This window comes from Urechidicola sp. KH5 (assembly GCF_054661455.1).
This window is the reverse complement of record NZ_BAAFSW010000004.1, coordinates 230,686-326,047: the sequence shown is the minus strand read 5'-3', so window position 1 is coordinate 326,047 and position 95,362 is coordinate 230,686. Positions and strand designations below refer to the sequence as shown.

The following is a 95,362-nucleotide window of genomic DNA, read 5'->3' as shown; positions in this document are numbered from 1 at the left end:
TCAAAGTGCAACACCAACCGATTTAACGGTTGTGGCCTCTGGAGGTATAGGAACCTTTAGCTACCAATGGTATAGCAATACTACAAATACCAATACAGGCGGTACGTTAATTCCAGGAGCTACTTCTGATTCTTATACGCCCCCTACTTCTACTGTAGGAACTCTCTACTATTATGTAGTTATTAGTCAAAGCCCTGGCTCTTTAGATTGTGAGGTCGTATCCAATACCGCAGCGGTTATTACTACCACAGCTCCAATTATAAACACACAACCACAATCTAGTCAAGTTTGTGAAAACGAATCAGCAACCATTCTTCAGGTAGATTATTTGAATGGTACCGGAACACCATCGTATCAATGGTTTAGTAACAATACAAATTCAACCATCGGCGCTGTAGCTATTGGAGGAGCTAATACTTCAAGCTACGACCCACCAACAAGTACTTTAGGAATTACTTATTACTATTGTGAGATTACTTTCACCGGAGGAGGATGTCCTTCAGTTTTATCTGATTTTGCTTCAGTTGACGTAAATCAAACGCCTGATGTACCTAATTACAATGATGATATTTGTAGTGGATTAACTTATAACTTAGACTTTACAACAATACCCGGTGCAATTATTCCAGCAGGCACAACATTTTCATGGTCTGCTCCTAGCATTGTACCTGCAGGTTCAGTTACAGGAACAACAGATGGCGTTGCAGAAACCTCACTATCGCAAACGCTAACAAACACAACCAATCTACCTGCAACAGTAACATATACAATTACTCCAACTGCGGGTATTTGTATTGGTAATGATTTTGATGTCACTATAACGGTAAATCCAGGAATTAGTGTAATTGCGGATATATCCAATAGTGCGTGTTTCGGTAGTGATAATGCCGGAATAGATATCACTATTTCCGGAGGTACACCAATAAGTCCAGGTAATCCATTTAACATATTATGGACGGGGCCTAATGGCTTTTCAGCAACTACAGAAGATATTAGTAATTTAGAACCTGGAACGTACAATTTGAATATACAAGATGGAACTAGTTGTGTATTTAATCAAGACTATGTGATTACAGAACCTACTTTATTAACTATTCAAGAAGATAATTTGAATCATATTTCTTGTTTTGGAGCCAATGATGGTAGCATTGAAATTACATTTCTGGGAGGTACGCCAAACTATACATATGCGTGGACAACCACTAATGGTTCTGGACTTATTCCAACACAAGAAGATCAATCAGGATTAGGTCCAGGAAATTATACATTAACCTTAACCGATGCGAACAATTGTGTTACTACTCAAGATTTTGAAATAATAGAACCAATAGAATTACTTATTAGTGAGACACATAATCAATTACTGTGTTTTGGCGATAATAATGGTTTTATTCTAGTTAATGTAGACCAACTATCAATAGCGCCTTTTACTTATGCATTAACAGGAACTGATTATTTAGGAAATGCTGTAAGTGCAAGTTTTACAACAACCAATCCTTCCTATCAGTTTGACAATTTAGTTGCAGGTATTTATCAAATAGTAGTTACAGACGTTAATGGTTGTTTTAAAGAAATTGGATCGATAAATATTACTCAACCAGATGGTATTACAATTTCCTATACAAAGGTAGATGAGACTTGTTATGGTGCCATGGATGGGGCTATTACACTAAATGTTTCTGGTGGTACAGGTAGCTTTACTTATGATTGGAGTGACTTTGGTAGTGGTCCTATTCGTACCAATCTTTCTGCAGGAATTTATACTGTGATAGTTACAGATGAAAGTGGTTGTTCTCAATCTGAGAGCATAGAAATTACAAGTCCTGAATTTCATATTGAACCTGTGGTGTCAAATATATCTTGCTTTGGCGCGAATGACGGCTTTATTCATTTAAATATTATTGGCGGAGTATTACCAATTACAGTTACTTGGGCAGACGACCCAACTGCAGGAGCAGAACGTAATAACCTCCCTGCCGGCACTTACAGTGTTTATATTACTGATAGTGACAGTCCTTCTTGTCCTATCGATAGAACATTTACAATTACTGAACCTGCAGCTTTAAATCTTAGTGGCAATGTTACCAATGCTCTTGACTGCGATATTGTAGAAAGTGGAGCTATAAACCTGCTCGTAACGGGCGGTACATTACCGATGGAAATTAATTGGAGTAATGGTGCAACGACCGAAGATTTAGACAATATTCCACCAGGAGATTATACTGTTTTAGTTACAGATGCAAACGGTTGTGAAGAAACCAGAACTTTTAATGTATTTAGACCAGATGCATTAGAACTAGATGTAGAGACTACTGTTTTTGCAGATTGCGATTTAAGACAGACATTACAGCGCAATGAATTAATCATTAATGGAGGAGTTCCTCCATTTAATATTGTATGGTCTAGAGGAGATATTGATCCAAATACTCCTACTGTAATGACAACTAATGAAAGTGGGGTTGTTTTAGTAGATGTTACAGACAGCTTAGGATGTATGCAACAATTTGTTTTTGATGTTGATTTACAAGACATTGGATTCCCAGATTTTGAATTTACCTCATTTGGATTTGAAACTTATGGTACTTTCTCTATTGATGACCCTATTTTCTTTACCAATACCTCTACTGGAGACCCAATAAGTATACAATGGAATTTTGGAGATCAATCACAGCCAAGCGATGTATTCAGTCCGGAACATATATATAATAATGTAGGTAGATATGCGGTAACTTTAACCGTTCAATACGATTATGATTGTACATATAGTGTTACCAAACAAATAGAAATCACCCAAGGATATGATATTATTCTTCCAACGGCATTTACACCTAATCAAGATGGCATAAACGATACCATGCGCCCTTCTTTCTTTGGATTACAAGAAATGGAGATGAGCGTTTTTGATACATGGGGAGAGAAGATATACTATGAAAACAGTTTGAGTTTAGAAGGATGGGATGGCTCTATAAAAGGTGAAGATGCCGAAAACGGAAATTATGTAATTGCTGTTAAAGCCGTTACATTCTATGGAAAAGAAATCACGTTAAATGCCCCAATTACTTTGTTACGATGAGAAAATTATTTCTTATAATATACAGTGTATTTGCACTACACACCTATGCACAAGATCCTGTTTTTACGCAGAACTTTATGATGCCAGAGACCATAAGCTCTAGTTTTACAGGAGCTGCAGAAACTTTAAAACTAGGTGCTATCTATAGAAACCAATGGCGAGGATTGGCCTTCAAAACCAATACGACTTTTGCCTATATAGATGGATACGTAGATAAATTTAGATCAGGCATAGGTATAAGTATTCTGCATCAACGAGAGAATGCCACCAAATATCAATTTACACAAGTAAATGCCAATTATGCGTTAAAAATAAGATTAAACGACGAATGGTATTTTAGACCTAGTATTTCTATAGGTTTGGGTATTAAAGACTATGCCTTTAACAATGTTATCTTAGAAGATCAAATAGATATAACATCTGGATTTATTGATCCTAATACCATAGACCCAATTTTAGTTGAAGAACGAAGAAACTTTTTTGATTTTAGTTCTTCAATTCTTTTTAATAACGAAACGAGTTGGATTGGAATTACTGTAAAGCACCTTAACAAACCTAATATTTCATTAACAGAGGGAGGAAATACTCCCCTAGATATGTTCTTTTCTGTGCATGGCTCTATGGAGTTCGACATATTTAAGTACAACAACAATAAAGACGATCACAGTGTATTTGCATTGGCGAATTATATGCAGCAAGGACAATACGGTAGATTAGACATAGGTGCACAATATGTTTTTAATGGACAATTTTCTACAGGACTTACGATGACAACAAACCCTGTTAAACCAGATGAGAAAAGTCCGGTATTAACCTCTATTAATCCTTTTATTGGATTGCGTTGGAAAGAATTTAAGTTTGGATTGTCTTACGACATAAACACCACCGATATAGGCAATACAGGTGGTGTATTCGAATTTTTGCTGTCGTATGAGTTAGACAACTTTGTAAACGAAGGGCTTTTAAAATGTAGACCGAGTTATTTCTAGAAAAGTATAGAAACAACTGTAGTTTAACGAAATTGTTTTTACTCGTTTAATACCCCAAAATCATAAATCACAACCTCTTCGTACTTTTCATTAGGACTTAATAAGGTAGATGGAAAATTAGGTTGGTTAGGTGTATTTGGCAAATGTTGTGTTTCCAAACAAAATGCGCCATGTGGTTGGTAGTTTACACCATACTTGCCAATAAAGTCAGTACTAATTTTATTACCTGTATAGAATTGAACACTCGGTTGTGTAGTACTTACTTCCAAAGTTCTTCCAGAATTGGGTTCTACAACTTCAATTACCTTTGCCAATGCTCCTACTGGCTTATTAAACACATAACAAAAATGATACCCGTTGTTCTCAAACTTATGAATATTTTTACCCATAGCTGTTAATGTTGTTAAATCTAAGTCGGTACCTTTTACTAACCCCAAGGCTCCAGTTGGAATAACAGCTTCATCTATTTCGGTATACCTATCAGCATCAATTTTTATAAGATGGTCATAAATCAAGGCATCTGTTCCTGCAAGATTAAAATAGCTATGCTGTGTCATGCTAACATGCGTTTTCTTATCTGTTTCTGCTTCAAATTTTACATGTATTGCGTTCGTATCTGTTAGTGTATAGGTTATATAAGTATCTAAGTTTCCAGGAAATCCGTTGGTTCCATCTTTCGATAAATAATGCAACTTAACGCCTATACCTTGTTCGTTTTCTACAATTTCGCTGTCCCAAACTACTTTGTTAAATTCACCTCCCCCATGTATGTTGTGCGCTCCGTTGTTTTTCGTTAATTGGTAAGTGGTTTCATCTATGGTAAACTCAGCATTTCTAATTCTATTGGCAAATCTCCCCACTGCTGCACCAAAAACAGGATTTGGTTCTAGGTATTGCTCCAGGTTATCAAATCCCAAAACCACATCTTCTAATGTTCCGTTTTTGTCTGGTGCATAAACAGCAGTTATTATGGCGCCATAGTTCGTTATTTTAACCACCATACCATTTGCATTTGTTACTACATATTGATATACGTTTTTATCTTGCTCCGTACCCCACAATTCTTGTTGTACACTTTTAGGTTCTTGTGTACAACTAGTAAAACCAGTAGTTAAAACACAAATGATAAATAAAAAACTTTTAGGAAAAGAAATCATAGAATGTTGGTTTGGTTTTAAGTTAGTACTTTATTTAATTTTGGCAATACAATGTATTATTTCAAATACGGATTAATATCTAATACGTTTTCTTGTTTGTATTTATTGATAAAAGTACGTGTTAAATAGGTACTCCCTTCAATCTTATCTGCTAGTAATATTTGGAGTAAATCTAGCTTATTATAAGCTTCAAGCATCGGTTTGGCAATTGGTTGGTAGCTGTAATGCCAAGGTTCAAATCTAAATCCTTTACGTTTTGGTTCATCTGTATACACCAAACAAAATCCATAGGCATCAGCATTCGCTTCCATCCATAATTTTAAATCGCGATAGATACCACCTTCTTCAAAATGTTCTGTTTGCAATGCACTCTTAGGTCTTGTTTTAGAGGCATCTATTATATCCATGTCGGTACCCCAATGATGTCTAGAGGTTCCGGGGATGGTAGAGTATTCTATAATCTTGGCAATAGCTGCTTCGGGTGAAAGTCCTTGTTTGGTATAACGTTGGTATTTGCCATTCCAAATCTGTTTCTGCCGCTCATAACTGCGATATCCTGAAACAATTTGAATCTCAATCCCCTCTTTTAATGCTGAAGCTTGCATTTGTTTGAAAGCATGGTAGGCTTCTTCCTGCAATACGCCTTTATAAATGTGTTTGTCTGTACTACCTAATAACACATCTTGGTCAAAACTTGGCTGTTGAACTACACATGCAAACGAAATAAGAAGAATCCAAACCTTACTCGACATCTTGCAACATTTTAAACATTACATAATGTGGTCCCACTAAATGAACATCAAACTCTTCACCAATTATTTGATAGCCACATTTTCTATAAAACTCAAGCGCCACTACTCTTGCATTACACCATAACACATCAATTTGCTTTGCTTTTAAAATTGTAGCCGCTTCTTCTAAAACTTTTCTACCAAGACCTAGACCCTGAGCTTCTTTAGAAGTTGCCATTCCTCTTAATCTGTACTGTTTACCGGTAAAGTGATTACTCTCATGTGGCATAAACGTAGCAACACAATTCAGAACATTGTCTACATAAACGCCTAAGTGAATGGTACTATCATCAAAATCTCCATCCATCTTTTCTGTTAGCGGTATATTCTCACGTAAAACAGCTTTGCGAATTGCATAGGTTTCTGGTGCTGAAATCTCTTTAACTGTAATCATAACTATTACTATCTTTGACCAAAAATAGCATAATAATGGACAACATTACCATAAAAATTCTTCCTAAAAACCAAATTCATGACATCATCCCTCTTTTAAAAATCCTCAATCAAAAAACATCTGAAGATTTAATGAAAGAGCGTTTGTTGGAAATGGTGGCGCAGAATTATGAATGTGCTGCAATGTACGATGGTAAAAAATTGATTGGTGTCTGTGGTATTTGGTATATGACGCGGCACTATATTGGTAAAAGTATGGAAGTTGATCATGTTATAGTAGACCCAACCTACCGTGGACGAGGGTTAGGGAAATACTTTTTTGAGTGGATTTATGAACACGCAAAATCAAAAGGTTGCGAAGCTTCTGAATTAAATGCCTATACAAGTAACCCTAAGAGCCATAAATTCTATTATAACGAAGGTTATAATATCTACGGATTTCACTTTTTAAAAGTACTTAGAGTAGACGAAAAATTTTATTAATTCCTGTTTAATCGTTTTTGAAATACAAATAGAAATACGATAGGTAAGGCCAGCAAAAGCACCATAGACAAATTGTATTGCAACACCTCAGGAGCTAATAATATGGTTAAGGCATACCCTCCTATTGCACCACCGATATGTGCACTATGACCTATGTTACCAATACCTTTTTTCATTCCGTAAATAGAATATATTAAGTATCCTAAACCAAATACATAACTTGGAATTGGAATTGGTATAAAAAACATGTACAACTCCATTCCTGGATATAAAAGAATAGATGAGTATATAACGCCCATTACAGCTCCAGAAGCTCCAACGGCTCGATAGTACAAATCATTTTTATGATAAGCTAAAGCATAGATACTCCCCGCCAATAAACTGCCTCCATACACAATCAAGAATTTGGTCACATCTAAGGCGTAAATAATAGTATCAGCAAAAAAATACAAGGTTAGCATATTAAACAGCAAGTGTGTAACATCTACATGCAAAAATCCTGAAGAGAACATTCTAAACTGCTCACCACGCTTAATATCTCCTACTTGAAATAAGTATTTATTAAAAAAATAAGTATCGTTAAACCCTTTATAAGACACTAAAACATTGGCAATTATAATGACCAATACAGCAGGGTGAATTTCTGAAAACATAAATACAATTTTGTAGTACTCAAAGATAAAATTATATACGATATTTGTGCGATAGTTTTATGCAATTATTAATCTACATATTGGTATTTCCACTCCTGTGGTTGCTATCTTTACTTCCATTTAGAGTGCTTTACATACTTTCTGATGGACTGCGCTTTTTAATATTTAATATAGTTGGTTACAGAAGAAAAGTAATCAAAGAAAATATTCAATTAGCATTTCCAGACAAGTTAGAAAAGGAAGTCAACCATATAAGAAATGCCTTTTGTAAACATCTAATGGATGTGTTTATAGAAATGGTAAAGTCTATTACTATAAGTAAAAAAGCTATTAGAAAACACTTTAAGTTTACCAACTTAGAATTAATAGCTGAGCTTGAAAAAAAAGGTCAAAGTGCCATTGTACTTGGTGGACATTACGCCAATTGGGAATGGTTGGTACAATTACCTCTTTTGGTAAATCATAAGGGTACCGCATTGTACTCAAAAATTGGCAACCCTTATTTTAATAAAATGATGCTAAAGAGTCGATCTCGTTTTGGCTCTCAATTGATACAATCTAACAAAGCATATGTTGCTTATAAACAAAATGAAAGAGAAGGGCATTTAACCCTTAATGCCATGATTAGCGATCAATCTCCAATGCTGAAGCGCACTAAATATTGGACGGACTTCTTAGGTGTTAAGGTGCCATTTTTTGTTGGAGCCGAAGCCATTGCAAAAAAAATCAATCATGTAGTGCTATTTTACGATGTAAGAAAAGTAAAAAGGGGTTACTACGAATGCGAGTTTAAAATGATTGCAGAGAATCCAAAAGATTTACCAGACTACGAAGTTACAGAACGCTATAAAACTTTATTAGAACAACAAATTAAAGAAGCTCCAGAATATTACTTTTGGTCGCATAAGCGTTTTAAACACCGCGATAAATACCAAGAATGGGAAACAAAATATAAAAAATAAAAGCGCTTAAATAAGCGCTTTTATTTCATCTATAAATCTTTGTCCAAGAGCATCTGCACTTTCTTGAGATATACTCTCTGTATAAATTCTTATAATAGGTTCGGTATTTGATTTTCTCAAATGCACCCATTCTTTCTCAAAATTGATTTTTACACCATCAATGGTTAAAACATCTTCATCTACATAAGTGTTCGCCATTGTTGCCAAAATTCCATCAACATCAATTTGAGGTGTTAAAGCAATCTTTTGTTTGCTCATAAAATAACTCGGATACGATGCTCTTAACTCAGTACTTGTCATACCACACGTAGCTAAATGCGATAAAAATAAAGCCACCCCCACCAAAGAGTCTCTGCCATAGTGAGAAGCAGGATAAATAATACCTCCGTTACCTTCTCCACCAATAATAGCATTGGTTTCTTTCATTAAGGCTACTACATTAACTTCGCCAACTGCACTTGCTTGATAAGAGCCACCATGCTTCTCAGTTACATCTCTTAAAGCTCTTGAAGAAGACATATTTGAAACCGTATTTCCAGACTTTTTAGAAAGTACATAATCTGCACAAGCTACTAACGTGTATTCTTCTCCAAACATCTCTCCATTGTCACAAATCAATGCCAATCTATCTACATCTGGATCTACCACGATACCCACATGTGCATTTTCTTTAACAACCAATGCAGAAATATCGCCTAAGTGTTCTTTTAAAGGCTCAGGATTGTGCGGAAAATGACCGGTAGGTTCACAATATAATTCAACACATTCTACGTTCAACGCTTTTAATAAAGCAGGAATAAATAAACCACCTGTAGAATTTACGGCATCTACAACAACCTTAAAGTTTGCATTTTTAATTGCCTCTGCATCTACAAAAGGTAAGGCTAGTACTTCTTCTACATGCTTTTCGATATACCCTTTCTTTTTGGTATAGCTACCTAGTGCATCAACCTCAACAAAAGAATACGCATCATTTTCTGCCAATTCCAAAATTTCTACACCATCTACAGCATTTAAAAATTCCCCTTTCTCATTTAAAAGTTTAAGAGCATTCCATTGTTTTGGATTGTGAGAGGCTGTTAAAATTATACCGCCTTGTGCTTTTTCTATAGGCACTGCAATTTCAACAGTAGGCGTAGTAGATAATCCTAAATCTACTACGTGAATACCCAAACCTACTAAAGTGTTTGCTACAAGTGAGCTAATCATCTTACCAGACAAACGTGCATCTCTACCTATAACAACTGTAACCGGTTGCTCTTTATATTGATTTCTGATAAAGGTACCGTACGCTGCTGCAAATTTTACAGCATCTAAAGGTGTTAGGTTATCACCAACCTCACCACCAATAGTACCCCGAATACCAGAAATTGATTTTATTAAACTCATAAAAATAATTTTGACCACAAATATAAGTGAATACCCAAGGCAATCATCTTTAGAGCGCTATTAAATTGTTAACATAAAAAAGCCCGCATTTAGCGGGCTTCATCTATTTTTAAAATGATTGGCTTACTTACCTTCCATTTTGTCTTTTAACGCTTGTAAAGCATCGTTCGCATCACCTAATGTTGGCTTTTCAACATCTTGTGCTTTTTTAGCTGCTGCTTTAACATTCTTTTGCTCTTCAGCTCTAAAAATTGCTGAGTGAGAAACTACTAATCTTCTGTATTCTTTGTTAAATTCTAATACTTTGAATTGTACAGTTTCACCTTTTGCAATTTTACCACCTTCTTCTTTCGCCATGTGACGACCTGGTACAAATGCTTCAACACCTTCTTCAAATACTACGATAGCTCCTTTATCTGTAGTTTCTTTTACAGTACCTTCGTGTACAGAATCAATTGTGTATGTTGCTTCATGAGCATCCCAAGGGTTTTCTTGAGTTTGCTTGTGACCTAAGTTTAGCTTACGTCCTTCAACATCCAATTCTAATACTTGTACTTTTAAAGTATCACCTATTGCAGTAAAGTCTGATGGGTGTTTTACTTTCTTAGTCCAAGATAAATCAGAGATGTATACTAAACCATCAATACCTTCTTCTAACTCTACAAACACACCAAAGTTAGTATAGTTTCTTACGGTACCTTCGTGTGCAGAACCTACAGGGTATTTAGTTGTAATATCTGTCCATGGATCTGGGTGTAATTGTTTGATACCTAAAGACATTTTACGCTCTTCTCTATCTAAAGTTAAGATTACAGCTTCTACCTCATCTCCTACTTTTACGAAATCTTGAGCAGAACGTAAGTGAGTAGACCATGACATTTCTGAAACGTGAATCAATCCTTCAACACCATCGTTTACTTCAACAAATGCACCATAATCAGCTAAAACAACAACTTTACCTTTTACTTTATCTCCAACTTTTAAGTTTTCATCTAAAGCATCCCATGGGTGAGCGTTTAATTGTTTTAAACCTAATTGGATACGTGTTTTCTCATCATCAAAGTCTAAGATTACAACGTTTAATTTTTGGTCTAATTCTAAGATTTCACTTGGGTGGTTGATACGGCTCCAAGATAAGTCTGTAATGTGAATTAATCCGTCAACTCCACCTAAGTCAACAAACACACCGTAAGAAGTAATGTTTTTAACAACACCTTCTAATACTTGACCTTTCTCTAACTTACCAATAATTTCTTTTTTCTGTAACTCGATATCAGCCTCGATAAGTGCTTTGTGAGATACAACAACGTTTTTAAATTCGTGGTTGATTTTAACAACTTTGAATTCCATAGTTTTCTCTACGTACTGATCGTAATCTCTAATTGGTTTTACATCAATTTGAGAACCTGGCAAGAATGCCTCAATACCAAATACATCTACAATCATACCACCACGTGTACGACACTTAACGAAACCGTTCACAACTTCACCACTTTCGTGCGCCGCATTTACACGATCCCAAGCTTTTATTACACGTGCTTTTTTGTGAGATAATACTAACTGACCAGAAACGTCTTCACGCTTATCAACTAACACCTCAACTTTATCTCCTACTGCTAAATTCGGGTTGTAACGAAACTCGTTTAAAGTAATTACACCTTCTGATTTAGAGTTGATATCAATAATAGCCTCACGATCTGTTAAACGCACAACAGTACCTTCAATAACTTCACGCTCTGTTACGAAACCTAAAGTATCTTCTAAAGCAGCTTCAAAAGCTTTTAATTTATCTTCTTCTACTTCTTCAATACCTTGCTCGTATTTGTGCCAATCAAAGTTGGCTAGGAACTCCTCTGGAGTAGCAGCAGTATTTTCTTCTTCTTCAATTAAGTCAAGTTTTTCCTCAACTTCTTCTTCTACAACTTCTTCTACTACTTCTGCAGCTGGTTCTTCAACGGTTCCAGCAATTACATTTTCAACTGTTTCAGCAGCAGCCTCTTCAACTACTACTTCTTCTTTTTTTGTTTTTTCCGACACTGTATCTTGTTTATTATTATATATATCTTGAGCTCCTAATTCTTCTACCAAAATGGTGTAAAAAATAGCTCTATATTTATTTCTGTTTGATTTTCCGATGGTTTCAATAGCTTTTTCAATAGCTGTATCTAACGCATCGGTATCTTCAAGTCCTAGCTTTTTAATCAAGAAATTTTTCTTAATTGTCTCGATTTCTTTTTTATCTGAACTTGCTACTTTTTCTGCGTCCGCTTTGTAGATAGAAGGACCTAATCCTTTTGTTACGGCCGCCAATAACTCAACATTAACGTTGATTCCTTTTTTCTCGATTTCGCTTGTATATTGCTCAATCTTTTCTTGAAGTTTTGACATGGCGTCAATTGGGTTTTTGTATCTTGCTATTAATTAGATTTTTTCGCGAACTTAATGCAAGAGTTGTTAAACTCTATAACTTTTCTACCTTTCAAAATCCATTCTCGCTAAAAGGCGTGCAAATGTACAAATAAATCTTTGATTTGCAAATACCTTAAACCCACTATTATAAATATTTTTTTACCCCAACCAATTTTTAAAATCTTTCACCTTTTCTCTACTCACAATTATCTCATGCTGACTAAACGTTTTCAGCTGAATTTTTAAGCGACTATTAGTGAAGGAAACCATGTCTTTAATGGCATTGATATTAATAAAGAACTTTCGACTCACTCTAAAAAATAACTCAGGGCTCAATTGCTCATCTAACTGCTCCAGCGTCGCATCTATCAAATAATCGCGTTTATCTGAGGTATATAAATAAGTGCCTTTGTTTTCAGAATAAATGCACTCTATATCTGCTACATTGATCATTTTTAAATGCTGACCAATTTTAACTGTAAAGCGCTCCTTATAATTCTTGTCTAATGGATTAATCAGTAACTTTCTAATTTGATCTAGATCAACTTGCATATTCTGAGATGTTGGAGATTTACGCTCAAACTTTTTAATAGCTGTTTCTAACTCATCGTCATCAATTGGTTTTAATAAATAATCAATGCTATTTAATTTAAAGGCTTTAAGTGCATACTCATCGTAAGCCGTTGTAAAAATAATAGCACTTTCTACGTGTACTCTTTCAAAGATTTCAAAAGATAAACCATCTGACAATTGAATGTCTAACATAATTAAATCTGGGTGCGTATTATTTTCAAACCAAGCTACAGCTTCTGAAACAGAATGCAACATACCTATGGCTTCATACCCTAAATCAGACAACATACGTCCTAATCTCCGTGCTGATGGCCTCTCGTCTTCTATGATGAGTATTTTCATTTGTTTTATCCTAGTTAAATTTATCTTTATCCATAAACTCTTTCATCTTACGCTCTTCCCAGCCTTTAGAGAATACTATGTTTTTACCAAAAACTCCAAGCCAATGGGCAGCTAAACCGATACCCCAAAAAATCCATACGCTAAAGTTACCAAATCCTATTTCTATGTGCTGTAAACCTCCCTCGTTAAAAGCCGAGATAATTGGCCCCCCGAAAGTAATAAATAGATTTACAATAATATACCAGAATAGGTGTATGTAAAATCCTTTGATGTCTTTTACGCGTTTTTGTGCGGCCAAATAACGCTCTTCTTCAAAAAAATCTTTTTTCATCGTTTCCATTTTTTAAAAATCTTCTTTATCCATTAACTCTTTAATTTTACGCTCTTCCCAGTTTCTACTCACGCCAAATGTAGTTAAGGCATGTATTAACAAACCTAATCCCCATCCGCCTAGTGAAAACCAGAACCATTTAAAATCCCAAAAGGTCATATAGTTTACAAAAATTAAGAACGGGTTAATAACAATAAAGCTAATAAGGTGATTGTAAAAATTCTTTAATTCTTCAACCCTAGCTTGCGCCTTTATGTAATCTTGATCTAAGTTGTTATTTTCCATTGTATTGCTTGATTAAAATTGATTTCTTTTATTCTTTTCCATGAGTTCCTTAATCTTGCGTTCTTCCCAACCTTGTCCGTAGCCAAAAGTTTTAAAGGCTTGAATTACTAATCCTAATCCCCAACCAAACATGGGAAACCAAAACCATTGGAACCCCCAATATGTACGATAGTTTATGTATACCAAGAATGGAATTACCACTACGTAAGCAACTAAGCTACCGTAAAATTCTTTTAAATCTTCCACTCTTTTCTTAGCTCTCATATATTTTGTACTGTCTGTTTCTATATAATCAGTTCTCATCTCTTTAATTTTTTGTGTTAGTAAAGGCAACTTTACTTTAAATGTTTTTTTATCGTTAAATACTTCAACTTTGCCTTTTGAAACCAAGCTGTAACGTTGAAATATGTTCTTTAATCCTACCTTAGTACTCTTCTCTAAAGAGGCTTTCGGATTGATATTGTTTTCTATAATCAAGTATCCGTTTGACTCGTAAATTGAAATAGCTAATGGATTGCTTGATGTTATTGTATTGTGCTTTACGGCATTCTCTAATAAAAGCTGTAAAGACAACGGAATAATTTTTAGTTCTGGGTTGCTAACGCTGTCTAAAATTTTAAATTCAATACCATCTTCAAAACGCATCTTTAGCAATTGCATATATGATTTTGCGAATTTCAACTCTTCTTCTACAGAGACTAAATCTTTATCTTTTTGCTCTAAAACATAACGGTAAACTTTAGAAAGTTTAGTTGTAAACTTTTCTGCTTGCCTTGGGTTCTCGTCTATTAAACTAGTAAGAACATTTAAGCTATTAAACAAAAAATGTGGATCTAATTGATTCTTTAATGACTCGAACTTTGCTGTTTCTGTTTTAGCTACAATTTGAGATTCTTTTACTCTTTTTTGTTGATACTTATTATAAAAGTAAAATACATGAAAACCAATTACTATCGTTAAGGTAATCCACAAGCCAAAACTATATGGTTCAAAGGTTTCATTTGATATAAATTCATTCCATGAGGAACCTATATAAACCACCTGCGTAAATGCCCTTAAAAGAAAAAGTCCGATCAAGGTAATTATTATGGATCCAACAATTCCAATAGCAATTCTTTTTGCAATGTCACCTTCTTGCCAAGTACGTTTTTCTAGATATCCAAAGTAAAACATATTACCAAAGCCCAGTACGAAGGCATAAAGCTGGTTGAAACCAAAATTTATAATAAATTCTTCACTAGTCTCAAAGTATAAACCTCTACCTGAAAGTAAATTTCCTAAAACAAAAATCGTACATCCAATTATGAAGGTTAATAAAAGCTTTTTGGCAGTTTTACTCATTATTTCTAAAATCTAAATAATTTAATATCAAATGTAAGATTTGTATTGTTAACTTCAAATTTTGCTTCGTCAAAGCTAGGAGGTCCATAACTAAAGCTATTATTGCTAATTCCATAGGCCTCCATTGGCATTCCGTTATCCATCATATCAAATTTTAAATTATCGTTCACATCGTGAAAACATACTATTGCATACGTACCAACAGGAACTTCTTTAAAACTAATTTGAGAAATACCGTCTTGAATTTTTGACGAAGCTGATTGAAATGCCTCTCTTTTTTCAAATGACTCTTTTGTATTGTAAAGAGCATAATAAACGGTACCTCTATTGCTGCCTATATTTTTGATGACTGCATCAATCGTATAGGTGTCTTTTGTTTCTTGAGCAAATCCTAAAATAGAGCTCATTGACATTAAAACAAATACTACAATTCTAAACATGGTGTTTGGTTAAATTGGTTAAACATTACTTTTTAAAATGTCTGTTTTCAGACCATTTAATTCTTTTACTGTTTTTAAAATTCGAGAAGAATATATACTCTCTACTCATTGTCGGTGTGTTGTACATTGTTTTCATAATTTTTAGTTTTTAATGATTAATTACACTGCAAATATGTAGCACAAATCACACCCTAGAAATTAATGCTTACTGAATTGTAATTTTTATAGGATGAACTGTAAATAAGTAAATGTTTACCATGAAGACATAGTGAAATTCTATACCAATCAAGGAGTTAGAACTGAATTAATTTAAATAAATAAAACGTATTTTTAAGATGAAATCCTTGGTATTATGACACAGTAATTAATAGCCACCAGCTTCGCGTACTATTTTGTTGGTAGCACGATTAACATTAATTACTTTTATTATTTTGAGTCCGGTTTCTGGTCTTTTTGCTTGGTATAACTAATAGAGATACCTCCTTTCAATACGAAGGAGCGAAATTCATATAATTCTCATAGGCTATCAGATTTGCATCAAATGCTTCTAGAAGCTCTATTGGAATCACTCCGTTTTCCAAATGTTCTACAGCAGTCCAACTACAGTTTTCTTTTGCAATTACGATAGATTGTAACCCACTTTCGTGCAATAGACCGTTTACATCTAATTCTTTTATGTAGTTTTTGTTTACCTTACTCCAAACACTTTTAGGTTTTCTAGGAGTGAAATATTGTTTTCTATGTTCATCATCTAAACGCTTTACCGTGAATTCAATCCACCAATAACACAGAGCTACTTCCGCTGCTTCTTCCCAACGCATAAATGGTTTTCCCGACACCACTTTGTAAAAAATCAAGTAAACTCTAGAAGCTCCATTCTAATTTTTAGAAAGCCATGAACATCATTGAATGTGAGTTTGAAAATACAAAAGTTTAGTTTTCAATGCTAGAAGATTTTACTTTTAAGCTTAGTTTCAATCCTTTCAATTAAACTTGAATTCAATAAATCATTCTCAAATTAAAACGTTCAATATTGCTTTTAGTACCAATTAACATAACCAATGAACGATTCGTCGAATAATGCAATCACTCTACTCTAAACATAAATAATTTAGCCTCAAAGTTATGTTATGAAAATAAGGAAAGTATGTTTTATGTTAGGATTAGGTTTTGTTATTCTTAGTTGTTCAAATGATTCAGAAATGGTTAATGACAACGATAATTTGGGTATAGAAGAAAATATTTTACCCTCTAATTATAAAGAAATTACTTTTGAAAAAAATACCAATTTAAACGGACGAATAACATATTTCTCAAATAGTTATATTCTACCGGAAATTGAAACAAAGGAAGAAGATAGAACCTTTTTAAATCAAGTAACTTCCAGGAATGATAGTGGGAGTTATGAAATCATTGCTCAAGTAAATAATCCTACAGTCAATGGCTACTATTTATCTGCAACTTCAATAGAATACGGAGACAATCATGATAAAATTTATGTTACATATCATACGAAAGGGGCTCCTATTTACGGTGCAATAGAAGTTTATGATGTACAAGATTTAACAAACCCTACTTTACAAGCAAGTTATACTTCTACAAATTTAGAATTTAATGATATACATATTTCGGTTGGCCCATCTAATAATAGACAAAACAAACTTTACACAGCAGGTAATACTGACATTGATAACAATAGTTTTTATTCAATATATCATCGATTTAATTTGAATTCAGGAGGAGAAATATCATTTGAAGGAAATGGAATGAAACCAAAGTATTTAGATTACGGTACAGCGAGTTCTGTTATGAAATATGATAGTTATGTTTTTTTAGCTTCTGCAGGAGACAATGGACTCATATACCCTATAAGAAAAAACTTCTCTGGAGGATATGGTTCACGAACTTGGGTAACTCCTGGATCAGCATTAAAATTTTTAGATAATTATAGAGGTAAAATGGCAATTTTAACCAACGGAGTATTTTATTTAACCGATGTTCGAAATAATCCATTAAATTATTTAAATAATTTTTACTGGTCTGAATCTTTCCCTTCCTTTAGTCCAGAAAATGGGAAAAACACAATAAAAATTGATCATGAAAAAATATATATTGCCGCAGGTTTAAACGGGATACATCAATATACATATGATACAGAGGGTGTTACTTTAGATTTCACCTCAAAATCAGCGAGCTACAATACAATTAGTAATTGTGTTGACGCTGATTCGAAATATGTTTATGCAGCTAATAGTTCCAAATTAACCATCTATAAAAAATCAAATCCGTCTGAACTATATCATTACAATTTTGGTGATGGAAGTGTTAATTATGTAAAAGCCTTTAAAGACTTGTTATTTGTTGCTGCAGGGACTGATGGAATTTATATCTTAAACAAAGGAGAGTTAGAAGATAATTCAAATGTAATACCAAACGCCAATTTTCAAGTCTTTAATGGTATACCTAATCCAAATCAATATAAACTTGTTGTTTCTAAAAGTATAACTGGAGGATCTTCTAAAATACATATCAGTTCTCAAATTTTAACTCCAAACCAAAGTACAGCGACAAAATATATTTATATAATTGCAAATAATCAGTTAAACACATCAGACATAATCTATTTTGGAGAGCAAACCCGAACTTCAGCAGAATTTAGTTGGGATGGTACTTTTTCCAATTAGAAAAGGATTCTATATTAAAGAAAGTATGATTCTATTTGTTTTAAGTAAGTCGTTTCTTTATGCGTTCTAATATTATTTCGCAAATAAAATATTTCAAGTATTTCGTCATAGCATCATGATTTATTAGATTTTTCCGTTTTTTTTAAAGTTAATTATACTTCAAAAACAATTTTATCAGACTCTTTAAACCAGCTTTTATAATATTCTTGATGTATTTTTTCAATACGATTACGACGAACTTTTAAAGTTGGTGTTAACAATCCATTATCCACAGTCCATTGTTCTTTCATTACAACCAGTTTCTCCAGATACTCGTGTTTCTCAAACCCAGGGTTCACTTTTTGAATCGCATCTTCTAAAGCTTTAATCAATTCAGATTTGTTCATTCTACTCCCAACCTCAGAAATTACTACCAATCCAATAGGTTGTGGAATACCTGTACCCACCACACATACTTGCTCAATGACGGGTTCATCTTCTAACAACAACTCAATAGGTGCAGGTGAAATATATTTGCCTTTATCTGTCTTAAACTGATCTTTAGCACGCCCAATGATTGATAAAAATCCATCATGATCGTATTCACCTAAATCACCTGTATGAAAAAATCCATCTTTATCCATTACCTCTGCAGTCATTTCAGGAGCTTTGTAATATCCTTTCATAAGGCACTTATTCTTTATTAGAATCTCTCCTTCTTCAGAAAACTTGATATCAACTCCTGGCAATGCCTTACCCACTGTGCCTACTTTATTAGCATTTGGCATATTAAAATGCGAAATACAACAATCTTCAGTCATACCATACACCTGTAGTATTTCAATGTCTAATTTTGTATACCAATCAATCACCTCCTTTGCCAGTGGCGCTGCCGCAGATAGAATAATATTCGCATGCTTTAAACCTAACTTCTCTTGAAGTTTTGATTTAATGAGTTTATTTAAAAATGGTATTTTCAATAACAGCTTTAGGCGTTTTCTTCCTATTGTATCAACTATTTTCTCTTGAAATTTTGTCCAAATTCTCGGCACTGCAAAAAAGGCGTGCGGTTGCGTTGCCTCTAAGTCAGCAGCAAATGTTGCCAAAGATTCTGGAAAACGAATACAGGCTCCTAAAGTTAAACCATAGGTCATTATTTGACGCTCTGCCACATGTGCTAAAGGTAAAAAGGAAAAAAATCTAGGAGTTGACGGTAGAATTAAAATGTTCTTCAAAGTATTAATACTTGTCATAACATTTCTAACTGTATGCATTACGCCTTTAGGTGTACCCGTCGTACCTGATGTGTATATTATCGTGTGTAAGTCCTCAGAAGTATGCCGCGCCAAGTTTGACAATTCATCTATTTTTTTTACTAATTGTTCCCAAGAAAGATCTTCTTGTACACCATAGGCCTCAATACCAATTATTGGAATATCGGGTATACCTGCTCTTTGTTTTTCATAAAAATCTAATTTACCAACTATAATAGCTTTCGATTCACTGTGTTCTAAAATTTGCCGTATAGATTCAGCGTTCAATGTTGGATAAATTGGAATAGAAATGTGTCCGCTCATCATTATAGCTAAATCTGCCATAATCCAATGTGCACAGTTTTTAGAAATTAAAGCAATATGACTTTTGGGCGGTAAATTTAAATCCTTGAGATATTGTGCAATTTTTCGAGCTTCAACCCCAACTTTTTTATATGAATACTCTTTTAGTGAGCCATCGAATGGTTGTTGTAAATAAATGTTGTTAGGAGCTTCTTTTTCCCAGTATAAAAAGGCCTCTAAAGGCGCTGAAAAATTATGAGCCATATGATAATGTATTTCTCGTTTTGTTAGTTAAGAATAGGGTGTTGTGTAAATATACAAATTAAACCAACGCATTTAACAAGACAGTAACAGGGTGCAATGCCTCTCTTTGTGCACCGTCTTTAATTTGATGTCTACAACTAGTACCTGATGCCACAATTAAGGTATCTTCGGGAGTATTTCTTACTTTGGGAAATAATGTATCCTCTCCAATCTGCATACTCAGTTGATAGTGTTCCTTTTCAAAACCGAATGACCCTGCCATACCGCAACAACCAGTATTCATTATGCGCACATTATAATTTTTAGGAAGATTCAACATTTTAAATGCGGGATGCATACCTATTAACGATTTTTGATGACAGTGACCATGCACTTTAACCATCTTTCTTTCTGCAATGAATTGACTCTCTTTTATAGAGCCCTTATCAATTTGACGTGCGATAAACTCCTCAATCGTCAAACAGTTTCTGCTCAGCACCGCAGCAGCATCTTTATCTTTTGCAACTCTAAGATATTCATCTCGGAATGTCAGAATTGGTGTTGGTTCGATTCCTATTAATGGAGTATCTTTTGATATAATGTTTTTAAAAATGGAAATATTCTTGTTTGCAACCTTTTTGAATTCATCTAAAAACCCTTTAGTTACCAAACTGCGCCCACTTTCTTCATGAGCTACCATTTGAACTTCGAAACCAAGACCTTGCAGTAAGTGAATAGTATCCTTACCTATCTGCACATCATTATAATTGGTAAACTCATCACAAAAAATGTATACCAATCCGTTTGTCCCTTTTTTAAAAGGTTGCTTGTTAAACCATGCTCTAAATGATTGTTTTGCCAACTTAGGAATACTGCGTTCCTTGGGAATGCCAAGTATTTTTTTTGTTATTTGTAAGTCCAATATAGCATTGGCTAAATGCGGCACTTTACTACCAATAGCATTGTATTTTTCATTAAATCCGAACAGCTTATCTCTAAAACTTGGAGGATTTTTCTTTTGGTATTGGTATAAAAATTCAGCTTTTAAAGTAGCTACATCAACATTACTAGGGCACTCACTTGCACAAGCTTTGCAACTTAAACACAAATCAAATACCTCTTTTAATTCTTTGTGATTGAACTTATTTGAATTATCTGAATTGGTTAAAAATTCTCGCAGAACATTGGCACGAGCTCTCGTTGTATCTTTTTCATTTTTTGTTCCTCTATAACTAGGGCACATTGTTCCGCCTGCCTCAACAGATTTTCTACAATCTCCAGAACCGTTACATTTTTCTGTAGCACGCAAAATACCTTGCGAATCAGTAAAATCAAAAATTGTTTCAACATCAGGTTCTACTCTACCCAGTTCGTATCGCAAATTCTCATCCATAGGATAAGGGTCTACAATTTTACCTCTATTAAATATATTATTAGGGTCGAATGTCTTTTTTATTCGTTTGATTAATTGATAGTTTTGATCACCAATCATCATAGGTATAAACTCTGCCCTAACAATTCCGTCTCCATGTTCACCACTAAAGGTCCCCCCATAGCGTTTTACCAATTTGGCTGTTTTGGTTGTGATTTCTCGAAACAGTCTTACATCCTCTTTCTTCTTTAAGTTTAAAATCGGACGTAAATGCAATTCTCCAGCACCAGCATGTGCATAATAAACTGCTTCTTGCCCATAGTTTTCCATCATCTCAGAAAACTCTTCAATATACGCTGGCAAATCAGCTACACTTACAGCAGTGTCTTCTATACAAGCAACAGCCTTATTATCTCCTACAATATTTCCTAGAAGACCTAAACCAGCTTTTCTCAAAGTGATGGCCTTATCTATATCTGAACCTACTAAAACAGGATAAGCATAACCAAAGTTTTGCTTTTTCAATTCCGCAATTAAGGCTTCAGCTTCTGATTTGGCTGTTTCTTCTGAGGTAGCCTTTAACTCCATCATTAAAACTGCTTTGGGATCACCTTCGATAAAAAACCGATTTTTTAATTGCTCTCTATTATTTTTTGTACAATCTAGAATGGTTTTATCCATGAGTTCACACATATATAAGTTGTGATTTATAGAGGTTACCACCGCTTTCATACATTCATTTATTGAATTAAAATGAGCAGCCACCATTACATTGTATTTTGGCGGCAATTTGTCTAGATTAAGGGTAATCTCAGTAATAAAAGCTAAGGTACCTTCACTGCCTGCTAATAACTCACATACATTTATACGCCTACTATTACCCCCAAATAAATCACTCGTAAGCAGCGAATCTATCGCATATCCTGTATTTCTACGATGAATTTCTGGTTTCGGAAATTCTTTTTTTATTGCTATTTGATGTGCCTTAACACTCAATTCATCATTAAGACTTCTGTAAATAGCACCTTCTAGATTATTTTGAGAGGTTTTTTCTATGAATGTTTCTGAATCAATCTCATTAAAAACAGTTTCAGAACCATCTGACAAAATCGTTTTAAGTTGTATAACTTTATCTCTTGTTACTCCGTATTTTATAGAGGTAGTTCCTGACGAATTATTACCTACCATGCCACCAATCATACATCTGTTGGAAGTAGATGTATTCGGACCAAAAAACAATCCATAAGGAGCAAGGTATCTGTTTAAGTCATCTCGAATAACTCCAGGTTGTAACGTAACAGTCTGTGCTTGTTCATCTAACCGTATAATAGCCGTAAAATGCTTTGAAACATCAACAACAATTCCATCTCCCACGCATTGCCCTGCTAGTGATGTGCCCGCTGTTCTTGGTATTAATGAACAATCATTTTTATTAGCAAAAGCTATTAACGTTTTTAAGTCTTTTTTGTTCTTTGGATAAGCAACTGCCAGCGGCAATTTTCTATATACAGATGCATCTGTTGCATATAAAGCCTTATGTAGTGTATCGAAATGTAATTCTCCGTCAAGAGAAGATGCCAATACATTTAATTGGTCTAAACTCACGCTTTATTCACTCTTTTTAAATATTACTTCTTTCTCAGAGCGTTTAGTTTTACACATATAAAATGGTTGGGTAATAGCCATTGTTGCCATACCTTTTGGAGCCGTTTCAACATAATGCACTTCCATAGCATCTTCTTTTTCAACAATTTTAGAAACTGTTATCGAATATCCTCCAGAAGATCTTTCGCCCATAAATAGTGCTAAAACCATTTCTTCTTTAAGATCTATTTCTGGCACCTGATAACCTGGTTTTCTAGTTTTATTAATTTGAGCATACAGCTGTTCTAAATCAGACTGACTTTTTATTACAGAGTTTTTAGCACTTTGAAAACCACCAGAACTATCTTTAATTAGCATTTCAAACGCCAAATAATTTGTCTCTTTTTGAGATGCACAACTCATACATAATAGTAATAATACCAATCTAATTTTCTTCACAATTCATCAACTTATTTGTTCTCCATTTTTTAATGAAGGCTTGTTTGTTTGTAACAAAATCACATCTGCTCCTTTTTGAATCCCTAATACCAATACCTCACTTTTAAAGTTAGCAATTTGTCTAGTTTCAAAATTAACAACAGCACAAATTTGTTTGCCCAACAATTCTTCTTTCGTATATAACGATGTTATTTGTGCACTCGATTTTTTTACACCTAAATCTCCAAAATCTATATGAAGCTGATAAGCTGGCTTTCTTGCTTTTGTAAAATCATTCACTTTAACAATAGTTCCTATTCTAAAATCGATTTTGGAAAAATCGTCAAAAGAAATTATTTCTTTATTATTCATTAATTACAATAAATTCGGTACGTCTATTTGCTTGATGTTCTGCTTCTGAACATTTAACACCATTCGAACACTTATTTACCAATTGTGTTTCTCCAAACCCTTGTCCTGAAAGCCTACTAGCATCAATTCCTCTACTAACAATATAGGCAATTGTAGACTTCGATCTTTCTTCTGATAAACGCATGTTATAAGCATCTGGAGCCCTACTATCTGTATGTGAATTGATTTCTAATTTAATATTCGGATTTTCTTCCAAAATCTTGACAACATTATCTAATTCTATTGCGGCATCTCTTCTAATCTTAGCAGAGTTCAAATCAAATAAAATTGGATTTGTTCGAATCATTTTCACATTTCTAATTGTAACAAAATCTTGGAATTCCTTTAAGAATAAGTCTTTATTGATAACAGCATTTATAACTGTACCAGTTGTTACATTTTCAAAAGCTGGTAAATAATTTTCAAATTCTGCTTTAACCTCATAACTACTTTCACAATTCAAATCTGTAGTGAAATTATACTCACCACCAATACCAGTAGTAACAGTTTCTATTACCTCATTATTATAGGATAATTGCACCTCTACTCCTATTAATGGTATTTTGGTTTCTTGACTTACCACTGTACCTACTATAAACTGATTACAGTATACTGGAGTTAACATAAAATCAGATATGATAGTAGCTGAATTCGTGTTATCTGATCTTACTATATTTGTTGCTGTTTCATGAGTATCGGTAGTTACAACTACGTTATACGTCTTTTCGCAATCTATTTTAAAGCTATATGCTCCATCAATTGTAGTTATTGTGGTATCCACCGTAACACCATCAACCATTAATTCAACTCTTGCATTTTCTAGTGGCTCATCAGTTGTAATATCTCTAACAACTCCAACAATTGTCTGATTACAATCTATAGGTTTCATTCTAAAACTAAATATGTCAGCATCTCCAACTCCTTTCCTAGAGGAAGAAAAATATCCAACTCCTTTTTCTGGACTAACTGCTAAAGCAAAATCGTCGTATTCTGAATTTAATACCTTCAAATTGTTTAAGTCACTAAATCCTTGTCCATCATATTTAGCACCATAAACATCTAAATAACCCACACCATTCGGATGCCCATCAGAAGTAAAATAAAATTCGTTATTGGTACTTAAAAAAGGAAATAGCTCATTACCTTTCGTATTAATCGTCGGTCCTAAATTTTCAGGAACTCCATAGGCTCCATCCTCTAATAATGCTACTTTATACAAATCCAATCCACCATAACCGTTCTCATCATCTGAGGCAAAAAACAACGTCTTTCCGTCTGGACTCACATGCGGATAACGCACAGAGTGCTCTTCACTATTAAAAGGAACTGGAGCTATATTTGTGGCAATACCAGCATCATCTACAGTAGCCCTAAATATGTTTAATATATCTAGTTTATCACTACTTCTTTCAAATTTATTCGCTTCGTCTGTATCTATATAATTATTTAAAGTAAAGAAAATCGTTCTGCCATCTGGTGTAAAAGTAATATCCGATTCATGAAACATATTGTACCGCTCAAAACTAAATTTGTCAATTAAAACCAATTCTCCTTGATCTCCAATAAGTGCCTTGTAAAATCTAAGAAAACCCATTCGGTTATTCTTGCGGTGTCTTTTCTTTGTGTCTACATCTTTTTTAGATGAAGCGAACAACACCATATCATTTTTATAAAAAACAATGCCAAAATCAGCATTTTCACTGTTGATAGCTTCGTTTTCAACTTTCTCAAATCTTTGAAAGTCTTGTGAGTACAATACAACACTACACAAGAAAATAAGTAGGAATAAGAACTTTTTCACAGGTATTTTTTATTGTTTTTAGATGTTAGCTTATAAATAACCCATGCAGGGCCAATAAGTAAAAATTGAATATCTTTTAAAAATGATGGTTTCTTTCCCTCAATCTTATGACCGTAAAATTGACCAATCCATGCTACTACAAATATACTAACTGAAGTAATTAATAATGGTAAAAATTGTGCTAAATAATAGTTGCCCACAATGCATGCAATGCTAAATAACGCGATTTTAATAAACATACTAAAAGATAATCTCAAATAAAATATCAGGACCATTAGTAAAATTACAGTAGCCCAATTTTCAATTATTGGATTGTTTAGATTGGTAATATTAGCAATAGATGAAGCGGGTATACTCATAATTAAACCAACAATACTAAAAAATATTGCAGGTACACAAATATAATGAATTGACTGATTGGTTTCGTTCTGATGACTGACAGCATACTCATCAAACCATTGGTGTAAGGTCTTCATATTTTGTACTTTTGAATGATCTAAAGTTACAAATTTTAAAAATCATGGCAAGAACTCCTTCAAACATGTTGGCACTGGGTACGAAAGCACCTTACTTTAATCTAATTGATACTGTTTCAAATCAATACAAAAACTTAGATAAAATTAAAGGTAAAGGTGGCATGGTAGTACTGTTTATATGCAACCACTGTCCGTTCGTAATTCATGTAAACAATACTATTGTTGCTTTGGCTAACGAGTATCTAGCTAAAGGTATTGGATTTGTAGCTATCTCCTCTAATGATGTGGTAAACTATCCTCAAGATAGTCCTGATTTAATGAAAAAAACAGCACAAGAATTGGGGTACCCTTTCCCCTATTTATATGATGAAACGCAGGAAGTTGCCAAGGCATATGATGCGGCTTGTACCCCTGATTGCTATTTGTTTGATAGTGATTTAAATTTGGTATATCGCGGGCAATTAGACGATTCGAGACCAGGAAATGGAAAACCAGTGACTGCAGCAGATATGAGACATGCCCTAGACTGTTTGTTAAACAATACTGAAAATAAGGAAACTCAAAAACCGAGTATTGGTTGTAATATTAAGTGGAAATAGGATTGTATCCATTCTAAAATTATTCTTTTATAGATAATGAATTTTCAACCATATGAATAAATTTATCTCTAATTTTCTGGCTACTCCTATTACCAACAAAAAACAACAAACTAAACGGCATACAGAAAAAAGTGGAAATAAAAATGTGAGAATAATTTATTTCATTTTTTAAGAAGCTAACCATTTATCTAAATTCAATTGCCAAAACCCTACGGCAATCCATTTATTAAATTTTCTACCAACCCCATCAAAATGTCCAACTTTCTTAAAGCCAAATTTTTCGTGAAAAGCAACACTTTCATCATTTGGCAAAGAAATACCGCCTAATACAACTTGGTACTCTTGTTCCTTTAATTCATCTAATAAAGCCTTGTATAATTTACTTCCCACCCCTCTTTTTTTTCTTTCTGGATGCAAGTATACCGTACTTTCTACGGTTTGGTTATAAGCTGGTTTTTGACGCCATTTACTGGCATAGCTAAAACCAATTACCTCTCCATCTTGTTCATATATAAAACAGGGAAAATCTTTATGTATACGTGTAATTTTAGCTAAATAACCTTTAACGGTATAGGGCTCAAAATCAAAGGTAACAATGGTGTGCAACACATAATAATTGTATATGTCAGTTAGCGCTTGAATATCCGATTCTTGAAAAGGCCTTATCATTTTACTTCCACCCTTTTCGAATCAACAATTGATTGATATGCTGATAATGATGTTCACAATGCCACGCATAAATACCAATATTCTTTTTTAAGCTTACCTCGCTATTTGTTTCTGGATGAATAAAAGAGCGATTTAAATCTTCTTCGGTAAGCGTTTTTAATAGATAAACCCACTTACCATGTAATGCTTTTAAATAGAGTAAAGCTAACTCTACAGGCCCGTATTTAGTATCGACTAAATTGGCCCAACGATCTTCGTAATAGGCTTTAATTGTAGGCCTAAATTCGGTTAAGGTCCATTTAAACCGTATATAACTATTGGTATGACTATCGCCTAAATGGTGAACAACTTGACGTATTGTCCAACCCTCTGGTCGATATCTTGTATCTAATTGCTCTTTAGTTAGATTTTGTATAAGCTTTTCTATTTTACGAGGATGCTCTTCTATAATACTTATCCAACTTTCAATGTACTTTGAGGTTATTTCTAAAGGAATATTTGCTTTACCTATTGGGAATTTTAGTTGCTCATCTATCATTCTGCTCTGTATTTATTTATCATGTTTTGAGCACGACGATTGCCACTATCTAACTCTAAAGATTTTTTATAATTTTCTAAAGCTTTTACAGTATCACCTGCTTTTAAATAGGCCTCTCCTAAACTGTCGTATACATTAGAGCTGTTTGGATACATAGCAACATTAATTTTAAATACCTCAACAGCCTCAGCTGATTTATCCTCCCTCAATTTATTATATCCCCATCTATTCATTCTAGCTTCTTCTATTATTGGATCTAAAGAGTCTTTTTCTTTGATTGCCACAAATCCTTCAAGCGCTTTTTGGTACTCTCCTGCTTCAAAATATTCACCAGGAACCATTTCTCCTGCATTCATTTTTCTGAACTTAAATTCAAGCTCATCAGTTTCTTTTGAAATAAAACAGATATACCAAACACCCTCTTCCGGATGTTCTTTAAATCGAATTTTCTCCTGCATTTCTTTCACAAAAAATGCTCCCTCACCCATATCCATTGGTTTGATATTATCAGCGCCATTCCATTTTAATACTAATTGTGAATCTGTATAGGAAACCTCTATTATCTGATCCGAATTAAACAAATACCTACCTTCTGTATTTGCCATATATTCTAGTGAAATATTTGATTCTTTAGAACAAGCAACACAAAGAATCAATGCCATAAAACAAACAATCTTTTTCATTAATTTTTTAGAAATTAGCTGTTAACATAAATAAAGGTCCGTGAAATCCAACGCGAATACTTCCGTTCCAGTTGCTTTGATCTATATTTAACTTGGTTATAAAATAACGATAACTCACTCCCACTCCAACATTTTTTATTACTTGGTATCTAACACTTGGAGCAAGATTCCAAAGCGAACCAGAATATTCCTTAATGGTCAAAGCAAACCAATCTATACGGGCTGTTAAAGCTAATTTTTCATTTGGAGCCCAATAATACCAAGTACCTATATTTGGAACCGGTGCAATTACCTCTGCATCTCTTCGTTCAAAACCAAGACTATCGTCGTCTAAATAGACACTTCCCTCCAAATAGGTTTTTATATCCATAGCATGTGCACCAAGTCCCACACCCCATTCGTGTTTATCTCCCGATGTAAGCGTTCTACCAAAGAATATACGATACATGTTAAGTCCAAATCCTATCTCTGCTTCTAAACCAGCAACAAACTCCACGTCTTCCCATTCTAAATTTTCTTCTAATACAGTTCCATACGAAGTACGAACATTAAAATATTCTACTCCTAAATGCCATTTTTTACTAAAACGCCAAACCACACTACCGGCAAAAGTTTCTTCTCTTTGATCGAGATCAAAAGACTCATTTAAATCTATAACATCATTTTCAGAAGAACCATCTATACCAATTTTAATGGTTTTTGACGGGGCGTACAATCCTGCAGTAACCAAAAATTTATCAGTAAGAAGCGGGTGTTTTTTTAATTCTAAAATGGTATCTGTTTCTGATTGATTTTGCGCGAATATTCCCGCACTAAAGAACAGAGATACGAATAATATAATGTAAGTCAGCTTTTTCATAAGTTGTGAATTAAAATGCGTTACCAACAAATGTAATATTTTTTAGCTTTGACTACAATTAAAAAACGCTCCTAAAAAGGAGCGTTTAAATTATTTCACATTAACAAGTTCTACATCAAAAATTAGCGGTGCATCTGGTGGAATTACACCTCCAGCTCCCCTACTACCATAAGCCAACTCTGATGGAATTACAAACCGAGCCTTGTCTCCTACTTTTAAAAGTTGAATACCTTCGTCCCAACCTGAAATTACTTGACCAATACCTACATTAAAATCTATTGGTTGTTTTCTTTTATAAGAGGAATCGAATACTGTACCATCTAATAACTGGCCTTTGTAGTGCACAGATACCATAGCTCCTTTAGTTGCTTTCTTACCATTACCTTCTTGTAAGATTTTGTATCGTAAGCCACTCTCTGTTTTATCGTACCCAGCAGATGCTTTATCTAATAACTCATCCTGCGCTTTTTGAGCCTCAGCAATTCTAAGTTCACGTTCTCCTTCAAATACTCGAAAGGCTTCTATAGCATTAAATTGCTCTGCAGACTCACCTACACGAATAATCTCAACTTTTTCAATTATATCTCCTTGAGCAACAGCATCAACTATATCTTGACCTTCTACTACATTACCAAACACACTATGCTTATTGTCTAACCATGGCGTTGCAACATGTGTAATAAAAAATTGCGAACCATTTGTACCGGGACCTGCATTTGCCATAGATAAAACTCCTGGTCTGTCATGCTTTAATTCTGGGTGAAATTCATCATCAAACTGATACCCTGGATTACCCGAACCAGTGCCTTGTGGGCAACCACCTTGAATCATAAAATCAGCAATTACTCTATGAAACTTTAACCCATCGTAATAAGGAGTACCTTGAGGCTTTGCAGAATTTTCTAAATTTCCTTCAGCTAGAGCAACAAAATTACCAACCGTACCAGGTGTTTTTTCAAATTCTAAATTCACTAAAATTTCACCTTTAGGTGTAATGAATTTTGCGTATAATCCGTTATTCATTTTCAAAGATTTAAATTAAGGCTGCAAAGATACCATTTAGTTATCTAATTGCTTTAACTCTTTGTGATTTTTCTTTAGTCGACGTAATAATATGCCATATATGATTCTATAGATAACTAAAAATAGTCCGATCATTACAATCATAGTAACAATTACAACGGTTAATAAGACAGTGTTTGGAAAATCCTCAGGTACTTTAGACATGATTTTATACATCTGAATATGCTCTGTATCTGAAAAAATTGCAGTAATTAAAACAGCAGATGTAAGTGCCATAAAACCAATGTTAAAATAGATATATTGCTTAACGGTTTTTCTCGTATTTAAGATACTCTCCATTAAAGCCTTGGCCGTATTATCGGCCTTAATAGTTTTATAATTTTTATAAAATAAATAAATAAAATAAATAATAATGGCGTACGATAAGATAGAAATAACAGTTACCCAAGTACCAATACCAATTTCTTGGTAAAAAATGATATCTCTCTTAACATCTCTTATAAACACCAAAGAGTTTATTAATACAAATTCTAAAATACTAATTATAAAAATCCACTTTACCATTGAAGAAGATTTTCGGTGTAGCATTCTATAGATTTCGTCTGTTGAAACTCGATGTTCTGAATAATCTTGTGCTTTCCAAGCGCCTTTTAGTTTATCTAATTCATCCATATTTTTTTAAGGATTTAGAATCGTTTTTAGTTTGCTTTTTATTCGGTTCACTTTTACTCGGGCATTCACTTCACTTATACCCATTAGGTCAGCAATTTCTTTATATGGCTTGTCTTCTAAATACAATAGTATTAAGGCTTTTTCTACATCGCTTAATTGATATATTGCTTTATACAATAATGCCATTTGCTCTTCAATTTCCCCATCGTATTCTTGCTGTGCCAATTTGTATTGCACATCAGTAATATCGCTGGTAGCAATAGTTCTTTTTGATTTTCTATAAAGCGTAATGGCCGTGTTTAAGGCCACACGATACATCCAAGTACTAAACTTTGCATCTCCTCTAAATTTTGGATATGCCCTCCATAACTGGATCGTAATTTCTTGAAACAAATCGTTGTGCGCATCAGAGTTATTGGTATATACCCTGCAAACTTTATGCACTATATTTTGATTGGCTTCGAGCTGCGCCACAAATTGCTTTTCTAGTTGTTTAGTCACGTAAGGCCTAGTTGATTTTTCTATAAGTAGTATAAAGATATAAAATGTTACAGCATGGTTTTACATTTTTACGAATTCAATACATTTTTAATTTTTCTAAATTCGCCAAATGAAATTTTCAACACTTCAATCAAATATTTCAATTCTTAAAAACACTCCCATAAAAGGATTAGAGGCTCAGTTTGAATTGGCTCCAGAAATAAGAAAACAATATTCTGAAGACATGATTCAATTAAAAAACCCCAGAAAAGCAGGAGTGTTAGCATTATTCTATCCAAATAAACAAGGAGATGCTACTTTTGTTTTAACAAAAAGAGCGCAATACAATGGTACACATTCTTCTCAAATAAGTTTTCCAGGAGGAAAAGCAGAGCAAATTGATAAAAATTTAGCCGATACAGCTATTAGAGAATGTTTTGAAGAAATAGGAATACCACAAGAAAAAATTGAAGTTATTCGTGAGTTTACTGATGCATATATACCCCCGAGTAACTTTTTGGTAACACCTTTTCTCGGACTCATAAATTACACGCCACAATTTACCCTAAATAATGAGGTTGCAACAATAATAGAAGTAAAGTTATCTGAGCTTATGGACAACAAAAATCTAGTCCTCAAACAGATGAACACTTCTTACATGAAGAATGCTATGATACCTTGTTTTAATTTTAACAACCACATTGTTTGGGGCGCAACAGCTATGATTTTAAGTGAAATCAAAAGTTTATTTATTGATATAAATGGCTGAGAAATTTTGTAATTTTGCACTTACAAATTAAAACCTATGGGGCTTTTTAAGCGCAATCCGTTTGGACATATTTTATTTATAAAAAAATGGTTGATTCGTATTTTAGGAATCATCTCTCACGGACGGTACCGTAGATTTAATGATCTTAAGATAGAAGGATCAGAAATTATTAGAGACTTACCTCACAATAATGTATTGTTTGTTTCTAACCATCAAACATATTTTGCCGATGTAGCTGCTATGCTTCATGTTTTTAATGCCTCTCTAAAAGGAAGAGTTGATACCATTAAGAATATTGGATATATCTGGAATCCTAAATTAAACATCTATTATGTTGCTGCCCTAGAAACAATGAAATCAGGATTGTTACCAAAAATATTTGCTTATACTGGTTCTATTTCTATACAACGTACATGGAGAAGTGAAGGGAAAGAAGTGAATAGACAGGTTAAAATGTCTGATATAACCAATATAGGTACTGCCCTAGATGATGGTTGGGTTATTACATTTCCTCAAGGGACTACTACACCATTCAAACCTATAAGACGAGGTACTGCACATATTATTAAGACCTACAAACCAATAGTTATACCTATAGTAATTGATGGTTTTAGAAGATCATTTGACAAAAAGGGATTGCTTATTAAAAAACGTGGCGTATTGCAATCTATGGTCATCAAAAAACCTCTTGAATTAGATTATGAGAACGACTCTATTCAAGACATCGTTTCGAAAATTGAATTGGCCATTGAACAGCATAAATCATTCCTTAAAGTTGTTCCTGAAGAAGAGTATCAAAAATCAGAAGAAGCTCTTAATAAGAAACGTACTTTCTGGAGAAGCTAATTATCTACTTTTTTGATATTACTATTATAAATACTGATACCATAATATAGATTTTAATAATAGTATTTGTTATTTTTATTACCTAAAATTATACCATGACAATTACCCAATTAAAATATGTACTGGCGGTGGCAAAATATCAAAATTTTACTGTAGCCTCAGAACATTGCTTTGTAACTCAGCCAACGCTTAGTATGCAAATTCAAAAATTAGAAGAAGAATTAGATATTCAAATTTTTAATCGAAATAAAAAGCCTATTCAATTAACCCCGGTTGGAGAAAAAATTGTAGAACAGGCAAAGACTATTGTTGACGAAAGCAACAGAATAAACGATATTGTAGATCAGCAAAAAGGGTTTATTGGTGGTGAATTTAAATTAGGAATTATACCCACTGTAATGCCTACTTTATTACCTATGTTCTTAAAAACATTTATCAACAAATACCCAAAAGTTAATTTAGTGATTGAGGAGTTAACAACTGAGGAAATCATTAAAAAATTAACTGACGGTCAAATTGATGCAGCCCTAGCTGCTACACCTTTAGAGAATGAGATCATTAAAGAACGTGTTCTGTATTTCGAACCATTTGTTGCTTTTATACCTCAAAATCACAGAATGTATAATAATCCAACTATCTCAGCCGATGATTTAGAATTGAATGATATTTTATTATTAGAAGATGGGCATTGTTTTAAATCTAGCGTAATTAATATATGTAAAGCTTTTAAGCAAGATACCACCTCTCAATTTCATTTAGAAAGCGGTAGCTTTAATACACTAATAAAACTAGCGAAAGAAAATATGGGAATGACGCTTTTACCATATTTACACACACTTGATTTACCCGAAGAAGACAAACAATATTTGCGTAATTTTGAAGATCCTGCTCCTGCAAGAGAAGTGAGTTTAATATTTCATAAGTCACAGTTAAAAATGCATTTAATTGATGCTTTAAAAGGAGTTGTCGATGGATTAGTAAGGGGAGCTATTAATTTTCAGGATGTAGAAATTGTAAGTCCTTTAACAAAATAAAAAAGGGAGCTAAGCTCCCTTTTTTATTGTTTTATTAAAACCATACACACATTTAATTCTGGTTTTTCTTTAATTATTTCTTGCAACCAAATTCTTAATTCTTCAATTTCATAGGGTAACAAGCGTGCAACGGCTTTTTCTAATTCTTTACAAAACAGATCCGCATTAAAACTAACTTTGCGTAAAACTGTTTTGGTATATTCAAACATTGCTCTTGCCATATTTTTAGTAGGGTTTTTAGGTTAGGGTTTATAATTGCAACGTATAAAAAATAAATTTAGTATGTAATTATCCTAATTTATTTACTTGATTTAATAAAGAGGTTGCTTTTGCAGCCAATTCATTTTTGATAGCACTAAAATGAGCTTTTTTATTTTCAACATTTTTGGAGTGCATTTTTTCAATTAAATCATCAAAACAAGCTACAGCCTCATCAACTATTGCATCTGTTTTTTTTGTGACGGCTTCTGGGTTTGTTAGTTCCCACTCATAACACTCGCTAATAACATCACCTAAGACATTATTTATATCCTTCTTTAAGTTCTTTACACTTGCCATAATTTCAATTGTTTAGAGTACAAATTTAATAAAATAATCTTGCTAAAACAGTTTTAAAATATCCAAGAGGCTTCCCACTGTTTTGTATTGTTCTTGATGTTTATTATCTTTTATCTCTTCATGGGCCCATGTTGTATGATATGGCACATGTATAGCATGTGCACCTATTTCAATCAAAGGTAAAACATCAGATTTTAATGAATTGCCAATCATTAAAAATTCATCTGGAGTTGCATCTAAAAACGAAATTAATTTTACATAATTAGGCACCTTCTTTTCACTTAAAACTTCAATATGGTCAAAATACTTGTCCAATCCAGACTTTTCCAACTTGCGCTCTTGATCTAATAAGTCTCCTTTGGTAGCTAGTATTAGCTTATATTTTAAACTTAGTGTTTTTAGCACTTCTTCAACACCATCTAACAGTTCAATTGGCTTTTGCAACATTACTTTTCCAATGTTTAAGATATCTACAAGTTGCTCATTCTCTATTTTACCGTTAGACAATTCTATTGCAGACTCAATCATAGAAAGCATAAACCCTTTTACACCGTAGCCATACAATTCAAGATTATCCATTTCTTTTTTAAATAACTCTTGATTAATTTTATTTTCAGTTTCGTACTTGCCCAACAACTTTGCAAAGGCATGCTCAGCATCTCTAAAATAGGGTTCGTTTACCCAAAGCGTGTCATCAGCGTCAAAGGCAATTACTTTAATTTTTTCGTACATAACTTAACTTTAATACAAATTTACATCAAATTCTATCTTCTCTATTCTTCTCAAAACACTCTTTTTGTAAAAAAATCGTTAAAAATCCAGAATCTATAAACATATAATTTGCATCCTTAATTAAAAGCGATATATTTGAACAACAAAACGATATATATGTATACAATTTTCACATCCTTAAAAGCCATTTGTACTTCAGCAATTAATAAGCTGTGGATGATGACGTCTATGCATAAAGTGCAACAACAGGTTATTTATGTAAAAGTTAAAAGCACCGATCGTTTTAGGAGAAAATGATACTAAGAATTTAAACAATATTTATAAGGTGCTTTCCATTAGAAAGCACCTTTTTTTTTGAACTGAATATTAATTTTTAAACACAATAATTATGAAATCGATTATGAAACACTTCGCAAACACTCAAGTCAATCTTACTAATTACCAATGGAAAAACCCGAGTTTTGAAAGGATACCAATAATATTTAATACGTAACATCATGAGAACAAATAACTACTTTAACATACCGAACAAAGATCATTTTACAGTTGCCGTAAATCACATAAATAAAAACAGAGCTTTATTGCCTTATGTTTTAAACGAAAAAATGGGAGAATTTGCTATGAAATCTATTGCTCCATTAAAAGATGCAACAACACAAGAACCGAGACTTTATAAATTAAATATTCTAAAAAATGCCTTCTTAAATGAGAAACTAGCATTGAAAAGTCGTATTGTAAAATTGAATGAAACCGAATTGGAATTGGCTATAAAAGTAACAAAAGTCAAATCTAATGATACCGATATAATTTGCGAAGCTTATTATAAAGTTCCTATAGAGAATTACCATACAGGGCGTGCTTCGTAAAATAAAAAAAACAGAACTTAGGTTCTGTTTTTTTTATTTTATTTCAAAATGCCTGAGTACCTTTTCTACATGTGCTAAAGCGTCTAATTGACTATTAAATTTCATTTGCAAAACACCTTCCTTATCAAATACAAAGGTTGTACGACCAGGCAATAAACCAAACATACTACTTGGTACTCCAAATTGTTTTCTAACACTTCCTTTACCATCGGCTAATAATGTGAAAGGCAATCGATGTTTTCGAGCAAATCTTTTGTGCGTCTTAATTGAATCAGAACTAATACCTATTACTTGAATACCATTGTCTGTAAAATCTTGATAGGCATCTCTAAAAGAGCATACTTCTTTGGTACAACCCGGAGTAAAATCTTTTGGGTAAAAAAATATAACGACAGGATTACCAAATAAAGAAGCACTATCAACAATTTCTGCTTCTTGATTTTGCAATGAAAACTGCGGAATTTTATGTCCTAAATCTAATGCCATATTATTCTCCTGAATAGGTTACATAATTACGGGGCGTTTCATACAAACGAATACTCAACTCTAAATCAGATTGTAGATTCGATCTTAAAATATTCCAAATGACCACTGCGATGTTTTCTGCTGTTGGATTAAGTGTTTTGAAATGATCTACTTCTTCGTTCAAATTTTTATGATCAAATACCTCTTCAATTTCAGTTTTAATCAAGTCCTTTAAAACTTTCATATCCATTACAAAACCAGTTTCAGGATTAATTTCACCGGTCACTCCTACTATTAATTCATAATTATGACCATGATAATGTGGGTTAGAACATTTACCAAAAACTGTTGCGTTTCTGGCGTCACTCCACTCCCCGTTATACAAACGATGAGCTGCGTTAAAATGTGCTTTTCTGTGTACGGTAACTTTTGCCATTATTTAGAAATAAAATTATAGTATTTTTTAAATATTATTTTAAACCACGCCGTGTAGTCTTGGGGATTTTCATCTATATCATTTTTAACATCAGAAACGGTCATCCACTTAAAAGCCTCAACCTCATCTGGGTTTACAATAGGCTCCTCATTGTAATGCCCCACCATAACATGATCTAATTCATGCTCAGTCAAACCATTATCAAAAGGTGCTTTATAAATAAAAGAAAATAACTCCTCTAACTCGCACATGAAACCCATTTCTTCTTGAAGTCTTCTTTTACCAGCTTCAATATTTGTTTCTCCGTCTCTTTGATGACTACAACATGTATTTGTCCAAAGCAATGGTGAATGGTATTTATGAGCAGCTCTTTGCTGTAACAGTAATTCACCTTTATCGTTAAATGTAAACACAGAGAAAGCGCGATGCAATAAGGCTTTTTCATGAGCCTCGATCTTCTCCATAAGCCCTACTTTCTCATCTTGTTCGTTTACTAATATTACGTGTTCCATTGTTCTAAGTTCAGTTGACGTTTTTAAAAGTGTGAAATTACAAATCTTTGTAAGATTAAACTATCTTTGCTTTACATTATAAATCTGTTATGTCAACCCAATGAAAGCAAAACTTTTAGTTTTATTATTTTTTTATGTAACCCTAATAATTTCTTGCTCTAAATCAAGCGAAGGCAGTCCTGAAACTATAGAAGAAAAGCAACTGATTAAAGTTGAAAAGCCTAAAAAAAAATCAAAGAAAAAAGTATCGAAAGATAGTTTAAATCCTAAAAATTTAGTGGCTTTCTTTACCGAATACGGTAAGCAAAATCCTGAGACGCGTGTGCTGATTGAAACCAAATATGGTAAAATAAGATTAGAGCTTTATGAAGACACACCTATTCACAGAGCCAACTTTGTATTTTTAGCCAAAAATGGTTTTTTTGATACCACAATTTTTTATAGAGTTTCTGAGGATTTCGTGATACAAGGTGGTAATTCAGAGCAACTGGTAACTGCTCAATTTAAAAACAAATACCGAAACTATACGCTACCACCAGAAATGGAAAATAAGCACACACATCATTACGGCGCCTTGGCTGCTGCTAGAAGGTATGAGGGCAATCCTGGGAAAAGATCAAACGCATTCGAATTTTATATTATTCAAGGTCGTGAAGGTGCCCATCATCTTAACAATGAACACACGGTGTATGGTAAAGTTCTATCTGGTTGGAGTGCTATTGATAAAATTGCCAAACTCGAAACTGGTTCAGACGAATGGCCTAAAGAAGATGTGTATATGAAAGTAACCGTTTTTTAGTGCTAATTTGAGCACTTAGCGGTATATTTGCATCGCTAAAATTTGAAGATGGAATTTTTACAAGAACTAGAACGCAGACGTACCTTTGGTATCATATCTCACCCAGATGCTGGTAAGACTACATTAACGGAAAAATTATTACTGTTTGGTGGAGCTATTCAAGAAGCCGGAGCCGTAAAAAGTAATAAAATTAAGAAAGGAGCTACCTCCGATTTTATGGAAATCGAACGTCAAAGAGGTATATCTGTTGCAACTTCTGTTCTTGCCTTTATATACAAGGATAAAAAAATTAACATCTTAGACACACCTGGTCACAAAGACTTTGCAGAAGATACGTTTAGAACCTTAACCGCAGTAGATAGTGTAATTGTTGTTATTGATGTTGCTAAAGGGGTTGAGGAACAAACAGAAAAATTGGTTGAAGTATGTAGAATGCGAAACATACCAATGATTGTCTTTATCAACAAACTAGATCGTGAGGGGAAAGATGCATTTGATTTATTAGACGAAGTTGAACAAAAACTAGGTTTAAAAGTTACCCCTCTAAGTTTCCCAATTGGTATGGGATACGATTTTAAAGGCATTTACAATATTTGGGAAAAGAAACTGAATTTGTTTTCAGCAGAAAACAAACAAACGGTGTCTGAAGGAGTTGAATTTGACGATGTAAACAATCCTAAATTGGATGAAATTATTGGAGAAGAGGCCGCCGATACTTTAAGAGAAGAATTAGAATTGGTATATGAAGTATATCCTGAATTTAGTTTAGAAGAATACTTAAGCGGACAGTTACAGCCTGTGTTTTTTGGTTCTGCTTTAAACAATTTTGGTGTAAAAGAGTTACTTGATTGTTTTACTGAAATCGCTCCTATTCCTCAGCCAAAAATGTCAGATACACGTTTGGTAGATTCTAAAGAAAATAAGGTTACAGGCTTTGTATTTAAGATTCATGCAAATATGGATCCAAAACATAGAGACAGATTAGCCTTTGTTAAGATTGTTTCTGGTACTTTTAAGCGTAACACACCATACTTGCATGTTCGATTAAATAAAAAATTAAAGTTCTCAAGTCCAAATGCTTTTTTTGCTGAGAAAAAAGAAATTGTAGATGAATCGTTCCCTGGAGATATTGTTGGGTTACACGATACTGGAAACTTTAAAATTGGTGATACACTAACAGAAGGAGAAAACTTAAACTTTAGAGGTATCCCAAGTTTCTCTCCAGAACATTTCCGTTATGTAAACAATGCCGATCCTTTAAAATCTAAACAATTACAAAAAGGATTGGAACAATTAATGGATGAGGGTGTTGCTCAATTATTTACACTTGAGATCAATGGTAGAAAGGTTATTGGTACTGTAGGTGCACTGCAATATGAAGTAATACAATACCGTCTTGAGCACGAATACGGCGCAAAATGCTCTTACGAAAATTTACCAATGCACAAGGTTTGTTGGGTCCAAGCAGAAGATGAAAAAAGCGAAGAGTTTAAAGAGTTTAAACGTGTGAAGCAACGCTACCTTGCACGCGATAAGCAAGGCCAATTAGTGTTCTTTGCAGATTCTGCATTTACCATTCAGATGACACTAGGCAAATTCCCTTCTGTTAAGTTACATTTTACAAGCGAATTCGAATAAGTCGTTAAAAAACTGTTATTGGTCGATTTATTTATCTTTGATTATTCGGTAAGTTGTATTTTTAGTCTATAAATATTTTAAAATACAACTATGGATATTGAAGCGAGATTAGCTGAATTAAATTTAACATTACCTCCTGCTCCACCATTAGGCGGCGTATATAAACCAGTAATTATTGTAGACAAAATGATGTATGTCTCAGGCCAAGGACCTGTGCGCAATGATACTAGTCTAATTACCGGAAAACTAGGCAAAGACCTAACCACAGAAGAAGGATACGAAGCAGCTAAGCAAGTTGGTCTTACCATGTTAGCTACAATCAAAGATCAAATTGGCGATTTAAATAAGATCAAGCAATTGGTTAAAACACTAGGTATGGTAAATAGTATCCAAGATTTTCATGAGCAACCACAAGTTATGAACGGTTTTAGTGAATTAATGGCTACTGTATTTGGTGATGATCATGGTAAAGGAGCACGGAGTGCAGTAGGTATGATTTTACCTGGAAATATTGCCGTAGAAGTTGAAGCAATGTTTCAATTACATTAATGGATTGGTATCAGATACATACAACCAATACTATTCTTACACCTACCCTAGCTTTTTATCAAAATCGAATTAAAAACAACATTCAGAAGATGTTGGACATTGCAGGAAGTGTAGAGCGATTGAGGCCGCATATTAAAACTGTTAAATGTTCGGAAATTACTCACATGCTAATAAATGCTGGTATTACTAAATTTAAGTGCGCCACCTTAAATGAAGCTAGAATGTTGGCGAAGTCAAAAGCACCGGATGTACTAATTGCATATCCGCTTATTGGAAATAAGCAAAAAGCTTTGCTACAATTAGCAGCCCTATTTCCTGAGACAAATTTCTCTGTGCTAATAGATAATCAAGAGCAGATTAATACTTGGAAAGAGCAATCGCATCACAATCTTGGATTCTTTTTAGACATCGATGTTGGAATGGGGCGCACCGGAATTCCTGTTTCTCAAATTAATGATATACTTGATCTAATCGATGAAAGTTCATTAAAATTCAAAGGCTATCATTTATACGATGGGCACATTCACAATACGGATTTACAAGAAAGAAAAAATGCAGTAGCAGCTGCATTTAAAAATGTTATTAAAGTTTTAGATGATAGAAATGATGGTTTAGAACGCATCTGTGGTGGAAGTATCACATTCCCTATTCATGCTTTTTTTGAATATCGTACACTATCACCTGGAACAACCCTTTTATGGGATTGGGGTTATCATTCAAAATTTCCGGATTTAAATTTTGACATTGCCGCAACAATTATCAGTACAGTTGTATCTCATATTGGCACAACTAAAATTTGTATTGATTTGGGGCATAAAGCAGTTGCTTCTGAAATGCCCGCGCAACGCGTATATTTTCCTCAATTACCATCGGCAACAATTACCATGCATTCTGAAGAACATATGGTATTAGAAGCGGGTACAAATAATCAATTGCCTATTGGCACATTGTTATACGGAATCCCTTGGCATATTTGCCCAACAGTAGCATTGCATGAGCAGGCCCAAGTAATAAAAAATGGAGATATTATAGACACATGGCAAATTGATGCCAGAAATAGAATTTATTCAATATGAGCAAACCATTCTTTTTTGACGCACATTTAGATTTGGCAATGAATGCCTTAGAGTGGAATCGTGATTTACGATGGACAGTAGAAGAAATTAGAGCTTCAGAAGAAGGTATGACAGACAGACCAGATCGTGCAAAAGGTACCGTATCTTTTGATGCATTGCGCAAAGGCAATGTAGGAATCGCAGTTGGTACTCAAATTGCTCGATTTTCAAAAAAAGGGCAAGGATTACCTGGTGCTAGTTGGAATTCACCAGAACAGGCATGGGCTCAAACACAGGGGCAATTGGCATGGTATAAAAGTATGAATGAGATTGGTGCCATAAATCTAATTACCAACCTTCAAGAATTAAATGCTCATTTAGATAATTGGACTAATGACAGTGTCAATACGCCTATTGGTATTATTAGAAGTCTAGAAGGAGCTGATTCCATTTTATCTATGGATCATTTACATAAAGCTTATGACGACGGTTTAAGAGCAATAGGACCTGCTCATTACGGACCAGGTGTTTATGCACAAGGAACCGATGCTACTGGTGGAATTGGCAATAAAGGTAAAGAGCTACTCCGAGAAATGGAGAAGCTCAATATTATTTTAGATGTAACGCATTTATGTGACGATAGTTTTTGGGAAGCTTTAGACAATTTTGTTGGACCCATATGGGCGAGTCATAACAATTGTAGAAGTTTAGTACCGCATCACAGGCAATTTTCGGATGAGCAATTAATCGAAATTACAAATAGAGGCGCCGTAATAGGAGTTGTTTTTGATACATGGATGCTTAAACAAGGTTGGATTAGAGGCACTTCCACTCCACAAGGTGAAAATGTAAGTTTAGAAGATGTCGCAAATCACATTGATCATATATGTCAATTAACTGGAAATAGTATACATGTTGGAATTGGATCTGATTTAGATGGAGCCTTCGGAACAGAGCAATCTCCAAAGGATATTGATACTATTGCAGATCTTCAAAAAATCCCTGAAATTCTCAAAAATAGAGGCTACTCTCAAGAAGATATTCAAAATATTTGCAGTCAGAATTGGTTAACATTTTTGGGGAAAACTTGGCAATAACGTCTTGACAAAGTCATTTAAATTACGTACTTTGGGCTAAGCACAAATGCAAAAATTTCAATCTCATTTACAAAACTCAATGAAATTAAGAAAAGGAAAAAATCGCGAGTTGGATCAAGTAGTAGCGTTGGCTAAGCGAACTTTTAACAAATCTTACCGTCCATTTTTAGGAGACCACAATATTGATTGGTACATAAACAGCGGCGAATACAAAAGAGAAATTGCTAAACAATTCAACGATTTATATGTACTTGATATAGATGGTACAATTGCAGGATTTATTATCTATTTTGAAGACTTCATTCATTTAATGATGGTAGACGAAGAGCAACATCGAGGGGGCTTAGGTACATTTATGCTAAATGAAGTAGAAAAAGAACTTTTCAAGACTTATGATTCCATTACATTACAATCTTTTTATGGTAATAAAGCTGCAACCAGCTTTTATGAAAAAAATGGATGGAAAAAAGGGAAAGTGAATAATGCTAATGAAGTTGTAGCAATGATGTACTTTACCAAAACAAAGTAACTACTCTATTACAAAATCAAAATACGTATCAGGAAACGGTTCATTTTCTAATGTAAAATGCCACCATTCTTGTGCATAATTTTTAAATCCATTAGACAACATAACAGTTTGTAACAAGTTTCTATTTGTAATCTGTTCAGTACTTAAATTATTGTTTGAAACCCAAGAAACTTTACCAAAAAAATCATACGGTGAGCCCATATCTAAGGCCATACCTGTTTTTAAATCAATCAATGTAACATCAACTGTACTACCTCTTGTATGACTTGACTTTGAAGCTATATATCCTTCTTTAAACAAGTCTTTCTTTTCAACATCTGGATAAAATTTAGCTTTCATCTTCACATCATTTAAATCAGAGGCCCACTGAACAAAATGATCCACTGCCCGTTGCGGTCTATAAGCATCGTAGACTAACAAGCCTAACCCTTGCTTTTTAAGTTCTTTCTGTACTACTTTTAACGCTTCTGCCAATTCAATCGTTCCTATCAATCGATTTTCTTGATATCCTTCAATAGGTTTTCCTATAAAATTATTTGAAGTAAAATATCGGAGTTCAACTTTGATTTCTGGAACATTATCATCTATATAAACAAACTCTTCTGGTAATTGACCAACTACACTAATAGACCATAAAAAAAGATATAAAGTAATTCGTTTCATAATTCTAAAAATACACAATTGAATCTCTTTTTTCAATAATTACAATTCATTTTATTTCTTGCCAAAAATGGTTAATTTCACATCTATAATTTTCAAAACATTTTCGCATGCTTACTAAAAAGAAATATTCAATTAAAGACATGGTTTTATGGACACGTTGGGAAACTTTCTTTTTCCTTTCATTAACAGCTATTGTTGTTGTGCTGTTCCATATTGTTGAATTGAGCTTTTTACGCGTACCATGGACACCAGTTGCACTTGTTGGAACAGCTGTTGCCTTTATTATTGGATTTCAAAACAGTGCGGCATATGGTAGAATTTGGGAAGCGCGAAAAATTTGGGGAGGCATTGTTAACACCTCTCGAACGTGGGGTATGAAGGTAAAAGATATGGTTACCAATGAATATGCAGAAATTGAACTAAGTGATAAAGAACTTAAGAAACATGTAAAAGATCTAGTTTTTCGTCATATTGCTTGGATGACAGCACTTCGTTATGCGATGCGTCAGCCAAGAACTTGGGAAGTATTTAGCGAACATAGAACCAATAGAGAATGGGCAGATACTGTTTGCATACCAGAAGTAGTGCAAGAAGAAAAATCTGAATTGAGTAATTATCTGCACAAAAAAGAATTGGCCTATGTTATGAGTAAAAATAATAAGGCTGCCGCTTGCTTGTACTTACAATCTTCTCATTTAAGAAAGCTAAAAGAGCAAGGCGTTATCTGGGAATTTTCTTTTCTTGAGTTAGAAGGTTTATTGGAAGAATTATTCACTTTACAAGGTAAATCAGAACGAATTAAAAACTTCCCTTATCCGAGACAATACGCTACATTATCTTACTATTTTGTTTGGATTTTCTTACTATTATTACCTTTCGGATTGGTGCCTGAATTCTTAGAAATTGGGAATAAAATAAGTAGTAATTTCCCATTGATAGGTAAATACTTTATTTGGGCAGCAATTCCATTTTGTGGCATTGTATCTTGGGTATTTCATACCATGATGCGAATAGGAACAGTTGGTGAAAATCCATTTGAAGGAACAGCAAATGATGTCCCAATCTCAACCATTTCTAGGGGCATTGAAATAGACTTGCGTCAGCTTATGGACGAAGATCCTAATACCATACCGAATCAGTTCCCACACTTGAAAGATGTGCAGATGTAAAAGCTACCAATCTACCTCACTCTTTCCATTCTCCTTCAAATAAGCATTTGCTTTAGAAAAATGCTTATTTCCAAACCAATACCCTCTATTAGCACTTAAGGGAGATGGATGACCTGTTTCTAAAACCAAATGTTTCTTACGGTCTATTTTCTTACCCTTTTTCTTTGCATAACCGCCCCAAAGCATAAAAATAAGTTGTTCTTTTTGGTCAGAAAGAGCTGCAATTACAGCGTCTGTAAATGCCTCCCACCCTTTACCTTGATGACTCCCAGCTTCATGTGCTCTAACCGTTAATGTGGCGTTTAATAATAAAACCCCTTGTGCGGCCCAAGGAATTAAACTTCCAGAATCTGGATATGATTTGCCCAAATCTTCTACCTGCTCTTTAAAAATATTAATCAATGAAGGAGGGTGCGAAATTCCATCATTAACAGAAAAACACAATCCGTGTGCTTGTCCATCGCCGTGGTAAGGATCTTGTCCAATGATAACCACTTTAACCTGATCAAAGGGACAAGCATCAAATGCTGCAAAAATTTCTTTTCCTGGTGGATAACAGGTATGACTAGCATATTCCTGTTTTACAAATTCAACCAAATCTTGAAAATACAATTGTTTAAATTCAGGTTCCAAGGTCGATTTCCAGCTAGGGTGTATTTGAACGTTCATCAATATTTTAATTACATTTGTCAGCGATTCAAAAATACAATTTTGGCAATTAATATATCAGATAAAACCCTTAGTGATTTAGAGTTTGAATACATCTTAAACAAGGTGCAATCTCATTGTATTTCAGACCTTGGTAGAGAGGCCACTTCACAAATTAAACCATATAATAATAAAGGAGCACTGTTGGTTGCTTTAAAAAAGGTTGACGAGTATTTTACCTCTTTTCAAAACGACAATCGCATACCAAATCACAGTTTTGATGATATTAATGAAGAAATACACTTACTGAATATTGAAAACAGTTATTTACAACCCGAAGGATTTTTAAAAATTTTTAATACGAGTACTATTGTAAATGAACTTATCAAATTCTTTAAAAAGTTTGATGTGCTCTATCCTGCGCTTCAAAAAATGACGTCTGAAGTTGAGTATACCACCGAGGTGGTTAAAAGTATTCAACAAATTATTACCCCATTTGGAGAGATCGATGATAAAGCCTCTGTTCAACTAAAATCTATTCGCAAAGAAATAGGTCAGGTACGTGCTCAAATTAATGAGAGCTTCAATCGCGCTTTATCTCGCACTAGTAGCTCTGGTTATTTAGATGATATTCGAGAGTCTATTATAAACAATCAGCGTGTTTTGGCAGTACAACCCATGCACAAGAAAAAAGTAAAAGGGGCTCTTTTAGGCACCTCTAAAACTGGAAGTATTGTTTTTATAGCACCTCAAGCCACCTTAAAATTTACAAGAGAATTAGAAAATTTACTGTTAGAAGAAAAACAGGAAATCATTCGAATTTTAAAAGAGCTCACAGAATCCATACGCATTTTCCATCCACTCTTTTCTGATTATCTAGACTATTTAATCGCATTAGATGTTATTGGGGCAAAGGCTAAATACAGTAAAAGTATCAATGGGGTACTCCCAAAGATAAACAACAATAAAAAACTTGCTTTAATTAATGCCTACCACCCTATTCTTTTAGAGAAAAATAAAGCAGAAAAAATAGATACTGTTCCGCAAACACTAAGTTTAAACAATAAACAACAAATTATTGTTATTTCTGGTCCAAACGCCGGTGGAAAAAGTATTACACTTAAAACAATTGGCCTTTTACAAGTGATGTTGCAAAGTGGCATTCTTATTCCAGTTGATGAGAAAAGCGAAATTTACATTTTCGATCGAATTCTTACGGATATTGGCGATAATCAGTCCATAGAAAATCAGTTAAGTACGTATAGTTACCGACTTAATAATATGCGTCAATTTCTGCAAAAATGTAATGCCAATACGTTGTTTTTAATTGATGAGTTTGGTACTGGTTCAGATCCTGAATTAGGAGGAGCTTTAGCAGAAATATTTTTGGAAGAATTCTACCATAAAAATGCATTTGGTATAATTACAACACACTATGCTAATTTAAAAGTACTAGCTGATGAATTAGACCATGTTGTGAATGCGAACATGCAATTTAACGAGCGTACATTGGAACCTATGTTTCAATTATTTATAGGTCAAGCTGGTAGCTCATTCACCTTTGAAGTGGCTCAAAAAAACGGGATACCCTACAGCCTTATCAATCGCGCGAAAAAGAAAGTAGAGCGTGAAAAGATTCGCTTAGACAAAACCATTTCAAAACTTCAAAAAGAACGTAATAAGTTAGCCAAGACATCGCAAGATTTAGAGAAAGAACAATCAAAAGCCAAAGAACACGCCGACAGCCTCACAGATAAAACGGCTAAGATTCAACAAAAACTATCGCTGTTTCAAGAGCTTTACGATAACAACCAAAGAATGTTGGTGTCTGGTAGAAAAGCGAATGATTTATTGAATAAATATTTTCAGACCAACAATAAAAAAGAATTAATTGCTGAATTCTTAAAATGGGCTACAATTGAGCGCACCAAACACCTCAAAAAGAATCCACCAAAAAAGAAAACCAAAACACAAAAAAAACAAGAAAAAGTAATTGCCAAAAAGAAAGAAGCTACCATTAAAGCAGTAGAAAAAGAAGTGCTTCAAAAAGTTGAAAAGGTACGCGAGGTCAAAAAAGAAGAAGCCAAAAAAATAGCCAAAGCTAAGGCTGACTATGTTTTTAAGGTAAACGACCGTGTGAAGGTATTAGATGGCACTACAGTAGGAACCATTGAAGCTATTGAGAAAAAAACGGCCACCATTAATTTTGGATTCTTAACTACTAAAACCAATGTAAGTAAACTCGAATTGGTAGAAAAAGGAAAGAATTAGAAAGTTACTTCTTCTAATTATTTGTGTCACACTACAATTTAAAGTTAGTGCTTTTTAACCATTCTCAAATCCAACAAATTTGTGGCATTCACACCCAACCCTTTTACATTTTTTTGGGTAAATCGTACTACTTCATCATAGTACAACGGAACAACAGGTGCTTCTTTAACAACCAAACTATCCATTTGTTGATAGATGCGAATACGTTTGTTTACATCCGTTTCAGTAATGGCTGCTTCATACCACGTATCAAATTGAACATTTTTAAAATGCGTGTAATTCGGCCCATTAGGGGTAAAGTTTTTTGAGTAGAATAAAGACAAGTAATTTTCGGCATCAGGATAATCTGCCACCCAACTCGCCCTAAACAAGGGTAATTCTCCGCGTGCCTTTTGCTGTCTTAAGGTAGAAGGTGGTACCACATCTACTGACACAGTTAATCCAATAGCTTGCCATTGTCTTTGTATATACTCACAAAGATCAACATACTGACTATTTGTAGTAATGGCAATACTCGGGTTTGCAATACCTGTTTCTTCTTTAAACTGAGCGACTAGGGCTTTTGCCTTCTCTGGCTGAAACTGATACCCTTGCATACCATTAAAACTCGGCAAACCTTGAGGTATAAAACCATGAATTGCAGGTGTGCCAATACCATTACGCATAAATTGCATCATTTTAACACGGTCAAATCCATAATTCATGGCAGATCTTATAAGATGGTGTTTTGTAATTGCCGTTGTATCTGGCATATAAATACCCAAATATTCTGTATTTAAATATGGTGCTTTCTGCATTTCGACTACATGCTCATAACGCATATCTAAAGTACCTTGTGGTGTAAGAATATCATCCTTGTAAGAAGGGTCTATACTATTTAAAAAATCTAGCTCCCCTTGAACAAATTGTAGGAATTCACTTTGTTTATCTGGTAAAAATGTAATGGCAACAGCCTCAAGATATGGTAGTGATTTTCCATCAACATCTTTTTCAAAATACTTCGGATTTTTACGAAATACCAACTTTGTATTTTCTACCCACAATTTAAATTGAAACGGTCCTGTACCTATGGGGTTTGCCCTAAAATTACTTCCAAAATAGGAAACCGCTTCCTTAGGAACAACAGAGGCATATTTCATTGCCATTAAGCCCAAAAAAGGAGGAAAGGGTTGTTTGAGAACAACAGTAAATACGGCATCACTCTCTGCTTTAAAATGCGCTACATTATGCAAAACCCATCGTCCTGGAGAAGCTACTTTTGGGTCTAGCAATCGGTTAAAGGCATATTCAAAATCACTCGCAATCACAACACGTGTACTATCTTTCCCAAACAATTCATGTTTGTGATAATACACATCATCTCTTAAATAAAATCGATACGTTTTACCATCTTCAGAAATATTCCAACGTTCAGCAATGGCAGGTTGTACTTCTAAATTATCATTGAGTTGCACTAACCCATTAAACAATTGATTTACCGCCCATATATCTGAAATATCTTTTGCAAACGCAGGATCTAATGAGGTAATATTTGAATGCTCATTGTATTTAAACACTTGTTCATCATTAAATTGAGAAGATGGTCTAGAGCAAGCCCATAACACACAAATTAATACGAGAAAACAAATACTATTTCTTAAAACCATATGCGTGTTCTACTTTACAAATTCTCAACTCATATTGATCATACCATTGTGCTCTACCTCTGTCTCTAGCAGCGGTATGCTCAGCTTGCATTTTCCATCTTTTAATTGCTTCTAAAGAACTCCAATAAGAAACAGTTATTCCAATACCACTGCGAGCTGATTCAATACCTAAATACCCTTCTTGCTGTTCAGCTAATGCTTCCATTCTTTGAGCCGTCGCTTCATATTCGGTTAAATCATCTGTCATAAGCGTTGTAAAAATTACAGCGTAATAAGGAGGTTTAGGTGTTTTAGCAATCATAAAGTTAATGTGTATTTTCGTTCCTGAATTTGCAAATCTTCTGCAAAAAAATCTTTTTTATAGGTAAATCCTAATCCTTCAAGAATTTTAATAGAACCCTCATTCTCATATGCAGCAAAAGCAACTAACTCTTTCATTCCAATTGATTTGCAGTAGGTAATTAATCCCAACGCCATTTCTTTTCCATACCCCTTGCCCCATTCTGATTCTAATAATCGATAGCCTATTTCATCCTTACCATCTTTGGTTTTAACCAATGCAACAGACCCAATAAATCTACTATCGTGTTTTCGTAGAACAGCATAAATCAAAAATTCACTCTTTGGTTTATAATTGGCGATGCAAAAATCTAAATCAGCAATACTCTCTTTATAGGTATTGGGTTTTGGCCTAACAAAACGCATAACATTTGGATTGCCCTGCATTAAATGAAAGGGCTCTAAATCGCTCAATTTCAGTTTTCTGACAAGTAGTCTTTTGGTATCAAAAATATGTGCTTCCAAAGTAAATGCTCGTAATAATGTTGTACCTTTGCAACGCATAAAAATACAGCAATGATGGCACAAAAAAAAGTTGCTTTTTATACACTTGGATGTAAGTTGAATTTTTCGGAAACTTCAACCATTGCTCGTAATTTTCAAAACGATGGATACGAGCGTGTGGACTTTGAAGAAACTGCAGATATTTATGTAATTAATACCTGTTCTGTAACTGATAATGCGGATAAAAGGTTCAAGACCATTGTAAAATCGGCCTTGAAAAAAAATGAAGAAGCGTTTCTAATTGCCATTGGTTGTTATGCGCAATTAAAACCAGAAGAATTAGCAGCTGTAGATGGGGTTGATTTGGTTTTAGGTGCTACAGAAAAATTTAAGGTTACAGACTACATTAATGATTTAAGCAAGAATGATATGGGAGAAGTGCATTCTTGTGAGATAGAAGAAGCTGATTTTTATGTAGGTTCGTATTCTATTGGAGATAGAACTCGTGCCTTTTTAAAAGTACAAGACGGATGTGATTATAAATGCACCTATTGCACCATTCCTTTAGCTCGTGGTATTTCTAGAAGCGATACTTTAGAAAATGTACTTATAAATGCGAAGGAAATTTCAGAAAAAGGCATTAAAGAAATTGTCTTAACTGGAGTAAACATAGGTGATTATGGTAAAGGTGAATTTGGAAATAAAAAACACGAACATACGTTTTTTGAGTTGGTTCGAGCTTTAGATAAAGTAAATGGTATTCACCGTTTGCGTATTTCTTCTATTGAACCGAATCTTTTAAAAGATGAGACCATTAATTTTGTTGCCACCTCTAATAGTTTCGTTCCGCATTTTCATATTCCTTTGCAAAGTGGTAGTGATGCCTTATTAAGAAAGATGAAGCGTCGCTATTTGCGTAAAGTCTATACAGATCGTGTTGCTAAGATTAAAAATGTAATGCCAAACGCCTGTATTGGTGTTGATGTAATTGTAGGATTTCCTGGAGAAACAGATGAATTATTTTTGGAGACCTATAACTACTTAAACGAACTAGACATCTCTTATTTACATGTTTTCACCTATTCAGAAAGACCGAATACAGAAGCCTATGACATGGATGGTGTTGTACCAAAAAACGTTAGAAGTAAAAGAAGTAAAATGTTACGTGGATTGTCTGTAAAAAAGCGTAGAGCATTTTATGAAAGTCAGTTAGGGAACACACTAACCGTACTTTTTGAAGGTGAAAACAAAGAAGGTTATATTCACGGATTTACAGAAAATTATGTAAAGGTTAAAACACCTTGGAATCCTGAATTGGTAAACACATTGCACACAGTGCAATTAACAAAGATAGATGAAGATGGTTTGGTGCGATTTGACTTTGTAACTAGCAGTCAAGCTGTTTCATGAAAACCAACATTTACTTTGTACCAGGATTAGCTGCGAACTCAAAAATTTTTGAGCGCCTCAAATTTGACGAAGCCCTTTATGAATGCCATTATTTAGAATGGTTGATTCCCCTTTCAGAAGAAGAAACCATTGAAGCTTATGCAAAACGGATGAGTGATCAAATTACACATGAGAACTTTGTGCTTATTGGTGTTTCTTTTGGTGGAATAATGGTACAAGAAATGAGCAAACTAAAGAAGCCCAAAGCTCTAGTTATTATTTCGAGTATAAAATCTTCTCATGAATTACCGTTTAGATTGCGCATTCATAAAATGGCTAAAACCTACAAATTGTTTCCAGCAAATACATTAAACCAAATTGATAAACTTATTCGCAAATTTGCAGGTAGAAAAGCCGAAGAGCGCATGCGTCAATACGAAATATATTTGACCCAAAGAGATCCTTTATATCTTAAATGGGCTGTTTATAATGTTTTACACTGGCAACAAGATAAAGTGTCAGAAAATATTTTACACATCCATGGTGACGCAGATCATATTTTTCCTACTAGACACATAGAAGGCTATTTAAATATTAAAGGAGGTACCCATGTTATGGTGCTCACAAAAGCGCAACAAATTAAACTTTCTATTGAAGAGTATTTACAAAAGAAAATAGCATAAAATTGTTTATTTTTTGTATATTTTATGAATTAAGTCATAAAGAACTCCATTAAAAAATTGTAATATTGAATATTCTATAATCCTACTAAAATTTTGATATCATGAGAAAGTCGTTGCGTTATTTAGTAGTTGTTTTGGTTTTAGCTTTAGGAGTGACACTACTCAACTTAAAACAACATGAAAATACTGTTGTACTCGGTAAAAACGATAAAAATACCAGTGAGAATTACGAAATAAAAGCGCTTAAAATTCCAGCGGGAATTAATTTTGCTGGAGAGCATATACCCATTGAAAAACCAGATATTAGAGAACGCTTAGATCGCGAATTATTAGTCAACACCTATTGGCAATCTAATATGTTATTGTTAATGAAACGTGCTAACAAATATTTTCCTTTAATAGAACCGATATTGGAAAAAAATGGGATTCCAGATGATTTTAAATATTTAGCACTTATTGAGAGTGGCTTGATGAATGTTACATCTCCTGCTGGAGCGAAAGGATTTTGGCAGATTATGAAAGCAACTGCTCGCGAAAATGGTTTGGAGGTAAATAGCAATGTAGATGAACGCTATCATATTGAAATGGCAACTGAAGTTGCTTGTAAATACCTTATAAAGTCTAAGGAACGTTTTGGTAACTGGACTCTAGCAGCGGCTGCTTATAATGGTGGAAATGCTGGTATGTCTCGAAGATTAGATACTCAGCATGTAGATAACTACTACGATTTATTGTTAGGTGAAGAAACAGGACGCTATGTCTTTAGAATAGCAGCAGTTAAAGAAATTATGGAGAATCCAGATAAATACGGATTTTTATTTGATAAGGAAGATTTGTATAATTTACAATCTACTCGTATGGTTGAAGTAGATACTGCAATTACTAATATTGCTTTATTTGCAAAAGATTTTGATACAAACTATAAAGAATTAAAAATTCACAATCCTTGGTTGCGTGAAAATCATCTAAACAATAAATCACGTAAACTATACTACATTAAGATTCCAGAATGAAAATGACTCTAACAACCATTCTTATCTTGTTAATCATAGGTTTAGCTGCAGGAATTCTTAGTGGACTTGTAGGTGTTGGTGGTGGCATATTAATGGTGCCTATGTTTGTCTTTTTATTAGGAATGACTCAACACAATGCACAAGGCATGAGTTTAGCTGTCATGTTACCGCCGGTTACTTTTTTAGCCGTATATAATTACCATAAAGCAGGTGAAGTAGATTGGAAAATGGCCATAATTGCCTCTGCCCTATTTTTTATAGGAGGTTATGTAGGCTCTAAAATGGCATTGCGCATCGATCAACTTTTGTTAAAACGCATCTTTGGTGTAATGATGTTGGTTGTAGCCATTAAACTGATTTTCTTTAGTAAGTAAACATTAGTAGAATGTTTTCTTAACCAATTCAAATTCTTCAACAATTTCCTTTACAATTTGAGCCACAGATTTAATTTGGTGAATAAGTGCAGCTATTTGACCTATTTCTAATTCGCCTTGTTCCAAATTTCCTTCAAGCATCCCTTTCTTTGCTCTTCCTCTACCTAATAATTCTCTCAGTTCTTCAACGGTAGGATTTTTTGCATACAATTCTTGTACCTCTTTATAAAATGCATTTTTCAACATGCGTACAGGAGCTAATTCTTTTAAGGTCAAAGCTGTATCTCCTTCTTTAGCATCTACAATTAACTGTTTAAAATTATTATGAGAAGAAGATTCTACACTTGCCGCAAATCGGCTTCCTATCTGTACCCCATCTGCACCCAGTACCATAGCGGCTAACATACCTCTTCCAGTGGCAATACCTCCCGCTGCCAATAAAGGGATTTTAATCTGCTCCTTAACCATTGGTATTAAAGTAAATGTGGTGGTCTCCTCTCTACCATTATGTCCTCCCGCTTCAAAGCCTTCTGCAACTACAGCATCTACACCAGCTTCTTGCGCTTTTAATGCAAACTTTAAACTACTTACAACATGCACTACTGTAATACCTTTGTCTTTTAAAAAGGAGGTCCAAGTCTTTGGATTACCAGCCGAAGTAAACACAATTTTAATTTCTTCTGCAACTATAATATCCATAATCTCTTGGATGTTTGGATACAACAATGGCACATTAACTCCAAAAGGTTTATTGGTGGCTTGCTTGCATTTTTTAATATGATTTAACAACATATCTGGATACATGCTTCCAGCTCCAATCAAGCCTAAACCACCAGCGTTAGAAACAGCTGATGCCAATTTATAACCACTGTTCCATACCATTCCTCCTTGAATGATAGGATACGTTATTCCAAAAAGTTGAGTGATACTATTTTGCATAGTTCGAAGTTACGAAATAACTCCTGAACCTAATAATTCGTCTTCTTGATACCAAGCTACAAATTGTCCTTCTGAAATAGCAGATTGTGCATTGTCGAACGACACATACATACCTTCTTCAAACATATATAGAGCTGCCGTTTCTAAAGTTTGACGATAACGTATACGCGCAGAAACTTTCATACTCTCACCTAGTTGTAACTTTAAATCTTCTCGAATCCAATGTACTTCTTCTGCTTTTACAAACAATACATGACGGTACAACCCTGGGTGCGATTTACCCTCTCCTGTATAAATTACGTTCTCATTAACATCAGTTTCTATAACAAACAAGGGTTCTTTGGTTCCACCAACAGCCAATCCTTTACGCTGACCTTTGGTAAAATAATGAGCGCCTTGATGTTTACCAACTACTTTACCATCTGTTTGATTGTATTCGAATTTAGTAGCTTTAAATGCTAATTCATCTTTAATACTTTCAAAACTGGTCGGTGTAGTTGTCTGATATACTCCTGCATCAGAAGGCACTTGTACTATAACCCCTTCTTTAGGTTGCAATTGCTGTTGTAAAAACTCCGGCAAACGAACTTTACCAATAAAGCACAACCCTTGCGAGTCTTTTTTCTCTGCTGTTACCAATTCTTGTTCTGCAGCAATTGCGCGAACTTCAGGTTTGGTTAATTCGCCTACGGGAAACAAAGCCTTTGCTAATTGTTCTTGCGATAATTGACATAAAAAATATGATTGATCTTTATTGCCATCCACACCAGCCTTAAGTTGGTAAATGGTTTCCCCATTTCTTTCAACACTATCTTTACGACAATAATGCCCAGTAGCTACATAATCGGCTCCTAAATCCAACGCAATTTTCATAAAGACATCAAATTTGATTTCACGATTACAAAGCACATCTGGATTTGGTGTGCGTCCCATTTCGTATTCACGGAACATATAATTCACAATACGGTCTTTGTACTGCTCACTTAAATCAACAACCTGAAAAGGGATTCCCAATTTTTCTGCAACAAGCATCGCATCGTTACTATCGTCTAACCACGGACATTCATTAGAAATAGTCACAGAGTCATCGTGCCAGTTCTTCATAAACAGACCAATAACCTCATAGCCTTGTTGCTGCAATAAATATGCAGTAACACTACTATCTACTCCTCCTGAAAGCCCAACAATTACACGTTTCATTTTCAACGAATTTAAGGCTGCAAAGATACGAACTTTTTTGAGTTTAAAAAGTTCTAAATATTTTTGAATTAGAGACTTTTAAATCCTTCATGCAACAACTATATTTGATTGCGTAGTCTCTGGGAAAGAAGTATTACATATTAAACGGAGATGCATTGAAATATCAATTCCCAAAGAATATTTTGGGTGCTTTAGTTGTTTTTAGAAAGTATTTAGTAGATAGACCTGTTATTAGACATACTTTTAAATGACTTTTTTAAGACGAGGTCAAATTTCTTAATAGAAAATTACAATGCACAACAAAAGGAATATGAGGAAAAGGTAATTCCTGAATTCACAAAAATTTTGACAATTGAAAAAGATGCATCTCTACACTTATGGTTTGAAGATGATGTGTTTTGTCAAGTAAATATGTGGTTTACTTGTTATCTACTTGAAAAAATTCATAAATATGATCAGGTGTTTTTAGTAAAACCTCATCAGCACACTCATTATGGCTTTGGTGGACTATCTAAGGATGAATTGACGACATGCTTTGAGACCAAAATTACTGTCGATGTTACTGTATTCGCAGCCATGTGGTATGCTTATAAAGACAAAGAACTTGACAAACTAACCACGCTAAGTACTCAATTAAAAAAGAAACATCCATTCATAAACAATGCTATAATAGCTTATATTGAGAGTGTTGCAACAGCTTTATTCCCAGGGAAACCAACAGAAATTCTTAGAACGATTTTATAAATCTAAAAACGGATGATTTTATCTCAATTTTTAAAGAGTTTAGCAAACGTGCTCCTATTTATGGTTACGGTGATTTAGAAGTAAAAAAACTATTGAAAAATATACATGCCTCTATTTAATTTTGGTTCACACAATTTTCGCAATATGTTTTTCTTAAAAACTCATCATCTAACAATTGAAATGTTACTCCACCATCGCTTACAGGATTAAATATCCTACAAAATCTGCGTGGATTTAAATTATAGGCATTAAGCATAATTGTTCTATAATCTGATGTCTGTGTTAATTTATTATCTACCATCGTAAGGTTAAGGTAATAGAACAATAAATTCTCGTCTACATCAATCCTTCTTACCTCGTCCTGCAATAAAACAACTGCCAATCCTGTATTTGAATAGTAGCTAAAAAATTGTGCGAGACTTAAGTAATCAAAACTGGAAAGTGGAAACTTTTTATAGGTATCGTTTATATATTTAACTGATTTATCTTTATTGATATAATCTCTTTTAGGCATTAAATTTTCTGCTTTGATAATATGATAATTTACCATCATTCTAAACACCAATGTTTTATCAATACCATAATTATCGGTCAATTCAAGTATTTGGTTTTTTAGCTGAGATTCTTCAATTGGAATAGATTTATAGCGCCATAACCTTATTTTTAAGACTGTAATATTATATTGTAACTCTTTACTTTTTGGAGCGATTTTTTCTAACTCCAATAATTGTTTATAAACAATGAGCATTTGAGTCTCCTGATACATGTACCTCATTGAATAATTCTTATTCAAAATAGTGAGGTATTTAATCTGATTTGGCACCTCCATACGCGTTAAAAAATCTGGAGAAATCTCTTTTGATTTAATTCTTTCAAATATTGAATTTTGTAATGCAATTGCTTGAGGTAAATCGTCTTCTTCAACTGCCTTGTTAAATCTACTCAATAACTCTTCAGAAGATAAATCAATGAAATTATCTTTCTTTTCTAGCTCTAACTCCAATATGGCCTTTCTGTGTTTAGATAGATAGGGTTCTAACTCATTGAGTAAACTCCCCCTGAGTTCAGCTTTAATTTCATTTTTACTTTTATCTTTAAAATAATCATACTTTGTACCCTTTGTATCATTAAAAAACTCAACCCAATTTTCTGATGAAGATATCTCAAGCTCAATTGTAGGTTTTTGAAAAGATTGCAAAGCAACTAAAATACTGTTCGCACGTTCTTTATGTAATTCTATATTTCTCTTTAGTGTTCCTTCTACCGACGCATAAGCTCTAATTTTTATACTTTTTATATTGTAGTCTGTAATTTGTAAAGAATCATATATCGGTTTAATATCTGCATTCGAATATTGTGATATATTTTTCTTAAAGGGAACTACAAATTTCAAGGTTTTATTTTTAATTATATATCCTTTTCTTGAAGCGGTGCTTATCTCTTTAGGGTTGAATGTTAGAGAATCTAAATACATTCCCATATCTAATAAATCCCAGCCATACCGTTCTAAATCGTAGGTAGTCACATATCTACAAAGTGCATTGTTCGTTAAAAATAAAATATTGAATTCTATTTCTTTATCCAACAAATTATCAGGTATAGTACCTACAGGTAACCGATACGAATTCGCACCCATTTGGCGTATGTCAGATACAATTTGTTGAGTATAAATGGGTTCTATTAATGTACCTCTGACCTGAGACCTGTCAATACTATAAATATCACAATCGTATCTATCTTTTGAAATAATATCTACGGCCAACCCGTCTAATGGTTCATTGAATAATTGCAATAGCCAATCTTTATCATTTACTTGAAAGAAAAGTTGATTTCCCTCTTGTTGAACAGAAAAACCAACTTCTTTTGGTTTCTCTCTAAAAATTCTAAAACATTCTACACATTTTTCAAATCTTTCAGCCTCTGAAGTTGGAAATTGAATATTAAAATTATTTTGGGAGTAAGATGTTTTTGTAAAAAACATCGAGAATACAATTAAATATAAGATTCTTTTCATTCTATTTTTTTGATAAGTTGATTTGGATATCTAATTTAAGAACAATTGTCAAAAAATCAATTAATTAACAACAAAAATTAGGTGTCAAACATTTTAAAATGGTTTATGAGGAATCTCTGATTTCAAATATTAAATTTGAAGAAATATTCATTGAATTTTAAACGTACTATGCAAGGAAAAGAAAAAGTAGCTGTTTTTTGGTATCGAAGAGATTTAAGATTACTTGACAATCACGGGCTATACAAGGCGATTTCGAGTGGTTTACCTGTTGTCCCTATCTTTATTTTTGATTCAAATATTTTGGATGAACTTCCAAAAAATGATGCGCGTCTAACACTAATTTATAAAGCACTTGAGAATATCCACAAGAATTTAAAACGTAAAGGCTCCGGACTCGTATGCAAAAAAGGAACCCCAATTGAAGTTTGGAAAGAGCTTGTTACTACATACAATATCACAAAGGTTTTTTGTAATGAAGATTACGAGCCTTATGCTTTACAAAGAGATAAAAAAGTAGAGGAGTTATTGAAAACGCATAATATTACCTTTCATCAATTCAAAGATCAGGTGGTTTTTGCCAAGAACGATATTTTAAAAAACGATGGAACTCCTTACACCGTTTACACACCTTTTAAAAATAAATGGTTAGCTCATCTTACCGAAGACGACACGAGAGAATATACAAGCTATCAAATAGAAAAGTTTCAAAAATTTGAATGTGATTTCCCATCAATTGCATCCATCGGATTTGAATTTTCATCTATTGACATCAAACCGTTTCATTTAAATGATCTCACAAATTACGACGCCGATAGAAACTTTCCTGCGCGCGATAACACCACCTACCTATCACCATATTTAAGATTTGGCATGGTTAGCATACGGCATTTGGTTAAGACAAACAGACAGCATCAAACTTTTATAAACGAACTCATTTGGAGAGAGTTTTTTATGCAAATTCTCTTTCATTTCCCTAATGTCATACATCAAAATTTTAGAAGAAAGTACGATGGCATACAATGGCGCAATAACACCGAAGAATTTGAACGTTGGAAACAAGGTACCACAGGTTATCCTATGGTAGATGCAGGCATGCGTGAATTAAATGCTACTGGATATATGCACAATAGAGTTCGTATGGTAGTTGCAAGTTTTTTATGCAAACACCTTCTTATTGATTGGCGTTGGGGAGAGGCCTACTTTGCCGAAAAATTATTAGATTTCGAATTGGCCTCCAATAATGGTAATTGGCAATGGGCGGCTGGCACAGGTTGCGATGCTGCTCCCTATTTTAGAGTATTTAATCCGACTGAGCAAATAAAAAAATTCGACAAAGAACTGAGGTATATCAATAAATGGATTCCAGAACTGAACTCTCTTAACTACCCTCAACCTATAGTTGAGCATAAATTTGCAAGAGAACGTGCTTTGAAATCTTATAAAGCCGGCATTGAAAGTTCTATTTAAAATAAAACTCCGTACCTTTGTAAGCCAATAATTTAAGTTTAAACATAAGCAATGGCCCTACTTCTCGCCTATCTATTTTTAGCACTTTTTGTTTCATTTTTGTGTTCTATTTTAGAATCTGTATTGTTATCTACACCTCAATCTTTTTTAATGGTTGAAGCAGAAAAAGGTAAAAAATGGGCTGAAAAGTTTATTGATTTAAAGACAAATATAGACAAACCATTATCTGCTATTTTATCATTAAATACAGTAGCACACACTATCGGTGCAGCTGGTGTTGGTTCTCAAGCTGTTGAAGTTTTTGGTAAATCGTCTTTTGGCTATGTATCTGCTGTTTTAACCATCTTAATTCTTGTGGTTACAGAAATTATCCCTAAAACAGTTGGAGCAAATTATTGGAGAGGACTTGCAAAAATGTCGTATCACACCATGCGAGTTATGATTGTAATAACTTATCCATTAGTGTGGATGTCGAGTATTTTGACCAAGCTATTTTCAAAAGAAAAAGTGGAGAGTTCTACAAGTAGAGAAGAAATTGCAGCATTGACAAGTTTAGGAGCAGATGAAGGTGTATTTTCTGAAAAAGAGCATAAGGTAATTCAGAATGTTATTAAACTTAAAGATGTAAAAGTTCGGGAAATAATGACACCACGTGTTGTTGTTTCTGTTGCTGATGAGAATATAGCATTAAAGGAATACGTTAAAAACAAAGAGTTTTTAAAATTTTCTCGAATTCCAATCTACGCGGAGAACGATGAGAATATTACAGGGTATGTGTTCAGACAAACTGTAATGGAAAAGCTTACCGAAAACCAAGGCGACACTTTATTAAAATCTATAAAAAGAGAAATTTTAATGGTGCCAAATACAATGGTGCTATTTACACTCTGGGAAGAACTACTTAATAATAAAGAACAAATAGCATTAATTGTTGATGAGTATGGTGGTCTAGACGGTATTGTAACCATGGAAGACATTATTGAAACACTCTTAGGTCTTGAAATTGTTGATGAAAAAGACACACATGAAGACATGCAAGAATTTGCAAGACAACGCTGGAAATTGCGTCAAGCTAAATACAATTTCTTAGATCAATTGAGTGAGACTGAATCTACAGAAAATGACACCAAAGACACTGAAGATTAGTCGTTTTTAGAAGGTGTCAAATCTTTGCTTTGAGATAATTTTCCATCTTCATAAAATTGCCACTGCCCTATTTTTAGATCGTTTTCATAGATGCCTTTCATTATCAACTCACCATCCAGTTCATAAAACGCAGCAGGACCATTTAATACCCCGTCTACATAAGTAAGCATTTCTACCATTACACCTTTTTGAGAATATTTCTTTGCTATACCATTAAACTTGCCATTCTTATAAGTGGCCTCTTGGGTAACTTTACCATTTAAATAATACACTTTGTAATCACCATTTAATTCACCGTTTTGGTAATTTTCTTCAATCATCACAGAAACTCCATTGTTGTGATAATACTTCCAAGTATCCACTCGCTCTTTACCTTTCATATTTCCGTCACTTTCTTTCACACCTTTTTCTGTAAAAAACTCAACAAAGGCAATACCGTCTTTAAAGGTTTTCACAACTACGGGAAAGTCAGAAGTATTCATGGAATAAAATTTAAAAACACCCACTTCTTTACCATGATCAAAAGTACCTTCATAACGAATTCTACCGTTTTTATGGTTCTTTTTCCAAACCCCATGTCGCTCGCCATTGGAATCAACTTGGTTTATTTCTTGAGCATGCACAGTAAAAAAACCTATCAATAAAAGTAATGAGATAAGGCTACGTATCATAATTAAAAATTTAGGGATGTAATATGATAACTTTATTCAGAAACAGTTATTGTTTCTATCCAAGATTCTAGGGCTGCTAACTGTTCTGCATTTACTTTAGCATTGCCATGCATAATTAAGTAACTTTCTAATGGCATCTCTCCTTCCTCCACTTCTTCTATAATTTCTTTAAGATATTTCTTTTGTTTTTTTGCAGGATACTCGGTCCATGCAGAAAAATTCATTTCTTCTTTACCATGATCTACATGATCTTGCACCCACCAAGAAACCGGAGCAATTTTATCGTACCAAGGATAGCGTGTATTGTTTGAATGACAATCGTAACAAGAATTTTTTATAAGCTGCGCCACTTCTGTAGGAGGCTGATTGTTTACAATAAAATCTGTAGTTGGTACTACGTTAGCTGTATTATATGCTACTGGCACAAATTGAATACCAATAAATACAATTACTAATATTAAAAGAATTTTTTTCTTCATGGTATTTGGTTTTGCATCTAAAAGTACACAAAATTCTTATTTTTGACTGAATGACACATGAACAATTATCGGAACTTTTAGAAAATAAAGTATCGGCCTATAGAGTACATAGAGATCAAGTTGCTGATACTGTGCTCGATAATTTAGAGTCGCTACCACACCTGCTCAATATTACTTTCGACCCTACTAACCCTTTAGCTTTTCATGCCGCATGGGTGTTAGAGTATGTTTTCAATAGAGACCTCAATCAACTATTGCCCTACCTGGATATTTTACAATTAACTTCTCTCGAGTAAAACACGAAAGCCCGTTAGACCTGTTGCTAAGATTTGTGAATTTCTAGCCAAAGCGTATACTGGCAGAAAAGAAAGTTTGGTAAAAGAAGTATTGACAGAGCAACACAAAGAACGAATTATTGAAGCTGGTTTTGATTGGATTTCTTTTAGTGAGCTTTATATAAAACTGTTGACAGTCATTGACATTTTTTATTTCGAAATTATTACAAATTAACAACAACATTACCTGTTTTGGCGCCACGCAACACATATTCATAGGCCAAATTAATCTCTTCTAATGCGTATTCACGATCTATTATTGGCTTAAATTTTTCTTCGCTTAAAAGTTGACAAATAAAAGGAATAGATTTTTCTGTTTTAAACGGAACCGGTATAATAACTTTTTTACGCTTTACTATTGCATACAATACATTTTGAGCATAAGGCCCCAATTCAGAAGATATATACACCCCGTTCTCTTTTAACAAAGGTTTACAAGCACCAAAAGTACTTTTGCCAACCGCGTCAAATATAAAGTCATATTTCGTAGTATCTTCTGTAAAATCTTCTTTGGTGTAATCATAAATTTTATCTGCTCCTAGAGATTTAATTAACTCAATGTTTTTTGTATTGCATATTGCTGTAATATGCACATTAAGTTGTCTTACAAATTGTAAGAGTGCCGAACCAATCCCCCCTGTGGTTCCATTAATTAAAATCCTGTGCCCAGGATGAATATTCACCTTATGAATAAAACTATAAGCATAATGTGCGCCTTCTAAACTTGCAGTAGCTTGCTTATAATCTATGTTATCAGGAATAATAAAAAGATGTTTGTCGGCTACTGTTACAAATTCAGATTGTGATTCTAAACCCATATCGTTAAAACCAAAGACCCTATCTCCAATTTTAAATGAGGTAACATTTTTACCTAACGATACCACTTCACCTGAAAAATCTGTCCCCAATATTATTTTTCTTGGCTTAAAGAACCCTAACAAAAACCTCATAATAAATGGTTTGGCAGTTAGGTTTGCACAATCTGTTCGATTTACGGTTGTAGCAATTACCTTAATTAAAACCTCATTATCTCTTGGCGTTGGTTTTGCAATTTCAGCAATGTGTATCTTATTTGGTAAACCATATGTTTTACGAATTGCGGCTTTCATTTCTTTTCAATTAAATAGTCTTTTTGCCACTCTTTGATAGTATCATATTTTTGAATGTATTCTTGATCAAAATAGTTTTCATTTTTCTTCAACCATTTTCAACTTTTACTTTTAGTTTTTTTATTCCTGTCAACCTATATGAATGGGGTGATAGCATCACTTTTAGGTAATGTTATCCATTTCTACAAAAAGAAATTGTTTTGACAAGTATAGCTAGTTTTTTTGTTGGTTAATACACCAAATATAACTAAATCTCCGTTAACCACAGCACAAATAAAACAGCAAAAAATTATTAGCAATACGCTATAGAAAATTGCATTCGAAACTGTAAATTTGCGCATTTACAACAACACACTATGAGTTTAAATTCTTTAAATGCCATTTCTCCTATAGATGGTAGATACCGAGGTAAAGTTGAGAACTTTGCCCCTTACTTTTCTGAAAAAGCCTTAATAAAATATCGCGTACAAGTAGAGATAGAATATTTTATTGCCTTGTGCGAATTGCCATTGCCACAATTGGCAGACTTTGACAAAGGTTTGTATCCGCAATTAAGAGCTATCTATACAGCATTTAGCGATGCCGATGCACAACAAATTAAAGACATAGAAAAAGTAACCAACCACGACGTAAAAGCGGTAGAGTACTTTATCAAAGAAAAGTTTAACGCATTAAACTTAGATACCTCTAAAGAATTTATTCACTTCGGATTAACTTCGCAAGACATTAACAACACCGCTATTCCCTTATCTATTAAAGAGGCATTGGTAGATGTATATTATCCGTTATTAAAAGAGGTAAAAAACAAATTAGCAAGTTTAGCCGAAGATTGGAAGGACGTACCTATGTTGGCACGTACACATGGGCAACCAGCATCTCCTACAAGATTGGGTAAAGAAATTTATGTGTTTGTGGAACGTATAGAGCAGCAATTAAAAAGCCTAACCACAGTACCACATGCTGCTAAGTTTGGCGGGGCAACAGGGAATTACAATGCTCATAAAGTAGCTTACCCTAACAACGATTGGAAATCTTTTGGAACCAACTTTGTTGAAAATAGTTTAGGCTTACACCACTCCTTCCCTACCACACAGATTGAACATTACGATCATATGGCCGCGTTATTTGATGGTTTAAAACGCATCAATACCATATTAATAGATTTAAACAGAGATATCTGGACCTATATTTCTACAGATTATTTCAAACAAAAAATTAAAAAAGGAGAAATTGGTTCTTCTGCAATGCCACACAAAGTAAACCCAATAGATTTTGAAAACTCTGAGGGTAACTTAGGAATTGCCAATGCTATTTTTGAACATTTATCGAGTAAGCTACCTGTTTCTCGTTTACAACGTGACTTAACAGACTCCACAGTAATGAGAAATGTTGGGGTACCAATGGCACACACAACCATTGGTTTCCAGTCTACCCTAAAAGGCTTGAACAAATTGTTGCTAAACCAAGCCGCTTTTGAACAAGATTTAGAAAATAACTGGGCTGTAGTTGCAGAGGCTATTCAAACTATTTTAAGAAGAGAGGCATATCCAAATCCCTATGAGGCACTAAAAGGTTTAACTAGAACCAACGAGGCTATTACGCAAAAATCTATAGCAGATTTTATTGAAACGCTAGATGTAAGCGAAACTATTAAAGCCGAACTAAGAGTTATTACGCCAAGTAACTACACAGGTATTTAATGAAAAGAATAGTTGTCTACATAGCGTTAATTGCCATTGCATTTGGTTGTGCAGAACAACAAAATGTAGATATGTATAGCTTTAGAGAAGGTTCTTTTGAGATTCCTGCAGGCGATAAATATGATAAAACTACCTTTGTAAGAAATGGCAATTACCAAATTGAAACCTACGGTGAGCGAATTGATAGTTTAGAAATTATTTGGACAGACAATTTTAACTATACGCTTAAAATGTTGCATCCAAAATCTGAACTAGATCAAGATCCAATAAAAGTGCGTATCACAAAAGTTACTGCTAATTCATACGATTTTGAAGCAGTAATTGGACACTCTAATTATAAGCAAATAGGAACCGTAATCAAACTAACTGACTAATGGAAATATTTTTACAAGGAGGTACTTGGGTGGCCTTATTAACTCTCACATTTTTAGAAATTGTCTTAGGTATAGACAATATCGTATTTATTTCTATTACAGCTGGTAAATTACCAAAACATCAAATAAAAAGAGCAACTAGAATCGGGTTATTATTGGCCATGATTTTTAGAATTATCTTGTTATTAGGCGTATCGTTCTTAATAGCAATGCAAGATCCGTTTTTTACGATTGACCTCTCTTGGGCACATGCTGAAATTACAGGGCAAAGTATGATTTTATTTTTAGGTGGTGTGTTTTTACTATACAAGAGTACCAAAGAAATTGGGCATAAAATAGACCATGTAGAAGAGACGAATGCTACTACCAAAAAATTGACAAGTAGTATGAGTATGGTAATTACACAGATTGTTATGATTGACTTGGTCTTTTCTTTTGACTCGGTTTTAACAGCGGTTGGCATGACCAACGGTGTACCAGGTGCCTTAACCATTATGATTATTGCTGTGGTAATCTCTATATTAATTATGATGTTGTTTGCAACACCTATTGGTAATTTTGTAAACAAGAATCCAACAGTACAAATGCTAGCCTTGGCATTTTTAATATTGATAGGATTTATGCTGATTACAGAAGGTGCTCATTTATCTCATGCAAAAGTATTTGGGCAACATGTAGGCGCCATACCAAAAGGCTATTTGTATTTTGCAATTGCCTTCTCTTTGGGTGTAGAGGCACTGAATATGCGCGTACGTAAAAATAAAAAATAAAAAAAAGGCAGCCAACTGGCTGCCTTTTTTAACTTTAATAAGAGCGTAACACATCTAATATGTTGATAATCTAAAATAGGTAAAGAGTATGGTGCATTTTCACATATTACTGTCTCAAAAATTATAATTGAATATTGGAGATAACAAAACACTTAACTGTAACACCAGACATTATCACCATATTATACAACCAAAATGATGAAGGCATTTCGCTCGAAACCTATGTTAACTATAGACTGACATCATTTGTTAGATTTTAAACATCTTACTTACAGTTAGTTAAATTAGTATAAGAAAGAGGTAATTACCCATACAAATTGGAAACATAATTTTGGTACATTACATCAGACTAAAACTAATGGCTATGAAAATTCTAATAAGACAAGCTAAAAAGACTGACTATTCAGACATAAAAAATGTGGTAGAACAGGCATTTAGAGATGAAAAATTTAGCGATCAAACAAAACACGAATTGGTAGAAAGACTCCGAAAATCAAACGTCTATATTCCAGAATTATCGTTAGTCGCCACCTTTGACGACATTATTGTGGGTCATATTTTGCTAACAGAAGTTGATATAGTAGATAAAGACAAAATTCACAGAAGCTTGGCACTAGCACCAGTTTCTGTTTTACCAAAATATCAAAAACAAGGCATTGGTGCTATGCTTATAAAAAATGCACACTCTAGAGCACGCGAACTTAAATTCACTTCGGTAGTTTTAATTGGACATGAGGCTTATTACCCGAGGTTTGGCTATGAGTTGAGTACTGATTACAATATTAATTTTCCTTTTGATGTTCCAAAAGAAAATGCTTTTGTAAAAAAACTAGTTGCTAATGGGCTTAGTGGAGTTACTGGTTTGGTAACCTACCCTCCTGAATTTGGAATTTAGTTTTAAAACGTGAGTATCAAAATTCAATTAAATATTGTGTTAAAATTCAAAATCTGTTTTACCGAAATAAGTATTTTAGTATTTGCAAACTAAACACAATAAATGCGTTATTTATTACTTCTAATTTGTTGTTTAATAAGCTTATTAAGCTATACTCAAACTGAAAAAGTTTCTGATAGTTTGCCTGTTATTTCCTTTCGTGAGTATATAGCTGATTATACAAAACAATTAAATATCAAATTTGAGGTAAGCAACGAAATTCCGAAATATAAAATTCCATTTGCGGGAGAAACTGTAAAAATAGAGCCCAACTTAGGTTTGCGCTATGCCTTTGTTGTAAGTTATAAGTTTTTATCTGTACGTCTAGGAATTAGACCCAAACCTTCTGGAACTAGTGCCACAGAAAAAGGAAAACCTAAATCTTTTAGACTAAAATTTGCTTTATTATTTAATAAATGGTCGCATGATTTTGAATACAACCAAGTACGTGGTTATTACATTGTCGACAAAGGTATTACTGATGAAATATTTCCTAGTGATGCTTCTAACCATATTCAATTTCCCGATTTAACAACGAGAGTGTTTTCAGGCACCTCGGCTTACAAACTAAATGATAATTATTCTGTAAGAGCGACTATTTCTCAAACGGAGCGACAACTTAAAAGCGCGGGTAGTTTTATACCAAGTATTGATTATTGGTATTACAATTTTGATGGACTAGACACTTATAAAAACTTAAGTGGAGAAACCATTGAACGAAACAAATATTTAGAGACACAGGGGTTCAACATAGCAGTAAATATGGGCTACTACTATACATTTGTTAAAAAAAACTGGTTTGCGAATGCATTTGCGATTCCAGGAGTTGGCGTTGATTTTAATTGGAGTGAAGCCTTTGAAAATGGGTCTTCTATAAAAGATAACTTTCAAGAATTATTATGGTCTTTTAAAGGAGGTATTGGTGCGGGGTACAATGGAGAAAAAATATTTGGTGGAGCTTCTTTTGTAAAGCATATTACTAACGAATCTAACAATTCAGATAAAGTACAATTCCAACTTTCGAAAAATTCGTTTTTTCTGTTTATCGGTTATCGATTTAAGGCACCTAAACAAATTGCAAAACCAATAGATAAAATAGAAGAAAAAATTCCACTTCTAGAATCTAATTAGTTGCTTTTAGCGAAAAAGAAATAATACCAGCATCCACTTTCGCACGCACCATCCTACCATTCTTATAGAAATATGTACTTACCTTTCCTTTAGGATTGGTCTTTTCGTATTTCCCATCTCCCAGGTATTTTAAATCGTGAAATTCACCGTGTTCTTCGGCATAAACTTTATTTATACCCTTAGGTTCTTTAAATAATAATAAAATAGTACTGTAATCAATCGAGTCGGAAATTGAAGTAGGTTTTTTCTCATCTAAATAAAACTTATAATTAGAAGTATTCTTTATCGTTCTAGTTTTTGTCTTTTCTTTTCCATGCACAAAAATGTCTACATCTGCTTCTTTTAATCCATGCTCAGAATAGAAAACTTCGTATTTGTATTCAAGGTCAATTCTAATTAAAAAATGATAGTCAATTTTTGTATGGCTATTATATTGCTTTAGGCCATCTATCTCTCTCATCTCAGCATCTAAAACACCAATAGACTTACCTTTAAAAATTAAATCAAAACTCAATTTCTCTTGAGCTGAAACATATAAACTACTTAAGAAAATAAATAGGAAAATTACTCTTTTCATGGAACGAAATTTTACTACTGAAATATAGAAAATTTCATTTATAGTGATTCTATCTACCCGATACAGTAATTACTATACTTCTATTTACGCCATAATCACGATGTTCACAGAGATAAATACCTTGCCAAATTCCTAAATTAAGCTGACCTTTCGTTATGGGTACACTTACACTACTACCGAGTAAAGAAGCTTTAATATGCGCAGGCATATCATCAGGCCCTTCATAGGTGTGAATATAATAGGGCTGATTCTCGGGTACCATTTCATTAAAATGTGATTCAAAATCAACACGAACTGTAGAGTCCGCATTTTCATTTATAGTTAAACTTGCTGAGGTATGTTTTATAAAGACATGAAGCGCACCAATCTCCAGGTTCCGAATTTCTGGAATAGCTTCTAAAACTAAATTAGTAATTAGGTGAAAACCTCTCTTATGAGCAGGTAATGTAATTTCTTTTTGGTACCAGTTCATTAGATTTGATTAACTATCTCATCCGCAATTGCCATACAACTTGTAGCTGCAGGAGATGGTGCGTTTAATACATGAATTTGATTTCCTAAAGTTATAATCTTAAAATCATCTACCAAATCACCCTTACTATTTAAGGCCTGAGCCCTGACTCCTGCTCGGGCATAGGTTACATCATTCATTGTTATAGAAGGCATCATACGTTGCAGCTCTTTTACAAATAGTCGCTTTGAAAAAGCGCGTCTATATTCTTCTAAGCCTTTTCTCCAATGCTTAGAAAACAATTTGAGTGTTCCTTTATAAGTCAATGCTTGAAATGTATCTTTCAAAAGAAAGCTGGTATTTTTATACCCTTCTCTTTTAAACGAAAAAACAGCATTTGGACCACACTCTATATCACTATTTACCATTGGTGTAAAGTGCACTCCCAAAAATGGAAATTTAGGGTCTGGTGTTGGATAAATTAGGTTCTTTACTTTATGCTTAGCTTGCTCTGTTAATTTGTAATAATCACCTCTAAAACCTACAATCTGCAAATCCAAATTTGCCCCTCCTTTGGTTGCCAAACGATCTGCAAAAAGTCCACCACACACAATTATTTTTTCAGCTGTAAAAGTACCTAGAGTCGTTTCTAATTTTGAACCATATAGATCTAAAACTTTACAATTTGTAAACACGTTACTTTTTGGTTGAAGCTCTGTAATTAGTTCAGCAAATTTTTTAGTTACACCCACAAAATCAACAATACCAGCACTGGGCACCCAAATGGCTTTAACACCCTCTATAAAAGGTTCTTTTTCTTTAATCTCTTCTGAATTTAGAAACCTTATACCAGGAGTACCATTTTCTATACCTTTTTGAAAAATAGCATCTAAAACAATCACCTCTTCTTTTGTGGTAGCAACAATTACTTTTCCGCAAATATCATGTTTAATTTGATGCTCTTTTACAAAGTTGACCAATTGATCTCTACCATTTTTACAATTTCGAGCTTTATAAGAATTAGGTGTATAGTAAATTCCAGAATGAATTACTCCAGAATTTCGCCCTGTTTGATGCATGGCTAGTTCTGATTCTTTCTCAAGAATGGCAATTGATTTGTCTTTAAACTTCAATTGCAATTTATAGGCAGTAGCTGCTCCAACAATACCTCCTCCAACAATTATATAGTCAAACTTATTGCACATGCTTGGTTTTTTTCATAAAACTTAAAATAATGAAAGATAGGACAAAGAAAATAGCTAAAAATAATACGCTATACTGCATTGAACCAGTGAGTGCGATTAACAATCCAAAAATAAACATACCAAACACGATTGCTAGTTTTTCTGTAACATCATAAAAGCTAAAATAAGTGGCATGATCGTCGGTTTCTGGTAACAATTTTGAATAAGTAGATCTAGATAAAGATTGTATTGCGCCTAACACCAAACCAATTAAGGCCCCTAAACCATAAAAATAATAATGAACATTAGGCTGAGATTTATCTAATATAAAGGCTATCAAACAGACTAAGCCCCAAATAATAATGGTAAGTTTTAGCGCTTTAATATTTCCATATTTAGAAGATAGTCTTGAGAAAATATAAGCGCCAAATATTGCTACAACCTGCACCAAAAGTATTACCAAAATAAGATCTGAAGTAGGTAATTGTAATTCTTTACTTCCAAATATCCCCGCCATTAGTATTATAGTTTGCACTCCAACACTAAACATAAAAAAGGAAATCAAGAATATTTTAAGCGATGGATAATCTTTTAATTCATTTAGTACCTTTTTAAGCTCTTTTAAACCATTCCAAAACACTTCTTTAGCTAGCTTTTCTTTTTTTGTAGAAACTGGTAATCTCCTATAAGTAATCTGTGCAAAACCTAACCACCATAGTCCAACTAAAATAAAAGACAATCGCGTGGCAAAGCCTTTTGAAGCTATACCAAAAGTCTCATGCATCTCAACCAAAACCAAACATAAAATCAATAGAATAATTGAACCAACATACCCATGCATAAATCCTTTGGCACTCACTCTATCTTGGTCTTCTGGATATGCCACCTCTGGTAAATAGGCATTGTAAAACACAATACTTCCCCAAAAACCTATACTAGCCAAAACTGTAAAAAGAAGTCCAACCCATAATGTTTGTTCTCCTTCAAAAAAATACAAACTCATAACAGACAAAGAACCTAAAAGGCAAAATCGCTTTAAAAATTTCAATTTATTGCCTACATAATCTGCTATACCAGATAAAATTGGCGATAGAAATGCTACAATTAAAAATGAAAAAGCTAAGGTATAATCATACAATGTAGTTGGATTCCATTGTGTACCTAAAAACGAAATATCACCTTCAACATTTGCAAAAGACTCCGTAACACCTGTATAATAAATAGGGAAAACTGCAGTACTAATTACTAAAGAATATACCGAATTTGCCCAATCATAAAATGCCCAAGCATTTATGAGTTTTTTATCGCCTTTTTGTAACATAAGATTGGTTGAATGATTAGAAAGTTAGTTCCTGAATTTATTGAATTGTAATTCGTATAAAAGTAACGAATCCTAAAATAAAGGCAAAACTATTTGTTTTGGCTGTAAGTCAGATTTAACAATGGCGTCAAAAAAAGCAGTATTTTTAATCAGTTAGAGCCCTATGAAAATTTTTCATATTATAATTTTATTAAGTATTGTTTTTAGCTGCTCAACCAATGCACAAGAGTCTAAAACTACTAAAATATCAACCTCAAAAACATCAAAAGTGGATTTAAAAAAGAAAACAGAAGCAGAGTGGAAAGAATTATTAACTCCGGAGCAGTATTATATTCTTAGAGAAAAAGGTACTGATAGACCTGGAAATTATGGGTATACCAATCATTTTGAAAAAGGCACTTATGTTTGTGCCGCTTGTGATACTCAATTGTTTGAATCTGGTACCAAATACCAAAGTCATTGCGGTTGGCCTTCGTTTGACGATGCCATAGAAGGCACCGTTTCTTATACTGTAGATAGAACACACGGAATGATTAGAACAGAAATAACATGTACCGCTTGCGATGGCCATTTAGGACATGTGTTTGATGATGGCCCAAGAGATACCACTGGTAAACGATACTGTGTAAATTCAACATCAATTCGCTTTGTTAAACAAGAAGATGAAAATTAATTATTTAAAAAGTATCAATCGCCAGTTTCATTATTATAAAAACCTAGGCGATGCCACTTTTGAGCAACTTTCTGAACAAGAGTTATTGTACTCGCCTTCTGAAGATGTAAATAGTATTTCTATAATTGTAAAACATATTGTAGGAAATCAACTCTCGAGATGGACTAATTTTCTTACCGAAGATGGAGAAAAAGAATGGCGCCACAGAGATACAGAGTTTGAAGGAGCTTTTACTTCTAAAGAAGCAATGTTACAAGCCTGGGAAAATGGATGGAACTGCTTATTTAACGCGCTCAACGAGGTTGATAAAGTAGACTTAATACATATCGTATATATTAGAAATGAAGGACATACAGTATTGGAGGCTATTAATAGACAGCTATGCCATTATTCTTATCACATAGGGCAAATAGTTCATATTGGAAAAACAATCAAAGAGGCTGATTGGAAGAGTTTATCTATCCCAAAAAATGCTTCAAAAATTTACAATAAAGAACGATTTACAGCAGACAAACAACGTAAACATTTTACAGATAATCCATAAAAAAACTCCTGAATTCTCAGGAGTTTTTAATTTAAAAAGAACTTATAGTCTTCTTTATAATTTCTATACATTCGTACAACTGTTCTTCTGTCATCACCAAAGGAGGTGCAAATCGAATAATATTACCATGCGTTGGTTTAGCCAGCAAACCATTATCTCTTAATTTCATGCAAATATCCCAAGCAGTTGAACTATCCTCAGTGTCATTAATAACAATTGCATTTAACAAACCTTTACCTCTAACCAATGTTACTAGATCATTCGTTTCAGCAAATTCACTTAATTCTTTTCTAAAAATTGCTCCTAAATATGCCGCTTTTTCTGCAAGATTTTCTTCTTTCACAACTTCTAAAGCAGCAATAGCAACAGCTCCTGCAATTGGATTACCTCCAAATGTTGAACCATGCTGACCCGGTTTTATAACATTCATTATTTCATTATTGGCCAATACAGCACTTACTGGATATACGCCACCTGACAAGGCTTTACCAAGAATTAAAATATCTGGTTGAACTTCTTCATGTTGAACAGCCAATAATTTACCTGTTCTTGCAACACCTGTCTGCACCTCATCTGCTATAAATAATACATTGTATTTATTACACAATTCTTGAGCAGCTTTTAAGTAGCCTTCTGAAGGTACATAAACACCTGCCTCGCCTTGTATTGGCTCCACTAAAAATCCTGCAATTGAATCATCAGATTTTAATGTAGCCTCTAGAGCATTTAAATCATCGTATTCAATTTTTATAAATCCATCGGTATAAGGCCCAAAATTTTTACGAGCATCTTGATCATTAGAAAATGAAATTATTGTTGTTGTTCTGCCGTGAAAATTATTTTTACAAACAATTATTTTGGCGTCATTTTCAGCAACACCTTTTACTTCATAAGCCCACTTTCTTGCCAATTTAATAGCTGTTTCTACGGCTTCAGCACCAGTATTCATTGGTAATACTTTGTCAAACCCAAAAAATTGAGTTACATATTGCTCATATTTACCAAGCACATCGTTATAAAATGCTCTTGAGGTTAAAGTCAATTGCTCTGCCTGTGAAGTCAAAGCACCAATAATTCTAGGATGACAATGTCCTTGATTAACTGCAGAATAAGCCGATAAAAAATCAAAATAACGTTTACCTTCTACGTCCCACACGTAAACACCTTCTCCTTTACTAAGAACAACTGGAAGTGGGTGATAGTTGTGCGCACCGTACTTATCTTCTAAGTCGATCGCCTGTTGAGATGATGCTATATCTTGTACCATCATTACACAATTTATTAAGTTAAAAATCTACAATTCCTTCTTTACCTCCACAGGGTTTTGGTCGGAGAGAAATCATCCCAATAAAGTGCATGCAAGTTACATTATTTTTTTATCAAAAAGGGAATTTTAACGCATCTAGTACTATAGAAATTTACATTAAATAAGATTTACTATTTCAATTTTAAAAATAGTGCAATAAAAAATGCTATTACACTGCAAACTAATAAGGCTACAAAACTCGCTTTAAGTGTAAAAACTTCTGAAATAGTACCTAGAATAAAAGGAAACATTAAAAATCCTAGGAACCCAATGCCTGATATAATTGCAATTCCCTTTTCTGGAGAAACACTTGGAGTATTGGATGCCATTCTAAACAATTCTGGAACAATGACTGAAAATCCAACACCAATTAATGCAAAACCAAAAATGGTGGTCACTAAACTTGCATATATAACCAAAAGCAATCCAAAAATTGCAACAACTAATCCATAGACCATCAAGTTATATGAACCAATTTTTTTACTCAAGCTATCTCCAAAAAATCGAAACAAGGCCATTGTAAACGAAAATATTGTAAAACCAATACCCAAAAATTTCTCAGGAGTCCTAACAATTTTATCAAGATATAAAGCACTCCAATGTTCCACAGCTCCTTCACTACCCATTACAAAAAAAGCAACTACTATTAACGCTATAAGTGGTTTTAGATCTTTTAATCCTACCTTCACTCCTTTTTCATATTCAGATTTTACAGAGAAATAACTCTTAATCATAAACAATTGCAGCACTAAAAGTAACATTGCTACCAACAACATATGATAAAATCCAGATGGTATGTATTGCATCAGTAAAATACCAATACCAGCACCAATCATTCCTCCAAGACTAAAGAAACCATGATTAACAGCCATAATTCGAATATCATCTATTTTTTCAATTGCACTCACTAAAGCATTCATGGCGATATCCAAAAAACCTGTACTTAACCCTGCCATAAAAAGTGACACACATAAAACTGTATAGCTCTTTGCCGAAATAGGCAACAACATCGTAATAAATAAACTTATGACTGCATAAAACGTAGCTTTACCAACCTCTAATTTCTCGATAAGTTTTGGGGCAAATAGAACCATTACCAACACTCCTAAACCAAAACAGAACAAAGCAATACCAAAATCACCATCAGATATTTGAAGGGTGCCCTTCACTGTTGGAATATAAATAGCCCAAGTACCCATAAGTATATTTAGTGTGGCAAAAATTGAAGCAGGTGCAAAATAACGCTTATTGGAAAGTATAATTCGTAAAGAACTCATATGTAATTTATTATTAATACAAATTAAACCCATTTTACTTTAAAAGACTATAATCACTAATTATTTTTAATAGATTTGTGAGGCATATTATTAACTACATAGAATTATGAAAAAAATAACTATAATGATCTGTGCATTGGCTTTTACATTTGCTAGTTGCGGTGGCGAAGCTAAAAAGGATGCTCCAACAGAATCTAAAGAAGTAAAAAAAGAAGTAACGGTTGAAAAGAAAGAAGAAAAGTCAGCTGGCGATATAGCCAATGGCAAAGCTTTATTTAGCAGTAAAGGTTGTGTTGCTTGTCATAACGAAACAAGTAAAATTATCGGTCCCTCTGTAAAAGATATCGCTGTAAAATACGATGAAGCTGGTGCTGATTTATTTGCTTTTTTAAGAGGTAAAAGTGAAGCAATTGTAGATACTGATGCCTCTCAAGTTACTATCATGAAAAATAATATAGATACCATGGTTAAAGGTATTAATGATGCCGACTTAACGGATATTGTTGCATATATGAGCAGCCTAAAATAAGCCTGTAAATAGACCTAAAAACATCCTGCCGATAGTTCGAAATTCAGGATGTTTTTTTGTTTTAAAGCTGTACCTTTGCAGCTATGGCGCGAAAAAAGAAACGTTATATTTTTGAAGAAATTGAGGTAGTAGATGCTGGTGCGAGAGGAAAAACAATTGCCAAATCTCCAGATGGTAGAGTCATTTTTTTAACCAACACCGTACCAGGTGATGTTGTAGATATTCAAACAGGTAAAAAACGAAAAGCATACTTTGAGGGTACTGCTATTAAATTTCATAAATATTCAGATAAACGTACTACACCCAAATGTCAACATTTTGAATATTGTGGTGGTTGCAAATGGCAACACATGAATTACGAAGACCAGTTATTCTACAAAGAAAAAGAAGTTACCAACAACTTGGTTCGCATAGGGCATTTAGAATTACCAGAGGTTACACCTATACTTGGCTGCAAAGAGCAGTATATGTATAGAAATAAAATGGAATTTTCTTTTTCTAGTAACAGATGGCTAACACCAAAAGAAATTAATTCTGACCAAGAGATTAGCAATAAAAACGCACTGGGCTTTCATATAGCTGGTATGTGGGACAAAATTTTAGATATTGAAAAATGTCACTTACAAGAAGATCCTTCAAATGCTATTAGAAACTTTATAAAGGAATATGCAATTGCCAATGACATTTCTTTCTACAACCCTAGAGCAGAAGAAGGTATGTTGCGAACAATGATGTTACGCATTGTATCTACAGGTGAGATTATGTTGGTTATTCAGTTTTACGATGACAATCAAGAAAAACGTACGGAATTACTTGAGGCGATTAATCAAGAGTTCCCAGAAATTACATCACTACAATATGTAATCAATCAAAAAGGAAACGATACCATTTACGATCAAGAAATAATGGTCTTTAAAGGGCGTGATCATATATTTGAAGAAATGGAAGGATTACGTTTTAAAATAAATGCAAAATCATTTTATCAAACCAATTCTGCACAGGCCTATGAACTATATAAAATCACACGTAATTTTGCAGGCTTAAGAGGAAATGAATTGGTGTATGATTTATATACCGGAACTGGAACCATTGCTCAATTTGTTGCAAAAAAAGCTGGAAAGGTTATTGGTGTAGAAGCTGTACCAGAAGCTATTGAAGATGCCAAGATAAATGCACAATTAAATCAAATCGAAAACGTTGAATTCTTTGCAGGAGATATGAAAGATGTTTTTAATGATGCTTTTATCAATACGCATGGTCAACCTGAAGTGATCATAACAGATCCTCCTAGAGACGGGATGCACAAAAATGTAGTTGCAAAAATTTTAGAAATTGCACCTGAAAAAATTGTGTATGTTAGCTGTAACTCTGCAACGCAGGCAAGAGATTTAGCATTGATGAAACATCAATATAAAATAGCAAAAACGCAAGCGGTAGATATGTTTCCGCAAACACATCATGTAGAGAACGTGGTATTATTGGAAAAAATATAACATGAAGAAAATCTTTTTATTGGTCTTTGGTATTGTTGTTATCAGTGCTTGCCAGCGCGACGACTTTTGTATAGACCCAATCACACCTAATCTTGTTATTAGATTTTACGATTCAGACAATCAAGACATCTATAAAAATGTAATTGACCTCACAGTTTGGGCAGACGGTCGAGAAGAATTGTATACAGGTGTTACTACTGATTCTATTGCGATTCCATTAGACCCAAATAATGATATGACTTTATACCATTTGTCTTCAGAAGATTTAGAAGACGATATAACTTTCTTATATACCCGTAAAGAAGTTTTTGTGTCTAGATCTTGTGGATTTAAATACGATTTTGAATCATTGACGTTTGAAGATGCTACGAACAACTGGATTGAACAAATAGAAATAACCAATGAAAATGTTACCGATGAAACAGAGCATGTTAAGATTTTACATTAGTTGTTTATTTATTTTATTTGGATTTTCTGCTTTTTCTCAGGAAATCGAAACAGATTCTGTAGCTCCAATTAAAGACAAATACGGACTGCGCGTTGGATTAGATATTGTTCGTCCAATTATCACTTTTGTAGACGAAGATGTTACTGCTTTTGAAGTGGTTGCCGATTATCGTATTAATCAAAAAATATATGCTGCCGTAGAATTAGGATATTTAGACAGGTTTGTTGACGAAGATTATCACGACTTTACTACCAAAGGGAGCTACATTAAAATTGGCGCCAACTATAATTTATACAAAAACATGGTCGGTATGAATAATGAAGTCTATGTTGGTGTTCGTTATGGCTTTAGTAGCTTTGCCACCACGCTGCACAATTATACTCCTAATTTTTACGGAACTTATTTTGATGAGGAAGTAATAGAGACCAATATTGAGCAGGACGGCTTAACTGCACATTGGGGAGAGTTTGTAATGGGTCTTAAAGTTGAGGTATTAAATAACTTTTATATGGGAGGAAGCATTGCCCTTAAAATGATGCTTAGCCAAAAACAACCAGACAATTATTTAAACATGTATGTTCCTGGATTTGAGCGCGTATATTTAAACAATACTGGTATTAGTTTCAACTACACCTTATCGTATACAATTCCGTTGTACAAAAAAGAAAGAAAAACGGCTGAAGAACCTGATAACAAACAATAAACAGGTTCTGTAGAAAATAAAATAGTAACTTTAGAACATTAATAATAGATGTTATGAATAGAATTCCAAGTGTTAGTTTAGCCGATTTTATATCGGGAGATGCAAGTAGAAAACAGCAATTTGTAAATCAAATTGGGAAGGCATACGAAGAAATTGGATTTGTAGCTTTAAGTGGGCACTTTTTAAGTGATGATTTAATTGAGGATTTGTATACAGAAATCAAAAACTTTTTTGACTTACCAACAGCAACAAAAGCCAAATACGAAGTAGAAGGTATTGGTGGTCAAAGAGGTTACACTTCATTTGGCAAAGAAAAGGCAAAAGGTTTTAAGCAAGGTGATTTAAAAGAATTCTGGCACTTTGGTCAGTATGTAGAAAACAACCCAAAATTAGAAGAAGAATATCCAGCAAATGTAGATGTAGCAGAATTACCAAAATTTAATGAGGTTGGTAAAGAAACCTACAAAATGCTAGAAAAAACGGCACAATATGTATTAAGAGCACTGGCATTGCACCTAGGATTAGAAGAAACTTATTTTGATCAATATATTAAAAATGGTAATTCAATTCTTCGCCCTATTCACTACCCTCCTATTGAAAATGAACCTAAAGATGCCGTAAGAGCAGCAGCACATGGCGATATTAATTTAATTACACTGTTAATGGGTGCTCAAGGTAAAGGTCTACAAGTTCAAAACCACGAAGGGGTTTGGATAGATGCCATAGCACAGCCAAATGAATTAATGATTAATGTTGGTGATATGTTATCGCGTCATACCAATAATAAATTGAAATCCACAATTCACCGAGTAGTAAATCCACCAAGAGAATTATGGAAAACTTCTCGTTACTCAATTCCGTTTTTCATGCACCCAGTAAGTGATATGAAATTAGATGTTTTAGAGAGCTGTATCGATGAAAACAATCCAAAACAATTTGAAGATATTACTGCAGGAGAATATCTACATGAACGATTGATTGATTTAGGATTGATTAAAAAATAAATGAAACAGAAGTAACTAAACCGATGGATTTAAAGGACCAATTAAAAAATCTATTTCCAGATCACACTCCAGAAGAGTCAACCGATGAAGTTGCTTCTGAAGATGATATGCTTTGGGTTCAAGAGGAACCTTTAATTTGTAAGTACGAAAAACGAAAAGGGAAACCAATTACTTTGATCGAAGGGTATACTGGAGCTACACAAGATTTTAAAAAATTGGCTAAAGATCTCAAAAAATCACTAAGTGTTGGTGGTAGCTTCAAAAACGAAACTATTATTATACAAGGAGATTACAGAGATAAAATCATGACGTATTTAAAATCTGTTGGTTTTAAAGTAAAACGTGTAGGCGGATGAAAAAAATTGCAGCATCAGAATTAATATTAAATCCAGATGGGAGTATTTATCATTTGAATTTAAAACCAGAACACATAAGTGATACCATCATTTTTGTAGGTGATCAGAATCGTGTTCCCAAAGTTTCAAAGCATTTTGACTCTATAGAAATCGACATTCAAAAAAGAGAATTTAGAACCATTACAGGTACTTTTAAAGGTAAAAGGTTAACGGTTATCTCTACAGGTATAGGACCAGACAATATAGATATTGTTTTAAATGAATTAGATGCCTTAGTAAATATTGATTTAAAAGAACGAACGGTTAAACAAAATTTAACTTCTTTAAATATTGTACGAATTGGGACCTCTGGTTCTTTGCAAGCAGACATTCCTGTTGATAGTTTTATAATGGGTAAATACGGATTAGGCCTAGATGGTTTAATGCATTCATACCAAGCAAAACCTATATTCAATCAAGAATTAGAAGATGCCTTTATAGCTCAAACCAACTGGCATGAGCACAAAGCTAGACCTTATATTATTGAAGGTAGTTCCTTTATTGCTAGCGCTCTTAAAGGAGAAAATATATTTGAAGGATTTACAGCTACTGCCCCTGGGTTTTATGGACCACAAGGGCGTGTGTTACGTTTAGATTTACAAGATGCAGATTTAAATAACAAGATTGATAAATTCAATTATAAAGGTGTACGAGTAACCAATCTAGAGATGGAAACTTCTGCAATTTATGGATTGGCAAAGCTTTTAGGTCACGAAGCACTCTCTATGAATGCCATTATAGCCAATAGAGCAACAGGTAATTTTAGTGAAAATCCATATCAAACTGTAGAAAATTTAATTGAGTACACCCTCAATAAGTTAGTGAATATTTAGTATGACAACATTACGCATAGGCGGAGTTCCAGAACATTTTAACTTACCTTGGCATCTATCTATAGGTAATAGTGAATTTAAAAATGCAGGTATCGATTTGCAGTGGACTGACTTTCCTGGTGGTACTGGAGCTATGTGTAAGGCTTTACGTTCTTCGGAGTTGGATATAGCTGTTCTTTTAACAGAAGGTATCATTAAAGATATAATTAATGGCAATCCTTCTAAAATTGTACAAACCTATGTTAATTCTCCTCTTTTATGGGGTATACATGTAGATGCAAAATCTAAACACCAAACCTTAGCAGATCTAGAAAACGGAAAAGTGGCCATCAGTCGTTATGATTCAGGTTCGCACCTTCTAGCTATCGTAAACGCCATGAATCAAGGCTGGAATCCCAAAAACCTGAAATATGAGGTTGTTGGCGATTTGCAAGGAGGTATTGAAGCATTAAGCAACAATTCTGCAGATTATTTTATGTGGGAGCATTTTACCACAAAACCTCTTGTAGATAATGGTACGTTTAGACATATAGCGGACTGCCCCTCACCTTGGCCTTGTTTTGTTATTGCAGTTCGCAACGAAGTTTTAGAAAACAATGAACAAGCAATTCAAAAAGTATTACAAATCATAAACAAACGCTTAGAAAAGTTTTCTACCCATGCTAAAAAAATGCGTTATCTCAACACATTTAAAGAAACTTATCAACTTGAACCAATAGATGTCGAGTTATGGCTGTCCATTACAGAATGGAATCAAGGAAAACGAATTTCTAAAACCTTAATAAACACAATTCAAAATAAACTGCTACAATTAAACGTTATTCAATCAACAGTTGATGTAGAACAATTAATTAAAAAAATATATATTTGAGCAATTAAAACCCTTATATCATGAAAAAATTAGCCATTATTTGTATCGCTCTTTTTACGCTAGCATTAGTGAGTTCTTGTAAATCCTCAAAAGGATGTGGACTCTCTGCTAAGGCAGAAATAGTTCAAGTACAAGCAGAGAATGTAGCTTAAGGCTTTAAAAATATGACTCAACTAGATTTTTATTTGAGTTAGAATATCTTTGGTCGAATATGAAAATATTCGGCTTTTTTTATTTACACAGATAGCTATTACCTTATAACTGATCGCAAATTGACACCCTAAATTTTGATTAAAAAATTAGGTTTCATCCTTAAACTTTATTAGACAATTATGAATGAACAGCAAATAGAACGCTTAAACAATTATAATACTGAACGGCTTGTAAAATACAACTTGTTTAAAGTTTTTGAAAAAGAACAAATTGGTAAGGATTTCAAGGCCTGTTTAGAAGATGGATATAGTTCAAATAATTCTCGTTTGAAATACATGAATTATCTGAGATATTATTTTTTACCATATGCTTTTATTAATAAGATAAGTAGTAACGATTTTAATCTTTTGGCTGTACAAAAAAATGAAATAGGATTAATCTATTATAGTATATATAAATCAGCAATTTATATTGAAGAAGTGCATCCAAGGGAAAGTTCACATTCTTTTTTGCAGAGTTATTGTTGTTTAGAACAGATATCGGATAACCCAAGAAGAGATATTCAGTTTTTTTTAGATAAAGGATTATTAAAAAGATCGCAAAAAGAATTTATTAATGATATACTCAAAAAATTTGATCTTCATATGAGAGGATTTAAAGGGACATTTACAATAATTAGAGAACCATACTTTCTTTTTAAACGCAATAGCTTTTGAAAAGTTGAAAAACAAAGAAATTAATTAAAAAATACTTTCAAATGAAAAAAATATATTTAATAGCCTTATTCTTTACAGTATTTAATCAAAGTTATTCACAAGATAAATACGATATATTTATAGAAAAAATGGGTGTTGAAAACGACGTTAAAGCATTTGTTAACAATTACATAGATCAATTAGCAAGTCAAAGTACTAATATTAGTACAGCACAATGGGAAGAGTATAAATCTAAAATAGATTATTCACCATATTTAATTGGTATTAAAGCAATTTTAAAAGATATTTACACCATAACAGAAATAGATGATCTTCTTACAAAAAATGATGTAATCTCACCTATTAACGATACGGGTGAATTTATATTTAAACCCAAACCAGAGGTAACGGAAAGAATGTATAAAATAAGTAGAACTTTTGGGAAATTAGTTAATGTTCAACTAAAGAAAATGATAGAAGCTCAATAATTAAAGAGAAACTCGAAGCATCTTTAGTTTGTATGCGTTTCAATCCAATCAATTAAGTAACATAATAATATATAAGTTACAATCCGAATCTGAAACAAGTTCAGATTGACGAAATTTATTAATATAAAAATTCCCGCTAAAAGCGGGAATGTAATTTGTTATCCTAAAGAGGCTAAACTCGCTTTTAGCGTTTCAATCTTAGCAAGTGCATCTGCTTCTTTTTTCTTTTCGTTTGCTACTACTTGTTCTGGGGCATTATTCACAAATCGATCATTAGATAATTTCTTTTGAACCGATTTCAAAAAGCCTTCTGTATAACCTAATTCTTCTTGAATCTTTGCTTTTTCCGCCTCAATATCCACATCATCTCCGGCAGGAATAAAGTATTCATTAGATTTTACTCTAAAACTCAATGCACCATCAACCTTAGCCTCCACATAATTTAATTGAGCAACATTACCCATTTTAGCAATCACACTATCAAACTGAGTTCCGTTATTCTCATTATTTAAAACAGATACGTCAATTGTGTTTTTAAAGGCAATATTTTTATCTTTTCTTATTGTTCTAATTCCAGCAATTACATCTGTAGCAAACTCAAACTCTTTAATAATTGCTTCATTCACAACCCCAACTTCAGGATATTCTGCAATAATCAATGCTTCTTCTGGTGTTCTATCTGAAATGTATTGCCAAATCTCTTCCGTTAAGAAAGGCATGTATGGGTGCAATACTTTTAAATTATTTTCAAAGAATCCAATAACACTATCATAAGTAGCCCTATCAATTGGTTGTTGGTACCCAGGTTTTACCATTTCTAAGAACCAAGAAGAGAAATCATCCCAAACCAATTTATAAATGCTCATTAGGGCTTCGCTTATTCTGTATTGCTCAAACGATGCTTCAATTTCTTTTAATACTGCATTAAACTTAGATTGATACCATTCAATAGCTACTTTTGAAGATGCTGGTTGCTCAATACTATCTGAAACTTCCCAACCTTGAACCAATCTAAACGAGTTCCAAATTTTATTAGAGAAATTTCTACCTTGAGCACATAATTCTTCATCAAACAATAAATCGTTACCAGCAGCAGAGCTCAATAACAAACCTACACGAACACCATCTGCACCGTATTGTTTCATTAAATCGATCGGATCTGGAGAATTACCTAATGACTTAGACATTTTTCTACGCTGCTTGTCTCTTACAATTCCAGTAAAGTACACATTGGTATATGGCTTCTCATCCATAAACTCATATCCAGCAAAAATCATACGCGCTACCCAGAAGAAAATAATATCTGGTCCGGTAACTAAATCATTGGTTGGATAGTAATAGTTGATTTCTTCGTTTCCAGGATTACGCACCCCATCGAACAAAGAAATTGGCCATAACCAAGACGAGAACCATGTATCCAATACATCCTCATCTTGTTTTAAATCTGAAACAGTTAATCCTGTATTTCCAGATTTTTCTTTTGCTAATTCTAATGCTTCTTCTACAGATTTTGCAATTACAAAATCTTCTACACCATCTGCATAGAAATAGGCAGGAATTTGGTGTCCCCAATACAATTGACGTGAAATATTCCAATCACGAATATTTTCTAACCAATGACGGTAAGTGTTGTTATAATGCTTAGGGAAAAACTTGATTTCTTCATCTTCTAACACAGCCTTTAAAGCCGGTTTTACAATTTCCTCCATTTTTAAGAACCACTGTGCAGAAATTTTAGGCTCTATTACTGCCTTTGTTCTTTCTGAAGTTCCCACTTTATGCATGTGTTGTTCAATCTTAACCAAACAACCCAATTCTTTTAGTTCTTCACTTATTTCTTTACGTACAACAAAACGATCTTTACCTTGGTAATGCATACCAAAAGAATTTAGTGTAGCATCATCATTGAAGATGTCAATCACTTCTAATTTATGCTTATCACCTAATACTTTGTCATTTTGATCGTGTGCAGGAGTTACTTTTAAACATCCCGTACCAAACTCTACATCTACATATTCATCTTCAATAATTGGAATCACACGATTCGCGATTGGCACAATGGCCTTCTTGCCTTTTAAATGCGTAAAACGCTCATCATTCGGATTGATACAAATTGCAGTATCTCCTAAAATAGTTTCAGGTCTTGTAGTGGCAATGGTTAATACATCATCACTTCCTTCAATTTTATAATTTACGTAGTATAAATTACCTGGTTTTTCTTCAAAGATTACTTCTTCATCAGAAAGCGTAGTTTGCGCCTCAGGATCCCAGTTTACCATGCGATAACCACGGTAAATCAATCCTTTTTGATACAAATCCATGAATACTTGAATAACAGATTCAGAGCGAACCTCGTCCATTGTAAAGGCAGTACGCTCCCAATCACATGATGCTCCCAACTTTTTTAACTGCTCTAAAATGATACCTCCATGTTTCTCCGTCCATTCCCAAGCATGCTTTAAAAACTCGTCACGTGTTAAATCCGTCTTTTCAATACCTTCTGCTTTTAACTTTGCAACTACTTTTGCCTCTGTGGCAATAGAAGCATGATCCGTACCTGGAACCCAACATGCGTTATATCCTTTTAAACGTGCACGACGAATTAATACATCTTGAATGGTATTATTCAGCATGTGTCCCATGTGTAAAACTCCTGTAACATTTGGTGGAGGAATGACAATGGTATAAGCCTCTTTTTCATTCGGTTCAGAATGAAAAAAATTGTGCTTCATCCAGTAGTCATACCACTTCTGTTCTACTTCATTTGGGTTGTATTTTGCAGGAATATTCATGTATGCTTTCTTTACTTTTTAAGAATTGCAAATGTACGACTATACAGATTGATTGTAAAACATTTTAAAAACAAAAAAAAAGTAGTAGTTTTACCTTCTTCAAAGATTAAAAAATATGAAAAAATTAGCAGTATTATTCTTGTTTAGTGTATTTTCAATGGGTTTAAATGCCCAGGAAACAGTGGTGGCAGACGGTCCAATATTTAAGTTTGATGAAGAGGTAATTGATTATGGTAAAATTGAAAAAGGATCTGATGGCCATAGAGTATTTACATTTACAAATGTTGGTAATGCTCCTTTGATAATAGAAAAAGTAAAAGGTAGTTGTGGATGTACTGTACCTACGAAGCCTGAAGGAGCAGTTATGCCGGGTGAAAAGGGAGAAATTAAGGTAAAGTACGATACAAATCGAATAGGTGGTTTTTCTAAAACTGTAACCATTACTTCTAACGCTACAGAACCATTAAAAAGAATTAAGATTAAAGGTATAGTTTTGAAACCTGACGAGAGTGCAGCAATTGAGAGAGAAAAGAATATCTTATCAAATAATTAATAAAAAAACCTTCGCAAAGCGAAGGTTTTTTTATTGAAGCATATCTATTAATTTAAACTTAAAGTCTATTTCTTGACCATCTCTATTTACTTTTAATCGAATCACTTTATTTTTCTTATGATAAAGATGTTCAATGATTTGCTGTAAATCATAATTATAGGCCCAATTATTATTGATTTTGACTAGCATATCTCCTTCTTTAATCCCAGCTAAAGCGGCTGGTGAATTAGGTCTTACTTTATGAACGGTATAAATAGGTTTGAATTGATAATCATAGGCAACATTAACTATTACCCTGTTTGCGGCTCCAACGTCAGAATTATCGCCGACAATAAATGTAGCATTATCACGTATTTTAACGAGTTCTTTTCCACCATAGACTACCTCCAGCCCACTCATATTATAGCCAAACCTATCCTTGAATTTGTTGTTCTTTTTAAGTGTGATTTTTTTATTAGGATAGTCAAAGGTTACTTTAAATCGTTTTAAAATATCACCACCTAAACTTCCATTTCTTTCTTTAAATCTTCGAGCATAAAATGACGAAGCTGAATCTAAATAAGCCACATTGGGTTGGTTCAAAACAAAATTCTTTAATTCAAAACGCTCCAATTTGGCACGTCTACCATATATACTTCCTGTAATACCTTCTCCAATAAAATCATGAAAAGATTTTTCTGGAACCTTCAGCTCTTCATCTTCAAATAACCAAACAGCGTCAGAACCTCCCGAATCTATTAAAAGTTTTACATCTTTCTTTACGCTGGTATCAGACGTAACAATTTGTGCATTTATATAGGGTTTCTTTCTAAAAAATTCAAGATCAAAAGTTTCACATTTTTTACACTTCTTGTATTTATAGGATTCGGGCCTCATAAATGTGATTTTCTCTTTTGTGTAATCAACAGTCACAACAAAATCTCTTAAAAGATCATATCCAATCATTCCGTGAACAGGTTCACCTAATTTAGAAGATAAATCAAACTGATCTTTGTGTATTATATAAATATCTTTTGCCCCAGAAATCATTGCCTCAATTCTTATTATATTGTTTTTTGAATGTAAGGCATCAATGGGCTCCCCTGTACCTAAGCCTCTTACTTTAATCGGTTCTACATTTGGCAGAGAAAGCGAATCTGCATCTGATAAATTAAATATAACAGGAGCTCCAACTCCAGAATCAAGAATAAATTGAAGCTTTGTTCCATTTATTTCAACCGGGATTATGATTAGATTGTTAATTAGTTTAAAAGAAATAGTCTGGGAATTCTTATTTCCGTATAAATTAAATTTTTGCGCATGCAGATTCGGCGACAAAAAAAACATAAAAATTATCAAATATGTAATTAGGTCTTTCAATTGAGTTAATTTAATTTGAAAAATACTAAAATATGGTTCTAAAGTATAATTTTTGTGAATTTTTTAACCTTTAAAAACCGTTGTAAAAACAATATGATTCAGAAATAAATTCGCAATTTTGCTCAAAAGAAAATATACATGCCAATCATATCTAAAAAAGGGCAAGAAATGCCCCAATCGCCTATACGTAAATTAGTGCCTTTTGCAGAAAAAGCGAAGCAAAACGGAACAAAGGTTTTTCATTTAAACATCGGGCAGCCAGATATTAAAACACCTGATGTGGCTTTAAATGCAATCAAAGAAAACACAATTGATGTACTTGCATATGGTCGTTCGGAAGGATCTGATTCATATCGAGAAAAATTAGCCAATTATTACGCTAAACATAATGTAAACATAACAAAAGATAATATAGTTGTTACTACAGGAGGTTCTGAGGCTTTGTTATTTGCTATGGGTGCTTTAATGGATGCAGGTGACCAGGTAATTATACCCGAGCCTTTTTATGCCAACTACAATGGATTTTCAATTTCTAGTGGTGTAAAAATTGTTCCTGTAAACTCAACAATTGATACCGGTTTCGCATTGCCTCCAATTACAGATTTCGAAGAATTAATTACAGATAAAACCAAAGCAATTCTTATATGTAACCCTGGAAACCCATCAGGATATCTGTACTCTAAAGACGAAATGAAAGAATTGGCTACATTGGTAAAAAAACACGATCTCTTCTTAATTGCAGATGAAGTATATCGCGAGTTTATTTATGACGAAGATGTAAAACATCAATCTGTTTTAAGTGATTTTGGCTTGGACGAACACGGAATCATTATTGACTCCGTTTCAAAACGCTATAGCATGTGTGGTGCACGAGTAGGATGCTTAGTTTCTAAAAACAAAGCTGTTATTGAAGCTGTTTTAAAATTTGCTCAGGCTAGGCTATGTCCTCCTACCTATGCGGTTCTAGCTAGTGAAGCGGCTTTAGATACACCAGATTCATATTTTGAAGAAGTCATAAATGAATATAAAAACCGAAGAGAAACACTTATTAATGGTCTTCAGAGTATAGAAGGCGTAACAGTTTCGAAGCCAAAAGGAGCATTTTATTGTGTTGCAGAATTACCTGTTAAAGATGCTGATGATTTTGCACAATGGTTGCTTTCAGATTTTAGCTTAAATGGTGAAACCATTATGGTAGCGCCTGCGAGTGGTTTTTATTCTACTGAGGGATTAGGTAAAAATCAAGTTAGAATAGCATACGTACTTAAAAATGAAGATTTAAAAAGTGCTGTAAATATTTTAAAAGCAGCTATACAAGCATATAACAATAAATAGTATTTTAGCTATACTAATCCTCAAAAATTTAACTTGAAAACATTACAGAACGTTTCTCTAAAACCGTATAACACTTTTGGAATTGATGTGAAAACATCAAAATTCTTGAATGTTGAGTCTATTAAAGAATTACAAGAATTTTTATCTTTAAAAGAACCGTTCTTTTTATTAGGTGGCGGCAGTAACATGCTACTAACTAAAGATATAAACTCTACGACCTTACATATTAATTTAAAAGGAATTGAGGTTTTAAGCGAAACCGATTCTCATGTAAAAGTAAAGGCACAAGCTGGAGAAAATTGGCACGAGTTTGTACTATGGTGTATTGCCCAAAATTATGGTGGTATTGAGAATCTCTCTCTAATTCCAGGGAATGTAGGTACGAGCCCTATTCAAAATATTGGGGCATATGGCGTGGAGCTAAAAGATGTTTTTTACAAGTTAAAGGCGATAGAGATAAGTACTGGTAAAAGAAAAATTTTTGACAAAGAAGAATGTAATTTTGGCTATAGAGATTCTATTTTTAAAAATGAGCTAAAAGGCGAATACATAATTACATCCGTAATATTTAATCTCACTAAAAGCAAACATACTTTAAACATAAGTTACGGGGCTATTCAATCTGAACTCAGTAAAAACCATATTGAGCAGCCCAGTATAAAAGATGTTTCTAATGCAGTAATTGCAATTAGACAAAGCAAACTGCCAGACCCAAAAGAAATTGGTAATAGTGGAAGCTTCTTTAAAAATCCCGTAATACCTATGAACCTTTTCGAAAATATTCAAAAAATATATCCAACGGTTCCTTCCTATCCTATTTCTGATTCTCAAATTAAAGTACCTGCAGGTTGGCTAATTGAGCAATGCGGATTCAAAGGCAAGCGATTTGGAGATGCAGGAATTCATACTAATCAAGCTCTTGTTCTTGTAAATTATGGCAATGCCAGCGGCAAAGACATTTACAATGTTGCCATTAAAATTCAAGAATCTGTAAAACAAAAATTCGGAATTGATTTAGAAATGGAGGTAAACATTATTTAATTCGGAAGTGGTTTACCAATATGTCCTTTTGCCTGAGTCAACGTCACAACACCCCTTTCTTTAAAGTGATCTTACCTCTTTACTATCAGCTTTTTATCTTCGATTTCTAGATCATCACTCCAATCCAATATAAACGAAAATCTATCAAATAAAGCTTTCATTGTACATACATTGTTTCTAGTAGAAATGTCTGTCTTAAAAATTAGTAATTGTAAAATATTCCTTTTTTTAAAAGATAAAATTTTGGTGATTTAGAACGTGATAATATTGAGTTATTCAAGTAAGAAATTGTATCTTTGCAACCTAATATTTAGTTATGAAATTAATTGCATTAACAATCGGTTTATTAGCCTTGGCAATCGCTGGAATTGCTATTAAAATTTGGGCGAAAAAAGATGGCGAGTTTGCAGGAACCTGTGCAAGCCAGAACCCTATGCTAAATAAATCTGGAGAACCGTGTGGTTTTTGCGGTAAATTACCAGAAAACTGCGAAAACAAATAGTATATGACCATTCTAGAAATGGTATTATTAGTTGTATGTAGTATACAATTTCTTTACTATGGTGTAATTTTTACACCATTCGTTTTTAAAAAAAAGTCTCAAGCTAAAACACCAACTAAGTTACCCCCAGTTTCTGTTATTATTTGTGCACAGAATGAAGCCAGAAATATTACCGAGTTTCTTCCAAAAATTATTGAACAAAATTATGGAACTTTTGAGATCGTATTAGTCAATGATAGGTCATTTGATACCACATTGGAAATTATGAAAGATTTCCAGCTCAAGTATCAAAAAATAATAAAAATTATAAATATTGAAGAAACCAAAGACTCTTGGAGTGGAAAAAAATATGCATTGACATTAGGTATTAAAGCAGCAACTTATGAGCATCTGTTGTTTATTGACGCTGATTGTTATCCGTTATCTAAAGATTGGATTCAAGAATCGATGTATCATTTGAAAGAAAAGTCCTTGGTGTTAGGATATGGAGCCTATAAAACAATTAAGAATTCTCTTTTAAATAAAATGATTCGATTTGAAACAGTATTAACAGCTATTCAATACTTCTCGTTTGCAAATATAGGATTACCTTATATGGGAGTCGGCCGAAACATTGGCTACACTAAATCGTTGTTTTTTGAAAATAATGGGTTTTCAGATCATATACATTTAAAATCGGGCGATGACGACTTATTCGTAAACCAAGTTGCCACTAAAGAAAATTTCGCAATTAATACCGGTTTTAATTCATTTACGGTCTCTCAACCCAATACTTCTTTTAAATCTTGGATTCGTCAAAAAAGAAGGCACGTTTCTACTGCTACACATTATAAAATAAAACATCAATACTTATTAGGGCTGTTCTATGTGAGTCAAATATCTTTTTGGCTTGCAACCATACTTGCATTGATATTTAATCAAACAACCCCAATAATCTTTTCTTTAATAGGTATCAGATTTTTATTGAGTTATATTGTTTTTGGAAGAAGCTTTAAAATGTTTCATGAAAAAGGGCTACTTTTATTTGCCCCCTTTTTAGAATTGTTTTTAATTTTAGTGCAATTGTTTATCTTTAACAAAAATCTAATCAAAAAACCCACTCATTGGTAGTCTTTTTATGACCAATACACCTGAAATTCAAGCTATTGTAGAGAGCGCTCGTAAAGGTGAAGAAAGTGCCTTTAAAAAATTACTTAATACTTATTGGAGTGACGTTTTCAGATTTCAATATGCTAAAACAGAAAATGAAAACGAAGCTGAGGATATCACCATAAAAACGTTTGCTAAGGCCTTTAATAAGATAGATTTATACAACGATAACTACCCTTTTAAAACGTGGCTGATAACTATTTCTAAAAATATTTTTATTGATACTGTTAGAAAACAGAACAAAGGATTAGAATCACTAAATAGAAAAAATTCTGAAGCCTACGATGTATCAGATGACGCTCCTTCACCAGAAGATCAAGTAATAATTGAACAAAATTTAGCCGAACTATTAAGCCATATTAAAAGGCTAAAACCCAAGCAGCAAGAAATCATTCATCTTCGGTATTTTAAAGAATTAAGTTATAAAGAAATTGCTGCTACTACGAATGAAAGTATGAGTTCTGTTAAAGTGCAATTACTTAGAGCTAAAAAACTTTTGTTTGAAATAATAGAATCAAAAAAATGATTCGAAAAATCAAAGCTTTAGGTCCTGGTTTATTATTTGCTGGTGCAGCTATTGGTGTATCTCATTTAGTATATGCCACGAGGGCTGGTGCAGATTTTGGATTTGGATTATTATGGGCGATCATTTTAGTTCATATTTTTAAATACCCGTTTTTTCAATACGGCCCCAGATATGCAGCCGCTACGGGAGAAAGTTTACTAGAAGGCTATAGAAAACTAAACAAAAATGTGTTAGTTGCTTATTTTATTTTAAACCTTGCTACTATGTTTACAATTCAAGCAGCTGTAACCATAGTTACGGCTGGTTTAGCAATTAATTTGTTTGGATTAAGTAGCTCTCCAACAGTTTGGAGCGCAGTAATAACTATAATCGGTGTCGCAATTTTATTATTGGGTAGATATAAACTTTTAGATAATCTAATGAAAGTTATTATCTGCATATTAACTCTGACTACAATTTTTGCTGTAATTGTTGCATGTACCAAAGGAAATCACCTTACCAATTGGCTACAAATATTCCCAAAAGAAACCATCGAAATTTCATTTTTTATCGCCTTTCTAGGATGGATGCCTGCTCCTTTTGATATTTCTATATGGCATTCACTTTGGGCCGTAGAAAAAAGAAAAGGACTTTCTGATTTTGATTGTAATAAAAGTATTACAGATTTTAATATTGGATATTTTGGAACCATGTTTTTAGGTATCTGCTTTTTAAGTTTAGGTGCACTTGTTATGTATAATTCTGGAGAAGAGTTTAGTACTAAAGGTGGCGTATTTTCGCAACAACTAATTCAGCTTTACACATCAACCATAGGTGATTGGAGTTATTTTATTATTGCAATTGCAGCATTTACAACCATGTTTAGCACTACTCTTACAACGCTAGATGCATCACCCAGAGCAATGTCTAAAACAAGTGAATTATTAATAGGTTTTAATATCAAAAAGGGGTACTGGATTTGGATAGGTTTTTTAGGAATCGGTACAATTGCAATGTTGACTTGGCTTTCTTCAGAAATGGGTTTTTTAATTAAACTTGCAACTATACTTTCATTTCTAACAGCCCCTTTCTATGCAATTATTAATTTTATTCTCATAAAAAGTAGGCATATACCAAAAGAATTTCATCCGTCGAAAGCTGTAACTATATTGAGTTATTTTGGTATTGCTTTCTTAATAGGTTTTAGTGTTTGGTATCTAATGAATTTGTAAATTTGTACCCATTAAATTAAGCGTATGTCAGAGCAAGCTACAACTGTACAACCAAGAACATCTAAACCAAAATGGCTTCGTGTAAAATTACCAACTGGCAAAAAGTACACAGAACTCAGAGGATTGGTAAACAAATACGATTTACACACTATTTGTACCAGTGGCTCTTGCCCTAATATGGGCGAATGCTGGGGAGAAGGTACAGCTACCTTTATGATTCTTGGTAATATCTGCACTAGATCTTGTGGTTTCTGTGGTGTAAAAACGGGTCGACCAGAAACAGTTGAATGGGAAGAGCCAGAAAAAGTAGCACGTTCTATCAAGTTAATGAATATCAAACATGCGGTTATAACATCTGTTGATAGAGATGATTTGAAAGATGGTGGTTCTATTATTTGGGCAGAAACTGTAAAAGCCATTCGTAGAGCAAACCCACAAACAACATTGGAAACATTGATTCCAGATTTTCAGTTAGATCATACCAATTTAGACAGAATTATTGCAGTTGCTCCAGAAGTCGTTAGCCATAATATGGAAACGGTTAGAAGACTTACTAGAGAAGTGAGAATTCAAGCCAAATACGACAGATCTTTAGCAGTTTTAAAATACCTAAAAGATCAAGGCATACGAAGAACCAAATCAGGAATTATGCTTGGCCTAGGTGAAACAGAAGAAGAAGTAATTGAAACAATGAGAGATCTTGCATCGGTTAATGTAGATATCGTTACTATTGG

General features: G+C 33.6%; 102 protein-coding genes (1 of these 102 cut by a window edge). 52 read left to right on the top strand and 50 right to left on the bottom strand.

All coding sequences use genetic code 11. The features are described 5' to 3' along the window. Together ACYQ5R_RS12600 and ACYQ5R_RS12595 are read left to right on the top strand one after the other, a co-directional pair. The coding region (locus ACYQ5R_RS12600; protein WP_460191316.1) for a PKD domain-containing protein at positions 1-3,073 on the top strand (3,073 nt) is incomplete at its 5' end. Continuing rightward, positions 3,070-4,062, top strand: a complete 993-nt coding sequence (locus ACYQ5R_RS12595; RefSeq protein ID WP_460191315.1) for a PorP/SprF family type IX secretion system membrane protein — start codon at positions 3,070-3,072, stop codon at positions 4,060-4,062. The genes ACYQ5R_RS12600 and ACYQ5R_RS12595, both read left to right, overlap by 4 nt. 38 nt (positions 4,063-4,100) lie before the next feature. On the opposite strand, the gene ACYQ5R_RS12590 is transcribed toward ACYQ5R_RS12595, so the two are convergent. From ACYQ5R_RS12590 to ACYQ5R_RS12580, 3 genes are read right to left on the bottom strand one after another with little or no spacing between them, the layout of a single operon-like run. After that, positions 4,101-5,219 carry an aldose epimerase family protein gene (locus ACYQ5R_RS12590; protein WP_460191314.1) on the bottom strand — a complete coding sequence of 373 codons (1,119 nt, stop codon included), beginning with the start codon at positions 5,217-5,219 and terminating at the stop codon, positions 4,101-4,103. Positions 5,220-5,275: 56 nt separating this feature from the next. Further along, positions 5,276-5,971 (bottom strand): M15 family metallopeptidase, encoded by a 696-nt coding sequence (locus ACYQ5R_RS12585; RefSeq protein ID WP_460191313.1) that lies wholly within the window; start codon positions 5,969-5,971, stop codon positions 5,276-5,278. Continuing rightward, positions 5,961-6,404: a GNAT family N-acetyltransferase gene (locus ACYQ5R_RS12580; protein ID WP_460191312.1), complete on the bottom strand. Its 444-nt coding sequence runs from the start codon at positions 6,402-6,404 to the stop codon at positions 5,961-5,963. Before ACYQ5R_RS12580 ends, ACYQ5R_RS12585 begins: the two co-directional genes overlap by 11 nt. Before the next feature lie 35 nt (positions 6,405-6,439). On the opposite strand from ACYQ5R_RS12580, the gene ACYQ5R_RS12575 reads away from it, so the two are divergent. Continuing rightward, positions 6,440-6,886, top strand: coding sequence for a GNAT family N-acetyltransferase (locus ACYQ5R_RS12575; RefSeq protein ID WP_460191311.1), 447 nt, complete (start codon positions 6,440-6,442; stop codon positions 6,884-6,886). Here ACYQ5R_RS12575 and ACYQ5R_RS12570 read toward each other — a convergent pair. Further along, positions 6,883-7,539: a rhomboid family intramembrane serine protease gene (locus ACYQ5R_RS12570; RefSeq protein WP_460191310.1), complete on the bottom strand. Its 657-nt coding sequence runs from the start codon at positions 7,537-7,539 to the stop codon at positions 6,883-6,885. The two genes, ACYQ5R_RS12575 and ACYQ5R_RS12570, sit on opposite strands and share 4 nt — an antisense overlap. 59 nt (positions 7,540-7,598) lie before the next feature. On the opposite strand from ACYQ5R_RS12570, the gene ACYQ5R_RS12565 reads away from it, so the two are divergent. Continuing rightward, positions 7,599-8,501, top strand: a complete 903-nt coding sequence (locus ACYQ5R_RS12565; RefSeq protein WP_460191309.1) for a lysophospholipid acyltransferase family protein — start codon at positions 7,599-7,601, stop codon at positions 8,499-8,501. Between the two features lie 6 nt (positions 8,502-8,507). Here the strand turns inward: ACYQ5R_RS12565 and glmM are convergent, their stop codons facing one another. The 8 genes from glmM to ACYQ5R_RS12525 form a co-directional block, all read right to left on the bottom strand. Beyond that, a complete protein-coding gene (gene glmM / locus ACYQ5R_RS12560; protein ID WP_460191308.1) occupies positions 8,508-9,890 on the bottom strand; it encodes a phosphoglucosamine mutase in 1,383 nt (460 codons plus the stop codon). 123 nt (positions 9,891-10,013) lie between these two features. Next, a complete protein-coding gene (gene rpsA / locus ACYQ5R_RS12555) occupies positions 10,014-12,278 on the bottom strand; it encodes a 30S ribosomal protein S1 (RefSeq protein ID WP_460191307.1) in 2,265 nt (754 codons plus the stop codon). A gap of 180 nt (positions 12,279-12,458) precedes the next feature. After that, a complete protein-coding gene (locus ACYQ5R_RS12550; protein ID WP_460191306.1) occupies positions 12,459-13,214 on the bottom strand; it encodes a LytR/AlgR family response regulator transcription factor in 756 nt (251 codons plus the stop codon). Positions 13,215-13,224: 10 nt separating this feature from the next. Next, positions 13,225-13,545: a 2TM domain-containing protein gene (locus ACYQ5R_RS12545; RefSeq protein WP_460191305.1), complete on the bottom strand. Its 321-nt coding sequence runs from the start codon at positions 13,543-13,545 to the stop codon at positions 13,225-13,227. Between the two features lie 12 nt (positions 13,546-13,557). Beyond that, the gene (locus tag ACYQ5R_RS12540; RefSeq protein WP_460191304.1) at positions 13,558-13,830 is read right to left on the bottom strand and encodes a 2TM domain-containing protein; all 273 of its coding nucleotides are present in this window, start codon (positions 13,828-13,830) and stop codon (positions 13,558-13,560) included. A 12-nt stretch (positions 13,831-13,842) separates the two neighbouring features. Next, entirely contained in the window at positions 13,843-15,171 is a 1,329-nt protein-coding gene (locus tag ACYQ5R_RS12535; RefSeq protein WP_460191303.1) for a 2TM domain-containing protein, read from the bottom strand. Positions 15,172-15,176: 5 nt separating this feature from the next. Further along, entirely contained in the window at positions 15,177-15,611 is a 435-nt protein-coding gene (locus ACYQ5R_RS12530) for a DUF2141 domain-containing protein (RefSeq protein WP_460191302.1), read from the bottom strand. A gap of 485 nt (positions 15,612-16,096) precedes the next feature. After that, on the bottom strand, positions 16,097-16,432 hold the full coding sequence (locus tag ACYQ5R_RS12525; protein WP_460191301.1) for a YdeI/OmpD-associated family protein: 336 nt from the start codon (positions 16,430-16,432) through the stop codon (positions 16,097-16,099). 309 nt (positions 16,433-16,741) lie between these two features. On the opposite strand from ACYQ5R_RS12525, the gene ACYQ5R_RS12520 reads away from it, so the two are divergent. Continuing rightward, positions 16,742-18,295, top strand: a complete 1,554-nt coding sequence (locus ACYQ5R_RS12520) for a hypothetical protein (protein ID WP_460191300.1) — start codon at positions 16,742-16,744, stop codon at positions 18,293-18,295. Between the two features lie 152 nt (positions 18,296-18,447). Here the strand turns inward: ACYQ5R_RS12520 and ACYQ5R_RS12515 are convergent, their stop codons facing one another. The 6 genes from ACYQ5R_RS12515 to ACYQ5R_RS12490 are packed head-to-tail and all read right to left on the bottom strand — an operon-like array spanning position 18,448 to position 26,155. Further along, positions 18,448-20,094: an AMP-binding protein gene (locus tag ACYQ5R_RS12515; protein ID WP_460191299.1), complete on the bottom strand. Its 1,647-nt coding sequence runs from the start codon at positions 20,092-20,094 to the stop codon at positions 18,448-18,450. Between the two features lie 58 nt (positions 20,095-20,152). Continuing rightward, positions 20,153-23,050, bottom strand: a complete 2,898-nt coding sequence (locus ACYQ5R_RS12510) for an FAD-binding and (Fe-S)-binding domain-containing protein (protein WP_460191298.1) — start codon at positions 23,048-23,050, stop codon at positions 20,153-20,155. A 3-nt stretch (positions 23,051-23,053) separates the two neighbouring features. Then, on the bottom strand, positions 23,054-23,488 hold the full coding sequence (locus ACYQ5R_RS12505) for a protease complex subunit PrcB family protein (RefSeq protein ID WP_460191297.1): 435 nt from the start codon (positions 23,486-23,488) through the stop codon (positions 23,054-23,056). 6 nt (positions 23,489-23,494) lie between these two features. Continuing rightward, positions 23,495-23,839, bottom strand: coding sequence for a tRNA-binding protein (locus ACYQ5R_RS12500; protein WP_460191296.1), 345 nt, complete (start codon positions 23,837-23,839; stop codon positions 23,495-23,497). Further along, complete coding sequence (locus ACYQ5R_RS12495; protein ID WP_460191295.1) at positions 23,832-25,679, bottom strand: OmpA family protein; 1,848 nt, start codon at positions 25,677-25,679, stop codon at positions 23,832-23,834. Before ACYQ5R_RS12495 ends, ACYQ5R_RS12500 begins: the two co-directional genes overlap by 8 nt. After that, a complete protein-coding gene (locus ACYQ5R_RS12490) occupies positions 25,676-26,155 on the bottom strand; it encodes an Mpo1 family 2-hydroxy fatty acid dioxygenase (protein WP_460191294.1) in 480 nt (159 codons plus the stop codon). Before ACYQ5R_RS12490 ends, ACYQ5R_RS12495 begins: the two co-directional genes overlap by 4 nt. Positions 26,156-26,199: 44 nt before the next feature. On the opposite strand from ACYQ5R_RS12490, the gene ACYQ5R_RS12485 reads away from it, so the two are divergent. Next, on the top strand, positions 26,200-26,754 hold the full coding sequence (locus ACYQ5R_RS12485) for a thioredoxin family protein (RefSeq protein ID WP_460191293.1): 555 nt from the start codon (positions 26,200-26,202) through the stop codon (positions 26,752-26,754). 168 nt (positions 26,755-26,922) lie between these two features. Here ACYQ5R_RS12485 and ACYQ5R_RS12480 read toward each other — a convergent pair whose 3' ends face one another. The 7 genes from ACYQ5R_RS12480 to ACYQ5R_RS12450 all read right to left on the bottom strand — a co-directional run bounded on the left by ACYQ5R_RS12480 (position 26,923) and on the right by ACYQ5R_RS12450 (position 31,699). Continuing rightward, positions 26,923-27,423 (bottom strand): N-acetyltransferase family protein, encoded by a 501-nt coding sequence (locus ACYQ5R_RS12480; protein ID WP_460191292.1) that lies wholly within the window; start codon positions 27,421-27,423, stop codon positions 26,923-26,925. Position 27,424: 1 nt separating this feature from the next. Continuing rightward, the gene (locus ACYQ5R_RS12475) at positions 27,425-27,961 is read right to left on the bottom strand and encodes a YfiT family bacillithiol transferase (RefSeq protein ID WP_460191291.1); all 537 of its coding nucleotides are present in this window, start codon (positions 27,959-27,961) and stop codon (positions 27,425-27,427) included. Next, positions 27,958-28,644: a tetratricopeptide repeat protein gene (locus tag ACYQ5R_RS12470; RefSeq protein WP_460191290.1), complete on the bottom strand. Its 687-nt coding sequence runs from the start codon at positions 28,642-28,644 to the stop codon at positions 27,958-27,960. The genes ACYQ5R_RS12475 and ACYQ5R_RS12470 overlap by 4 nt, the downstream gene beginning before the upstream one ends. A gap of 7 nt (positions 28,645-28,651) precedes the next feature. Further along, positions 28,652-29,503 carry a hypothetical protein gene (locus ACYQ5R_RS12465; protein WP_460191289.1) on the bottom strand — a complete coding sequence of 284 codons (852 nt, stop codon included), beginning with the start codon at positions 29,501-29,503 and terminating at the stop codon, positions 28,652-28,654. A gap of 90 nt (positions 29,504-29,593) precedes the next feature. Continuing rightward, the gene (locus tag ACYQ5R_RS12460) at positions 29,594-30,526 is read right to left on the bottom strand and encodes a peptidylprolyl isomerase (protein WP_460191288.1); all 933 of its coding nucleotides are present in this window, start codon (positions 30,524-30,526) and stop codon (positions 29,594-29,596) included. A 36-nt stretch (positions 30,527-30,562) separates the two neighbouring features. After that, positions 30,563-31,198, bottom strand: a complete 636-nt coding sequence (locus tag ACYQ5R_RS12455; protein ID WP_460191287.1) for a hypothetical protein — start codon at positions 31,196-31,198, stop codon at positions 30,563-30,565. A 6-nt stretch (positions 31,199-31,204) separates the two neighbouring features. Continuing rightward, a complete protein-coding gene (locus ACYQ5R_RS12450; protein WP_460191286.1) occupies positions 31,205-31,699 on the bottom strand; it encodes an RNA polymerase sigma factor in 495 nt (164 codons plus the stop codon). Positions 31,700-31,808: 109 nt separating this feature from the next. Here ACYQ5R_RS12450 and ACYQ5R_RS12445 point away from each other — a divergent pair, with 109 nt between their 5' ends. The 3 genes from ACYQ5R_RS12445 (at position 31,809) to ACYQ5R_RS12435 (ending at position 34,327) form a co-directional block, all read left to right on the top strand. Beyond that, on the top strand, positions 31,809-32,447 hold the full coding sequence (locus ACYQ5R_RS12445; protein ID WP_460191285.1) for an NUDIX hydrolase: 639 nt from the start codon (positions 31,809-31,811) through the stop codon (positions 32,445-32,447). A gap of 36 nt (positions 32,448-32,483) precedes the next feature. Next, positions 32,484-33,293, top strand: coding sequence for a lysophospholipid acyltransferase family protein (locus ACYQ5R_RS12440; RefSeq protein WP_460191284.1), 810 nt, complete (start codon positions 32,484-32,486; stop codon positions 33,291-33,293). Positions 33,294-33,388: 95 nt separating this feature from the next. Further along, on the top strand, positions 33,389-34,327 hold the full coding sequence (locus ACYQ5R_RS12435) for a hydrogen peroxide-inducible genes activator (RefSeq protein ID WP_460191283.1): 939 nt from the start codon (positions 33,389-33,391) through the stop codon (positions 34,325-34,327). A gap of 23 nt (positions 34,328-34,350) precedes the next feature. Here ACYQ5R_RS12435 and ACYQ5R_RS12430 read toward each other — a convergent pair whose 3' ends face one another. The 3 genes from ACYQ5R_RS12430 to ACYQ5R_RS12420 form a co-directional block, all read right to left on the bottom strand. Next, a complete protein-coding gene (locus ACYQ5R_RS12430; protein ID WP_460191282.1) occupies positions 34,351-34,548 on the bottom strand; it encodes a hypothetical protein in 198 nt (65 codons plus the stop codon). A gap of 67 nt (positions 34,549-34,615) precedes the next feature. Then, entirely contained in the window at positions 34,616-34,885 is a 270-nt protein-coding gene (locus ACYQ5R_RS12425) for a hypothetical protein (RefSeq protein ID WP_460191281.1), read from the bottom strand. A 42-nt stretch (positions 34,886-34,927) separates the two neighbouring features. Then, positions 34,928-35,617, bottom strand: coding sequence for an HAD family hydrolase (locus tag ACYQ5R_RS12420; RefSeq protein ID WP_460191280.1), 690 nt, complete (start codon positions 35,615-35,617; stop codon positions 34,928-34,930). A gap of 497 nt (positions 35,618-36,114) precedes the next feature. Here ACYQ5R_RS12420 and ACYQ5R_RS12415 point away from each other — a divergent pair, with 497 nt between their 5' ends. After that, positions 36,115-36,483, top strand: coding sequence for a hypothetical protein (locus ACYQ5R_RS12415; protein ID WP_460191279.1), 369 nt, complete (start codon positions 36,115-36,117; stop codon positions 36,481-36,483). Between the two features lie 33 nt (positions 36,484-36,516). Here the strand turns inward: ACYQ5R_RS12415 and ACYQ5R_RS12410 are convergent, their stop codons facing one another. Genes ACYQ5R_RS12410 through idi form a run of 3 tightly spaced genes read right to left on the bottom strand, consistent with a single transcriptional unit; the run spans position 36,517 to position 37,896 of the window. Further along, the gene (locus ACYQ5R_RS12410; protein WP_460191278.1) at positions 36,517-36,969 is read right to left on the bottom strand and encodes a peroxiredoxin; all 453 of its coding nucleotides are present in this window, start codon (positions 36,967-36,969) and stop codon (positions 36,517-36,519) included. A 1-nt stretch (position 36,970) separates the two neighbouring features. After that, a complete protein-coding gene (locus ACYQ5R_RS12405) occupies positions 36,971-37,384 on the bottom strand; it encodes a 6-pyruvoyl trahydropterin synthase family protein (RefSeq protein ID WP_460191277.1) in 414 nt (137 codons plus the stop codon). Further along, positions 37,384-37,896 (bottom strand): isopentenyl-diphosphate Delta-isomerase, encoded by a 513-nt coding sequence (idi, locus tag ACYQ5R_RS12400; RefSeq protein WP_460191276.1) that lies wholly within the window; start codon positions 37,894-37,896, stop codon positions 37,384-37,386. The genes ACYQ5R_RS12405 and idi overlap by 1 nt, the downstream gene beginning before the upstream one ends. A gap of 100 nt (positions 37,897-37,996) precedes the next feature. Between idi and ACYQ5R_RS12395 the strand changes: the two genes are divergently transcribed. The 6 genes from ACYQ5R_RS12395 (at position 37,997) to ACYQ5R_RS12370 (ending at position 43,563) form a co-directional block, all read left to right on the top strand. Further along, positions 37,997-38,695 (top strand): peptidylprolyl isomerase, encoded by a 699-nt coding sequence (locus ACYQ5R_RS12395; RefSeq protein WP_460191275.1) that lies wholly within the window; start codon positions 37,997-37,999, stop codon positions 38,693-38,695. 48 nt (positions 38,696-38,743) lie between these two features. Then, positions 38,744-40,333, top strand: coding sequence for a peptide chain release factor 3 (locus tag ACYQ5R_RS12390; protein WP_460191274.1), 1,590 nt, complete (start codon positions 38,744-38,746; stop codon positions 40,331-40,333). A gap of 90 nt (positions 40,334-40,423) precedes the next feature. Then, positions 40,424-40,882: a RidA family protein gene (locus tag ACYQ5R_RS12385; RefSeq protein WP_460191273.1), complete on the top strand. Its 459-nt coding sequence runs from the start codon at positions 40,424-40,426 to the stop codon at positions 40,880-40,882. After that, on the top strand, positions 40,882-41,958 hold the full coding sequence (locus tag ACYQ5R_RS12380; protein WP_460191272.1) for a D-TA family PLP-dependent enzyme: 1,077 nt from the start codon (positions 40,882-40,884) through the stop codon (positions 41,956-41,958). Before ACYQ5R_RS12385 ends, ACYQ5R_RS12380 begins: the two co-directional genes overlap by 1 nt. Next, positions 41,955-43,034 carry a dipeptidase gene (locus ACYQ5R_RS12375; RefSeq protein ID WP_460191271.1) on the top strand — a complete coding sequence of 360 codons (1,080 nt, stop codon included), beginning with the start codon at positions 41,955-41,957 and terminating at the stop codon, positions 43,032-43,034. Before ACYQ5R_RS12380 ends, ACYQ5R_RS12375 begins: the two co-directional genes overlap by 4 nt. Before the next feature lie 79 nt (positions 43,035-43,113). Beyond that, the gene (locus tag ACYQ5R_RS12370) at positions 43,114-43,563 is read left to right on the top strand and encodes a GNAT family N-acetyltransferase (RefSeq protein ID WP_460191270.1); all 450 of its coding nucleotides are present in this window, start codon (positions 43,114-43,116) and stop codon (positions 43,561-43,563) included. Here ACYQ5R_RS12370 and ACYQ5R_RS12365 read toward each other — a convergent pair whose 3' ends face one another. Further along, positions 43,564-44,226 (bottom strand): M15 family metallopeptidase, encoded by a 663-nt coding sequence (locus tag ACYQ5R_RS12365; protein WP_460191269.1) that lies wholly within the window; start codon positions 44,224-44,226, stop codon positions 43,564-43,566. 107 nt (positions 44,227-44,333) lie between these two features. Between ACYQ5R_RS12365 and ACYQ5R_RS12360 the strand changes: the two genes are divergently transcribed. Next, positions 44,334-45,395, top strand: a complete 1,062-nt coding sequence (locus ACYQ5R_RS12360) for a bestrophin family protein (protein ID WP_460191268.1) — start codon at positions 44,334-44,336, stop codon at positions 45,393-45,395. A 3-nt stretch (positions 45,396-45,398) separates the two neighbouring features. Here the strand turns inward: ACYQ5R_RS12360 and ung are convergent, their stop codons facing one another. Beyond that, a complete protein-coding gene (ung, locus tag ACYQ5R_RS12355; RefSeq protein WP_460191267.1) occupies positions 45,399-46,064 on the bottom strand; it encodes a uracil-DNA glycosylase in 666 nt (221 codons plus the stop codon). A gap of 42 nt (positions 46,065-46,106) precedes the next feature. Here ung and ACYQ5R_RS12350 point away from each other — a divergent pair, with 42 nt between their 5' ends. Then, positions 46,107-48,314: an endonuclease MutS2 gene (locus ACYQ5R_RS12350; RefSeq protein ID WP_460191266.1), complete on the top strand. Its 2,208-nt coding sequence runs from the start codon at positions 46,107-46,109 to the stop codon at positions 48,312-48,314. Positions 48,315-48,358: 44 nt separating this feature from the next. On the opposite strand, the gene ACYQ5R_RS12345 is transcribed toward ACYQ5R_RS12350, so the two are convergent. From ACYQ5R_RS12345 to ACYQ5R_RS12335, 3 genes are read right to left on the bottom strand one after another with little or no spacing between them, the layout of a single operon-like run. Further along, on the bottom strand, positions 48,359-49,960 hold the full coding sequence (locus ACYQ5R_RS12345) for an ABC transporter substrate-binding protein (protein ID WP_460191265.1): 1,602 nt from the start codon (positions 49,958-49,960) through the stop codon (positions 48,359-48,361). Beyond that, complete coding sequence (locus tag ACYQ5R_RS12340) at positions 49,944-50,261, bottom strand: antibiotic biosynthesis monooxygenase family protein (protein ID WP_460191264.1); 318 nt, start codon at positions 50,259-50,261, stop codon at positions 49,944-49,946. Before ACYQ5R_RS12340 ends, ACYQ5R_RS12345 begins: the two co-directional genes overlap by 17 nt. Further along, complete coding sequence (locus ACYQ5R_RS12335) at positions 50,258-50,803, bottom strand: GNAT family N-acetyltransferase (RefSeq protein WP_460191263.1); 546 nt, start codon at positions 50,801-50,803, stop codon at positions 50,258-50,260. Before ACYQ5R_RS12335 ends, ACYQ5R_RS12340 begins: the two co-directional genes overlap by 4 nt. A 12-nt stretch (positions 50,804-50,815) precedes the next feature. Here ACYQ5R_RS12335 and mtaB point away from each other — a divergent pair, with 12 nt between their 5' ends. The 4 genes from mtaB to ACYQ5R_RS12315 all read left to right on the top strand — a co-directional run bounded on the left by mtaB (position 50,816) and on the right by ACYQ5R_RS12315 (position 54,202). Then, positions 50,816-52,153 carry a tRNA (N(6)-L-threonylcarbamoyladenosine(37)-C(2))-methylthiotransferase MtaB gene (gene mtaB, locus ACYQ5R_RS12330; protein WP_460191262.1) on the top strand — a complete coding sequence of 446 codons (1,338 nt, stop codon included), beginning with the start codon at positions 50,816-50,818 and terminating at the stop codon, positions 52,151-52,153. Then, positions 52,150-52,815 (top strand): alpha/beta hydrolase family protein, encoded by a 666-nt coding sequence (locus tag ACYQ5R_RS12325; protein WP_460191261.1) that lies wholly within the window; start codon positions 52,150-52,152, stop codon positions 52,813-52,815. The genes mtaB and ACYQ5R_RS12325 overlap by 4 nt, the downstream gene beginning before the upstream one ends. Before the next feature lie 101 nt (positions 52,816-52,916). Beyond that, positions 52,917-53,828, top strand: a complete 912-nt coding sequence (locus ACYQ5R_RS12320) for a lytic transglycosylase domain-containing protein (RefSeq protein ID WP_460191260.1) — start codon at positions 52,917-52,919, stop codon at positions 53,826-53,828. Then, entirely contained in the window at positions 53,825-54,202 is a 378-nt protein-coding gene (locus ACYQ5R_RS12315) for a TSUP family transporter (RefSeq protein WP_460191259.1), read from the top strand. The genes ACYQ5R_RS12320 and ACYQ5R_RS12315 overlap by 4 nt, the downstream gene beginning before the upstream one ends. A 3-nt stretch (positions 54,203-54,205) precedes the next feature. Here the strand turns inward: ACYQ5R_RS12315 and ACYQ5R_RS12310 are convergent, their stop codons facing one another. After that, positions 54,206-55,141 (bottom strand): NAD(P)H-dependent flavin oxidoreductase, encoded by a 936-nt coding sequence (locus tag ACYQ5R_RS12310; RefSeq protein ID WP_460191258.1) that lies wholly within the window; start codon positions 55,139-55,141, stop codon positions 54,206-54,208. 9 nt (positions 55,142-55,150) lie between these two features. Beyond that, on the bottom strand, positions 55,151-56,347 hold the full coding sequence (gene mnmA / locus ACYQ5R_RS12305; RefSeq protein WP_460191257.1) for a tRNA 2-thiouridine(34) synthase MnmA: 1,197 nt from the start codon (positions 56,345-56,347) through the stop codon (positions 55,151-55,153). 405 nt (positions 56,348-56,752) lie between these two features. Here mnmA and ACYQ5R_RS12300 point away from each other — a divergent pair, with 405 nt between their 5' ends. Continuing rightward, positions 56,753-57,085 carry a hypothetical protein gene (locus tag ACYQ5R_RS12300; protein WP_460191256.1) on the top strand — a complete coding sequence of 111 codons (333 nt, stop codon included), beginning with the start codon at positions 56,753-56,755 and terminating at the stop codon, positions 57,083-57,085. A 115-nt stretch (positions 57,086-57,200) separates the two neighbouring features. Here ACYQ5R_RS12300 and ACYQ5R_RS12295 read toward each other — a convergent pair whose 3' ends face one another. Continuing rightward, positions 57,201-59,099 carry a hypothetical protein gene (locus ACYQ5R_RS12295; RefSeq protein ID WP_460191255.1) on the bottom strand — a complete coding sequence of 633 codons (1,899 nt, stop codon included), beginning with the start codon at positions 59,097-59,099 and terminating at the stop codon, positions 57,201-57,203. Between the two features lie 168 nt (positions 59,100-59,267). Between ACYQ5R_RS12295 and ACYQ5R_RS12290 the strand changes: the two genes are divergently transcribed. Next, positions 59,268-60,566, top strand: a complete 1,299-nt coding sequence (locus tag ACYQ5R_RS12290; protein ID WP_460191319.1) for a cryptochrome/photolyase family protein — start codon at positions 59,268-59,270, stop codon at positions 60,564-60,566. A gap of 51 nt (positions 60,567-60,617) precedes the next feature. Beyond that, positions 60,618-61,712 carry a CNNM domain-containing protein gene (locus tag ACYQ5R_RS12285; RefSeq protein WP_460191254.1) on the top strand — a complete coding sequence of 365 codons (1,095 nt, stop codon included), beginning with the start codon at positions 60,618-60,620 and terminating at the stop codon, positions 61,710-61,712. Here the strand turns inward: ACYQ5R_RS12285 and ACYQ5R_RS12280 are convergent. Together ACYQ5R_RS12280 and ACYQ5R_RS12275 are read right to left on the bottom strand one after the other, a co-directional pair. After that, positions 61,709-62,383, bottom strand: coding sequence for a toxin-antitoxin system YwqK family antitoxin (locus ACYQ5R_RS12280; protein WP_460191253.1), 675 nt, complete (start codon positions 62,381-62,383; stop codon positions 61,709-61,711). The genes ACYQ5R_RS12285 and ACYQ5R_RS12280 overlap by 4 nt on opposite strands. A 32-nt stretch (positions 62,384-62,415) precedes the next feature. Then, entirely contained in the window at positions 62,416-62,862 is a 447-nt protein-coding gene (locus tag ACYQ5R_RS12275; RefSeq protein ID WP_460191252.1) for a heme-binding domain-containing protein, read from the bottom strand. A gap of 50 nt (positions 62,863-62,912) precedes the next feature. Between ACYQ5R_RS12275 and ACYQ5R_RS12270 the strand changes: the two genes are divergently transcribed. Then, positions 62,913-63,158: a hypothetical protein gene (locus tag ACYQ5R_RS12270; RefSeq protein WP_460191251.1), complete on the top strand. Its 246-nt coding sequence runs from the start codon at positions 62,913-62,915 to the stop codon at positions 63,156-63,158. 203 nt (positions 63,159-63,361) lie between these two features. Here the strand turns inward: ACYQ5R_RS12270 and ACYQ5R_RS12265 are convergent, their stop codons facing one another. Further along, positions 63,362-64,306: an NAD(P)-dependent alcohol dehydrogenase gene (locus tag ACYQ5R_RS12265; RefSeq protein ID WP_460191250.1), complete on the bottom strand. Its 945-nt coding sequence runs from the start codon at positions 64,304-64,306 to the stop codon at positions 63,362-63,364. A gap of 356 nt (positions 64,307-64,662) precedes the next feature. Here ACYQ5R_RS12265 and purB point away from each other — a divergent pair, with 356 nt between their 5' ends. From purB to ACYQ5R_RS12240, 5 genes are all read left to right on the top strand, one after another. Next, positions 64,663-66,006, top strand: a complete 1,344-nt coding sequence (purB, locus tag ACYQ5R_RS12260; protein ID WP_460191249.1) for an adenylosuccinate lyase — start codon at positions 64,663-64,665, stop codon at positions 66,004-66,006. Next, entirely contained in the window at positions 66,006-66,380 is a 375-nt protein-coding gene (locus tag ACYQ5R_RS12255) for a hypothetical protein (RefSeq protein WP_460191248.1), read from the top strand. Before purB ends, ACYQ5R_RS12255 begins: the two co-directional genes overlap by 1 nt. Then, entirely contained in the window at positions 66,380-67,150 is a 771-nt protein-coding gene (locus ACYQ5R_RS12250) for a TerC family protein (protein ID WP_460191247.1), read from the top strand. Before ACYQ5R_RS12255 ends, ACYQ5R_RS12250 begins: the two co-directional genes overlap by 1 nt. Positions 67,151-67,514: 364 nt before the next feature. Continuing rightward, positions 67,515-68,045 carry a GNAT family N-acetyltransferase gene (locus tag ACYQ5R_RS12245; protein WP_460191246.1) on the top strand — a complete coding sequence of 177 codons (531 nt, stop codon included), beginning with the start codon at positions 67,515-67,517 and terminating at the stop codon, positions 68,043-68,045. Positions 68,046-68,147: 102 nt separating this feature from the next. Continuing rightward, positions 68,148-69,215, top strand: a complete 1,068-nt coding sequence (locus tag ACYQ5R_RS12240; protein ID WP_460191245.1) for a DUF4421 family protein — start codon at positions 68,148-68,150, stop codon at positions 69,213-69,215. Here ACYQ5R_RS12240 and ACYQ5R_RS12235 read toward each other — a convergent pair. Genes ACYQ5R_RS12235 through ACYQ5R_RS12220 form a run of 4 tightly spaced genes read right to left on the bottom strand, consistent with a single transcriptional unit; the run spans position 69,208 to position 72,748 of the window. Further along, positions 69,208-69,792 (bottom strand): DUF6134 family protein, encoded by a 585-nt coding sequence (locus ACYQ5R_RS12235; RefSeq protein WP_460191244.1) that lies wholly within the window; start codon positions 69,790-69,792, stop codon positions 69,208-69,210. The two genes, ACYQ5R_RS12240 and ACYQ5R_RS12235, sit on opposite strands and share 8 nt — an antisense overlap. A gap of 49 nt (positions 69,793-69,841) precedes the next feature. After that, entirely contained in the window at positions 69,842-70,264 is a 423-nt protein-coding gene (locus tag ACYQ5R_RS12230) for a secondary thiamine-phosphate synthase enzyme YjbQ (RefSeq protein ID WP_460191243.1), read from the bottom strand. Further along, positions 70,264-71,448: an L-2-hydroxyglutarate oxidase gene (gene lhgO / locus ACYQ5R_RS12225; RefSeq protein ID WP_460191242.1), complete on the bottom strand. Its 1,185-nt coding sequence runs from the start codon at positions 71,446-71,448 to the stop codon at positions 70,264-70,266. Before lhgO ends, ACYQ5R_RS12230 begins: the two co-directional genes overlap by 1 nt. After that, the gene (locus tag ACYQ5R_RS12220) at positions 71,438-72,748 is read right to left on the bottom strand and encodes an MFS transporter (protein WP_460191241.1); all 1,311 of its coding nucleotides are present in this window, start codon (positions 72,746-72,748) and stop codon (positions 71,438-71,440) included. Before ACYQ5R_RS12220 ends, lhgO begins: the two co-directional genes overlap by 11 nt. A gap of 163 nt (positions 72,749-72,911) precedes the next feature. On the opposite strand from ACYQ5R_RS12220, the gene msrB reads away from it, so the two are divergent. Together msrB and ACYQ5R_RS12210 are read left to right on the top strand one after the other, a co-directional pair. After that, complete coding sequence (msrB, locus tag ACYQ5R_RS12215; RefSeq protein ID WP_460191240.1) at positions 72,912-73,421, top strand: peptide-methionine (R)-S-oxide reductase MsrB; 510 nt, start codon at positions 72,912-72,914, stop codon at positions 73,419-73,421. Continuing rightward, a complete protein-coding gene (locus tag ACYQ5R_RS12210) occupies positions 73,411-73,965 on the top strand; it encodes a DUF1572 family protein (RefSeq protein WP_460191239.1) in 555 nt (184 codons plus the stop codon). Before msrB ends, ACYQ5R_RS12210 begins: the two co-directional genes overlap by 11 nt. Positions 73,966-73,996: 31 nt before the next feature. Here ACYQ5R_RS12210 and rocD read toward each other — a convergent pair whose 3' ends face one another. Together rocD and ACYQ5R_RS12200 are read right to left on the bottom strand one after the other, a co-directional pair. Continuing rightward, complete coding sequence (rocD, locus tag ACYQ5R_RS12205; RefSeq protein ID WP_460191238.1) at positions 73,997-75,235, bottom strand: ornithine--oxo-acid transaminase; 1,239 nt, start codon at positions 75,233-75,235, stop codon at positions 73,997-73,999. A 167-nt stretch (positions 75,236-75,402) separates the two neighbouring features. Further along, on the bottom strand, positions 75,403-76,548 hold the full coding sequence (locus tag ACYQ5R_RS12200; RefSeq protein WP_460191237.1) for an MFS transporter: 1,146 nt from the start codon (positions 76,546-76,548) through the stop codon (positions 75,403-75,405). Positions 76,549-76,654: 106 nt separating this feature from the next. On the opposite strand from ACYQ5R_RS12200, the gene ACYQ5R_RS12195 reads away from it, so the two are divergent. From ACYQ5R_RS12195 to ACYQ5R_RS12145, 11 genes are all read left to right on the top strand, one after another. Beyond that, positions 76,655-77,077 (top strand): c-type cytochrome, encoded by a 423-nt coding sequence (locus ACYQ5R_RS12195; RefSeq protein ID WP_460191236.1) that lies wholly within the window; start codon positions 76,655-76,657, stop codon positions 77,075-77,077. A gap of 83 nt (positions 77,078-77,160) precedes the next feature. Then, positions 77,161-78,570, top strand: a complete 1,410-nt coding sequence (rlmD, locus tag ACYQ5R_RS12190; RefSeq protein WP_460191235.1) for a 23S rRNA (uracil(1939)-C(5))-methyltransferase RlmD — start codon at positions 77,161-77,163, stop codon at positions 78,568-78,570. Position 78,571: 1 nt separating this feature from the next. Beyond that, positions 78,572-79,018 (top strand): DUF6452 family protein, encoded by a 447-nt coding sequence (locus tag ACYQ5R_RS12185; protein ID WP_460191234.1) that lies wholly within the window; start codon positions 78,572-78,574, stop codon positions 79,016-79,018. Continuing rightward, positions 78,987-79,721 (top strand): DUF6048 family protein, encoded by a 735-nt coding sequence (locus ACYQ5R_RS12180; protein ID WP_460191233.1) that lies wholly within the window; start codon positions 78,987-78,989, stop codon positions 79,719-79,721. The genes ACYQ5R_RS12185 and ACYQ5R_RS12180 overlap by 32 nt, the downstream gene beginning before the upstream one ends. Positions 79,722-79,774: 53 nt before the next feature. Further along, complete coding sequence (locus ACYQ5R_RS12175) at positions 79,775-80,725, top strand: isopenicillin N synthase family dioxygenase (protein ID WP_460191232.1); 951 nt, start codon at positions 79,775-79,777, stop codon at positions 80,723-80,725. A gap of 23 nt (positions 80,726-80,748) precedes the next feature. Further along, positions 80,749-81,081, top strand: coding sequence for a translation initiation factor (locus ACYQ5R_RS12170; protein WP_460191231.1), 333 nt, complete (start codon positions 80,749-80,751; stop codon positions 81,079-81,081). Further along, positions 81,078-81,953 (top strand): nucleoside phosphorylase, encoded by an 876-nt coding sequence (locus ACYQ5R_RS12165; RefSeq protein WP_460191230.1) that lies wholly within the window; start codon positions 81,078-81,080, stop codon positions 81,951-81,953. The genes ACYQ5R_RS12170 and ACYQ5R_RS12165 overlap by 4 nt, the downstream gene beginning before the upstream one ends. A gap of 1 nt (position 81,954) precedes the next feature. After that, positions 81,955-82,824: a substrate-binding domain-containing protein gene (locus ACYQ5R_RS12160; protein WP_460191229.1), complete on the top strand. Its 870-nt coding sequence runs from the start codon at positions 81,955-81,957 to the stop codon at positions 82,822-82,824. Positions 82,825-82,844: 20 nt separating this feature from the next. After that, on the top strand, positions 82,845-82,976 hold the full coding sequence (locus ACYQ5R_RS12155) for a hypothetical protein (protein ID WP_460191228.1): 132 nt from the start codon (positions 82,845-82,847) through the stop codon (positions 82,974-82,976). A 180-nt stretch (positions 82,977-83,156) separates the two neighbouring features. Further along, positions 83,157-83,693 carry a hypothetical protein gene (locus tag ACYQ5R_RS12150; protein ID WP_460191227.1) on the top strand — a complete coding sequence of 179 codons (537 nt, stop codon included), beginning with the start codon at positions 83,157-83,159 and terminating at the stop codon, positions 83,691-83,693. A gap of 41 nt (positions 83,694-83,734) precedes the next feature. Next, complete coding sequence (locus ACYQ5R_RS12145) at positions 83,735-84,160, top strand: hypothetical protein (protein ID WP_460191226.1); 426 nt, start codon at positions 83,735-83,737, stop codon at positions 84,158-84,160. A 158-nt stretch (positions 84,161-84,318) separates the two neighbouring features. Here ACYQ5R_RS12145 and ACYQ5R_RS12140 read toward each other — a convergent pair whose 3' ends face one another. Beyond that, positions 84,319-86,952 (bottom strand): valine--tRNA ligase, encoded by a 2,634-nt coding sequence (locus ACYQ5R_RS12140; protein WP_460191225.1) that lies wholly within the window; start codon positions 86,950-86,952, stop codon positions 84,319-84,321. A gap of 115 nt (positions 86,953-87,067) precedes the next feature. Here ACYQ5R_RS12140 and ACYQ5R_RS12135 point away from each other — a divergent pair, with 115 nt between their 5' ends. After that, positions 87,068-87,505 (top strand): DUF1573 domain-containing protein, encoded by a 438-nt coding sequence (locus tag ACYQ5R_RS12135; protein WP_460191224.1) that lies wholly within the window; start codon positions 87,068-87,070, stop codon positions 87,503-87,505. Positions 87,506-87,535: 30 nt separating this feature from the next. Here ACYQ5R_RS12135 and ACYQ5R_RS12130 read toward each other — a convergent pair whose 3' ends face one another. Next, positions 87,536-88,822, bottom strand: coding sequence for an aspartyl protease family protein (locus ACYQ5R_RS12130; protein WP_460191223.1), 1,287 nt, complete (start codon positions 88,820-88,822; stop codon positions 87,536-87,538). A 180-nt stretch (positions 88,823-89,002) separates the two neighbouring features. On the opposite strand from ACYQ5R_RS12130, the gene ACYQ5R_RS12125 reads away from it, so the two are divergent. From ACYQ5R_RS12125 to lipA, 7 genes are all read left to right on the top strand, one after another. After that, positions 89,003-90,199: a pyridoxal phosphate-dependent aminotransferase gene (locus ACYQ5R_RS12125; RefSeq protein WP_460191222.1), complete on the top strand. Its 1,197-nt coding sequence runs from the start codon at positions 89,003-89,005 to the stop codon at positions 90,197-90,199. 33 nt (positions 90,200-90,232) lie between these two features. Further along, positions 90,233-91,240 carry a UDP-N-acetylmuramate dehydrogenase gene (murB, locus tag ACYQ5R_RS12120; protein WP_460191221.1) on the top strand — a complete coding sequence of 336 codons (1,008 nt, stop codon included), beginning with the start codon at positions 90,233-90,235 and terminating at the stop codon, positions 91,238-91,240. Positions 91,241-91,556: 316 nt separating this feature from the next. Further along, positions 91,557-91,742, top strand: a complete 186-nt coding sequence (locus tag ACYQ5R_RS12115; RefSeq protein WP_460191220.1) for a membrane or secreted protein — start codon at positions 91,557-91,559, stop codon at positions 91,740-91,742. Between the two features lie 3 nt (positions 91,743-91,745). After that, on the top strand, positions 91,746-92,852 hold the full coding sequence (locus ACYQ5R_RS12110; RefSeq protein WP_460191219.1) for a glycosyltransferase: 1,107 nt from the start codon (positions 91,746-91,748) through the stop codon (positions 92,850-92,852). 7 nt (positions 92,853-92,859) lie between these two features. Continuing rightward, entirely contained in the window at positions 92,860-93,417 is a 558-nt protein-coding gene (locus tag ACYQ5R_RS12105) for an RNA polymerase sigma factor (protein ID WP_460191218.1), read from the top strand. Then, entirely contained in the window at positions 93,414-94,628 is a 1,215-nt protein-coding gene (locus ACYQ5R_RS12100) for an Nramp family divalent metal transporter (RefSeq protein ID WP_460191217.1), read from the top strand. The genes ACYQ5R_RS12105 and ACYQ5R_RS12100 overlap by 4 nt, the downstream gene beginning before the upstream one ends. 24 nt (positions 94,629-94,652) lie before the next feature. Further along, positions 94,653-95,362, top strand: partial view of a lipoyl synthase gene (gene lipA / locus ACYQ5R_RS12095; protein WP_460191216.1) — the 5' portion only. It continues 163 nt past the right edge of the window; only the first 710 of its 873 coding nucleotides appear in the window; it begins with the start codon at positions 94,653-94,655; its stop codon lies beyond the right edge, outside the window.

Coding starts and splice junctions, on each gene's coding strand:
- ACYQ5R_RS12595 (WP_460191315.1), top strand. CDS start 3,070: ATGAGAAAATTATTTCTTATAATATACAGTGTATTTGCACTACACACC.
- ACYQ5R_RS12590 (WP_460191314.1), bottom strand. CDS start 5,219: ATGATTTCTTTTCCTAAAAGTTTTTTATTTATCATTTGTGTTTTAACT.
- ACYQ5R_RS12585 (WP_460191313.1), bottom strand. CDS start 5,971: ATGTCGAGTAAGGTTTGGATTCTTCTTATTTCGTTTGCATGTGTAGTT.
- ACYQ5R_RS12580 (WP_460191312.1), bottom strand. CDS start 6,404: ATGATTACAGTTAAAGAGATTTCAGCACCAGAAACCTATGCAATTCGC.
- ACYQ5R_RS12575 (WP_460191311.1), top strand. CDS start 6,440: ATGGACAACATTACCATAAAAATTCTTCCTAAAAACCAAATTCATGAC.
- ACYQ5R_RS12570 (WP_460191310.1), bottom strand. CDS start 7,539: ATGTTTTCAGAAATTCACCCTGCTGTATTGGTCATTATAATTGCCAAT.
- ACYQ5R_RS12565 (WP_460191309.1), top strand. CDS start 7,599: ATGCAATTATTAATCTACATATTGGTATTTCCACTCCTGTGGTTGCTA.
- glmM (WP_460191308.1), bottom strand. CDS start 9,890: ATGAGTTTAATAAAATCAATTTCTGGTATTCGGGGTACTATTGGTGGT.
- rpsA (WP_460191307.1), bottom strand. CDS start 12,278: ATGTCAAAACTTCAAGAAAAGATTGAGCAATATACAAGCGAAATCGAG.
- ACYQ5R_RS12550 (WP_460191306.1), bottom strand. CDS start 13,214: ATGAAAATACTCATCATAGAAGACGAGAGGCCATCAGCACGGAGATTA.
- ACYQ5R_RS12545 (WP_460191305.1), bottom strand. CDS start 13,545: ATGAAAAAAGATTTTTTTGAAGAAGAGCGTTATTTGGCCGCACAAAAA.
- ACYQ5R_RS12540 (WP_460191304.1), bottom strand. CDS start 13,830: ATGGAAAATAACAACTTAGATCAAGATTACATAAAGGCGCAAGCTAGG.
- ACYQ5R_RS12535 (WP_460191303.1), bottom strand. CDS start 15,171: ATGAGTAAAACTGCCAAAAAGCTTTTATTAACCTTCATAATTGGATGT.
- ACYQ5R_RS12530 (WP_460191302.1), bottom strand. CDS start 15,611: ATGTTTAGAATTGTAGTATTTGTTTTAATGTCAATGAGCTCTATTTTA.
- ACYQ5R_RS12525 (WP_460191301.1), bottom strand. CDS start 16,432: ATGCGTTGGGAAGAAGCAGCGGAAGTAGCTCTGTGTTATTGGTGGATT.
- ACYQ5R_RS12520 (WP_460191300.1), top strand. CDS start 16,742: ATGAAAATAAGGAAAGTATGTTTTATGTTAGGATTAGGTTTTGTTATT.
- ACYQ5R_RS12515 (WP_460191299.1), bottom strand. CDS start 20,094: ATGGCTCATAATTTTTCAGCGCCTTTAGAGGCCTTTTTATACTGGGAA.
- ACYQ5R_RS12500 (WP_460191296.1), bottom strand. CDS start 23,839: ATGAATAATAAAGAAATAATTTCTTTTGACGATTTTTCCAAAATCGAT.
- ACYQ5R_RS12490 (WP_460191294.1), bottom strand. CDS start 26,155: ATGAAGACCTTACACCAATGGTTTGATGAGTATGCTGTCAGTCATCAG.
- ACYQ5R_RS12485 (WP_460191293.1), top strand. CDS start 26,200: ATGGCAAGAACTCCTTCAAACATGTTGGCACTGGGTACGAAAGCACCT.
- ACYQ5R_RS12480 (WP_460191292.1), bottom strand. CDS start 27,423: ATGATAAGGCCTTTTCAAGAATCGGATATTCAAGCGCTAACTGACATA.
- ACYQ5R_RS12475 (WP_460191291.1), bottom strand. CDS start 27,961: ATGATAGATGAGCAACTAAAATTCCCAATAGGTAAAGCAAATATTCCT.
- ACYQ5R_RS12470 (WP_460191290.1), bottom strand. CDS start 28,644: ATGAAAAAGATTGTTTGTTTTATGGCATTGATTCTTTGTGTTGCTTGT.
- ACYQ5R_RS12465 (WP_460191289.1), bottom strand. CDS start 29,503: ATGAAAAAGCTGACTTACATTATATTATTCGTATCTCTGTTCTTTAGT.
- ACYQ5R_RS12460 (WP_460191288.1), bottom strand. CDS start 30,526: ATGAATAACGGATTATACGCAAAATTCATTACACCTAAAGGTGAAATT.
- ACYQ5R_RS12455 (WP_460191287.1), bottom strand. CDS start 31,198: ATGGATGAATTAGATAAACTAAAAGGCGCTTGGAAAGCACAAGATTAT.
- ACYQ5R_RS12445 (WP_460191285.1), top strand. CDS start 31,809: ATGAAATTTTCAACACTTCAATCAAATATTTCAATTCTTAAAAACACT.
- ACYQ5R_RS12440 (WP_460191284.1), top strand. CDS start 32,484: ATGGGGCTTTTTAAGCGCAATCCGTTTGGACATATTTTATTTATAAAA.
- ACYQ5R_RS12435 (WP_460191283.1), top strand. CDS start 33,389: ATGACAATTACCCAATTAAAATATGTACTGGCGGTGGCAAAATATCAA.
- ACYQ5R_RS12430 (WP_460191282.1), bottom strand. CDS start 34,548: ATGGCAAGAGCAATGTTTGAATATACCAAAACAGTTTTACGCAAAGTT.
- ACYQ5R_RS12425 (WP_460191281.1), bottom strand. CDS start 34,885: ATGGCAAGTGTAAAGAACTTAAAGAAGGATATAAATAATGTCTTAGGT.
- ACYQ5R_RS12420 (WP_460191280.1), bottom strand. CDS start 35,617: ATGTACGAAAAAATTAAAGTAATTGCCTTTGACGCTGATGACACGCTT.
- ACYQ5R_RS12415 (WP_460191279.1), top strand. CDS start 36,115: ATGAGAACAAATAACTACTTTAACATACCGAACAAAGATCATTTTACA.
- ACYQ5R_RS12410 (WP_460191278.1), bottom strand. CDS start 36,969: ATGGCATTAGATTTAGGACATAAAATTCCGCAGTTTTCATTGCAAAAT.
- ACYQ5R_RS12405 (WP_460191277.1), bottom strand. CDS start 37,384: ATGGCAAAAGTTACCGTACACAGAAAAGCACATTTTAACGCAGCTCAT.
- idi (WP_460191276.1), bottom strand. CDS start 37,896: ATGGAACACGTAATATTAGTAAACGAACAAGATGAGAAAGTAGGGCTT.
- ACYQ5R_RS12395 (WP_460191275.1), top strand. CDS start 37,997: ATGAAAGCAAAACTTTTAGTTTTATTATTTTTTTATGTAACCCTAATA.
- ACYQ5R_RS12390 (WP_460191274.1), top strand. CDS start 38,744: ATGGAATTTTTACAAGAACTAGAACGCAGACGTACCTTTGGTATCATA.
- ACYQ5R_RS12385 (WP_460191273.1), top strand. CDS start 40,424: ATGGATATTGAAGCGAGATTAGCTGAATTAAATTTAACATTACCTCCT.
- ACYQ5R_RS12380 (WP_460191272.1), top strand. CDS start 40,882: ATGGATTGGTATCAGATACATACAACCAATACTATTCTTACACCTACC.
- ACYQ5R_RS12375 (WP_460191271.1), top strand. CDS start 41,955: ATGAGCAAACCATTCTTTTTTGACGCACATTTAGATTTGGCAATGAAT.
- ACYQ5R_RS12370 (WP_460191270.1), top strand. CDS start 43,114: ATGAAATTAAGAAAAGGAAAAAATCGCGAGTTGGATCAAGTAGTAGCG.
- ACYQ5R_RS12365 (WP_460191269.1), bottom strand. CDS start 44,226: ATGAAACGAATTACTTTATATCTTTTTTTATGGTCTATTAGTGTAGTT.
- ACYQ5R_RS12360 (WP_460191268.1), top strand. CDS start 44,334: ATGCTTACTAAAAAGAAATATTCAATTAAAGACATGGTTTTATGGACA.
- ung (WP_460191267.1), bottom strand. CDS start 46,064: ATGAACGTTCAAATACACCCTAGCTGGAAATCGACCTTGGAACCTGAA.
- ACYQ5R_RS12345 (WP_460191265.1), bottom strand. CDS start 49,960: ATGGTTTTAAGAAATAGTATTTGTTTTCTCGTATTAATTTGTGTGTTA.
- ACYQ5R_RS12340 (WP_460191264.1), bottom strand. CDS start 50,261: ATGATTGCTAAAACACCTAAACCTCCTTATTACGCTGTAATTTTTACA.
- ACYQ5R_RS12335 (WP_460191263.1), bottom strand. CDS start 50,803: ATGCGTTGCAAAGGTACAACATTATTACGAGCATTTACTTTGGAAGCA.
- mtaB (WP_460191262.1), top strand. CDS start 50,816: ATGATGGCACAAAAAAAAGTTGCTTTTTATACACTTGGATGTAAGTTG.
- ACYQ5R_RS12325 (WP_460191261.1), top strand. CDS start 52,150: ATGAAAACCAACATTTACTTTGTACCAGGATTAGCTGCGAACTCAAAA.
- ACYQ5R_RS12320 (WP_460191260.1), top strand. CDS start 52,917: ATGAGAAAGTCGTTGCGTTATTTAGTAGTTGTTTTGGTTTTAGCTTTA.
- ACYQ5R_RS12315 (WP_460191259.1), top strand. CDS start 53,825: ATGAAAATGACTCTAACAACCATTCTTATCTTGTTAATCATAGGTTTA.
- ACYQ5R_RS12310 (WP_460191258.1), bottom strand. CDS start 55,141: ATGCAAAATAGTATCACTCAACTTTTTGGAATAACGTATCCTATCATT.
- ACYQ5R_RS12300 (WP_460191256.1), top strand. CDS start 56,753: ATGTGGTTTACTTGTTATCTACTTGAAAAAATTCATAAATATGATCAG.
- ACYQ5R_RS12295 (WP_460191255.1), bottom strand. CDS start 59,099: ATGAAAAGAATCTTATATTTAATTGTATTCTCGATGTTTTTTACAAAA.
- ACYQ5R_RS12290 (WP_460191319.1), top strand. CDS start 59,268: ATGCAAGGAAAAGAAAAAGTAGCTGTTTTTTGGTATCGAAGAGATTTA.
- ACYQ5R_RS12285 (WP_460191254.1), top strand. CDS start 60,618: ATGGCCCTACTTCTCGCCTATCTATTTTTAGCACTTTTTGTTTCATTT.
- ACYQ5R_RS12280 (WP_460191253.1), bottom strand. CDS start 62,383: ATGATACGTAGCCTTATCTCATTACTTTTATTGATAGGTTTTTTTACT.
- ACYQ5R_RS12275 (WP_460191252.1), bottom strand. CDS start 62,862: ATGAAGAAAAAAATTCTTTTAATATTAGTAATTGTATTTATTGGTATT.
- ACYQ5R_RS12270 (WP_460191251.1), top strand. CDS start 62,913: ATGACACATGAACAATTATCGGAACTTTTAGAAAATAAAGTATCGGCC.
- ACYQ5R_RS12265 (WP_460191250.1), bottom strand. CDS start 64,306: ATGAAAGCCGCAATTCGTAAAACATATGGTTTACCAAATAAGATACAC.
- purB (WP_460191249.1), top strand. CDS start 64,663: ATGAGTTTAAATTCTTTAAATGCCATTTCTCCTATAGATGGTAGATAC.
- ACYQ5R_RS12255 (WP_460191248.1), top strand. CDS start 66,006: ATGAAAAGAATAGTTGTCTACATAGCGTTAATTGCCATTGCATTTGGT.
- ACYQ5R_RS12250 (WP_460191247.1), top strand. CDS start 66,380: ATGGAAATATTTTTACAAGGAGGTACTTGGGTGGCCTTATTAACTCTC.
- ACYQ5R_RS12245 (WP_460191246.1), top strand. CDS start 67,515: ATGAAAATTCTAATAAGACAAGCTAAAAAGACTGACTATTCAGACATA.
- ACYQ5R_RS12240 (WP_460191245.1), top strand. CDS start 68,148: ATGCGTTATTTATTACTTCTAATTTGTTGTTTAATAAGCTTATTAAGC.
- ACYQ5R_RS12235 (WP_460191244.1), bottom strand. CDS start 69,792: ATGAAAAGAGTAATTTTCCTATTTATTTTCTTAAGTAGTTTATATGTT.
- ACYQ5R_RS12230 (WP_460191243.1), bottom strand. CDS start 70,264: ATGAACTGGTACCAAAAAGAAATTACATTACCTGCTCATAAGAGAGGT.
- lhgO (WP_460191242.1), bottom strand. CDS start 71,448: ATGTGCAATAAGTTTGACTATATAATTGTTGGAGGAGGTATTGTTGGA.
- ACYQ5R_RS12220 (WP_460191241.1), bottom strand. CDS start 72,748: ATGTTACAAAAAGGCGATAAAAAACTCATAAATGCTTGGGCATTTTAT.
- msrB (WP_460191240.1), top strand. CDS start 72,912: ATGAAAATTTTTCATATTATAATTTTATTAAGTATTGTTTTTAGCTGC.
- ACYQ5R_RS12210 (WP_460191239.1), top strand. CDS start 73,411: ATGAAAATTAATTATTTAAAAAGTATCAATCGCCAGTTTCATTATTAT.
- rocD (WP_460191238.1), bottom strand. CDS start 75,235: ATGATGGTACAAGATATAGCATCATCTCAACAGGCGATCGACTTAGAA.
- ACYQ5R_RS12200 (WP_460191237.1), bottom strand. CDS start 76,548: ATGAGTTCTTTACGAATTATACTTTCCAATAAGCGTTATTTTGCACCT.
- ACYQ5R_RS12195 (WP_460191236.1), top strand. CDS start 76,655: ATGAAAAAAATAACTATAATGATCTGTGCATTGGCTTTTACATTTGCT.
- rlmD (WP_460191235.1), top strand. CDS start 77,161: ATGGCGCGAAAAAAGAAACGTTATATTTTTGAAGAAATTGAGGTAGTA.
- ACYQ5R_RS12185 (WP_460191234.1), top strand. CDS start 78,572: ATGAAGAAAATCTTTTTATTGGTCTTTGGTATTGTTGTTATCAGTGCT.
- ACYQ5R_RS12180 (WP_460191233.1), top strand. CDS start 78,987: ATGAAACAGAGCATGTTAAGATTTTACATTAGTTGTTTATTTATTTTA.
- ACYQ5R_RS12175 (WP_460191232.1), top strand. CDS start 79,775: ATGAATAGAATTCCAAGTGTTAGTTTAGCCGATTTTATATCGGGAGAT.
- ACYQ5R_RS12170 (WP_460191231.1), top strand. CDS start 80,749: ATGGATTTAAAGGACCAATTAAAAAATCTATTTCCAGATCACACTCCA.
- ACYQ5R_RS12165 (WP_460191230.1), top strand. CDS start 81,078: ATGAAAAAAATTGCAGCATCAGAATTAATATTAAATCCAGATGGGAGT.
- ACYQ5R_RS12160 (WP_460191229.1), top strand. CDS start 81,955: ATGACAACATTACGCATAGGCGGAGTTCCAGAACATTTTAACTTACCT.
- ACYQ5R_RS12155 (WP_460191228.1), top strand. CDS start 82,845: ATGAAAAAATTAGCCATTATTTGTATCGCTCTTTTTACGCTAGCATTA.
- ACYQ5R_RS12150 (WP_460191227.1), top strand. CDS start 83,157: ATGAATGAACAGCAAATAGAACGCTTAAACAATTATAATACTGAACGG.
- ACYQ5R_RS12145 (WP_460191226.1), top strand. CDS start 83,735: ATGAAAAAAATATATTTAATAGCCTTATTCTTTACAGTATTTAATCAA.
- ACYQ5R_RS12140 (WP_460191225.1), bottom strand. CDS start 86,952: ATGAATATTCCTGCAAAATACAACCCAAATGAAGTAGAACAGAAGTGG.
- ACYQ5R_RS12135 (WP_460191224.1), top strand. CDS start 87,068: ATGAAAAAATTAGCAGTATTATTCTTGTTTAGTGTATTTTCAATGGGT.
- ACYQ5R_RS12125 (WP_460191222.1), top strand. CDS start 89,003: ATGCCAATCATATCTAAAAAAGGGCAAGAAATGCCCCAATCGCCTATA.
- ACYQ5R_RS12115 (WP_460191220.1), top strand. CDS start 91,557: ATGAAATTAATTGCATTAACAATCGGTTTATTAGCCTTGGCAATCGCT.
- ACYQ5R_RS12110 (WP_460191219.1), top strand. CDS start 91,746: ATGACCATTCTAGAAATGGTATTATTAGTTGTATGTAGTATACAATTT.
- ACYQ5R_RS12105 (WP_460191218.1), top strand. CDS start 92,860: ATGACCAATACACCTGAAATTCAAGCTATTGTAGAGAGCGCTCGTAAA.
- ACYQ5R_RS12100 (WP_460191217.1), top strand. CDS start 93,414: ATGATTCGAAAAATCAAAGCTTTAGGTCCTGGTTTATTATTTGCTGGT.